The sequence below is a fragment of the Tatumella morbirosei genome, assembly GCF_000757425.2.
Taxonomy (GTDB): Bacteria; Pseudomonadota; Gammaproteobacteria; order Enterobacterales; family Enterobacteriaceae; genus Tatumella; species Tatumella morbirosei.
Genome location: NZ_JPKR02000003.1, coordinates 1,440,932 through 1,556,274, shown reverse-complemented (window position 1 = coordinate 1,556,274; position 115,343 = coordinate 1,440,932). Strand labels below are relative to the sequence as shown.

At 49.8% G+C, this 115,343-nt stretch carries 96 protein-coding genes, 5 tRNA genes, 6 rRNA genes, 1 pseudogene and 1 other annotated feature (2 of these 109 running past the window's edge); of the genes and pseudogenes, 53 read left to right on the top strand and 55 right to left on the bottom strand.

Annotated features, from left to right (window positions below; translation table 11 throughout):
- From proS to metN, 6 genes are all read right to left on the bottom strand, one after another.
- Positions 1–740 carry the start of a proline--tRNA ligase gene (gene proS / locus HA49_RS10025; protein WP_038022912.1) on the bottom strand. Its footprint begins 976 nt before the window's first position, so only the first 740 of its 1,716 coding nucleotides appear in the window; its start codon is at positions 738–740; its stop codon lies off the left edge, out of view.
- 94 nt (positions 741–834) lie between these two features.
- Positions 835–1,542: a tRNA (N6-threonylcarbamoyladenosine(37)-N6)-methyltransferase TrmO gene (gene tsaA / locus HA49_RS10020; protein WP_038022911.1), complete on the bottom strand. Its 708-nt coding sequence runs from the start codon at positions 1,540–1,542 to the stop codon at positions 835–837.
- A complete protein-coding gene (rcsF, locus tag HA49_RS10015; RefSeq protein ID WP_038022910.1) occupies positions 1,539–1,943 on the bottom strand; it encodes an Rcs stress response system protein RcsF in 405 nt (134 codons plus the stop codon). The genes tsaA and rcsF overlap by 4 nt, the downstream gene beginning before the upstream one ends.
- A 126-nt stretch (positions 1,944–2,069) precedes the next feature.
- On the bottom strand, positions 2,070–2,888 hold the full coding sequence (locus HA49_RS10010; RefSeq protein ID WP_038022909.1) for a MetQ/NlpA family lipoprotein: 819 nt from the start codon (positions 2,886–2,888) through the stop codon (positions 2,070–2,072).
- A 32-nt stretch (positions 2,889–2,920) separates the two neighbouring features.
- Complete coding sequence (locus HA49_RS10005) at positions 2,921–3,574, bottom strand: methionine ABC transporter permease MetI (RefSeq protein WP_038022907.1); 654 nt, start codon at positions 3,572–3,574, stop codon at positions 2,921–2,923.
- Positions 3,567–4,598 carry a methionine ABC transporter ATP-binding protein MetN gene (gene metN, locus HA49_RS10000; protein WP_038022906.1) on the bottom strand — a complete coding sequence of 344 codons (1,032 nt, stop codon included), beginning with the start codon at positions 4,596–4,598 and terminating at the stop codon, positions 3,567–3,569. Before metN ends, HA49_RS10005 begins: the two co-directional genes overlap by 8 nt.
- A gap of 618 nt (positions 4,599–5,216) precedes the next feature.
- Here metN and gmhB point away from each other — a divergent pair.
- The 8 genes from gmhB to HA49_RS09960 all read left to right on the top strand — a co-directional run bounded on the left by gmhB (position 5,217) and on the right by HA49_RS09960 (position 14,927).
- On the top strand, positions 5,217–5,783 hold the full coding sequence (gene gmhB, locus HA49_RS09995; protein WP_038022905.1) for a D-glycero-beta-D-manno-heptose 1,7-bisphosphate 7-phosphatase: 567 nt from the start codon (positions 5,217–5,219) through the stop codon (positions 5,781–5,783).
- 417 nt (positions 5,784–6,200) lie between these two features.
- A 16S ribosomal RNA gene (locus HA49_RS09990) occupies positions 6,201–7,740 on the top strand.
- 74 nt (positions 7,741–7,814) lie between these two features.
- A tRNA-Ile gene (locus HA49_RS09985) sits at positions 7,815–7,891 on the top strand.
- 118 nt (positions 7,892–8,009) lie between these two features.
- Positions 8,010–8,085 (top strand) — tRNA-Ala (locus tag HA49_RS09980).
- Between the two features lie 181 nt (positions 8,086–8,266).
- Positions 8,267–11,171: ribosomal RNA gene (locus HA49_RS09975) — 23S ribosomal RNA — on the top strand.
- A 265-nt stretch (positions 11,172–11,436) separates the two neighbouring features.
- Positions 11,437–11,552 (top strand): 5S ribosomal RNA (gene rrf / locus HA49_RS09970).
- Together the 16S, 23S and 5S rRNA genes with 2 tRNA genes alongside form the textbook arrangement of a ribosomal RNA operon.
- Positions 11,553–12,368: 816 nt before the next feature.
- The gene (locus tag HA49_RS09965; protein ID WP_038022900.1) at positions 12,369–13,631 is read left to right on the top strand and encodes an MFS family transporter; all 1,263 of its coding nucleotides are present in this window, start codon (positions 12,369–12,371) and stop codon (positions 13,629–13,631) included.
- A gap of 78 nt (positions 13,632–13,709) precedes the next feature.
- Entirely contained in the window at positions 13,710–14,927 is a 1,218-nt protein-coding gene (locus HA49_RS09960) for a tetratricopeptide repeat-containing glycosyltransferase (protein WP_038022899.1), read from the top strand.
- Positions 14,928–15,011: 84 nt separating this feature from the next.
- Here the strand turns inward: HA49_RS09960 and HA49_RS21170 are convergent, their stop codons facing one another.
- The 5 genes from HA49_RS21170 to trxC all read right to left on the bottom strand — a co-directional run bounded on the left by HA49_RS21170 (position 15,012) and on the right by trxC (position 24,835).
- Positions 15,012–18,833: an autotransporter outer membrane beta-barrel domain-containing protein gene (locus tag HA49_RS21170; protein WP_169748770.1), complete on the bottom strand. Its 3,822-nt coding sequence runs from the start codon at positions 18,831–18,833 to the stop codon at positions 15,012–15,014.
- A 642-nt stretch (positions 18,834–19,475) separates the two neighbouring features.
- Complete coding sequence (gene pssA / locus HA49_RS09950) at positions 19,476–20,831, bottom strand: CDP-diacylglycerol--serine O-phosphatidyltransferase (protein ID WP_038022882.1); 1,356 nt, start codon at positions 20,829–20,831, stop codon at positions 19,476–19,478.
- Positions 20,832–20,905: 74 nt separating this feature from the next.
- On the bottom strand, positions 20,906–23,602 hold the full coding sequence (locus HA49_RS09945; RefSeq protein WP_046791739.1) for a bifunctional acetate--CoA ligase family protein/GNAT family N-acetyltransferase: 2,697 nt from the start codon (positions 23,600–23,602) through the stop codon (positions 20,906–20,908).
- A 30-nt stretch (positions 23,603–23,632) separates the two neighbouring features.
- Positions 23,633–24,334, bottom strand: a complete 702-nt coding sequence (locus tag HA49_RS09940) for a tRNA-uridine aminocarboxypropyltransferase (RefSeq protein WP_038022878.1) — start codon at positions 24,332–24,334, stop codon at positions 23,633–23,635.
- Positions 24,335–24,415: 81 nt separating this feature from the next.
- Entirely contained in the window at positions 24,416–24,835 is a 420-nt protein-coding gene (gene trxC, locus HA49_RS09935; protein ID WP_038022876.1) for a thioredoxin TrxC, read from the bottom strand.
- 175 nt (positions 24,836–25,010) lie between these two features.
- On the opposite strand from trxC, the gene HA49_RS09930 reads away from it, so the two are divergent.
- A complete protein-coding gene (locus HA49_RS09930; RefSeq protein ID WP_038022875.1) occupies positions 25,011–26,003 on the top strand; it encodes a tRNA/rRNA methyltransferase in 993 nt (330 codons plus the stop codon).
- A 53-nt stretch (positions 26,004–26,056) separates the two neighbouring features.
- Here HA49_RS09930 and emrB read toward each other — a convergent pair whose 3' ends face one another.
- The 10 genes from emrB to HA49_RS09880 all read right to left on the bottom strand — a co-directional run bounded on the left by emrB (position 26,057) and on the right by HA49_RS09880 (position 38,003).
- On the bottom strand, positions 26,057–27,604 hold the full coding sequence (emrB, locus tag HA49_RS09925; protein WP_038022874.1) for a multidrug efflux MFS transporter permease subunit EmrB: 1,548 nt from the start codon (positions 27,602–27,604) through the stop codon (positions 26,057–26,059).
- Between the two features lie 17 nt (positions 27,605–27,621).
- Complete coding sequence (emrA, locus tag HA49_RS09920; RefSeq protein WP_038022873.1) at positions 27,622–28,800, bottom strand: multidrug efflux MFS transporter periplasmic adaptor subunit EmrA; 1,179 nt, start codon at positions 28,798–28,800, stop codon at positions 27,622–27,624.
- 150 nt (positions 28,801–28,950) lie between these two features.
- On the bottom strand, positions 28,951–29,460 hold the full coding sequence (gene mprA, locus HA49_RS09915; RefSeq protein WP_038022872.1) for a transcriptional repressor MprA: 510 nt from the start codon (positions 29,458–29,460) through the stop codon (positions 28,951–28,953).
- 396 nt (positions 29,461–29,856) lie between these two features.
- The gene (proX, locus tag HA49_RS09910; protein WP_038022870.1) at positions 29,857–30,855 is read right to left on the bottom strand and encodes a glycine betaine/L-proline ABC transporter substrate-binding protein ProX; all 999 of its coding nucleotides are present in this window, start codon (positions 30,853–30,855) and stop codon (positions 29,857–29,859) included.
- 51 nt (positions 30,856–30,906) lie between these two features.
- Complete coding sequence (gene proW / locus HA49_RS09905; RefSeq protein ID WP_038022868.1) at positions 30,907–32,097, bottom strand: glycine betaine/L-proline ABC transporter permease ProW; 1,191 nt, start codon at positions 32,095–32,097, stop codon at positions 30,907–30,909.
- Positions 32,097–33,290 carry a glycine betaine/L-proline ABC transporter ATP-binding protein ProV gene (proV, locus tag HA49_RS09900; protein ID WP_038022866.1) on the bottom strand — a complete coding sequence of 398 codons (1,194 nt, stop codon included), beginning with the start codon at positions 33,288–33,290 and terminating at the stop codon, positions 32,097–32,099. Before proV ends, proW begins: the two co-directional genes overlap by 1 nt.
- A gap of 382 nt (positions 33,291–33,672) precedes the next feature.
- The gene (gene nrdF / locus HA49_RS09895) at positions 33,673–34,635 is read right to left on the bottom strand and encodes a class 1b ribonucleoside-diphosphate reductase subunit beta (RefSeq protein ID WP_038022864.1); all 963 of its coding nucleotides are present in this window, start codon (positions 34,633–34,635) and stop codon (positions 33,673–33,675) included.
- Between the two features lie 16 nt (positions 34,636–34,651).
- Positions 34,652–36,790, bottom strand: a complete 2,139-nt coding sequence (gene nrdE, locus HA49_RS09890; RefSeq protein WP_072055925.1) for a class 1b ribonucleoside-diphosphate reductase subunit alpha — start codon at positions 36,788–36,790, stop codon at positions 34,652–34,654.
- Complete coding sequence (gene nrdI / locus HA49_RS09885; protein WP_038022862.1) at positions 36,766–37,173, bottom strand: class Ib ribonucleoside-diphosphate reductase assembly flavoprotein NrdI; 408 nt, start codon at positions 37,171–37,173, stop codon at positions 36,766–36,768. The genes nrdE and nrdI overlap by 25 nt, the downstream gene beginning before the upstream one ends.
- A 515-nt stretch (positions 37,174–37,688) precedes the next feature.
- Positions 37,689–38,003, bottom strand: a complete 315-nt coding sequence (locus HA49_RS09880; RefSeq protein WP_038022860.1) for an ElaB/YgaM/YqjD family protein — start codon at positions 38,001–38,003, stop codon at positions 37,689–37,691.
- A 150-nt stretch (positions 38,004–38,153) separates the two neighbouring features.
- Here HA49_RS09880 and HA49_RS09875 point away from each other — a divergent pair, with 150 nt between their 5' ends.
- Positions 38,154–38,489, top strand: coding sequence for a DUF2002 family protein (locus tag HA49_RS09875; protein ID WP_038022858.1), 336 nt, complete (start codon positions 38,154–38,156; stop codon positions 38,487–38,489).
- A 51-nt stretch (positions 38,490–38,540) separates the two neighbouring features.
- Here HA49_RS09875 and speG read toward each other — a convergent pair whose 3' ends face one another.
- Positions 38,541–39,089: a spermidine N1-acetyltransferase gene (gene speG / locus HA49_RS09870; RefSeq protein WP_038022857.1), complete on the bottom strand. Its 549-nt coding sequence runs from the start codon at positions 39,087–39,089 to the stop codon at positions 38,541–38,543.
- Positions 39,090–39,273: 184 nt separating this feature from the next.
- Between speG and puuE the strand changes: the two genes are divergently transcribed.
- A complete protein-coding gene (puuE, locus tag HA49_RS09865; protein ID WP_038022855.1) occupies positions 39,274–40,224 on the top strand; it encodes an allantoinase PuuE in 951 nt (316 codons plus the stop codon).
- 48 nt (positions 40,225–40,272) lie between these two features.
- Here puuE and hpxZ read toward each other — a convergent pair whose 3' ends face one another.
- The 4 genes from hpxZ to HA49_RS09845 are packed head-to-tail and all read right to left on the bottom strand — an operon-like array spanning position 40,273 to position 43,834.
- Positions 40,273–40,656 (bottom strand): oxalurate catabolism protein HpxZ, encoded by a 384-nt coding sequence (hpxZ, locus tag HA49_RS09860; protein ID WP_038022853.1) that lies wholly within the window; start codon positions 40,654–40,656, stop codon positions 40,273–40,275.
- Positions 40,653–42,053, bottom strand: a complete 1,401-nt coding sequence (locus HA49_RS09855; protein ID WP_038022851.1) for an AtzE family amidohydrolase — start codon at positions 42,051–42,053, stop codon at positions 40,653–40,655. The genes hpxZ and HA49_RS09855 overlap by 4 nt, the downstream gene beginning before the upstream one ends.
- Positions 42,050–42,235, bottom strand: coding sequence for an oxalurate catabolism protein HpxX (gene hpxX, locus HA49_RS09850; RefSeq protein WP_038022849.1), 186 nt, complete (start codon positions 42,233–42,235; stop codon positions 42,050–42,052). The genes HA49_RS09855 and hpxX overlap by 4 nt, the downstream gene beginning before the upstream one ends.
- A gap of 12 nt (positions 42,236–42,247) precedes the next feature.
- Positions 42,248–43,834 (bottom strand): gamma-glutamyltransferase family protein, encoded by a 1,587-nt coding sequence (locus HA49_RS09845; RefSeq protein ID WP_038022848.1) that lies wholly within the window; start codon positions 43,832–43,834, stop codon positions 42,248–42,250.
- A gap of 139 nt (positions 43,835–43,973) precedes the next feature.
- Between HA49_RS09845 and HA49_RS09840 the strand changes: the two genes are divergently transcribed.
- From HA49_RS09840 to uraH, 9 genes are all read left to right on the top strand, one after another.
- Positions 43,974–44,813, top strand: a complete 840-nt coding sequence (locus tag HA49_RS09840; RefSeq protein WP_038022847.1) for a MurR/RpiR family transcriptional regulator — start codon at positions 43,974–43,976, stop codon at positions 44,811–44,813.
- Between the two features lie 186 nt (positions 44,814–44,999).
- On the top strand, positions 45,000–45,785 hold the full coding sequence (locus tag HA49_RS09835) for a transporter substrate-binding domain-containing protein (RefSeq protein ID WP_038022845.1): 786 nt from the start codon (positions 45,000–45,002) through the stop codon (positions 45,783–45,785).
- A gap of 8 nt (positions 45,786–45,793) precedes the next feature.
- Positions 45,794–46,462: an amino acid ABC transporter permease gene (locus HA49_RS09830; RefSeq protein ID WP_038022844.1), complete on the top strand. Its 669-nt coding sequence runs from the start codon at positions 45,794–45,796 to the stop codon at positions 46,460–46,462.
- Positions 46,459–47,115 carry an amino acid ABC transporter permease gene (locus HA49_RS09825; protein ID WP_038022841.1) on the top strand — a complete coding sequence of 219 codons (657 nt, stop codon included), beginning with the start codon at positions 46,459–46,461 and terminating at the stop codon, positions 47,113–47,115. The genes HA49_RS09830 and HA49_RS09825 overlap by 4 nt, the downstream gene beginning before the upstream one ends.
- Positions 47,096–47,827 carry an amino acid ABC transporter ATP-binding protein gene (locus HA49_RS09820; RefSeq protein WP_038022839.1) on the top strand — a complete coding sequence of 244 codons (732 nt, stop codon included), beginning with the start codon at positions 47,096–47,098 and terminating at the stop codon, positions 47,825–47,827. The genes HA49_RS09825 and HA49_RS09820 overlap by 20 nt, the downstream gene beginning before the upstream one ends.
- 23 nt (positions 47,828–47,850) lie before the next feature.
- Entirely contained in the window at positions 47,851–49,095 is a 1,245-nt protein-coding gene (locus HA49_RS09815) for a pyridoxal-phosphate-dependent aminotransferase family protein (RefSeq protein WP_038022838.1), read from the top strand.
- The gene (gene hpxK / locus HA49_RS09810) at positions 49,088–50,359 is read left to right on the top strand and encodes an allantoate amidohydrolase (RefSeq protein WP_046791738.1); all 1,272 of its coding nucleotides are present in this window, start codon (positions 49,088–49,090) and stop codon (positions 50,357–50,359) included. Before HA49_RS09815 ends, hpxK begins: the two co-directional genes overlap by 8 nt.
- Positions 50,360–50,389: 30 nt before the next feature.
- Complete coding sequence (gene uraD / locus HA49_RS09805) at positions 50,390–50,884, top strand: 2-oxo-4-hydroxy-4-carboxy-5-ureidoimidazoline decarboxylase (RefSeq protein ID WP_038022837.1); 495 nt, start codon at positions 50,390–50,392, stop codon at positions 50,882–50,884.
- Positions 50,881–51,216: a hydroxyisourate hydrolase gene (gene uraH, locus HA49_RS09800; protein ID WP_038022834.1), complete on the top strand. Its 336-nt coding sequence runs from the start codon at positions 50,881–50,883 to the stop codon at positions 51,214–51,216. Before uraD ends, uraH begins: the two co-directional genes overlap by 4 nt.
- Positions 51,217–51,270: 54 nt before the next feature.
- Here the strand turns inward: uraH and HA49_RS09795 are convergent, their stop codons facing one another.
- Positions 51,271–52,044 carry an amidohydrolase gene (locus HA49_RS09795; protein WP_038022832.1) on the bottom strand — a complete coding sequence of 258 codons (774 nt, stop codon included), beginning with the start codon at positions 52,042–52,044 and terminating at the stop codon, positions 51,271–51,273.
- Positions 52,032–53,192 (bottom strand): pyridoxal phosphate-dependent aminotransferase, encoded by a 1,161-nt coding sequence (locus HA49_RS09790; protein WP_038022830.1) that lies wholly within the window; start codon positions 53,190–53,192, stop codon positions 52,032–52,034. Before HA49_RS09790 ends, HA49_RS09795 begins: the two co-directional genes overlap by 13 nt.
- Positions 53,193–53,391: 199 nt before the next feature.
- On the opposite strand from HA49_RS09790, the gene mtnC reads away from it, so the two are divergent.
- Both mtnC and HA49_RS09780 read left to right on the top strand, forming a co-directional pair.
- Positions 53,392–54,075: an acireductone synthase gene (mtnC, locus tag HA49_RS09785; RefSeq protein WP_038022829.1), complete on the top strand. Its 684-nt coding sequence runs from the start codon at positions 53,392–53,394 to the stop codon at positions 54,073–54,075.
- 1 nt (position 54,076) lies between these two features.
- On the top strand, positions 54,077–54,619 hold the full coding sequence (locus HA49_RS09780; protein WP_038022827.1) for a 1,2-dihydroxy-3-keto-5-methylthiopentene dioxygenase: 543 nt from the start codon (positions 54,077–54,079) through the stop codon (positions 54,617–54,619).
- 14 nt (positions 54,620–54,633) lie between these two features.
- Here the strand turns inward: HA49_RS09780 and mtnA are convergent, their stop codons facing one another.
- Positions 54,634–55,668 (bottom strand): S-methyl-5-thioribose-1-phosphate isomerase, encoded by a 1,035-nt coding sequence (gene mtnA / locus HA49_RS09775; protein ID WP_038022892.1) that lies wholly within the window; start codon positions 55,666–55,668, stop codon positions 54,634–54,636.
- 113 nt (positions 55,669–55,781) lie between these two features.
- Between mtnA and mtnK the strand changes: the two genes are divergently transcribed.
- On the top strand, positions 55,782–56,981 hold the full coding sequence (mtnK, locus tag HA49_RS09770; RefSeq protein ID WP_038022826.1) for an S-methyl-5-thioribose kinase: 1,200 nt from the start codon (positions 55,782–55,784) through the stop codon (positions 56,979–56,981).
- A 36-nt stretch (positions 56,982–57,017) separates the two neighbouring features.
- Here the strand turns inward: mtnK and fadE are convergent, their stop codons facing one another.
- Positions 57,018–59,468 (bottom strand): acyl-CoA dehydrogenase FadE, encoded by a 2,451-nt coding sequence (gene fadE / locus HA49_RS09765; RefSeq protein WP_046791788.1) that lies wholly within the window; start codon positions 59,466–59,468, stop codon positions 57,018–57,020.
- A gap of 250 nt (positions 59,469–59,718) precedes the next feature.
- On the opposite strand from fadE, the gene lpcA reads away from it, so the two are divergent.
- Both lpcA and HA49_RS09755 read left to right on the top strand, forming a co-directional pair.
- On the top strand, positions 59,719–60,297 hold the full coding sequence (gene lpcA, locus HA49_RS09760; RefSeq protein WP_038022824.1) for a D-sedoheptulose 7-phosphate isomerase: 579 nt from the start codon (positions 59,719–59,721) through the stop codon (positions 60,295–60,297).
- A 137-nt stretch (positions 60,298–60,434) separates the two neighbouring features.
- A complete protein-coding gene (locus HA49_RS09755; RefSeq protein WP_038022823.1) occupies positions 60,435–61,208 on the top strand; it encodes a class II glutamine amidotransferase in 774 nt (257 codons plus the stop codon).
- Here the strand turns inward: HA49_RS09755 and dpaA are convergent.
- Positions 61,173–61,913, bottom strand: coding sequence for a peptidoglycan meso-diaminopimelic acid protein amidase (dpaA, locus tag HA49_RS09750; protein ID WP_038022821.1), 741 nt, complete (start codon positions 61,911–61,913; stop codon positions 61,173–61,175). The genes HA49_RS09755 and dpaA overlap by 36 nt on opposite strands.
- 265 nt (positions 61,914–62,178) lie before the next feature.
- Here dpaA and dinB point away from each other — a divergent pair, with 265 nt between their 5' ends.
- Positions 62,179–63,234 (top strand): DNA polymerase IV, encoded by a 1,056-nt coding sequence (gene dinB / locus HA49_RS09745; protein WP_038022820.1) that lies wholly within the window; start codon positions 62,179–62,181, stop codon positions 63,232–63,234.
- A 52-nt stretch (positions 63,235–63,286) separates the two neighbouring features.
- Here the strand turns inward: dinB and HA49_RS09740 are convergent, their stop codons facing one another.
- The 3 genes from HA49_RS09740 to pepD all read right to left on the bottom strand — a co-directional run bounded on the left by HA49_RS09740 (position 63,287) and on the right by pepD (position 67,710).
- A complete protein-coding gene (locus tag HA49_RS09740) occupies positions 63,287–64,291 on the bottom strand; it encodes an ABC transporter permease (protein ID WP_038022818.1) in 1,005 nt (334 codons plus the stop codon).
- Positions 64,288–65,793, bottom strand: coding sequence for a sugar ABC transporter ATP-binding protein (locus tag HA49_RS09735; RefSeq protein ID WP_038022816.1), 1,506 nt, complete (start codon positions 65,791–65,793; stop codon positions 64,288–64,290). Before HA49_RS09735 ends, HA49_RS09740 begins: the two co-directional genes overlap by 4 nt.
- 459 nt (positions 65,794–66,252) lie before the next feature.
- A complete protein-coding gene (gene pepD / locus HA49_RS09730) occupies positions 66,253–67,710 on the bottom strand; it encodes a beta-Ala-His dipeptidase (RefSeq protein ID WP_038022814.1) in 1,458 nt (485 codons plus the stop codon).
- Between the two features lie 251 nt (positions 67,711–67,961).
- Here pepD and gpt point away from each other — a divergent pair, with 251 nt between their 5' ends.
- The 7 genes and pseudogenes from gpt to HA49_RS09695 all read left to right on the top strand — a co-directional run bounded on the left by gpt (position 67,962) and on the right by HA49_RS09695 (position 74,367).
- The gene (gene gpt, locus HA49_RS09725) at positions 67,962–68,420 is read left to right on the top strand and encodes a xanthine phosphoribosyltransferase (protein ID WP_038022812.1); all 459 of its coding nucleotides are present in this window, start codon (positions 67,962–67,964) and stop codon (positions 68,418–68,420) included.
- 115 nt (positions 68,421–68,535) lie between these two features.
- The gene (frsA, locus tag HA49_RS09720; RefSeq protein WP_038022811.1) at positions 68,536–69,783 is read left to right on the top strand and encodes an esterase FrsA; all 1,248 of its coding nucleotides are present in this window, start codon (positions 68,536–68,538) and stop codon (positions 69,781–69,783) included.
- A 58-nt stretch (positions 69,784–69,841) separates the two neighbouring features.
- A pseudogene (gene crl, locus HA49_RS09715) lies at positions 69,842–70,160 on the top strand (sigma factor-binding protein Crl); the annotation flags it as partial.
- Between the two features lie 581 nt (positions 70,161–70,741).
- Positions 70,742–71,845, top strand: coding sequence for a glutamate 5-kinase (proB, locus tag HA49_RS09710; RefSeq protein WP_038022888.1), 1,104 nt, complete (start codon positions 70,742–70,744; stop codon positions 71,843–71,845).
- A 9-nt stretch (positions 71,846–71,854) separates the two neighbouring features.
- Positions 71,855–73,108, top strand: coding sequence for a glutamate-5-semialdehyde dehydrogenase (gene proA, locus HA49_RS09705; RefSeq protein ID WP_038022810.1), 1,254 nt, complete (start codon positions 71,855–71,857; stop codon positions 73,106–73,108).
- A 288-nt stretch (positions 73,109–73,396) separates the two neighbouring features.
- Positions 73,397–73,852 carry an RcnB family protein gene (locus tag HA49_RS09700; protein ID WP_038022809.1) on the top strand — a complete coding sequence of 152 codons (456 nt, stop codon included), beginning with the start codon at positions 73,397–73,399 and terminating at the stop codon, positions 73,850–73,852.
- A 41-nt stretch (positions 73,853–73,893) separates the two neighbouring features.
- Positions 73,894–74,367: an RcnB family protein gene (locus tag HA49_RS09695; RefSeq protein WP_038022808.1), complete on the top strand. Its 474-nt coding sequence runs from the start codon at positions 73,894–73,896 to the stop codon at positions 74,365–74,367.
- Between the two features lie 47 nt (positions 74,368–74,414).
- Here HA49_RS09695 and HA49_RS09690 read toward each other — a convergent pair whose 3' ends face one another.
- From HA49_RS09690 to HA49_RS09680, 3 genes are all read right to left on the bottom strand, one after another.
- A complete protein-coding gene (locus HA49_RS09690; protein WP_038022806.1) occupies positions 74,415–75,137 on the bottom strand; it encodes an amino acid ABC transporter ATP-binding protein in 723 nt (240 codons plus the stop codon).
- The gene (locus HA49_RS09685) at positions 75,124–75,888 is read right to left on the bottom strand and encodes an amino acid ABC transporter permease (RefSeq protein ID WP_038022805.1); all 765 of its coding nucleotides are present in this window, start codon (positions 75,886–75,888) and stop codon (positions 75,124–75,126) included. Before HA49_RS09685 ends, HA49_RS09690 begins: the two co-directional genes overlap by 14 nt.
- Positions 75,889–75,953: 65 nt before the next feature.
- Complete coding sequence (locus HA49_RS09680; protein WP_038022803.1) at positions 75,954–76,718, bottom strand: basic amino acid ABC transporter substrate-binding protein; 765 nt, start codon at positions 76,716–76,718, stop codon at positions 75,954–75,956.
- A gap of 211 nt (positions 76,719–76,929) precedes the next feature.
- Between HA49_RS09680 and HA49_RS09675 the strand changes: the two genes are divergently transcribed.
- Positions 76,930–77,454, top strand: coding sequence for an isochorismatase family protein (locus HA49_RS09675; RefSeq protein WP_038022802.1), 525 nt, complete (start codon positions 76,930–76,932; stop codon positions 77,452–77,454).
- On the opposite strand, the gene HA49_RS09670 is transcribed toward HA49_RS09675, so the two are convergent.
- Positions 77,429–78,295: a LysR substrate-binding domain-containing protein gene (locus HA49_RS09670; protein WP_038022886.1), complete on the bottom strand. Its 867-nt coding sequence runs from the start codon at positions 78,293–78,295 to the stop codon at positions 77,429–77,431. The two genes, HA49_RS09675 and HA49_RS09670, sit on opposite strands and share 26 nt — an antisense overlap.
- A gap of 129 nt (positions 78,296–78,424) precedes the next feature.
- Here HA49_RS09670 and HA49_RS09665 point away from each other — a divergent pair, with 129 nt between their 5' ends.
- A complete protein-coding gene (locus HA49_RS09665) occupies positions 78,425–79,597 on the top strand; it encodes a methionine aminotransferase (RefSeq protein ID WP_038022801.1) in 1,173 nt (390 codons plus the stop codon).
- A 100-nt stretch (positions 79,598–79,697) separates the two neighbouring features.
- On the top strand, positions 79,698–80,468 hold the full coding sequence (locus tag HA49_RS09660) for an ABC transporter substrate-binding protein (RefSeq protein WP_046791737.1): 771 nt from the start codon (positions 79,698–79,700) through the stop codon (positions 80,466–80,468).
- Here the strand turns inward: HA49_RS09660 and HA49_RS09655 are convergent.
- The gene (locus HA49_RS09655; protein WP_038022798.1) at positions 80,458–80,868 is read right to left on the bottom strand and encodes a hypothetical protein; all 411 of its coding nucleotides are present in this window, start codon (positions 80,866–80,868) and stop codon (positions 80,458–80,460) included. The genes HA49_RS09660 and HA49_RS09655 overlap by 11 nt on opposite strands.
- Between HA49_RS09655 and HA49_RS09650 the strand changes: the two genes are divergently transcribed.
- Together HA49_RS09650 and tyrA are read left to right on the top strand one after the other, a co-directional pair.
- Positions 80,839–81,915, top strand: a complete 1,077-nt coding sequence (locus HA49_RS09650; protein WP_046791736.1) for a 3-deoxy-7-phosphoheptulonate synthase — start codon at positions 80,839–80,841, stop codon at positions 81,913–81,915. The genes HA49_RS09655 and HA49_RS09650 overlap by 30 nt on opposite strands.
- A 3-nt stretch (positions 81,916–81,918) precedes the next feature.
- Entirely contained in the window at positions 81,919–83,040 is a 1,122-nt protein-coding gene (gene tyrA, locus HA49_RS09645; RefSeq protein WP_038022796.1) for a bifunctional chorismate mutase/prephenate dehydrogenase, read from the top strand.
- 58 nt (positions 83,041–83,098) lie between these two features.
- Here tyrA and pheA read toward each other — a convergent pair whose 3' ends face one another.
- The 3 genes from pheA to bamD form a co-directional block, all read right to left on the bottom strand.
- Complete coding sequence (gene pheA / locus HA49_RS09640; RefSeq protein WP_038022794.1) at positions 83,099–84,259, bottom strand: bifunctional chorismate mutase/prephenate dehydratase; 1,161 nt, start codon at positions 84,257–84,259, stop codon at positions 83,099–83,101.
- A 34-nt stretch (positions 84,260–84,293) separates the two neighbouring features.
- Positions 84,294–84,419 (bottom strand) — a sequence feature (Phe leader region).
- Between the two features lie 94 nt (positions 84,420–84,513).
- Complete coding sequence (gene raiA / locus HA49_RS09635) at positions 84,514–84,840, bottom strand: ribosome-associated translation inhibitor RaiA (RefSeq protein ID WP_038022793.1); 327 nt, start codon at positions 84,838–84,840, stop codon at positions 84,514–84,516.
- A gap of 255 nt (positions 84,841–85,095) precedes the next feature.
- Entirely contained in the window at positions 85,096–85,836 is a 741-nt protein-coding gene (bamD, locus tag HA49_RS09630) for an outer membrane protein assembly factor BamD (protein ID WP_038022792.1), read from the bottom strand.
- 128 nt (positions 85,837–85,964) lie between these two features.
- Between bamD and rluD the strand changes: the two genes are divergently transcribed.
- The 8 genes from rluD to HA49_RS09590 all read left to right on the top strand — a co-directional run bounded on the left by rluD (position 85,965) and on the right by HA49_RS09590 (position 96,247).
- Positions 85,965–86,945 carry a 23S rRNA pseudouridine(1911/1915/1917) synthase RluD gene (gene rluD, locus HA49_RS09625; protein WP_038022790.1) on the top strand — a complete coding sequence of 327 codons (981 nt, stop codon included), beginning with the start codon at positions 85,965–85,967 and terminating at the stop codon, positions 86,943–86,945.
- Positions 86,942–87,676 (top strand): purine nucleoside phosphorylase YfiH, encoded by a 735-nt coding sequence (gene yfiH / locus HA49_RS09620; protein ID WP_038022789.1) that lies wholly within the window; start codon positions 86,942–86,944, stop codon positions 87,674–87,676. Before rluD ends, yfiH begins: the two co-directional genes overlap by 4 nt.
- A gap of 125 nt (positions 87,677–87,801) precedes the next feature.
- The gene (clpB, locus tag HA49_RS09615) at positions 87,802–90,375 is read left to right on the top strand and encodes an ATP-dependent chaperone ClpB (RefSeq protein ID WP_038022788.1); all 2,574 of its coding nucleotides are present in this window, start codon (positions 87,802–87,804) and stop codon (positions 90,373–90,375) included.
- Between the two features lie 483 nt (positions 90,376–90,858).
- A 16S ribosomal RNA gene (locus HA49_RS09610) occupies positions 90,859–92,398 on the top strand.
- 173 nt (positions 92,399–92,571) lie between these two features.
- A tRNA-Glu gene (locus HA49_RS09605) sits at positions 92,572–92,647 on the top strand.
- A 191-nt stretch (positions 92,648–92,838) separates the two neighbouring features.
- Positions 92,839–95,744: ribosomal RNA gene (locus HA49_RS09600) — 23S ribosomal RNA — on the top strand.
- A 210-nt stretch (positions 95,745–95,954) separates the two neighbouring features.
- Positions 95,955–96,070 (top strand): 5S ribosomal RNA (rrf, locus tag HA49_RS09595).
- Positions 96,071–96,170: 100 nt separating this feature from the next.
- A tRNA-Asp gene (locus HA49_RS09590) sits at positions 96,171–96,247 on the top strand.
- Positions 96,248–96,525: 278 nt separating this feature from the next.
- Here the strand turns inward: HA49_RS09590 and HA49_RS09585 are convergent.
- The 5 genes from HA49_RS09585 to tauA all read right to left on the bottom strand — a co-directional run bounded on the left by HA49_RS09585 (position 96,526) and on the right by tauA (position 102,020).
- A complete protein-coding gene (locus tag HA49_RS09585) occupies positions 96,526–98,031 on the bottom strand; it encodes a sugar porter family MFS transporter (protein ID WP_038022443.1) in 1,506 nt (501 codons plus the stop codon).
- Between the two features lie 546 nt (positions 98,032–98,577).
- On the bottom strand, positions 98,578–99,423 hold the full coding sequence (gene tauD, locus HA49_RS09580; RefSeq protein WP_038022442.1) for a taurine dioxygenase: 846 nt from the start codon (positions 99,421–99,423) through the stop codon (positions 98,578–98,580).
- Positions 99,407–100,252 carry an ABC transporter permease subunit gene (locus tag HA49_RS09575; protein WP_038022441.1) on the bottom strand — a complete coding sequence of 282 codons (846 nt, stop codon included), beginning with the start codon at positions 100,250–100,252 and terminating at the stop codon, positions 99,407–99,409. Before HA49_RS09575 ends, tauD begins: the two co-directional genes overlap by 17 nt.
- The gene (locus HA49_RS09570) at positions 100,245–101,024 is read right to left on the bottom strand and encodes a taurine ABC transporter ATP-binding protein (RefSeq protein ID WP_038022440.1); all 780 of its coding nucleotides are present in this window, start codon (positions 101,022–101,024) and stop codon (positions 100,245–100,247) included. Before HA49_RS09570 ends, HA49_RS09575 begins: the two co-directional genes overlap by 8 nt.
- Before the next feature lie 12 nt (positions 101,025–101,036).
- Positions 101,037–102,020 carry a taurine ABC transporter substrate-binding protein gene (gene tauA, locus HA49_RS09565; RefSeq protein WP_038022439.1) on the bottom strand — a complete coding sequence of 328 codons (984 nt, stop codon included), beginning with the start codon at positions 102,018–102,020 and terminating at the stop codon, positions 101,037–101,039.
- Between the two features lie 326 nt (positions 102,021–102,346).
- Here tauA and dkgB point away from each other — a divergent pair, with 326 nt between their 5' ends.
- Complete coding sequence (gene dkgB, locus HA49_RS09560) at positions 102,347–103,150, top strand: 2,5-didehydrogluconate reductase DkgB (RefSeq protein ID WP_038022438.1); 804 nt, start codon at positions 102,347–102,349, stop codon at positions 103,148–103,150.
- Here the strand turns inward: dkgB and yafC are convergent.
- On the bottom strand, positions 103,147–104,043 hold the full coding sequence (yafC, locus tag HA49_RS09555) for a DNA-binding transcriptional regulator YafC (protein WP_038022437.1): 897 nt from the start codon (positions 104,041–104,043) through the stop codon (positions 103,147–103,149). The genes dkgB and yafC overlap by 4 nt on opposite strands.
- Positions 104,044–104,148: 105 nt before the next feature.
- On the opposite strand from yafC, the gene HA49_RS09550 reads away from it, so the two are divergent.
- On the top strand, positions 104,149–105,327 hold the full coding sequence (locus HA49_RS09550; protein ID WP_038022436.1) for an MFS transporter: 1,179 nt from the start codon (positions 104,149–104,151) through the stop codon (positions 105,325–105,327).
- A 152-nt stretch (positions 105,328–105,479) separates the two neighbouring features.
- Entirely contained in the window at positions 105,480–106,265 is a 786-nt protein-coding gene (locus HA49_RS09545) for an endonuclease/exonuclease/phosphatase family protein (RefSeq protein ID WP_038022435.1), read from the top strand.
- A gap of 70 nt (positions 106,266–106,335) precedes the next feature.
- Here the strand turns inward: HA49_RS09545 and mltD are convergent, their stop codons facing one another.
- Positions 106,336–107,715: a murein transglycosylase D gene (mltD, locus tag HA49_RS09540; RefSeq protein ID WP_038022434.1), complete on the bottom strand. Its 1,380-nt coding sequence runs from the start codon at positions 107,713–107,715 to the stop codon at positions 106,336–106,338.
- A gap of 76 nt (positions 107,716–107,791) precedes the next feature.
- Positions 107,792–108,547, bottom strand: a complete 756-nt coding sequence (gene gloB, locus HA49_RS09535; protein ID WP_038022769.1) for a hydroxyacylglutathione hydrolase — start codon at positions 108,545–108,547, stop codon at positions 107,792–107,794.
- A gap of 57 nt (positions 108,548–108,604) precedes the next feature.
- Between gloB and HA49_RS09530 the strand changes: the two genes are divergently transcribed.
- Positions 108,605–109,342, top strand: coding sequence for a methyltransferase domain-containing protein (locus HA49_RS09530; protein ID WP_038022433.1), 738 nt, complete (start codon positions 108,605–108,607; stop codon positions 109,340–109,342).
- Here HA49_RS09530 and rnhA read toward each other — a convergent pair.
- Entirely contained in the window at positions 109,324–109,890 is a 567-nt protein-coding gene (rnhA, locus tag HA49_RS09525) for a ribonuclease HI (protein WP_169748769.1), read from the bottom strand. The two genes, HA49_RS09530 and rnhA, sit on opposite strands and share 19 nt — an antisense overlap.
- Here rnhA and dnaQ point away from each other — a divergent pair.
- Both dnaQ and HA49_RS09515 read left to right on the top strand, forming a co-directional pair.
- Complete coding sequence (dnaQ, locus tag HA49_RS09520) at positions 109,844–110,575, top strand: DNA polymerase III subunit epsilon (protein WP_038022429.1); 732 nt, start codon at positions 109,844–109,846, stop codon at positions 110,573–110,575. The two genes, rnhA and dnaQ, sit on opposite strands and share 47 nt — an antisense overlap.
- A gap of 126 nt (positions 110,576–110,701) precedes the next feature.
- Positions 110,702–110,778: transfer RNA gene (locus HA49_RS09515), tRNA-Asp, on the top strand.
- Between the two features lie 243 nt (positions 110,779–111,021).
- Here the strand turns inward: HA49_RS09515 and HA49_RS09510 are convergent.
- Together HA49_RS09510 and HA49_RS09505 are read right to left on the bottom strand one after the other, a co-directional pair.
- A complete protein-coding gene (locus HA49_RS09510; RefSeq protein ID WP_038022427.1) occupies positions 111,022–112,203 on the bottom strand; it encodes an amidohydrolase in 1,182 nt (393 codons plus the stop codon).
- 15 nt (positions 112,204–112,218) lie between these two features.
- Positions 112,219–113,406, bottom strand: coding sequence for an MFS transporter (locus HA49_RS09505; protein ID WP_038022424.1), 1,188 nt, complete (start codon positions 113,404–113,406; stop codon positions 112,219–112,221).
- A gap of 124 nt (positions 113,407–113,530) precedes the next feature.
- Between HA49_RS09505 and HA49_RS09500 the strand changes: the two genes are divergently transcribed.
- Positions 113,531–114,439 carry a LysR substrate-binding domain-containing protein gene (locus tag HA49_RS09500; RefSeq protein ID WP_038022421.1) on the top strand — a complete coding sequence of 303 codons (909 nt, stop codon included), beginning with the start codon at positions 113,531–113,533 and terminating at the stop codon, positions 114,437–114,439.
- A 328-nt stretch (positions 114,440–114,767) separates the two neighbouring features.
- Here the strand turns inward: HA49_RS09500 and HA49_RS09495 are convergent, their stop codons facing one another.
- Positions 114,768–115,235, bottom strand: coding sequence for a lysozyme inhibitor LprI family protein (locus HA49_RS09495; protein ID WP_046791735.1), 468 nt, complete (start codon positions 115,233–115,235; stop codon positions 114,768–114,770).
- A gap of 1 nt (position 115,236) precedes the next feature.
- A protein-coding gene (locus HA49_RS09490; RefSeq protein WP_038022417.1) for a peptidoglycan-binding protein crosses the window boundary here: on the bottom strand, positions 115,237–115,343 show its 3' portion. 751 nt of this gene lie beyond the right edge of the window; the window shows 107 of its 858 coding nt (coding positions 752–858); its start codon lies off the right edge, out of view — the gene reads right to left on this strand; it ends in the stop codon at positions 115,237–115,239.

Here is a 115,343-nt window from a genome sequence, read left to right as displayed (position 1 = left end):
TCCGGGCGCTCTCCTGCCGGGGCAACAGCTTCTGCCAGTTCGATATTCGCGGCATAATCTGACTCACTGGAGAAGATCACATCGTCTTCTCCATTTTTCGCCAATACCTGAAATTCATGTGAAGCATTACCGCCAATTGACCCTGTATCCGCCTGTACAGCACGGAAATCCAGTCCCATACGGCTGAAAGATTGGCTGTACGCACGATACATCGCATCGTAGGTTTGCTGTAAAGATTCCTGTGACGTATGGAAAGAGTAGGCATCTTTCATAATAAACTCACGGGAACGCATGACTCCGAAACGAGGGCGTACTTCATCACGGAATTTGGTCTGAATCTGATACAGGTTCAGTGGTAGCTGTTTATATGAACTCAGTTCATTACGGATTAAATCAGTAATCACTTCTTCATGGGTCGGACCAAGTACAAAAGGTCGCTCGTTACGATCATTAATGCGTAGCAGCTCCGGGCCATATTGTTCCCAGCGCCCACTTTCCTGCCACAGATCGGCAGGCTGCACTACTGGCATGCTGATTTCAATGGCACCGGCGTTATCCATTTCCTCTCGTACGATAGTCTCGACTTTTCTGAGGACACGAATACCTGTTGGCAACCAGGTATATAGCCCGGATGCCAGTTTGCGGATCATGCCGGCACGCAGCATTAACTGATGGCTGATCACTTCAGCATCAGACGGAGTCTCCTTAAGAGTGGAGAGCAAGTATTGAGAAGTACGCATTAATTTAATATTCCAGTTAACGGAAGATCGGATAAGAGACTATTTTTGGCTGATGGCTAGTGTATCAGTGAGTGACTCTGTCAAAAAGCGTGTTTTAACCAGGTTCGATAGCAAAAACCTCATTACTCCCGGAAGTTACCCTCCAGCGAACATTAAAATCCAGCAATCTGGCGGCATACTCATGATTATCTTCGATGTTTTTTCGGTAAGCAGGACGCGGATCCTGGGCCAGCACTTCAGACAAAAATTGTGTCAAATGGGGGTAGCGACCGGCTAAATGCTGCAACTGCTGTTGAACTTCTGCGGTAAATATTACCGGCATACAGGCTTCTGGCGCCTGTTGTGCATAGCCTGCTCTGGCAGCAGGGATGGCTTCGGCAAACGGGAGGTAAGGTTTTATATCTACCACGGGTGTACCGTCAACCAGGTCCAGACTACCCAGTTCCAGAATGACTTGTTGTTTAGCAATACGTATCCCGTTAAGGGCTACCAGTGACATTCCCAACGGGTTAGGCCGAAAAGTGGAACGTGATGCAAAAACGCCCATTCTCTGATTGCCGCCGAGGCGGGGAGGGCGAACGGTTGGGTTCCAGCCCTGAGTCATGGTTTGGTGAAAAATAAACATAACCCATAGATGACTGAAGTTTTCCAACCCCCGGACTGCATCACTCTGGTTATAAGGAGGTAGCAGGTGTAATTCACCACTACCCTGAGTAATCAGCCCCGGCTGACGCGGTACAGCAAATTTTTCTTTCCATGGGGAGTGGATCACTCCGATTTGCTGAAAGGTAAATCCGGTCATTGGTTAGTAACTTTCAATGCTGAGCCCTGGCACACCGCCTGACGATAACAGCCAGGAGTTGTAGTAATGACAGCACACTGGTGCAATAACACAGCGTTGGCCTTTAACGCTGAGGCTTTAATCTGCATGCGCTTGCGGGCAGTATTAATATTAGCCGGTGAATCCTGAGAGTCGGCCTGGCAATCTTCGCCTGAAACTTCCCCTAAATCACGGAACGGCTTATTAACCAGGTCGGTAGGCTGGGTATAAATCTGTACCGGAGCTGCCCGGCGTACCGGTCGGCTGCGCTCGGGCTCATAATGTTTGCCGGAGGTTAGCGGCTGATGTTGCGCTGGTGCTTTATGTTGAACAGAACAGCCTGTCAGCATTAACGCAAACACGCAAAGCGGGAACAGACGCATGGAAATACCCTCATAGAATAGAATTGCGGCTATTGAAACAAGAGAGTGGAAAAATAACAAGTCGTCGGAACGGATAAATAAAAAGGGCGGCATTACTGCCACCCTTGTTTCTGAGCTATTCCCGGCTTACCAGCCCTTGACAGCTCCGCCATTGAAGATTTTACTTGCTGCTTCGGCAACTTCGTCAGACTGATATGCCTTAACGAATTCTTTCACATTTTCCGCGTCTTTATTATCTTCGCGGGCAACAATCAGGTTCACATAAGGCGAATCTTTATCTTCAACAAAAATTCCGTCTTTTTCCGGAGTCAGCCCAATCTGGCTGGCGTAAGTAGTATTGATAACGGCCAGAGTGATTTTATCGTCGTCCAGTGAACGTGGCAGCTGTGGTGCTTCGAGTTCAACAATTTTCAGGTGCTTTGGATTGTCGGTAATATCCAGTGCGGTAGGCAACAGGCCAACACCATCTTTCAGTTTAATCAGGCCCACTTTTTGCAGCAGCAGCAGTGAACGTCCCAGGTTTGTCGGGTCATTCGGGATAGCAATCTGAGCTCCGTCCTGCAGTTCGCTCAGTGATTTAATTTTCTTTGAATAACCGGCAATCGGGTAAACGAAGGTATTTCCTACCGGAACCAGTTTATAACCACGATCTTTAATTTGCTGATCCAGGTAAGGTTTATGCTGGAAAGCATTCAGATCGATATCACCTTTGCTCAGGGCTTCGTTTGGCAGCACATAATCATTAAAGGTTACCAGTTCTACGTCCAGACCATACTTCTCTTTCGCCACTTTCTGTGCAACTTCAGCGACCTGCTGTTCTGAACCGGCGATAACGCCGACTTTGATATGATGCTGGTCTTCTTTATTTTTCTGGTCACAGCCTGCCAGTGCAATAACACCGATCAGCGCACCCAGTGCGGCCATTTTCTTAAAGGTAGAGGTCATAAGTCGTCCTTAATAAAAAATTTTTAAATGTCTTATTTATGGGTGACAGCACGTACAATGCGGTCACCGCCAAACTGAATTAAATACACCAGAATAACTAACAATACTAATACCGTATTCATCACTAAGGCGTTATATCCGATATAACCGTACTGGATGCCGATTTGTCCAAGACCGCCGGCACCTACTGCTCCACCCATGGCTGAGTAACCGACCAGGGTGATAAGTGTAATTGTCGCAGAATTAATCAGTCCCGGTAATGCTTCCGGCAACAGGACTTTACGGATAATTTGTAACGGCGTTGCCCCCATGGCTCGCGAAGCTTCAATGAGACCGGCCGGAAGTTCCAGTAAGGTATTCTCTACCATGCGTGCAATAAAGGGAGCTGCACCGATAGTTAACGGAACAATAGCTGCCTGTAATCCAATAGACGTTCCAACCAGCACCCGGGTAAAGGGGATCATCCAGACCAGTAAAATAATAAAAGGTATGGAGCGAAAAATGTTAACAATCGCTGATATCGTGCGGTAAAGCGATTTGTTTTCAATAATCTGGCCGGGGCGGGTGACATACAGCAGAACACCGACAGGCAGTCCTATTACAAAACCAAAGAATCCCGAAACAAAAGTCATTACCAGTGTTTCCCAGACCCCACCGGCCAGTAACCAAATCATGGCCTCAGACATACCCTAATACCTCTGCTTTTACATGTTGTTCACGAAGCCATTCGATAGCTGCCTGACTTTTGTCATGCTCACCGCTAATTTCAGTGAGCATAATCCCGAATTTTACCCCACCGGCATAATCCATCTGAGCGCTGATAATATTGCAGTCAACAGTGAAACGTCGGGCGACTTCTGAAAGTAACGGTGCATCAACTGATTCGCCGGTAAATTCCAGACGCAGAAGTGGAATTTTACCTTCTGTTGCTGTGCTGCTCAGGCGTTGCTGATAGTCATCAGGAATATCAAGATGCAGGGTTGACTGAATAAACTGCTGTGCCAGCGGCGTTTTAGGATGCGAGAAAACTTCACTGACCTGATCTTTTTCAATCAGTTTACCCTGGCTGATGATGGCCACCTGATCACAGATCCGCTTAACCACATCCATTTCATGGGTAATCAACAGGATAGTCAGACCCAGACGGCGGTTAATATCTTTTAGCAGTTCCAGGATTGAACGGGTTGTTGCCGGATCAAGCGCACTGGTGGCTTCATCGCAGAGCAGCACCTTGGGATCACTGGCCAGAGCACGGGCAATAGCTACCCGCTGCTTTTGCCCACCGGACAGGTTAGACGGACGGGACTGATGTTTGTCAGCCAGACCGACCAGGTCCAGCAGTTCGGTAACTTTACGGTTAATTTCTTCGCGTGGACGGTTTTCCAGTTCCAGCGGCAGAGCCACATTGCCAAATACGGTACGTGAATTCAGCAGGTTAAAGTGCTGAAAGATCATGCCAATCTGCCGGCGTGCGAGGGTCAGTTGCTTTTCTGAAAATGCTGTCAGCTCCTGGCCATCGACCAGAACCCGCCCGGAGGTCGGACGTTCCAGTAAATTGACACAGCGAATAAGGGTGCTTTTACCGGCACCTGATGAGCCGATAACACCGTAAATCTGGCCGGCAGGAACATGCAGACTGACATCGGACAACGCCGTGATCGTCTGAGTGCCTTGCCTGAAGACCTTGCTGATGTTTTCTAATTTAATCATCTAATTAATCGTTGTTTTGTAAGATTATTCCGTGGGTATCAGACATAAATACAGAGACAATGTCTGTCAATGCGTGGATGTTAAGGCATCCAGACGTCTAAATCAATGAAAGTCTTATCGCCATTAAGCATATCTGATAGCTATCTGATCGGCGTCAAAAGGCAGGCGGGTTTTCCTCAAGGTAAAGGAGGCTTTTTTAATGCCACTGACCTGCCCTCAGGTATAAGTAGTGGTAGAGACTGGTCTGGTGGTTGTCTTTCCGACCGATATAGGCTCACCTGTAAATAATCAGCTCTCTGTTCGCGGTCATTATGCCAGTTATTGTATGGAGTAAGATTGCTTTGGGAAATTTATCTCTGATTATCTTATTGATATATATCTATAAATATCAATAAACATTGATGTAAGAGCTTCATGCCCATCCCTCGGGGCGGCCTTGCCATATAAATGAAAGAAATTTGAAAACAGACAGCACTCTCATTTTAAGGGGTTATTGCCTGGCCAAAGCTGGTACTGCTCTTCAGGATAGCTGAACGTTGCAGCGGACCCTCCGGCTTTTAATGCACTTACACAAACTATCATGCGATAATGCAGCGAGTTAAACAGAGGAGTGAATGAGTGGCGAACAAAATACCGGCAATTTTCCTGGACCGTGATGGCACAATTAATATAGATCATGGTTTTGTTCATCAGATAGATGACTTTCAGTTTATTGAAGGTGCTATTGAAGCAATGAAGGAACTGAAAGAGATGGGCTATGCGCTGGTGGTTGTGACCAATCAGTCTGGCATCGCACGTGGAAAATATACCGAAGATCAGTTTATGCAACTGACGGAGTGGATGGACTGGTCTCTTGCGGACAGGGGGGTTGATCTGGATGGTATCTACTATTGTCCACATCATCCTGAAGGTGTGGTTGCCGAATACACCCAACAATGTGATTGTCGTAAACCACAACCCGGTATGCTGCTGTCAGGGCAGAAACAGCTGAATATCGATATGGCCGCTTCTTATATGGTAGGCGATAAGAGGGAAGATATGCTGGCTGCCCAGGCTGCAGGCGTCGGGCATAAAATACTGGTGCGCAGTGGTCAGCCTCTGAATGCGGATAGTGAATCTGCAGCAGATGTGGTGCTAAACAGCCTGGCAGACCTGCCAGGATTGATTAAAAACACCGCAAAATAGCCCCAGACTGGTTAGTTTTGTATGAACTTTCAGCAGTCAGAAAAAAAATACCGAATTGGACTTGCGCTCCTGAAAACATTCCCTATAATGCGCTCCCACTGACACGGCAAAGCGCGATGCGCCAAGGTGTGACAGGGACTGAAGTGATTCGGCCCGGAGGAAAAAAATCACGAAATAGTGGTTGACTCCTGAGGTGAAAAGCGTAATATACGCCACCTCGCAGCGACAACCTAAGCGGTTGAGTTGCAACGCTCTTTAACAATTTATCAGACAATCTGTGTGGACACTCGCAGGATTGATATCAAACGTCTCCGGACGTAAAAAATATCAAGTCATTAAGAGTGAACACATAATGAAATTCATTATGAGTGTTTTACACTTGAGCATCGCTTAACTCGTTTAAGCAAATCAAACTTTAAATTGAAGAGTTTGATCATGGCTCAGATTGAACGCTGGCGGCAGGCCTAACACATGCAAGTCGAACGGCAGCACAGAGAGCTTGCTCTCGGGTGGCGAGTGGCGGACGGGTGAGTAATGTCTGGGAAACTGCCTGATGGAGGGGGATAACTACTGGAAACGGTAGCTAATACCGCATAATGTCGCAAGACCAAAGTGGGGGACCTTCGGGCCTCACACCATCGGATGTGCCCAGATGGGATTAGCTAGCAGGTAGGGTAACGGCCTACCTGGGCGACGATCCCTAGCTGGTCTGAGAGGATGACCAGCCACACTGGAACTGAGACACGGTCCAGACTCCTACGGGAGGCAGCAGTGGGGAATATTGCACAATGGGCGCAAGCCTGATGCAGCCATGCCGCGTGTATGAAGAAGGCCTTCGGGTTGTAAAGTACTTTCAGCGAGGAGGAAGGCATTGCGGTTAATAACCGCAGTGATTGACGTTACTCGCAGAAGAAGCACCGGCTAACTCCGTGCCAGCAGCCGCGGTAATACGGAGGGTGCAAGCGTTAATCGGAATTACTGGGCGTAAAGCGCACGCAGGCGGTCTGTCAAGTCGGATGTGAAATCCCCGGGCTCAACCCGGGAACTGCATTCGAAACTGGCAGACTAGAGTCTTGTAGAGGGGGGTAGAATTCCAGGTGTAGCGGTGAAATGCGTAGAGATCTGGAGGAATACCGGTGGCGAAGGCGGCCCCCTGGACAAAGACTGACGCTCAGGTGCGAAAGCGTGGGGAGCAAACAGGATTAGATACCCTGGTAGTCCACGCCGTAAACGATGTCGACTTGGAGGTTGTGCCCTTGAGGCGTGGCTTCCGGAGCTAACGCGTTAAGTCGACCGCCTGGGGAGTACGGCCGCAAGGTTAAAACTCAAATGAATTGACGGGGGCCCGCACAAGCGGTGGAGCATGTGGTTTAATTCGATGCAACGCGAAGAACCTTACCTACTCTTGACATCCAGAGAACTTGGCAGAGATGCCCTGGTGCCTTCGGGAACTCTGAGACAGGTGCTGCATGGCTGTCGTCAGCTCGTGTTGTGAAATGTTGGGTTAAGTCCCGCAACGAGCGCAACCCCTATCCTTTGTTGCCAGCGATTCGGTCGGGAACTCAAAGGAGACTGCCGGTGATAAACCGGAGGAAGGTGGGGATGACGTCAAGTCATCATGGCCCTTACGAGTAGGGCTACACACGTGCTACAATGGCGCATACAAAGAGAAGCGACCTCGCGAGAGCAAGCGGACCTCATAAAGTGCGTCGTAGTCCGGATCGGAGTCTGCAACTCGACTCCGTGAAGTCGGAATCGCTAGTAATCGTAGATCAGAATGCTACGGTGAATACGTTCCCGGGCCTTGTACACACCGCCCGTCACACCATGGGAGTGGGTTGCAAAAGAAGTAGATAGCTTAACCTTCGGGAGGGCGTTTACCACTTTGTGATTCATGACTGGGGTGAAGTCGTAACAAGGTAACCGTAGGGGAACCTGCGGTTGGATCACCTCCTTACCTGAAGATACACTCCGGCGAAGTGTCCACAACAGATTGTCTGATAGAAAATAAAGAGAGCAGTAATCTTCTGCAGGCTTGTAGCTCAGGTGGTTAGAGCGCACCCCTGATAAGGGTGAGGTCGGTGGTTCAAGTCCACTCAGGCCTACCAATTCTTTCTCATACGGCGTTACGACTCCGGCTCGCATAGTACACTATGCGTCGCGAAGCCATGCCTTGTCTGAAAAAGAATTCAAGGTACTAAGGTAATCAGAAGTTTACCCATCGATGGGGCTATAGCTCAGCTGGGAGAGCGCCTGCCTTGCACGCAGGAGGTCAGCGGTTCGATCCCGCTTAGCTCCACCATCATTCAGTATGCTCACTGAATATTTATCTTAAAGATGACTTGCGAGTCATGTTTAAGATATTGCTCTTTAACAATCCGGAACAAGCTGAAAATTTGAAAACAATGAATAACGCGAGTTATTCAGAGTCTCTCAAAAACTTTTACGATTCATAGTCGTTGCAAGACGTCTGTGGGTTGTGAGGTTAAGCGAATAAGCGTACACGGTGGATGCCCTGGCAGTCAGAGGCGATGAAGGACGTGCTAATCTGCGAAAAGCGCCGGTAAGGTGATATGAACCGATACAGCCGGCGATGTCCGAATGGGGAAACCCGGTGCACTCAGTGCATCATCGCAACATGAATACATAGTGTTGCGAGGCGAACCGGGGGAACTGAAACATCTAAGTACCCCGAGGAAAAGAAATCAACCGAGATTCCCCCAGTAGCGGCGAGCGAACGGGGAGCAGCCCTGAACCATCATCAGTGTGTGTGTTAGTGGAAGCGTCCGGAATGGCGCACGATACAGGGTGAAAGTCCCGTACATGAAAATGCACATACTGTGAGTTCGAAGAGTAGGGCGGGACACGTGGTATCCTGTCTGAATATGGGGGGACCATCCTCCAAGGCTAAATACTCCTGACTGACCGATAGTGAACCAGTACCGTGAGGGAAAGGCGAAAAGAACCCCGGCGAGGGGAGTGAAAAGAACCTGAAACCGTGTACGTACAAGCAGTGGGAGCACCCTTTGGGGTGTGACTGCGTACCTTTTGTATAATGGGTCAGCGACTTATATTCTGTAGCAAGGTTAACCGTATAGGGGAGCCGCAGGGAAACCGAGTCTTAACTGGGCGTTAAGTTGCAGGGTATAGACCCGAAACCCGGTGATCTAGCCATGGGCAGGTTGAAGGTTGGGTAACACTAACTGGAGGACCGAACCGACTAATGTTGAAAAATTAGCGGATGACCTGTGGCTGGGGGTGAAAGGCCAATCAAACCGGGAGATAGCTGGTTCTCCCCGAAAGCTATTTAGGTAGCGCCTCGTGAACTCATCTCCGGGGGTAGAGCACTGTTTCGGCTAGGGGGCCATCCCGGCTTACCAACCCGATGCAAACTGCGAATACCGGAGAATGTTATCACGGGAGACACACGGCGGGTGCTAACGTCCGTCGTGAAGAGGGAAACAACCCAGACCGCCAGCTAAGGTCCCAAAGTCATGGTTAAGTGGGAAACGATGTGGGAAGGCTCAGACAGCCAGGATGTTGGCTTAGAAGCAGCCATCATTTAAAGAAAGCGTAATAGCTCACTGGTCGAGTCGGCCTGCGCGGAAGATGTAACGGGGCTAAACCATGCACCGAAGCTGCGGCAGCGACACTATGTGTTGTTGGGTAGGGGAGCGTTCTGTAAGCCATTGAAGGTGGACTGTGAGGTCTGCTGGAGGTATCAGAAGTGCGAATGCTGACATAAGTAACGATAAAGCGGGTGAAAAGCCCGCTCGCCGGAAGACCAAGGGTTCCTGTCCAACGTTAATCGGGGCAGGGTGAGTCGACCCCTAAGGCGAGGCTGAAAAGCGTAGTCGATGGGAAACAGGTTAATATTCCTGTACTTGGTGTTACTGCGAAGGGGGGACGGAGAAGGCTATGTCATCCGGGCGACGGTTGTCCCGGTTTAAGCGTGTAGGCTGAGATTCCAGGCAAATCCGGAATCTCTTAAGGCTGAGGCGTGATGACGAGGTGCTACGGCACTGAAGTGACAAATGCCCTGCTTCCGGGAAAAGCCTCTAAGCTCCAGGTAACACGAAATCGTACCCCAAACCGACACAGGTGGTCAGGTAGAGAATACCAAGGCGCTTGAGAGAACTCGGGTGAAGGAACTAGGCAAAATGGTGCCGTAACTTCGGGAGAAGGCACGCTGGCGCGTAGGTGAAGGGACTTGCTCCCGGAGCTGAAGCCAGTCGAAGATACCAGCTGGCTGCAACTGTTTATTAAAAACACAGCACTGTGCAAACACGAAAGTGGACGTATACGGTGTGACGCCTGCCCGGTGCCGGAAGGTTAATTGATGGGGTTATCCGTAAGGAGAAGCTCCTGATCGAAGCCCCGGTAAACGGCGGCCGTAACTATAACGGTCCTAAGGTAGCGAAATTCCTTGTCGGGTAAGTTCCGACCTGCACGAATGGCGTAATGATGGCCAGGCTGTCTCCACCCGAGACTCAGTGAAATTGAAATCGCTGTGAAGATGCAGTGTACCCGCGGCAAGACGGAAAGACCCCGTGAACCTTTACTATAGCTTGACACTGAATATTGAGCCTTGATGTGCAGGATAGGTGGGAGGCACTGAAGTACGGACGCCAGTTCGTACGGAGCCATCCTTGAAATACCACCCTTTAATGTTTGATATTCTAACGTGGACCCGTTATCCGGGTTGCGGACAGTGTCTGGTGGGTAGTTTGACTGGGGCGGTCTCCTCCCAAAGAGTAACGGAGGAGCACGAAGGTTAGCTAATCACGGTCGGACATCGTGAGGTTAGTGCAAAGGCATAAGCTAGCTTGACTGCGAGAGTGACGGTTCGAGCAGGTGCGAAAGCAGGTCTTAGTGATCCGGTGGTTCTGAATGGAAGGGCCATCGCTCAACGGATAAAAGGTACTCCGGGGATAACAGGCTGATACCGCCCAAGAGTTCATATCGACGGCGGTGTTTGGCACCTCGATGTCGGCTCATCACATCCTGGGGCTGAAGTAGGTCCCAAGGGTACGGCTGTTCGCCGTTTAAAGTGGTACGCGAGCTGGGTTTAGAACGTCGTGAGACAGTTCGGTCCCTATCTGCCGTGGGCGCTGGAGAATTGAGGGGGGTTGCTCCTAGTACGAGAGGACCGGAGTGAACGCACCACTGGTGTTCGGGTTGTCATGCCAATGGCATTGCCCGGTAGCTAAGTGCGGAAAAGATAAGTGCTGAAAGCATCTAAGCACGAAACTTGCCCCGAGATGAGTTCTCCCTGACCCTTTAAGGGTCCTGAAGGGACGTTGAAGACGACGACGTTGATAGGCCGGATGTGTAAGTGCAGCGATGCATTGAGCTAACCGGTACTAATGACCCGTGAGGCTTAACCTTACAACGCCAGAGGCGTTTTGCAGAGACGCAAAGATTTTCAGCGAGTTCCTGATAGTTAAATTAAGAATTAGCAGTGTCCTGCGGACATGAGTGTTATCCGTAAGAGCAGAGCGGTTTTAAGAATTAGCGGGAATGAAAGATTTTGTGCAGAGACAAGGCACTGACTGAGACGGTCTGAAGGAGCATACACAGAGTATGTGACTGAGGAACGCGAGGGAAGTAACGCAGTATCTGTATAAAAGATTCATTCCGAGCACAGAATTTGCCTGGCGGCTAGAGCGCGGTGGTCCCACCTGACCCCATGCCGAACTCAGAAGTGAAACGCCGTAGCGCCGATGGTAGTGTGGGGTCTCCCCATGCGAGAGTAGGGAACTGCCAGGCATCCAATAAGACGAGAAGGCCATCCTGACGGATGGCCTTTTTGCATTTGTGGTGCAGAAAAAGCAGTCATCAGACAGGAACTGTGGGAGAGACAGTGAAACGCCGCAGCGCCGGTGTCAGAATGGGGTCTCCCCATACGAGAGTAGGACAGAAGCATAGCTTCTGAACGCTGTCTGCGACAGCGGCCCGAAGGGCGGTTCACGCAGTGAGCCGTCAACTGCCAGGCATCCAATAAGACAAAAAGGCCATCCTGACGGATGGCCTTTTTTGCATTTGTGCCAGAGCAATGGTAATACTTTCTCCCGTGAACCAGGCAACAATAAAGAGACTTAAATACAAACAGTTGGCATAAGAAGATCTTCTGGATGGTTTGCTATTACTCTGCAGTCGGATCTGGTCACAACATTGGAATAAACAGGACTGAGAAGAGCCGAAAGCCTAAACCTGGATAGTTATGCAATATATTCGATATTCTATATTTTCTGATAATCTAAGGGGGAATGTTTTGTCAGCAAGTGGCAGGGTTAAGCAATCAATCAATTAGTTGATTATTTTATTTTTTTTAATGTTTTTAGATCAAATCATTGCATTTTAGTTATCTTGTCGCGTTTTTAACTGGAAAAATAAATATTCTTCTTATCTTATGCTTTGGGTGAATTTAATTTAACTTTAATATAACAAAAACGATAAATAAGCTTTACTTTAAACCTGTGATACTTATGCTTGGAGAACCAATAAATATCTAAAAAAAGACTAAGGCCACTCATGATAAAGAGTCAACTCTCTGCGGCCGCTACTGCAGATCCACAACAACCTATGACGAATATGCATCGCATAAAAGCTATCGTCGGTGCTTCCTCTGGTAATCTTGTCGAATGGTTTGATTTCTATGTCTACTCATTCTTCTCATTATATTTTGCTCATATCTTTTTCCCGGACGGTGATACGACTTCACAGTTACTGAAGACTGCGGGTATTTTTGCCGCCGGATTCCTGATGCGGCCAATTGGTGGCTGGTTGTTTGGTTACATAGCGGACCGCTATGGCCGAAAAAATTCGATGCTGATCTCCGTGTGTATGATGTGTTTTGGGTCCTTTGTCATTGCCTGTCTGCCCTCATATTCTTCAATTGGAGTTGCTGCACCCGCACTTTTACTGTTGGCCCGTATGTTACAGGGACTCTCAGTCGGAGGTGAGTATGGTACCAGCGCAACTTACATGAGTGAGGTGGCGGTCAAAGGGCGTAAAGGTTTTTATGCTTCGTTCCAGTATGTCACTCTGATTGGTGGACAACTGTTGGCAGTGTTAACTGTCGTTGTGTTACAGCAGATTTTGTCTGACCAGGAGTTACGGACGTGGGGCTGGAGAATTCCCTTTATCATTGGGGCAGTACTGGCCATTATTGCAGTGTGGTTACGTCGTTCTCTGCATGAAACATCCGATTCAAAAATTCGTCAGCATAAAGATGCCGGCAGTCTGAAAGGGCTGCTGACTCACCACTGGCGTCCTTTCCTGATGGTCATAGGATTTACTGCCGGTGGATCTCTTAGCTTTTATACTTTCACCACTTATATGCAGAAGTACCTGGTGAATACTGTGGGATTCAATGTCAAATCAGCCAGTCTGATTATGACTTGTGCATTACTTATCTTTATGTTCCTTCAGCCGGTCATTGGAGCGCTTTCAGATAAAATTGGTCGTCGTGCATCGATGTTAATTTTCGGTGCCGGAGTAACGTTATGTACCGTTCCTTTGCTGACATTATTGAAAATGCCAGGCAATAGTAGCGCATTTACCTTACTTCTGATCGTAGTCGCTTTGTTGATTACCAGTTTTTATACCGCGATAAGCGGTGTGCTTAAAGCAGAAATGTTTCCACCAGAAATCAGGGCGTTAGGTGTTGGGTTACCCTATGCTTTAGCCAACGCTATTTTTGGTGGTTCTGCAGAATACGTCGCGTTAACTCTGAAAGATGTTGGGACAGAAAGTTCGTTCTTCTGGTATGTTTCTTTGATGGGAGTGATTTCGTTCCTGATAGCGTTAGGGCTACACAGAAAAAATAAAGGCATTGAACTTTAACCAGTCAATCAACAGCCCCTCCCGGGGCTGTTATTTATGGTTTTAAAACCTTTGATTACTGAGCGATATGGAGTCGGAATGAGCAGTATCTGCCTTAATATGATAGTTAAAAATGAATCAGCTATTATTGCCGCGACCCTGCAAAATATTGTTCAGCATATGCCGATATCCTGCTGGGTGATATCTGACACCGGTTCTTCTGATAATACCTGTGATATTATTCGCCATTTTTTTGCTGAAGCCGGAATTGAAGGGGAACTTTACCAGGATGAGTGGGTGGATTTTGCCCATAACAGGAACCTTGCATTACAGCGTTGTCATGGGAAATCAGATTATGTGTTGTTTTTCGATGCAGACGATTTTTTTGAAGGAGAGGTCAACCATAAAGATCTGACTCATCATAGCTACTTTATGAATATGTGTGATGAAAGTAAAACCACATATTACCTGCGAAAATTACTGATAAAAAATGACCCGCGATTTAAATGGCGCGGAGTGCTGCATGAGTTTATTGAAGATCCTGTAAAAGATACCGGAACACTCTGTGGAAACTACAGAGTAATCTCAGGGCGCAAAGGTGCCCGGAGTCAGGAAAAAGATAAATACCTGCGTGATGCGGCAGTTCTCCAGGCGGCTTACCAAAAGGCTGCTGACCCGGATTTACAGCCCCGATATGCGTTTTACTGTGCGCAGTCATACCATGATGCCGCATTGTATGATGAAGATAATCGCCAACAGCTGTATCGAAATGCACTGCATTGGTACAAAGTGCGTCTGACCGAACAAGGTTTCTCCGAAGAGAAATATTATAGTCTGATGCGCATCGGACTGTTGTACGAACGTCTGGCTGATATTCCCGCAGCAATCCCTTTTTTACTGGAGGCTTTTCAGGAAAATCCGCTACGTACCGAAAGTCTTTATCATTTAGCCAGAATTTATAATCATCTCGAAAAGCATCATCTGGCTTATCAGTTTGCCCTGATGGCTAAAAAAGTGAAAATTCCGGAAGGCAACTTCTTGTTTGTTAACCATGATATCTATCATTTCTGGATTGATTATGAACTGATGATCAATGCATTCAAAGTGAAGGATTTTTCTGCCAGCTATGCTTATGCAAGAAAACTCCTTCTCGAAGACCGTAATGAGAATATGGCGGTCAGGGCAATCGCGGTGCTCCGTGATTTACCCGTTAATCTACGATCAGATTCGCTGCGTAACAAAAAACTACTTCGCCTCAGGTTGGATAAATACTCTCAGAATACTGCCGTAGAAGAACTTATACGGTTATTAAGCTAACCGCTGGTGTTATCGAAGGTACCACATGCAAAAAAATGCTGACCAGTAAACTGATCAGCATTCATATCTTTATTTTCTGCAATATCAGAACTTCAGTTTAAATCCAACGCTGCCTTGTAAGGTCTGATAATCATGACTACCTGTAGCATAAGATGTATTTACCCACAAACTGGCCTGACGGGTCAACGCTGCCTCAACACCCACTTTAGTTTCAAAGGCCGTTTTACCACCGATTGCCGCGACAGAAGTTCCGTCGAGCTGCGGTGTTTGGTTCTTACTGCTATTCTTGAGGTTAAACTCAACATAAGGCTGAACAAAACCATCTCTGCTGAGTGAAGTTATGTAACTCCGGACGCCCAGTCGGGTCTCTGTCGCCTTACCATTGCCGGTAATTCTGGTACCGGAATGCTCAGTGAAATCATCAGAGGTTACCCCAAGATAGGTGATCTGAGCCTGAGGCATGATCCAGAAACTGGTTTTATCATTACCTGTGACTTTCCAGGCATAACCCGTTTCGAATGCCCCAGTGATACCGCGCAGGTGATATTTTTCATCCTGCAATTGATCACCCGAAACCGTAGCATTAAAATCATTCCAACGTAGCCACGTATCGGTATACCATCCTGACTGATCCGCCGCATTCTCAAACCAGGTCAGATACATCCCGACACTATACCCATTAAGCTCACCTTTTGAACTGTAGCCGGTGACTGAAGATCGGGTTTTACTGTTGCTGTGACCGTATCCTGCCATTAAACCAAGATGGAAACGTTGTTGATTCACGTCCCATTGCGCAATATCGCCACCCATTTCTACGGAAGTATCATAGATACGTGTATTGAGCTGGCCATAGGCATGACTCTCGGTACGTTTACCGGTACTGCGAATCCAGAAGCTGTTGGCCAAATTACTGTTTTTGCCCTGGCCCATAATATTGTTTTCACCTACACGGTCATGCAGGGACATAGAGAACATATGGTTGGCACTCCAGGCATTGGCAGCATAACTACCCGTTTCCGGACGATAAACCGGAACATGGGGTTCACTGGGCCCTGTTGATCCACTGTTTCCTGTGGCACCGGTCTCACCAGTAGTACCGGTCTCACCAGTAGCACCAGTTTCACCAGTAGCACCAGTCTCACCAGTAGCACCGGTAGCGCCAGTCTCACCAGTAGCTCCGGTCGCGCCTGTGGCTCCTGTAGCTCCTGTAGCTCCTGTTGCTCCGGTAGAGCCTGTGGCTCCGGTGGCACCGGTAGAGCCTGTGGCTCCGGTCGCACCCGTAGCTCCTGTTGCACCGGTAGCTCCGGTCGCACCCGTGGCACCGGTAGAGCCTGTGGCACCGGTAGAGCCTGTGGCACCTGTGGCACCGGTCGCGCCTGTTGCACCGGTAGCTCCGGTCGCACCCGTGGCACCTGTGGCACCGGTAGCTCCTGTAGAACCTGTGGCTCCGGTAGCTCCGGTCGCGCCTGTTGCACCGGTAGCACCGGTAGCACCGGTAGCTCCGGTAGAGCCTGTGGCACCGGTAGCTCCGGTAGCACCTGTTGCGCCAGTCGCGCCAGTAGAGCCTGTGGCACCGGTCGCGCCGGTAGAGCCTGTGGCACCGGTCGCGCCTGTTGCACCGGTCGCGCCTGTGGCTCCGGTCGCACCGGTAGAGCCTGTTGCACCAGGCGCGCCAGTAGAACCTGTGGCTCCGGTCGCGCCTGTGGCTCCGGTCGCTCCGGTAGAGCCTGTTGCACCAGTCGCGCCAGTAGAGCCTGTTGCACCGGTCGCGCCAGTAGAGCCTGTTGCACCGGTCGCGCCTGTGGCTCCGGTCGCGCCGGTTTCACCTGTGGCCCCGGTAGAACCTGTAGCACCCGTAGCACCGGTCTCACCTGTGGCTCCGGTATCTCCCGTAGCCCCTGTTGTACCTGTCATTGAGGAGCTTTCCAGGTACCATGAGCCATCATCGGCATGCTGATTTAACAGATATTCATAATTACCTTTAACGACCCTTTTCTGCAGCAGAAATTCTCCGTCCGAACTTCCGTCAACTTTGATCAGTTCAAGAGATTCCTGGCCGGTCGGATTGTTTATATTCAGATTATTAATCCACACCTGATCATAACCGTTGCCAGTGACGTTACCTTTAATTTCAACGGTATCAGTATAAGATTTTCCATCGGCCCCGTTATCGCTGCTTTGTCCGGTGCCGGTCAGGTAAGAATCCATCAGCCAGAGATTATTCTGGGTGGTGTAATTACCTGAGATCACCATCTTATCGCCCGCCACTCTGTTCGCCATATCGATGGTTGCGCCGGAGGAAGTAAGATCTCCGCCGATGGTCAGTGTAGAGGGCGAAGAAGCCGTAGAATTGAGTTGAATCAGAGTATTGGTGGTGACATTACCATCCAGAGTGGTACTGCCATTGCTGATAAATGTCCCCTGCAGGTCAATTGCTGATTCGGAATCAGCACTGGCCGCCCAGGTGGAACCGTCATTAAGCGTTAATGTACTGCCTTTCGCCAGGTTAATCTGTGAAACACTGGCATTATCACCGGCAGCATGATTGAACGTGGTCGTATTGGTTGCACTGCCAATGTTAATCACTGATCCGTTTGTACCAGTAATATCACCGGCTACCGTCGGCTCTGCAACGACAGCCGAGGGTGAGGTAAGTAAATTCAGGGTATTAGCACCCAAAGCTACATCACCGTTCAGGCTGCCATAGTTATTCAGCCCGGAAGTAATCGTTCCGCTTGTTGAATATACCGAGTTAGTGCCGTTACCGGAGATAGTACCGTAGTTATTAAAGGTGTCGATGGTACCGCCGTTATACACCCCGTAATTGCTACCGCTAATCACCGCTCCATTATTATTGGTTAAAGTCGTCAGATAGGGGGTGAGTACCAGGCTGGATAGGGTTAATGGACTGAGGTTAATCCCGGTGCCTGATGAGGTTATCGTCCCTGAGTTGGTAATATAAGCATTGGTCACCTGCTTCGTGGTCAGAATATCGACACCAATGTTACTGCCAGAGATCGATGCATTGGCATTATTGACAACATAAGCCTCTGCGGCTGACGGAACCAGTAATTCTACGGCCGAAGCATGTGCTTTTAACACATTAGATGAGGATGTACTTAATGAACCTGTCTGATTAATAGTTCCGCTATTGGTTAAGCCGACAATATTATTATAGGAGTAGGCATAGGTACTGAGCGGGCGAAATGCACTTGATGAACTGGTGGCAGCATCCCTGAATGAAATCCCCCAGCCTGAGGATGAATTTATCGTACCATTATTAACAATCAGTTGGTCTACCGGACTGTCATCAGCATCCATACCAATAGCACTACCAAAGTCCAGCGAACTTGTACTGGATGTTCCAGTGTAGTTAACCGTTCCGTTATTGATAATAGTCATTATCGGTCTGGCATCTGGTGTGATCCAGCTAGCAACAACTGATGTTCCATTGCCATTTGTTGTATAATAGCCAGTCCTGGAATAAATGACAGGGCGGGTTAATGCCGAACCACTGACGGTCACGCCGTCCTCAACTGTCGTCAGCATACGAGTGTCTGATCCGCCATTTGTCCAGCGTAAGACCTGAGAGGTTTCGGCCGCTATTTTTGGACTAAACTCCAGCGACGACCCATAGCCAGCATAGGAACCACTTATCGCGGTAGTTACAGTATCCGAAGTACAATCAATCGTAGCATTCTGAATATAAGAACCACTAAATCCATTAGTATTGGTTCCATTATTTGAGGTACATGTGGCAAATGCACTGACTGGAATTGCAGATACCGCTAATGCTGCAGTCACGACTAATCTGCTACGACCTTTCCCCTGCCGACTACCCAGTTCAGAACATACCACCCAGGCTCTTTTAGCCTGGCACCATACTAACCGGTATATTTTATTCATTTCATTTACATCCGTATCCATGCATCATTGCAGGGGATTCCCTGTTAATGATTATTTTTATTACGAATCTGTGAAATAGAAAATGAATACCTGCAACAATTAAATGATTATTAACAAGGTGGTCGGTGGAAACAAATTAATACCACCCCGGATAATAATTATCGAATGGCTGTAGTAAAACTATTTCACAGCTGTGTGTAGCCCGTAAAATAACGGGCGGTTATTTTAAATTAAAAGTAATTATTTATTTTGTTAATAACCACAGGTAAAAATCCGTGGGTAGGTGTGGCTTACCGGATACTGCCTAAAAAGTTTTAGAATATTTTTATAAACATTAGGAAATATCTCATAACATTAATCCTACGTGATTAAAGCTATGTAAGCAATCTGTAGCTAATTGTTAATGATAGTAATAACCAATCAACACCACCGATTTGATAGAATTTGTTGATAGCCGAAAACTGACTTCTGGGTTATTAGCTACTGGTAATGCTGACTGAAAAGACACAGGGAAGCAGAGAAAATCAGAGGTTCCACCAGCATTTTGGCAACTGTGTATTCAGTGTTCGGAGGGATAAAGATATTAGCAGATGAGAAAATGATAATCAGGCAGTAAACCCCGTAATAACGGGGTTACAGAACTCAGAGAATCCGGCCTATCAGCCTATCCATACGGATGCGTCTCATCCTGCGGATCAGTTTCTTTATTCGTGCAGGGTACTCTGCAATACTCTCCAGGTCATTGTAGTGTGCGACCACCGAAGTATGCTGACGTATCAGAGCAAGTTCTTTTACTTTTTGCTCCAGTAACTGGTGACGAGGATCATGGACCAGGATGGCATTTTCCAGATCCAGTCGCCATGCCCGAGGATTCAGGTTATTACCGGTCAGCAGCATCCATTCATCATCGACCCAAATACCTTTCAGGTGATAACTGTTGTCTCCGTCTTTCCATAAACGTACCGTCAACTGCTTGTTATCAATGAAATACTGTAGGCGGCTGACAAACCGACGCAGATTGATTTCATAAAGATACGGCAAAGCCCCGATTATTTTAAAGGGTTCCTGAGGCGGAATATAAAAATCATTCGCAGTTTTATCGCCAATGATTATTTCAACCTGTTTACCCTGACGCAGCAGGCGGATGATGTTACGAACCAGTATCGCCGGCAGATTAAAATAAGGAGTGCAGATAGTTAATTTATGTTCGGCACAGGGCATCAGATGGAAAATCGTCTGATTCAGGATATTGCGTTTACCCAGGCCGACTAATGGCGTCACACTAAGCTCACCTTCCTGCGCCTGAGGTTCAAACTGATAGTTAAAGGTACGCAATTCCTGGCGGAACAAGCGGGTTTCATTTTTGATTTCCGGACTGGACGGTCTCTCGCTCTGATCCAGACGATGAACAGCTTCAGCCTGCTTCAGATTAATTCCGATCCATTCAAACATCGTGTCTGCCAGGGCTGAATTACGGATGATTTGATATCGATCGTAACGGTAGCGCTCCTGTTGATGGAGGTAAACATTGTTCAGGCTGGCGCCACTATAAATCACGCAATCATCGACAATAAATCCCTTCAGGTGCAATACACCCAGGGCTTCACGGGTATTCACCGGAATTCCGTAGACCGGAATGGCGATATCAGGATTGGATGACGCCATTTCGCAATACCAGTCGGCATTGGTTGAACCTTTGGCTGCACCGATCCGTCCACGCTGGGCGCGATGCCAGTCAACGCAAATACTGATATCCAGTGCCGGATTAGCTCGTCGGGCGGCGTAAAGTGCATCCATAATACTCCGGCCGCCTTCATCATTTTCAAGATACAAAGCGACAAGACAAATGCGCGTCGTGGCGGAGGCAATTTTTTCCAGCAGGGTACGGCGAAACTCAGCCGCAGAATAGAGCATGGTGAAATCAGCGGCTGATTGCGAAAGTGCGGGCAGTTGCGCGAGGTACTGTTGGTGATTATTGAGTTTAAATTTTGACAACATCACAATGCGCTTCTTCTCTGTTCAATGTATTGTCATCACTGACAATCTCATGGCCTTAACCTTGAAGTGTAACATTAACCATGTGCTGTCGTGACAATTTTACTCTTCTGTACGTTTTTTTCGGGCGCCTGCAGGGCAAGTTGCAGAGTAACAATCCCTTCATCCATCTGTCGCTCAATGCTGAAATTCAGCTTACGTGCCAGAGTGATCATTCCCTGATTATTTGGCATGGTAATACCATTTAGCTGCTGCAGGCCATGCTGACGGGTATATAGGATCATTTTTTCCAACAGCAGTCGGCCAAGACCGATATTTTTCAGATCAGATCTGACCAGGATTGAAAATTCTGCATCAATATTATCAGGATCAGAAATGGCCCTGGTGACGCCGATGATCTCGTCATGATCTTCAGCGGTATAAACAGCGACGATTGCCATTTCCCTATCATAATCGATCTGTGTCATGTTGGCTAAATCTTCATGAGTGAACTCATTGATTTCACTAAAATAGCGATAATAGAGATCTTCTTTTGTCACTCTGGAAATGAACTCTTTTAGTCCGGGTTCATCTTCCGGCAGTATTGGGCGGAACAGACATTCGCGACCATCTTTCAGTATCACACTCTGTTCAAGGCGTTGCGGATAAGGGCGAATGGCCAGTCTGGATTCACTTTCACCACTAAATTCTTTCAGGGATACAGTGGCATCGAGTAGGGTGAGATCATTCCCGGAAGCCAGTAAAGGATGAATATCCAGCCACTCGATTTCCGGACAGTCGATAATCATATTAGAAATATGCACCAGGCACTGGCTAACCGCACTGATATCCAGGGCCTGGAGTGAATTTCTGCCACGTATCGCACCGCGTATGATGGCCTGATTCACGAGGTTTTTTGCCAGGGTCATATTCAGAGGGGGGAGGGCAACGGCTGGCTGCTGGTCTGTCTGCCATTCACCATTTCCTTCACCGAGAATGATTACCGGGCCAAACAATGGGTCAGGTTTTACCGAAATTCTCAGTTCTTCAGCCCCGGCACGCCGGGCCATACTTTGAACGACCAGACCCTGAATCTCAGCTTTCGGCCATGCGGTTCGGGCGCGGTATAATATGGCATCTGCCGCGCTGGCCACCTCTGCGGCAGTATGTAAATAAAGCATGACTCCCTGGATTTCCGATTTATGTGGAATATCCGGAGAGCGTAATTTTAGCGCTACCGGATAACCAATATTGTCGGCAATGACCACGGCTTGTTGGCTGTCGGCAGCAGCCCAGGTTGACAAAGTATTTATCCCGTATCCCTGAAAAATAGCCTGTACTTCATGGGTATCCAGACGGTTTCGACCTTCAGCCAGCGTCTGCTGTAACAATTGGCGAATATTGATACGTGTTTGTGGTAAACGAGCGGGCAGTGAAGGCGTTTCCCGTAATTGCTTCTGGTTACGCCGATATTCGACCATATGCATAAATGCAGTAACCGTGCCTTCAGGAGTTCTCCAGGTGGGTATACCTGCCCGGGTGAATGCCGCCCTGGCGTCACGTGACGAGTATTCTCCTCCCCAGTTGGTTAGCAAGGTCATTTGCCGGCCACGGGGGTGCTGTTTGACCAGTCGGATAATTTCATTGGCACTTTCACTGGCCGGAGAAACTGCGCTGGGGGCATGAATAATCATCAGTGCATCCAGCGCATGACTTTCCAGCAACGGACTGATGACCGACAGGTAGCGTTCTGTTGTGGCATCATCTTTCAGATCCAGTGGGTTGCCTGCACGTACTGACGGAGGCAATACTTTATTCAGTGCTTCGGTCGTAGCCTGGTCCAGGCAGGCTAATGTGCCGTTACGTTCGGTGAGTTCATCCAGAGCCAGTGCTGCAGGTGCAGCACCGTTGCTGATGATAAATAACCGTTCGCCACGGAGCGGACGCATGTGGTTGAGAGTCTCTACCGCAGAAAACAACTCATGCGTATCTTTGACCCGCAGCATCCCCGCTCGCTGAATGGCGGCATCCCATGCGGCATCCAGGCTGTCGGTTGTGCCGAGGAATTGCCTGGCCTGACGACTTCTGCCACTTTTGATTACCAGAATAGGTTTATTACGTGCAGCACTACGTGATGAAGAAACAAACCTCCGGGCATCTTCTAAATGCTCCAGAGACAGTAGTATGGCGCTGGTTTTGCTGTCTCTGGCAAGGAAATCGAGTAAATCATCGACATCAATATCTACGCTGTCTCCCAGGGCGATAAACCAGGAAAATCCAAGGCTACGTTGTTGTGCCCAGTCCAGTAGCGTATTAGAAACTGCTGCTGATTGTGAAATAAACGCCAGTTTTCCGCGCTGAACGGGTACCGGAGAGAAACTAGCATTGATTCCCTGCCACGGAGAGAGCAGCCCAAGGCTATTAGGCCCTAGAATACGGATATTCCAACGCGCCGCACACTCTTTTAATTCATTCAGCTGTTCGCGGGGAGCAGAAAGGATGATACAAGCCCGACAGCCTTTCTCACCTAATTGCTGCAGAATTTCCAGATTTCGTTGGGAATGGGTACAAATGATGGCAAGGTCAGGAACACAAGGCAGCCTGTCAACCGAAGGATAAGCCAGCACGCCACACACTGCCTGCCATGCAGGCGTCACAGGGAGTATGGGGCCATTAAATCCTCCTGCCAGCAGATTCTTCATCATCAGATGGCCGGCCCGTTCAGGTTTTTCGGACGCGCCAATCACCGCGATGGAACCGGGTTTGAGTAATGCTTCCAGACCACGCTGACTCATCTGTATCCTCCCTGTGCTGAAGGTCGTAGTTTATCTGTTTTCGGAGCGTTTTTCTGTGAGGTATGTCTGATGTGACGCTTTGCCCGCCAGATATCGATGTCGAAAACGTTCAAAGTGAGCCAGCAATCCTGCAGCTGCTATGTTATCTCCTGCCTGTTCCAGCAGTGCTATCGCGACTTCTGCGGTACAGTGTTGACCGTCTGTCGGCGATTCCCGCAGGCTGTAGCGAGAAGGCCGGGTCATATTCAGCGACATTATCGGAAAACGGTCGAGCCATGGACTTTTACGGAACATTTTTGCGGCTTCGGTCCAGGTACCATCCAGCATGACGAACAAGGGTGGTTTACCTGTGAGCGGTGGGGTAGTGATCACTTCGCGGCCCGGGGCTGCATAATGTCCGGGAAATACCACCAGAGGCTGTACGCTGTCATCACTGACAGTCGCCAACAATTGCTCTGGCGGTGCTGTACGTGACCATTCGAACGCGGTGGTCTGAGGCAAAATATCGGCAATCAGGCGACCAGTATTACTGGGTTTAAGCGGCTCAGTATCGAACATCACCAGACAGAACTGGCTGCGGGCAGATGCCGGCGTGATGGTAGTGCATAAGCACTGTGCTACCGGTAACAGACAGCGCTGACAACGAACAACCCGGTTTCCCCTGGCGAGGAACGGGCGGGTTGCTCTTGCCAGCCGTTGTGCCCTGAGGCTCAGGACGGCATTATCCAACATAATTTTTCACGATCAGGAAAAAGCGCAGTGTAATCGAAAAAAGCTGACCTGCGTAGTCTGACGGAAAGCTTTCATCGAAAATTACAGGGATTCGTCCAGCCACTGTTTGAATGAGGCTTTGGGTAAAGCTCCCGCCATGGTGTCGACATGCTGTCCTTTCCTGAAGATCATTAAGGTCGGAATACTGCGGATACGAAAACGGGCACTTAACGCGACCTGCTGTTCAGTGTTCACTTTGATAAAACGGACCTGTTCTGCCCGTTCTTCAGCAACATCTTCGAACACCGGAGCAAACCCGACACAGGGACCACACCAGGGTGCCCAGAAATCAATCACTACTGGCAGATCATCCTGTAACAGTTTATCCAGCGTCTGTTCAGTGGCGTTAATAATTTCTCCGTCAAACAGGGGTTCTTTACAACGCCCACATTTCGCGGACTCACTGATCCTCTCGTCCGGCAGGCGGTTGGTGGCAAGACAGTGGCTGCATACGGTATTCATCATGACCTCTGATTAGGATTGTCGCAAAATATTGCGTATGATTATCAGGCATCCTGAACAGTTGAACCAGCAGGATCTGTCGATGGCTATAATAGATGACAGCATCAAAGTCAAAGTTGATAGATTAGCAGCGTGACATCAGGTAATCTTCGCGCTCCAGGAACAGGAGGACACAATGAATGACGATGTAAAAGGCAAAAGCAGTAAAGTAAAAGTGATGTATGTTCGCAACGAGGATAATACCCGTCAACGTACCGGTAACCCGCGGACAGGCAAAGGAGGTCATTCTCCGTCACGTCAGCAGGAGCCTGGTCGTCGTCAGGAAGAAAAATCCCGTTCCCCGTGGCGAACAGTTTCCCGTTCCCCGGCAGAAGAGCCAAAAGTATTGCCAACTGAGACTGGCCCGCGGCCAGTTATCGACCCTGAGGTTATCCGCAAACAGCGCCAGGAAGAAACCCGTGTGTATGGTGAAAATGCCTGCCAGGCTCTGTTCCAGAGCCGCCCTGAAGCGATTGTTCGTGCCTGGTTTGTTCAGAGTGTTACCCCACGCTTTCGTGAAACCTTACGCTGGCTGGCCGCTAACCGTAAAGCCTACCATGTGGTAGAAGATGCTGAGCTGGTAAAAGCCTCTGGCACTGAACATCATGGTGGTGTCTGCTTCATTATTAAGAAACATATGGGGCTGGGCGTCAGCGAGTGGCTGGAACAGGCCGCAGAAAAAGAGTGTGTTCTGGCTTTGGAAAATGTGGGAAATCCGCATAATCTTGGAGCCATTATGCGTAGCTGTGCCCATTTTGGCGCAAAAGGCATCCTGGTGGATGATGCTTCTCTGCTGGAGTCAGGAGCAGCGGTGCGTACCGCAGAAGGTGGAGCTGAGCATGTACAGGCAATAACAGCGGCGAGTTTTGCAGAAGGACTGGATGCGTTTCGCCACGCCGGTTACACCATTGTGACAACTTCCAGTCATCAGGGCAGCCCGTTGTCTGCAACTGTGTTGCCTGAAAAAATGGTACTGGTACTGGGGCAGGAAAGTGACGGGCTAAAAGAGTCTACCCTGAAGCAGGGCGATATCAGCCTGTCGATTGATGGAACCGGAAGTGTGGAAAGCCTTAATGTCTCGGTTGCCACCGGGATTCTTCTGGCCGAATGGTGGCGTCAGAATCATTAAGCAGTCAAAAAAAGCGCCTGACGGCGCTTTTTTTATCCTGATAGTCAGCAGAGTTAATGTGCACCTCCGCCGTCACTTTGTTTACCTCCGCCGCTGCCAAACGGGGGTTTGGCAAACCAGATAGTGATCAGCAACAGAATAAAGATCCCTCCCGCGGCCCAGAAAATCTCGTTAGCAGAGATGATTAACCCCTGACTGGTAATTTGCTCAGCAATATACTCAGAAGCCTGCTGGTGGCTCATTCCCATTGATTCCAGCTGTTGGTACATATGACTGGCATTTGGATTAAAAGCAGTGACGGATTCTGTCAGTTGGCTGTGATGCAGTGACTCTCTGTCGGTCCACAAAGTGGTGGTGATTGAGGTCCCGATTGAACCTGCCAGGGTTCGCAGAAAGTTAGACAGACTGGAGGCGGCAGCCATTCGTTCCGGAGGCAATCCGGATAAGGTTATCGTGGTTAACGGCATAAAGAAGCACGCAACAGCAAAGCCCTGGATAAACTGCGGCCATGCAGACGCCGCGAAATTCATTGCCGGTTCAAACGTATAAGCTCGCCAGTAAAAGCAAACGGCATACATAATGAAACTGAAAGTCACCAGCCATCGCATATCGATTTTATGCGCAAAACGGCCAATAATCGGTGACAGGATGACCGGTAATACCCCCACCGGGGCAGACGCTAACCCGGCCCAGGTCGCAGTGTAACCGAAAACTTCCTGTAGTAACTGTGGCAACAGTACGATTGTTCCAAAATAGAGCATGTAAGCGAGACTGATTGAGACACAACCAATGGTGAAGTTTCTCGATTTAAATAAAGATAAATCGACGATTGGATGATCATCTGTCAGTTCCCAAATTAACAGGATAGAGAGTGCGACCACAGCAAAAACCGTCAGAGTGATAATCTCTGTTGAGTTGAACCAATCCAGTTCTTTACCCCGGTCCAGCATGACCTGCAGACAACCAATTCCCACTACCAGACAAACCAGCCCCACCAGATCGATCGGCTGTCGGGTAATTTTTGTTTTTCTCCCACGTATTGTTTGCAGACTTAAGAATATCACTACCATACCAATCGGTACGTTAATGAAAAATATCCAACCCCAGTGATAGTTATCACTGATCCAGCCACCAAGAATCGGACCACAAATCGGCGCCACGATCACGGTCATTGCCCATAACGATAGGGCAATACTGCGTTTAGCGGGAGGGTAGTTATTCAGCAGTAAACTTTGTGAAAGAGGAATCAAGGGGCCTGCGACCACCCCCTGGATGACACGGAAGAAAATCAACATTGTCAGACTGTTCGACATCCCGCATGCCCAGGAAGCGATAGCAAATGCCACGGTGGAAAGCATAAACAGTCTGACCTCTCCAAACCGTCGGGCCAGCCAGCCGGTCAACGGAATAGAAATGGCATTAGCGACTCCGAAAGAGGTGATAACCCAGGTCCCCTGGGAGTTTGATGCGCCCAGGTTACCTGCAATGGTCGGTATGGCTACGTTGGCAATAGTCGAGTCCAGCACCTGCATAAAGGTTGCTAACGACAAGGCAATCGTCATCAGTACCAGTTGGGTACCTTCGAGCGGTTTCTGCGCCATGGTTTTCTCCGCGGACATCAGCCGGCATTTGCCTTGATGATGTCAGAGATCATCTTATTCACCTGGCCTAATTGCAGTTCCAGCGCATTACTTTCATAAGCCGGTGTACTCCGTACTGAACTGGCGAGTACCTTTCCGTCTTTATTTGCAGTATCAACAGTGACCAACGTTGATAAGCCGATACGCAGCGGATGCTTCGCGAGATCCTGTGGGTCGATGTCAACGCGAACCGGTAAGCGTTGGACCACTTTAATCCAGTTACCGGTTGCATTCTGAGCTGGCAGCAGAGAGAAGGCGCTGCCGGTCCCCATATCCAGACCAACTACCCTGCCGTGGTAAACGACATCATCGCCATAGATGTCAGAAACAATGGTTGCCGGTTGGCCAATGCGAACATCGGCAAGTTGTGTTTCTTTAAAGTTAGCATCCACCCACAATTGTTTATCAGGCACAATGGCCATCAAAGAGCTGGAAGAGGTAATCTGTGACCCCACCTGGACACTACGCTGGGAAACATAACCGTCCACCGGGCTACGAATATCGGTACGTTGTAAGGCGAGCCAGGCATCACGGACGGCGGTAGCACTTTGTTGTACTGCGGGCTGATTTTCCAGGGTGGTATTCAGTAAGATTGCCTGGTTTGCATTATATTGTTGAGTCGCTACGTCGAGATCTGCCTGAGCACTGGTCACAGCATCACGGGCATGTTGCAGGTCTTCACGACCAATCAACTGTGATTTACCGAGAGGGATACGCCGTTGTAAATCTGCCTGAGCCTGTGACAGCGCAACTTTTTTCAGGGTAATGTTAGCCTGATACTGTTTGCTGTTGATCATTTCCTGGCGAGTTTGACGGACACTGGTGGCGAGTGCAGTTTCTGCTTTGTCTAAAGCCTGCTGAGCATCGGTTTTATCCAGTGATACCAGAATGTCACCTTTTTTGACATAGTCGGTATCATCAAACCAGACTCGGGTAACGCTGCCGGAAACCTGCGGCATAATGACCACCTGGTTGCCAGCAACATAAGCGTCATCAGTATCCTGATAATGGCTCAGCACCAGAAACCAATAGGCAAAATAGCCAATAGCAACAATCAGGCAAATAATAGCCAACAGAATCAGCAAAGTTTTGCGCTTTTTCTTTTTATTCTGGGGCCGCGGGGCTCCGGATTGCAGAGTTTCCTCACCTGCACTCATAAAATTTTCCACCTGTCATTGGTATGGGGAACAGCAAATTAGGCCCGGTAATGCCAGTGTTTTTTCGCTGGCAAAGGTGCTGAAGCATAACCAAATCTTAATCACGATCTTTAGCACTTGATGACATATTACCGTCGCGTGACTAAATGATTATGCTTTGCTGTCCATTTCATCAAGGCGGCCAAGAAGTTTGCGGGTAATATTTTCGAGTTGTTGCTGTTCTTCGGTGGAAAGTACTTCCCAAAGATGCTTCAGACTCTGATGCTGGGGTGGCATAACCTCACACAGAAATTCATAACCCTGTTCTGTCAGGTGCAGATGCAGACAGCGGCGATCATTACTGCTTTCGCGGCGTTCTATCCAGCCACGTTTCTCAAGTTCGTCTGCAATACGTGTCGCATTTGTCCTGGAAGAGCCTAACGCGGAACTGAGCTCGGATGGCTGAATACTCTGATCTTTACGGGCATCCAGAGTGACGAGCGCCGTAAACAAGGTGTCATTAATGCCGCGTTCTTTCAGAATCTTGTTGCGATTTTCAAGCAGTTTCCCCTGGATATGCATGCATAACCGGGTCAACAGCATTTCCCGCAACGGGTAGTTTGTGTGGCGCTGAACCAGAACATGCAACATTTCTTCAATCGGAGTAAATGAACTTTCCACGTGAATACCTCACAGAAATTATTATTAGGATTTTAATGTCAGACTTAGTCAGATGCTGGCACTTTCCCGCAAAGTGGTCGCCTCGGTTTGTTACCTGTGAAGGGACAGTTCTGCGTCGGGGCAGAGATTCAACACCAGGTAATAGTCACTGCTGGGAAAGTCACCTGACTAAAACTATATCTCGCTAACGATATCAGAGCGCTTGTCATGTTAATAGTCTGTAAGAGACTTTTTGTTGAGGCAAACATGATAAAACAGCATGAGGGGAGCAGGATTCTTAACGGTTAACAGGTGTAAAAACAGAAACAGAAGGACAGGAAATAACCGATAATAAAGGGGAGGTTGGCGCGATAAAAAAAGGACAGCACTGGCTGTCCTAAGATGATTTCCTGAAGATCAGGATTTGGCGGCGGCTAAAGCATCCTGAATCCAGTGATTAAATTCAGCCTGATGGGCATGAATCCAGCCGTCGACCTGACGGTTGACATCTGCGTCACTGTTTTGTCCGGCATTCATTGCAGCATTCTGTGCATTGATATCAGCCAGCGGAAGTTTCATTTCAGCAAACAGTTTTGCAGCGGCAGGGTTCTTCTCTGCCCATGCTTTGTTGGCAACGATATGCATGGTGTTTACAGGGAAACCATAGTTGGCACCGTTCGGTAGTTTGGTATCGACATTTTTCTGTGCACCAGGCAGAGAAGAGAAGGGAACCTGTAACCAGACAACATCACGACCCGGTTTTAGTACATCACTGACCCAGTAAGGAGTCCAGGTGTAATAAAGGATAGGTTTACCCTGTTTGTAGCGGGCAATAGTGTCAGCCATCATCGCTGAATAGTTACCCTGATTATGCTGAACGGTGTTTGATAATCCGTAGGCCTGAATCTGATGATTAATCACCGCTTCACAGCCCCAACCCGGCGTACAGCCGGTCAGGTCCGCTTTGCCATCACCATTAGTATCAAATAGTTTGGCCAGTTTCGGATCTTTAAGCTGAGCAATATCAGTAATGTGGTATTTTTCGGCGGTTTTCTTGTCGATCAGATACCCCTGCGCTGCGCCGCTGACATAGGTTCCTTCACGATAAAACACTTTATCTCCACCGGCGGCCTTGTACATATCGTCATGCAGAGGCTGCCAGTTTACGGCAGTAAAAGTCGCGTCACCCGCAGCAATAGAGGTGTAGCCTACGTTGTAGTCCACTTCATCCGGGGTATCCACAGTGTACCCTAGCTTTTCTAAGGCACGACTCACCAGCAGAGTCTGGAAAGTTTCTCCGCTGATGGTGCTTTGAACTGGCTTGACGGTGATCCCTTTGCCTGGCAGGTCGGCGGCATAGCTTTGCCCGGCAAGCAGTAAGGTCATTGCTGTGGCTGTGACGATTAACTTACGCATGATGATTCCTCTTCTCGGTGAGATGTCCGCACCTGGCGGACATCTCTGTTATTATTTGGCGGGTGAATTTTTAACAAACGGTCGCAGGATCAGTCCCACGGGTCCTGTCAGGTACCAGTGGCGCTGGGCGCGGCTGCGGCTGTCTGCTCCGACGGACTGTGTCAGTCGGTCAAGAATAATGGCCAGGATCACAATACCGACACCACCCACGGTTGCCAGACCCATATCAAGTCGACCAATACCGCGTAACACCATTTGGCCCAGACCTCCAACGGCTATCATCGATGCAATGACCACCATGGAAAGCGAAAGCATCAGTGTCTGGTTGACACCTGCCATAATGGTTGGCATGGCTAATGGCAGCTGTACTTTAAACAACATCTGGCGGGGACTGGCACCGAACGATTCGCTGGCTTCGATCAAATCTGCCGGTACCTGCTTGATACCCAAAATGGTCAGTCGGATAACCGGTGGCAGGGCGAAGATAATGGTGACCACAACACCCGGGACGTTTCCGATACCAAACAACATGACAATCGGTACCAGATAAACAAAGGCAGGCGTTGTCTGCATGGCATCGAGTAACGGACGAATAATTTTTGCCGCACGATCACTGCGTGCCAGCCAGATGCCGACAGGCAAGCCAATGACTACACAGAACAACAACGATGTTAATACCAGTGACAAAGTCACCATAGCATCTGACCACGCACCGATAGCACCGATCACAATCAGAGACAGCAGTGTCGCAACACCCATGCCGATATTAGTCATCTGCCAGGCAATCAGCGTGAAAATCAGTATCGCCACCGGTGAAGGCAATACTGTCAGCAGATGCTGGAAAGTACTCAGAATAAAATCGACAGGGACACGAATCCCCTGAAATACCGGACGGAAATTGCCTACCACCCAGTCAATGGCATGGGTCACCCAGCTGTCTAACGGAATTAATGTCTTATGGAACGGATCCATAATATTAAAATGTTCATGCGTCACCGGAGCAGGCGCATTCAGCCAATCGTTGGATGAAGCTGCTGCGTCATGGCCGCCACTACCGGTGCTGCCACCGGCAGAACCCCAGGCATCTGAAGAGCTGCTATCCGCAGTACTGCCTGCAGAAGGCGATGATGAAGTGGGTGTTGACCAGGGGTCACTGCTGCTACTGCTGGTACTGTCAGCCGCATGAGCAGTGCTGGTCTGAGCTGAAGTATCACTCCATGGATTATTATCTGGCTTGCTCATTATTGATTCCCCTCGCGATCCAGCGCCCGTAACAGACTGCTTTTTGAAATAATGCCGACATACTGGTTGTTTTCATCAGTGACTGGCACTGCACAGGGTGCCGCCGCCACATGTGAAAATATTTCATTTAGCGGTGTTGCGGCAGGTATTGGCAGTGGCGCCTCAAGAAAAGCACTTTCCAACGTGCCACCGGAAGCCAGGGCCTGTTGTAATGAATCACCGGAAACGATACCGGCAAACTTCTGCTTATCCAGTACATAGCCGAATTCCCGATCCTGATCGCGGAGTAATTGCAGTGCAGTACGCGGACCGAATCCTGGCGCTTTACGCATCAGTGTATTGGCACCCCGACGGGCAATATCTTTAGCGCTAAACACCTGGCTGATATCGACACCCCGGAAAAAGGTCTTCACATAATCATTGGCAGGATTATTGAGTATTTCATCTGGCGTCCCAACCTGAACCACTTCCCCGTTTTGCATAATCGCAATCCGGTCTCCGATACGCATTGCTTCATCAAGGTCATGAGATATAAAAACAATAGTACGCTGCTGACGGGTCTGTAATTTAATTAATTCATCCTGCATTTCAGTACGAATTAACGGGTCAAGTGCTGAGAAGGCTTCATCCATTAACAGAATATCCGGGTTAATGGCTAATGCTCTGGCAAGACCCACACGCTGACGCATACCACCGGATAATTCATCCGGCCATGAGTGAGCATATTTTTCCAGCCCGACCTGGCGCAGAGATTCCAGCGCTTTTTCCTCCCGTTCCTGCAATGGAATACCCGCCAATTCCATACCGAAAGCCGCATTATTTAATACCGTCATATGTGGCATTAATGCAAAAGACTGGAACACCATACTGATTTTATTACGGCGTATTTCCCGTAGCTGTGTGTCAGGAATTTTAGCGATATCCAGACCGTCAATAAGCACCTGGCCACGGGTAGGTTCGATCAGACGATTGAGAAGGCGAACCATGGTAGATTTTCCGGAGCCGGATAAACCCATGATCACAAAAATCTCGCCTTCTTCAATGGCCAGACTGGCATCTTTGACGCCAACAGACAGTCCTGTTTTATCCAGAATCTGCTCTTTACTTAGCCCCTGGTCCAGATATTTAAATGCTTTACCCGGATGGTCACCAAAAATTTTATATAGATTTTTTACTTCAAGTTTAATTGCCATTCAGTCGTATTGTCCTGAGTTATATTTATTTTTTCATGGGGTTATAGTGTCCGGAAGGTAATGTACATATATAACCGTACCATACTGAGATTATCTGACAACCCTTGATTTTGCTAATTTGCGGGCGACGAAGCAGAATATTTCCGGTGATACCAGTGATATCAGGGGATTCGGGAGGGTGAGATACGGTCAGGGGTATTTACGGCTTCAGGTAAACTGATTGTTAATAATAATCTGCGGTACTGTTTTTAACCTGATGAAATAGCATTGTAAATATTTATTGATGTCGGCAGGAATTTCGGCGTTTTGCGAGGTGGGTTATTCGACGTGCAACAAAGGTTTTCGAGGAAAATACCGGAGAAACCCTCTCCGGTATTTTTGGTCAGAAATTCCAGTCGTCATCTTCAGTCACAGCCAGATTTCCTATGACGTAGGATGAACCAGATCCTGAAAAGAAATCATGATTTTCATCTGAATTTGGCGATAATGACGTGAGTATTTCAGCACTGACATTACATTCGCTGGCAGGAAATAATGCCTCATAACCCAGATTCATTAAGGCCTTATTTGCGTTGTATCGCAGGAACATTTTTACCTCATCAACCCATGGGGTCCCAGCATATAATTCTTCGCTGTATGTCAGTTCATTGAGATATAATTTTTGTAATAATTGCCGTGCATACTGCTCTAATTCATCCTGTATTTGTGTCGGCAATTGGTGTAATTGTTGCTGAAATTTATAGCCAATATAATAACCATGTACAGCTTCATCGCGAATTATTAACCGGATCAAATCGGCAGTGTTGGTCAGTTGTCCCCGACTGGACAGATGCATGGGCAACCAGAAGCCAGAATAGAACAAAAATGATTCAAGAAATACGCTGGCTATTTTCTTTTTTAGCGCATTGTCCGCAGCATAGTGCTGCAGGATGATGGTCGCCTTATGTTGCAGAGTCTGGTTATGTTCACTCCAGCGATAAGCATCATCGACATCTGCGGACTGGCAGAGTGTAGAAAATATTGAGCTGTAGGAGCGGGCGTGAACGGCTTCCATAAAGCAGATATTGGAAAAGACCGCCTCTTCATGAGGCGTGGTTGCATCTGCCATCATTGCCACAGCCCCGACGTTATTTTGAACAGTATCCAGTAATGTCAGACCGGTAAATACCCGCAGGGTCAGGGTCTGAATCGCAGGACTCAGGGTCTGCCAGCTTACCCTATCGTTAGATAAGGGGATTTTTTCCGGCAACCAGAAATTACTGGTTAAACGATTCCAGACTTCCAGGTCTTTTTCGTCCTGAAGACGGTTCCAGTTAATGGCCTGAACCTGATTGATTTTCTGCATAATATTTTCTCCTGGTTTACAGGGCACAGGCGACACAGCCTTGCAGCTCAGTGCCCTTCAGCGCGGCCTGGCGCAGACGGATGTAATACAGGGTCTTGATCCCTTTCTTCCAGGCATAAATCTGCGCCTTATTAATATCGCGAGTCGTCACCTCTGCGTTGAAAAACAGAGTCAGCGATAATCCCTGATCAACATGCTGTGTGGCTTCAGCATAAGTATCAATAATCGCCTGCGGGCCTAACTGATAAGCATCGGCGTAGTAGGCCTGATTATCATTGGTCAGATAAGGAGCAGGGTAGTAGACCCGGCCGAGTTTCCCTTCTTTACGAATTTCTATCTTCGCCGCTATCGGATGAATACTCGACGTGGCATGGTTGATGTAGGAAATTGAGCCGGTCGGTGGTACCGCCTGTAAATTGCTGTGATATAAGCCATGAGCCATGACCTGCTGGCGTAACTGTTGCCAGTCATCCACGGAAGGCAATGTTATCCCGGCATTTTGAAACAGCTCTGCGGCACGGGCAGTGGCGGGTAGCCATGGCTGCGAGGTGTATTTATCGAAAAACTTTCCGCTGGCATAAGCCGATTGTTCAAACCCGACAAAGCGTTGTTGACGTTCTCTGGCTATCTCACAGGAGGTTTTTAACGCGTAATAAGCGATGCAACAGAAATAGATGTTCGTGAAATCCAGCGCTTCCGGGGATCCGTACATAATGTGTTCCCGTGCCAGATAACCGTGCAGGTTCATCTGCCCCAAGCCGATGGCATGAGAGGCCCTGTTCCCTGCCGCGACAGAAGGAACGGAATTCATTTCACTCATGTCAGATACGGCGGTCAGTGCCCGGATCGCTACATTCACGGTACGTTCAGGCTGACCGGCATCCATAACTTTGGCGATATTCAGAGAACCCAGATTACAGGAGATGTCTTTTCCTACATGGCGATAGCTCAGGTCTTCGCGGAATTCACTGGCTTGGTTAACCTGCAAAATTTCTGAACACAAGTTGCTCATATTGATTCTGCCGGCCAAAGGGTTCTGACGGTTGACGGTATCTTCAAACATCAGATAGGGATATCCCGATTCGAACTGGATGGCGGCCAGCGTCTGGAACAGGCCGCGGGCGGAAATCCATGTTTTTTGAATACGATCATCCGCGACAAATTCGTCGTAGCGATCATTGATACTGATATCTGCAAACGCGCTACCGCAGACACGTTCTACGTCATAGGGTGAAAACAACGCCATCGACTGATTTTCTCTGGCGAGACGGAAAGTAATATCCGGCAGGACCACACCCAAAGATAAGGTTTTGATGCGGATTTTTTCATCCGCATTTTCCCGTTTGGTATCAAGAAAATGCAAAATATCCGGATGATGAGCATGCAGCCAGACTGCACCGGCTCCCTGGCGCGCACCGAGTTGGTTGGCATAGGAAAAGGCATCTTCCAGCATTTTCATCACCGGGATCACCCCGGATGACTGGCGGGCAATTTTTTTAATTGGAGCACCTTGTTCACGCAGGTTGCTCAGACAGAATGCCACGCCTCCTCCACGGCGGGAAAGTTGCAGGGCCGAGTTTACCGCCCGGCCGATTGATTCCATATTGTCTTCAATGCGTAACAGGAAGCAGGAAACAAACTCTCCTCGCTGTTGTTTCCCACAGTTAAGGAAGGTGGGGGTAGCAGGCTGGAAACGCCCGTGCAGAATATCGTTCAGGATATCCACCGCCAGAGTCTGATCACCCCGGGCCAGGGTGAGTGCCACCATACAACAGCGCTGGCTAAAATTTTCCAGATACTGACTGCCATCGAAAGTCTTCAGCGCATAGCTTTGATAAAACTTTAAAGCTCCGAGAAAAGTGGTAAAACGATGTCCGGCTTCCTCTGCCTGCTGGTGGAGTCCGGTAACAAAACTGAAGGGATATTGATTAAAAACATCAGCTTCATAATATCCTTCATCCACCAGATAGCGCAGCCTCCCGGCAATCCCGGAGAACTTAACCGTGCGTGAGGCAACAAAGTCCCGGATGTAGAGCTCGGCAGCCTGCAGGTCCTTTTCAAAAGGGATATTTCCCTGTCCGTCGTACAGATTAAGCATGGCATTCAGGGCATGAAAATCTTCGGCAGGGCTTAGCATTGTATGTGTTGTTGCCATAATTTCTCTACTCCGCAGCGGACGTTAATGAGATCTTCGGGGGTGCCCATCAGTTCTACGTTGCCTATACAGGGTACACCGCATTTTTGGGCGATAATTTTGCCGGCCAGACAGTAACCGGAGCCGAAATTACGATTGCCGGTACCAATGACACCGTAGAGATATTCCCGATAGCGGGGGCTATTCAAAAAGTGGATCACCTGGCGAGGTACACTCCCCCGTAGTTCTCCACCACCATAGCTTGGTACCACCAGCAGAAAGGGCTGTGTGACTTCAAAGGAGGCCGGTGCATCCAGCGGGATGCGTTTCGCTTCTAATCCCAGGCGGGTGACGAACCGGTGCGTGTTTTCTGAACGGCTGGAAAAGTAAATGAGTGGAAACATGTGCCTTTATCTCCGTAGCTCTGACTGTCACTGAAAACGTCTATATCATTAAATGAAAATGACATTAATTCTAATTCGCATTACTGTTCATGGCTTCAAAAAAACCTGTAATGGTAAAATTACAGATAGCCAGGTCTTAACGCCGTGTTGGAAAGATACTATATCTGGATTATGTTAATATCAACACGCACTATATGTGGTGTTTCGCAGGGTGGGTTGTCGACCTGTCGGGAAGGTGCATAAACAATGGCCTGGCGGCAAAAAAATTCATGGATTTTCTTTGCCGGCGGAATGGATTTTTATTCTCCCGACATTCATCCTGAATGGTAACGTTGTGGCGTTTTGCATCTTTTGGGATATCACGTGTGCCCGGATAAATGACAGGGAGCAGATGAGGCCAGCGAAAAGACTCAAAACATAAAGGACGCAATTCAGCGTCCTTTAGAGATAACCACCGCCATGTTTGGGTGGCAGTGAAAATTGACCTGACAGTAAGTCAGTCAATCGGTGTTAACTTAGCGCCGTGCTAACAACAGACCAAATACGACACCCAGTGCGGCCCCGATACCTGCAGCTGGCAGAGGATTGTCGCGGACCCAGCTATCGGCACTACAGCCGGACTGGTAAAATTTATCTTTAAGTGTTTCCTGGCCTTCATTCAGTGAAGCACGTGCCTTCTTCAACAATTTCTCGGCATTTTTTTGTGCTTCCTCGAGTCCGCCTTTTGCATCATCGCTATAGGACTTCAGCAAAGCCTCCAGGCTGTCTGCCAGTTCACTCACTTCCAGTTCGCTCTGATCAATCTGTGATTTTTCTACTTGAGTAGCCATTTTTTTCTCCGGTTTTATCAGCACAGGTTAATAATTATAGACGGGCTGCTGCAGATTGCTGGCAGTTAGAGAAGATTCCGAATGATCCGGGCTACAGGATACTGCACCTGCGCTAAAGTAACATGGCATAAAAGTATAAGGGGATTAACTATGTATTTACGTCCGGATGAAGTGGCTCGTGTATTGGAAAATGCCGGGTTTGAAATGGATATAGTCACACCAAAAGCCTACGGTTATCGTCGGGGTGATAGCTATGTCTATGTGAACCGTGAAGCGCGACTGGGGAGAACAGCTCTGGTGATTCATCCGACCTTAAAAGAAAAAAGTCATACTTTTGCTGAGCCAGCCTCAGAGATAAAAACCTCGGATCACTACAAAGAATTTCCGCTCTATCTGGCGGAAGATTCAAATGAACATTATGGTATTCCACACGGATTTAGTTCCAGAATGGCACTGGAACGCTATATCCGTGGAGTATTTGGCTGAAGTAAACGGCAAACCGCCGAGCAGGGGCCTCTGCGGTTTGCCGGAACCCGTTTACTGGGCGGTTGGCCCCAGCATCGGTGAACGTTCGGTCTTATATTTTTCAAGAAACTGATGTTGAAAAATACACATCCGGATGGTATTGCGATACTCACCGTTAATAAAAAATTCGTGTTTGAGCACACCTTCTGTTTCGAAACCCAGTTTGGTGTAAATATGAATGGCTTTTTCGTTTTCCTGATCCACTATCAGATACAACTTATATAAATTGAGTACCGAAAATCCGTATTCCATCGCCAGTTTGGCGGCCTGACTGGCCAGCCCCTTTCCCTGATGCAGCGGATCGATAATGATCTGAAATTCAGCCCGTCGGTGGACATGATTAATTTCTACCAGCTCAACCAGACCTGCATTCTCACCTTCGTGTTCGACGACAAAACGACGTTCCGTCTGATCATGAATGTGCTTATTGTAGAGATCAGATAGTTCGACAAAAGCTTCATAAGGTTCTTCAAACCAATAGCGCATTACACTGGCATTATTGTCCAACTGGTGAACAAAATGCAGGTCTTCCCGCTCCAGCGGGCGAAGTTTTATGGTCATTGCCTGTTCCTTTATTGGCCAGTAAAGCAGCTGTTTCATGGTTTATCTGATGATAGCTGCGGTAGCAGACGACAGACTAAATCTACTATAACCCGCAGTAAAAATCTCTGGCACAGAGCTTGCATTAAGCAGTTTAACGTTAACAGAGGAGGAGGGTACTCCTCTGGATCAGGAGAAAGCAGTAATGCCAAAAAGTAATCTACAACACTATGGACTGACGGATGATTATCCGCGTGATTTGATTGGTTATGCCGGTAAACCTCCGGCGGCGGGCTGGCCCGGGGGCGCCAGAGTGGCAGTACAGTTTGTCCTGAATTATGAAGAGGGTGCAGAGAATCATATCTGGCACGGGGATGCCGGATCTGAGCAATTTTTATCGGATATCGTCGGCGCAGCCAGTTTTCCGGCACAGCATATGTCGATGGATTCAATGTACGAATATGGTTCGCGGGCTGGGTTCTGGCGAATCCATGGGGAGTTTGTTAAACGTGGCTTGCCACTGACCGTGTTTGGTGTCGCGATGGCACTGGCCCGCAATCCTGAAATAGTCACGGCGATCAAGGCAGCAAACTACGATGTGGTCAGTCATGGCTGGCGCTGGATTCACTATCAGGATATGCCGCCGGAACAAGAACGCCGGCATATGAAGCAGGCCATTGAAGTCCTCACGGAATTGTTCGGCAAGCCCCCTACGGGCTGGTACACCGGACGTGACAGCCCGAATACCCGACAGTTGCTGGTAGAAGAGGGCGGATTTCAGTATGACAGCGATAATTATGGTGATGATCTGCCATTCTGGACACCGGTGACCTGCGCTTCCGGGGAAACCCGCCAGCATCTGGTCATCCCTTATACCCTTGAGTGTAATGATATGCGCTTTGCTACACCTCAAGGCTTCAATACCGCGGACCACTTTTTTAGCTATCTGCGTGACAGCTTCGATGTATTGTATGCAGAGGGAGAAACCGCGCCGAAAATGATGTCTGTGGGGATGCATTGCCGGATTCTGGGAAGGCCTGGCCGCTTCCGGGCGTTACAGCGTTTCCTTGATCATATCAGCCAGTATCCTGATGTCTGGGTATGTACCCGTCAGCAAATTGCCGACCACTGGATAAAGACGCATCCTGCCTCCTGATTCCCCGGGATGTATCAACATGGCCCCCGGCGGACCGGGGACCATCCTTTATGACATCAGACTGACCTGCGCGGCAACAATTCGCCAGCCTTCGGGGAAACGAACCCAGCTTTGTTGCTGACGACCGATTTTGTCGGTATTGGCACGGGTAAACTCGGTACTGCATACGGCAAAATCATTACCGTAGGTGGTGATAACGGTATTGCGTAGTGTCCGATCCAACCCCTTCGATGGGCGGGCAGCGCGAAAAGCTTGGATCTGTTCAATACCGTAAAGGTTTTCTCCGGCACCGAGGCGTACGGTAAATGAACTGTGCCAGAAAAGCTCATCCAGCACGTCAATATTATTCCCGGTCAGCGCTTTTTCGTAGCGGTAGAACTGGGTGGTAACCTCTTCTAAGACATCCGGTGCATTGATAACTGGCGTAGTCATTCAGCATTATTCCTGAGGGTAAAAGGTGGCAGAGTTATCTGTTGCTGTTCCAGGATTCGGGCGGCTTGCAGGGCGTGAGCTTCCTTAAACGGCGCCGCAATAATCTGTACTCCGACGGAAAGACCGTTAGCCGCCGGTAGAGGAACGGTACACACCGGCAATCCTAAGAAGGAAACTGGCTGCGTCAGCATTCCCATACTGGCACGTACCGGCAACTGTTGCTGATTAATCAGCATTGTTTCCTGATTAATCACGGTCGCGCTGCAGGGGGTCGCCGGGGCCAACAGAATATCCACGTCATTAAACACCGGCAGCACCTGCTGGCTGAAATGGCGACGGAATCGCTGAGCCTGAACATACCAGCTGCCAGGCAGCATGGCACCCGCCAGCAATCTTTCACGCGAGTGAACTTCAAACAGTTCGGGATGTTGACGTAATGCCGGCAGATACTGATTACCCCCCTCACTGGCACTGATAATAAACGCGGCAGAGCGAGCCAGGGCAGCGTCTTCCCACACGATCTCATCGCCAGCATTCAGCGCCTTTGCGACGACAGCTACCGCCTGGCGGGCTTCATCATCACACCATTGTGAAAAATAGCCGCCCAGTACACCCACCCGGAGTGGTCCTGCAGGTGAGGTAGGTGAGAGAACCGGTTCTGCCGCACGCGGTGACTGGAACGCATCGTTCGGATCCAGGCCCTGCAGGCAGTCATACACCAGTGCCAGGTCTTCAACATTTCGGGCAAAAGGGCCGATATGGTCCAGGCTGGCCACAAAAGGGTGAGATCCCTGGCGAGACAGTCGACCGTAGGTCGGTTTCAGACCAAATACCCCACATAATGCCGATGGCACACGGATAGAGCCATTGGTATCGGTGCCAAGTGAAAAGGGGATCAACCCTGCTGCGACGGCCGCCGCTGACCCTCCTGAGGATCCTCCGGCAATACGCTCAAAATCACGCGGATTATGGCAGGGGCCATAATGGCTGTTTTCTGTGGTAAACCCGTAAGCGTAAGCATCCATATTCAGCATGCCGGAAAGCAGTGCGCCCGACTGGCTAAGGCGCTTCACCGCATAAGCATCTTCCGTCGCCGGAGTTCTTCCGGCAAATAGCCGTGCGCCAGCGACAGTTGAATATCCTTTGACATCAAACAGATTCTTCACTGCATAAGGAATACCACTCAATGGGCCGCCGTGGTTTCCCTGCTGCTGTTGTTTATCCACCTGGTCGGCTTCCTGCAACATGCGTTCACTGGTGACCTCCGTCCAGGCATTAATTTGTGGGTTATATTCGGCGATTGATTGCAGGGTATGGCTGGCAATTTCACGGGCGCTGACTTCACCACGCAACCGTGCCTGCTGTAATGCACTGATCGTCATTTCATTCAGATTCATAACCGGTAGACCCCTGCGATTTCCAGACGATCATCCAGCGGATAGTCCATCAGAGGTTGTGCCATACCGGCAATCCGGGTTATCTGTACCAGCAATTCCGCTCGTCTCTCCTCGTTCAGTTCGAGGTCTAAAATTTTTTCCATATGCGCCAGATATTCTGACCATTCGACGGGTTGTGTCATTAAGTGTTCTCCTCAGAAACCTGCTGCACTGCCGTTGCTGCGTGGATCATACGCACCTTCGAGCATGCCATTGCTGTGCCGTACGATAGCTCCGGCATGGCCGACGGCTTCGCTATAATCGTCAAGAATTTCGACATCGTGTCCCATGTCCCGCAGAGCCGCGACCACGTTCTCACTGAAACGGCCTTCAAGTTTGAGGGATTCTGATGATTGTCCCCAGGTGCGGCCGAGTAACCAGCGCGGTGCCGAGATTGCCTGCTGTAAAGGAATGTTTTGCTGAATATGGCGGGTAAACAGAGTGGCCTGAGTTTGTGGCTGACCATCGCCGCCCATCGAACCATAGACCATTACACGGCCATCATTCAGGCGTGCTGCCGCCGGGTTCAGCGTGTGGAACGGTTGTTTGCCGGGCGCGAGGGTCAACAACTGATCGGGTTTCAGGGTAAAAGAGGCTCCCCGGTTCTGCCAGATAAGCCCGGTTTCAGGAATGACCACTCCGCTGCCGAATTCATGATACAGACTTTGAATAAATGACACGGCCATGCCCTGGCTGTCTATGACACCCATCCACACGGTATCACCGGGATTCCGCTGGCCTTCTGTCGGAGCGGCTTGGGTGAGATCAATGCGGGCGGTCAGTTGATCGAGTGTGGCAGTATTCAGCAAGCTTTGCGCGTCAATGGTCATTTCACGCGGGTCGGTAAGGTATTTATCCCGCAGGCTGAAAGCCTGTTTGGTCGCTTCAACAATCCGGTGGATACTCCCGACTTCATCTGCTGCCGGCATATCCAGTCGATCGGTGATGCCGGCAATAGCCAGCGAAACCAGCCCCTGGGTAGGTGGCGTCAGATTATACAGCGTACCTGTACTGTGTTGCAGTTCCAGGGGGGATCGGCGGCGGGCACGATGTTGCTGTAAATCTTTCAGCGTAACCGGCATGCCCAGTTCAGCCATTCCCCGGGCAATTTTTTCGGCCAGCGGACCACGATAAAAACTGTCAAGCCCCTGGTCAGCAAGCGTATTCAGTGTTGAGGCCAGCGCAGTTTGTTTAAACCTGCTGCCGGCCTGTGGTACCTGACCGCCCGGAAGATAGGTGTCGGCAAACCCGGGCTGGTGTTGCAATTCGCCGAGTTTGGCTGAACTGGCGGCGGCCTGTGACTGCGACACCGGAATGCCGTCGGTTGCGTAGCGGATTGCATCCCCCAGTAAGTCTCCGACAGAGGCGGGCGGGAAACCCAGTTCTTCAGAAATGGTCAGTGCTTCCTGCCAGCCACTGACGGTACCGGCAACGGTCAGTGAGGCTTTCGGACCCCGATAAGGGATGCTGTTCATGCCGGCGTAAAATTCAACCGACGCCAGGCTACCTGCTGCACCACTGGCATCGACAGCCAGTGGTTGTCCTTCCGGTGGGACTATCAGCCAAAAACTGTCGCCCCCCAGGCCATTCATATGCGGATATACCACCGCGATAGTTGCCGCTGCCGCGACCATTGCTTCAATGGCGTTACCGCCACGGCGTAACACTGCCAGAGCACTTTCGCTGGCCAGATGGTGGGGCGTGACGGCCATACCATTAGGAGCCATATTGCTTTGATTCATGAGTTCCTCAATACAGGACTTGCTGAGATACCCCTTTCCTAGCAATTTTTGTTCCGCTTTGCTGAATTTTCGGTGGGCGCGCATCACTATGGATCGAATTGTGCTAGCTTTTGTTGTAACAAACGTTGCAGGAATGATGATGAAACAACTTGATCAACGGCTGGAAAGCCATTACGCCCGGTTATCTCCGCGGGAAAAACGGGTTGCTGATTTTGTTTTTGATCACTTCGATGATTTGATCAGTTACAACAGTGCCGAGCTGGCCCGACTGAGCGGAGTTTCAAAAGCTACCGTCAGCCGGTTATTCAAACGGCTGGGCTATGAAAAATATAAAGATATGCATGATGAACTGCGGACATTACGCCAGTCAGGGATGCCTCTGACGGATAATCGTGATGCCGTTCAGGGAAATACGTTACTCGCCCGGCATTATAAGCAGGAAATGGCAAATCTGACCAGTTGGACGAATGCGATTGATGCTCAGAAATTTACCGAAATTATTCAGTCACTTAGCAAGTCAAGGCGGGTCGTCATTATCGGCTTGCGTAACTCCTATCCTGTCGCGATGCACTTACGTCTGCAACTGATGCAGGTGAGAAGCCAGGTCTCATTATTGCCCTCACCGGGGCAAACATTGTCGGAAGAACTGGCTGATCTCAGTCACGAAGATGTGGTGGTGGTGGTGGGATTCCGTCGGCGCCCATCGATTATCCGGCGGGTACTCGAACAGCTGCAACGTCAGTCTGTTCCGACAGTGCTGTTGAGTGAGCCACAGGTGCCGGTTTTGCAAGGCCTGGCACGCTGGCAACTGGCCGCCCCTCTGGAAAGCGTTTCTGCATTTGACAGTTACAGTGCGGCAATGAGCCTGGTCAATCTGCTGTCAAATGCCTTACTACATGAAATGTTGACTGAAGGGCGACAGCGGATTCATCAGATTGCCGATTTGTACCTGCAGTTGGACGAGCTGGAGAGACGTTAATGGGGCGCCGTTATGGTGCATTGCATTGTTTTTGTGCGAAGCGCTGCAATCAAAAAAGACCGGTAACTCAAACTTTCGCTAAACCATACTGGTTTTAAATAATTTTTTTTCTCCGTGCTTCTGGCACATTAGTTGCAAACATCAATTCATAAGAATCTTTTGTTTCAATTGTGGCCAGAGGAAAATATGAAAAAGTTGATGATGGTATTTGCGGGAGTGGCTCTACTGGCGGCTCAAACCAGCATGGCCCTTGCTGACCAATGGCAGGATATTCAGAAAAGAGGTGTCATTCGTATTGCGGTGCCACAGGATTTTGCACCCTTTGGATCTGTTGGCACCGATCTCCAGCCGCAAGGTTATGATATTGACATGGCCAGATACCTGGCAAAGGAGATGAAACTAAAGTTACAGATGGTGCCGGTAAGCAGTGCTAACCGTGTGGCTTATCTGCAGACTGACAAAGTTGATTTGGTGATTTCCAGCCTGGGGAAAAATGCTGAACGTGAAAAAGTGATCGATTTCAGCAACGCCTACGCGCCTTTCTTCCTGGGGGTTTTCGGTCCTAAAGGTCAGACGCTAAAAGATGTGTCAGCCCTGAGTGGCAAAACCGTCGGGGTAACCCGTGGTGCGGTGGAAGATATGGTACTGACCGGTATCGCCCCGAAAGATGTCACTATTCAGCGTTATGAAGACAACAATACCACACTGTCGGCCTACCTTTCTGGTCAGGTTCAGTATGTCGCTACCGGTAATCTGGTGGTTGCGGCTATCGCCCGTCAGCATCCTTCTGATGCCCCCGTCGCTCAGTTTATGCTCAAAGACTCTCCCTGCTATATCGGCCTGAGAAAAGACGAACCGGCGCTGAAACAGGAAGTCAATACCCTGATAGCCCGTGGAATCAAAGATGGCACCTTAAATCAGATGTCAGAAAAATGGATGAAAGCACCGCTACCGGCTGATTTAGGGAAATAAGGGCCGCTATGACCGAGCATCTTAATTTCCCGGCGCTCTGGCCGTATCGGCAGGAACTGCTTTCGGGACTATGGGTGACCATCCAGTTAAGTTTTCTGGCTACCGTGGGCGGGATTGCGCTGGGGATTTTCGGTGCGGCTTTACGCAGCGGAAAGCTGACCGTGTTCAGTCGCCTGTGGGCCGGATATGTCGCGATTATCCGAAATACTCCGTTTATGGTGCAGTTATTTTTTATTGTCTTTGGACTGCCAAATGTGGGTATCAGGCTGACGGCAGGGGAAGCCGCGCTACTGACGATGATTATTAATCTGGGGGCCTACAGTACCGAGATTATTCGGGCCGGGATTCAGGTGACACCGAAAGGACAGTGGGAAGCATGCCGGGTGTTAGGGTTTACCCGGTTACAGACTTTCACCCGGGTCATTTTACCCCCGGCGTTACAGCGCATTTACCCTTCACTGGTTGGGCAATGCATTATTGTGATGCTGGGATCCTCGGTAGTGTCTCAGGTGTCATATCAGGAGCTGACTTTTCAAAGCAGCCTGATTCAGTCACGGACCTTTCTGAGCTTTGAGGTTTACCTGGTGACGACGGCAATTTATTTGCTGCTTTCCATTGGGATGCGTCAGTTGCTGTTAATGGCCGGACGCCGGTGGTTGGGGGTAACTTCAGTATGATGACGTTTTCGGACTGGGATATTATCCGCAACTTATTACTCGCAGGACGCTGGACGGTGCTGTTGTCTTTAGTGGCGTTTATCGGAGGCACCCTGACAACCATCCCGTTACTGTTATTTCGGATGAGCCGTTACCGTAGCCTGCAGTTGCTGGTGCGTGGCTACTGCGGGTTATTTCAGGGGACACCCTTACTGATGCAGCTGTTTCTGGCATTTTTCGGTGTAGCGCTGTTCGGCATTGATGTTTCTCCCTGGACAGCTGCTTCACTGGCGCTGACTCTGTATACCAGTGCGTATTTACTTGATATCTGGTATGGCAGCATTCGGGCGCTACCCAAAGGCCAATGGGAAGCCTGCCGCTGTATTGGGCTGAGTTTTGGACAGACGCTGTTGCATGTGATTATTCCGCAGGCTCTGCGAATCGCTATTGCGCCGACAGTGGGCTTCGCCGTTCAGGTGATCAAAGGCACCGCGCTGGCCTCGGTGATCGGCTTTGTCGAGATAATGAAAGCTGGCACCATGCTAACCAATGTCACCTTTGAGCCGTTTAAAGTTTTTGCGCTGGTGGCGCTGGGTTACTTTATTTTGTGTTATCCGCTGTCCCGTTACAGCCAATACCTGGAGAAGAAATTCGATGCCTCTCATCACCATTAATCAGATGCAAAAGTATTACGGTGATAACCATGTGCTGAAAGGTATCGATCTGGATATCGATGCCGGAGAAGTGGTTTCCATTATTGGCCGGAGTGGTTCCGGGAAAAGTACTCTGCTGCGTTGCATCAACGGACTGGAAAGTTACCAGGAAGGGAGCATCAAGCTGGGAGGGATGACCATCACCAGCCAGGACAGCCAGGCGAAAACCATCAGTCAGTCTGTGGGGATGGTGTTTCAGAGTTTTAATCTGTTCCCGCATATGACGGCTCTGGAGAATGTGATGCTGGCACCACGTCTGGTGTTGAAGAAATCTAAAGCCGAAAGTCAGGAACTGGCCACCAGGATGCTGGAGAAGGTCGGTTTGGGTGAACGTATTCATTATTCACCCGCCAGTCTGTCCGGAGGTCAGCAACAGCGTGTCGCCATCGCCAGGGCACTGGCGATGAACCCCAAAGTGCTGTTATGTGATGAAATTACCTCTGCGCTTGACCCGGAGCTGGTGGGTGAAGTTTTACGCGTGCTGGAACAATTAGCGGCTGATGGTATGACACTCATTCTGGTCACTCATGAGATGAATTTCGCCAGAAATGTCGGGGACCGGGTCGTGTTTATGCACCAGGGAAAAGTCTGGGAGCAGGGTGACAGTAAAACGCTGTTTGCTCAGCCAGCCACGGCCGAACTGAAGCAATTTATCTCGTCGGTTCATTTGTAACCTCAATTTCAAAGGAACGAGTTATGGAACTCAGCCAGTTTTCACCCTTAAATCCACCACAACGCTTACTGATGGGCCCGGGCCCGATTAACGCTTACCCTCAGGTATTGCGGGCAATGTCCAGCCAGTTACTCGGCCAGTATGATCCGGCGATGACCGGCTATATGAATGAGGTGATGTCACTGTATCGCGGGGTGTTTTGTACCCAAAATCAGTGGACCATGCTGGTGAACGGAACCTCCCGTGCCGGAATTGAAGCGATTTTAGTCTCGGCGATTAAACCTGGCGATAAGGTGCTGGTGCCGGTATTCGGTCGGTTCGGACACCTGTTATGTGAAATAGCCCACCGCTGTCGCGCAGAAGTTCATACCATTGAAGTCCCGTGGGGTGAGGTGTTTACCGCCGATCAGATTGAAGATGCGATTCGTAAAATCAGACCACGGCTATTACTGACCGTACAAGGCGACACTTCCACCACGATGCTGCAACCCCTGAATGAACTGGGGGCGATCTGCCGTAAATATGACGTACTGTTCTATACCGATGCTACGGCATCCCTGGGCGGCAACGCACTGGAAACCGATGCATGGGGGCTGGATGCCGTTTCTGCCGGGATGCAAAAATGTCTGGGGGGGCCTTCCGGAACCTCTCCGGTGACCCTGAGCCCGGCGATGGAAGCGGTTATCCGTCAGCGCAAGCGGGTCGAGCAGGGGATCCGTACCGTCGATCACCAGGACGGCGACGAGGAAATGATCTATTCCAACTATTTTGATCTGGGAATGATCATGGATTACTGGGGGCCGGAGCGATTAAATCACCACACTGAAGCCACCAGTGCACTCTTTGCCGCCCGGGAATGTGCACAAATTATTCTGCAGGAAGGTCTGGAAGCGGGGATTGCCCGGCATAAACTGCATGGTGATGCCATGCTGAAGGGCATTCAGGCCATGGGGTTAGAGGTTTTCGGTGATATCAGTCATAAAATGAATAATGTGCTGGGAGTGGTTATCCCACAACAGGTGAACGGAGACCAGGTTCGCAGCATGATGCTAAACGATTTTGGTATCGAAATCGGCACTTCCTTTGGCCCGCTGCACGGTAAAGTCTGGCGAATTGGCACCATGGGTTATAACGCCCGTAAGCAGTGTGTGTTGCAGACGTTGACGGCACTTGAAGCAGTACTTAATCAGCTGAAATACAGCACAGTCCAGGGGGCGGCAATGCAGGCAGCCTGGGAGCATTATCAGACGGAAGGCAACCATGGATAACCGGATGAGTCCTGTTCAGGCACAGCAGGCGGGTCATCGTGTGATGACCCGCAGTGATGAACTGGCAGCCATTAGTGAAACACAGGGTCAGCTAACCCGTGTTTATCTGTCGCCAGAGCACCTGCGGGCCAATCAGCAGGTAGCTGAGTGGATGCAGGCGGCAGGTATGCGGACGTGGCAGGATGAAGTGGGAAATATTTGCGGCCGTTACGAAGGTCAGACTGCCGGTGCTCCGGCAATCCTGCTGGGCTCCCATCTGGATAGCGTCAGAAACGCTGGTCGTTATGATGGTCCGCTGGGGGTATTAACGGCTATTGAGACCGTCAGTTGGCTGAATCAGCAAAATATCCGTTTGCCGGTCGCTGTTGAAGTGGTTGGTTTTGCCGATGAAGAAGGCACCCGGTTTGGTATTACCTTGCTGGGGAGTCGAGGGATCACCGGGCGCTGGCCGGAATCCTGGGTGAGTCATCCCGATGCCGAAGGTATTACGGTCGCTCAGGCCATGCAGGCTTGTGGGCTGGATGCGGCGAAAATCGGCGGAGCAGCACGGCGACCTGAAGATATCGTTGCCTATCTGGAGTTGCATATTGAGCAGGGACCTTGCCTGGAAGATGCCGGACTGGCACTCGGGGTGGTGACGGCTATTAATGGGGCGAAGCGACTAAACTGTCGCTTTACCGGGCTTGCCGGACACGCCGGTACGGTTCCGATGACTCATCGTAAAGATGCCCTGGCGGCGGCGGCAGAATGGATGGTGTTTATCGAAAGCTGTACTCAACAGCGCGGCTCTCAGCTGGTGGCCACTGTGGGTACCATTTCCTGTGCACCGGGAGCCGTTAATGTGATTGCCGGAGAAGCAAATCTGTCGCTGGATATCCGTGGACCGCAGGATGAACCGCTGGCGGATCTGCTGGAAACGTTGCTGGAGCAGGGGAAGCAAATTGCGCTGCGGCGTGGATTACAGTTCAGTGCTGAAGAGTTCTATGGTATCCCGGCGACCGCCTGTGATAAACGGTTGCAACAGGCACTGACCGATGCGGTGACAGAAGTCCAGGGGAAATCGATGTTACTTCCCAGTGGGGCGGGGCATGATGCGATCGCGATTGCCGAATGCTGGCCGGTTGCCATGCTGTTTGTCCGCTGTGCCGGCGGTATCAGCCATCATCCTGATGAGTCGGTCATTACAGATGATGTCGCGTTAGCATTCCGTGCCTACCTGCTGGCGATTCAGCAGGTGGCTGAACAGTATAAGACTGTCGCCTGAGCTACCCACGATACGGAGAACGGTTATCAGATGAATATTGTTCAGTTTAATCAGCTTTCGCTATCAGAAGCCACAGCCGCTATTGAAGCCTGTGTCGCAATAGAGAGCTGGCAGCAGCCACTGGTGGCAGCCAGACCCTTTGATTCAGTCGCTCAGTTGCTGGAAGTCGCCCGGGGCCTGACAGACCACTGGCAGCAGGCTGAACTCCTGCAGGCACTCAGTGCCCATCCGCGAATTGGGGAAAAAGCGACTGGCAGTCAGTCGCATGCTACGGCATCCCGTTCTGAACAGTCCGCTGTACTCTCAGCGGATAGTCAGATAAAACAACAGATGGCGGAAGGAAATCGTGCCTATGAACAACGGTTCGGTCGTATCTTTTTGATCAGGGCCAAAGGGCGCAGCCCGCAGGATATTCTGGCTTGCCTGGAGCAACGCCTGAATAATGATGACACCACCGAGATACAGGAAAGCATTCAGCAACTGCGTGAGATCACGTTATTGCGTTTGCAGGAGATCTTTTCATGAGCACTATCACTACCCATATTCTGGACACCGCGCTGGGAAAACCTGCCCGTGATGTCAGAATAACTCTGGAGCAGCAGTCACCTGAGGGCTGGTCACTGACAGGGCAGGGAAAAACGGACAATGACGGGCGACTGAAATCACTGACCACGGAACCGGTGACTCCGGGGCATTACCGGCTGACGGCAGAAATTGGTGACTATTTTGCGGTGACCGGACGTCAGTCTTTGTACCTCACCGCACAGATCGATTTTTTGATCCCGGAAGCAGGCAGCCATTACCATCTGCCGTTTTTAATTACGCCGTGGTCATGGTCTACTTATCGCGGTAGCTGAGGTAAAATTTACGGCTGGCTGAGGAAAATCTCCCCGGGCAGCCGTCAGTTATTTTTACAGGTCCACGGTAAAATCGTCAGCATCACGCCAGGCCGGGAAGCGCTCGCGATAGGCCTTTAGCTCACTCATTGACAGTACTGCCTGAGCAATCGCGGGTTGGCTGGCCGGTAATGTCGCCAGAAAGTCACCTGTCGGACTGATGATTCTGCTGTCACCACTGTAGCTGTGGTTGTTCGCGTCATCCCCGACGCGGTTGCAGCCCATGACGTAAACCTGATTTTCGATAGCTCTGGCGAGCAGCAGTGCCTGCCAGTGTTGGCTGCGTGGCGCCGGCCAGCTGGCAATATACAGCGCCAGATCATAATCATCGCGGTTGCGGGAAAATACCGGGAAACGCAGGTCATAACAGACCTGTGGAAGAATCCTCCAGCCACGCCATTCAACGATCACTCGTTGCTTGCCGGCCTGATAATAGCGATGTTCATCCGCCATACGGAACAAGTGGCGTTTATCATAACGATGAACCTCGCCTTCCGGGGTGACCAACAAAAAGCGGTTAACTGCACCTTCTGAAGTTTGTAATGCGACACTGCCCCCCACCAGGGCCTGAAAACGGCTGGCCTGAGTATGTAACCATTCAATGACCACCGGCTCAGGCAGTGAACTGTTGGCCGCTTCCATGGCAAAACCGGTGGTGAACATTTCCGGCAGCAGAATCAAATCAGCTTCGGTAACTTCGTTCAGCGCCTGTTCAAAATGGCGAAAGTTAGCTTCACCATCCATCCATACCAGAGGTTGCTGTAACAGTGCGACTTTTAAATCTGACATAATTTCTCCGCAGCGGCCTGCAATGTGGATTCCTGTTTCGCAAAACAGAGCCGGACCAGCTTGTGAGGAAACTCACCGGCACAAAAAACCGATAACGGAATGGCCGCCACACCGACTTCTTTGGTCAGCCACAGACAGAAATTCACGTCATCCATGTCTGATATTGCACTGTAATCGAGTAACAGGAAGTAGGTCCCTTCACAAGGCAGAACTTTAAAACGGCTATTCTGCAAAGCATTGGTCAGGAAATCCCGGCGACTGCGGTAGAATTCCGGTAATTCCAGATAATGCTCCGGCTCCTGACGCAGCATATCCGCCAGTGCTAACTGAGCCGGGGTATTGACAGCAAAAGTCAGGAACTGGTGAACCTTGCGTATTTCAGCCGAAATACCGGCAGGAGCCACACAGTAGCCCACCTTCCAACCCGTCATGTGGAATGTTTTACCAAATGACGATACCGCAATACCACGCTCACGTAATTGCGGGTGCTGTAGCAGGCTGACATGCCCGGCAGGTGCAAAGCAGATATGCTCATAAACTTCGTCACTCAGGACATAAATTTCCCGGGACTGAATTGCCTGCCACAGGCTGGCAAAATCGCTGCTCTGCCAGACAGTCGCTGTTGGATTGTGCGGTGTATTGAGGATTACTAACCGGGTCTTATCACTCAGTAACTGATCAAATGCCTGCCAGTCCGGATGAAATCCCGGTGGCTGCAATGCAATACGTTTCAGTATGCCTCCGGATAATTCTACAGCGGGTGCATAGCTGTCGTAGCTGGGATCGAAGCAGATCACTTCATCGCCTGGCCGTACCAGTGCAGTGATCGCCGCAAACAGGGCTTCGGTAGCACCCGCGGTGACCGTGATATCGGTATTCACATCCGGGGTGTAGTCATAGCAGCGGTGAGTTTTTTCAGCAATGGCTTCACGCAGCGGCTGAGTCCCGGTCATGGGGGCATACTGGTTTGCGCCCTGGCTGACGTGCCAGGCCAGGCGCTGTTGCAGATACTCCGGGCCATCGAAATCAGGAAATCCCTGTGACAGGTTAATCGCGTTGTATTGTTGTGCCAGGGCACTCATCTGACTGAAAATAGTGGTTCCCAGAGCAGGGAGTTTGCTTTCGGGGGTGAAGGTCTGCTGCGTCATTATTACTCTGCCTTATCTGCGGCTGTCCGGATGAAAGATTAATCACTGGTCAGTTATACCTTTATTGATGCCACTATAAACAGGATGGTAATATTTGGCAATCAAGACACTTAGATGGCTAAATAGTCATTTACGTTGCTGAAGCTAAAAAAATAATGTCTGTTTTGCAGACCACAGGCAGCTATGCTGCGGAGGGTGAATGATTCGAGCAATTGTGACGGATATTGAAGGAACAACCAGTGATATCCGCTTTGTGCACCAGGTATTATTTCCTTTTGCACGTCAGCATCTGGCGACATGGATTAATCAACACAGTGATCAGCCTGAAGTACTTCTGGCGCTTGATGCTCTTAAAACAGAGATTGCACAACCTTCGGCTGACAGAGAGCAACTGATTGCCGCTCTGTACCGGTTTATGGATGAAGATCGTAAATCTACCGCGCTGAAAGCATTACAGGGGATGATATGGCGGGAAGGTTATCTGAACGGCAGTTTTACCGGCCATTTATACCCGGATGTGCTGCCGGCACTGAACCGCTGGCATCAGCAAGGGCTGGCAATTTATGTCTACTCCTCAGGTTCGGTCGCCGCACAAAAACTGTTATTTGGTTACAGTGATGCCGGTGATATCAATAGCCTGTTCAGTGGTTATTTTGATACACATGTGGGTGCCAAGCGGGAAGTGGAGTCTTACCGGAATATCGCACGTCAGTTGGGCATTGATGCCGGGCAGTTACTTTTTTTGTCCGACATCCGTCAGGAACTGGATGCGGCACAGCAGGCTGGCTGGAAAACGCGGCAGTTGATCCGCGACGATGCAGATAATGAAAGTGTTCACCTACAGGTGAGCAGTTTTGAGCAGATTAACCCGCAGGAGATCTGAGATGAGTGCTTTGACGATATTTACTGACAGCGATGCCAGCCAGCCAGTGTGGCACAGTGAAGATGCTGCAGAAATTCATAACAAACTGGCGGAACAGCATGTCCGGTTTGAACGCTGGGCAGCCGATCGTGATTTAGGGGATAATCCGACCCCCGATAGTGTGCTGCAGGCTTATCAGCATGAGATAGAAAAGCTGGTAGCAGAAAAAGGTTACCAGAGCTGGGATGTGATCAGTATGCGGGCTAACCATCCGGATAAGCAGGCACTTCGTGATAAGTTTTTGTCAGAGCATACTCACGGAGAAGATGAAGTGCGGTTCTTTGTCGAAGGTGAAGGGTTATTTTGTCTGCATCTCGACGGACATGTGTATCAGATCCTGTGTATGAAGGATGATCTGATCTCGGTGCCAGCAGGGACGGCACACTGGTTTGACATGGGGTCAGAACCCAACTTTACCGCGATCCGCATCTTCGATAATCCGGAAGGCTGGGTGGCACGGTTCACCGGCGACAAAATTGCTGACAGTTATCCCCGTCTGGCCTGACCGGGGACAGGTGGTTATTGACGGATGTTTGTTGGCCGGAATATTCCTTCAGTGACCTGTTGCGGAGTCACCAATCCGCTGTCCAGTACCCAGCCGCTGATAAGGTTCGCCGGAGTGACATCAAACGCCGGATTATGCACCCGAATATTTGCCGGGGCCCACTGTACTGCACCGAAGCTGCCGGAAACCCCGGTAACTTCGGCTGCGGCACGTTGTTCAATCGGAATCTGTTTCCCGGTAGGGCAGTGGCGGTCCAGGGTGGTCTGAGGTGCGGCAACATAAAATGGAATCCCGTGATAACAGGCCAGTACCGCCAGACTGTAAGTGCCTATCTTATTGGCCACATCGCCATTAGCGGCAATCCGGTCAGCCCCTACCCAGACGGCATCGACTTTACCTTCTGCCATAAGGGCTGCTGCCATACTGTCGGTGATTAACTGGCAGGGCACTCCGGCTTCCGATAGCTCCCACGCCGTCAGGCGGCCCCCTTGCAACAATGGCCGGGTCTCGCCCACCCAGACGTTCGCCACATTACCTTGCTGCCAGCCCCGCAGAATCACGCCGAGGGCGGTTCCTACCCCGGCTGTGGCCAGACCGCCAGTGTTACAGTGTGTCAGGAGTTGACTACCGGGAGAGATCAGTGGCGCTCCGGCAGCGGCAATGTTGTCACATAACTGACGGTCTTCGTTGACCAACCGTAGGGCTTCTTCTTCCATGGCAGTGACATACTGCTCAGCCGCCAGTGCCTGTGACATCCTGTCGAGGTTATTCATCAGATTAACCGCCGTCGGGCGTGAAGCCCGCAGAGTCTGTAATGATTCCTTCAGCTCATTGCGTGACATTCCCGCTCCGGCTTGTAAAGCCAGTAACAGTGATGCCGACAGACCAATCAGTGGCGCACCTCTGACCCGTAACGCATGAATATGCTCAACCAGCTGTGCAGTGGTTTGGGCACTCAGCCAGTTTTTTTCCTGAGGCAGAGCCTGTTGATCCAGTATCCACAACTGGTTACTGACAATTCTCAGGCTGGTGGTTTGCAGGTTTTGCATCATTATCATTTCCGGGTTGCTCAACGGGCAGTTAGTATGCCAATATGCGTGATGGATGTGTAGACGTCTGAACGGCTTAAAATAACAAGTTATCAGTAGAGAGGATACAGGCAATGTCGCAATATCGAACCTTCACCGCCACAGATGCTGTGGAATATGCCAGAAAATTTTCCGGTCTGGAACACCCGGAAACGCTGGTGGATGCGCTGGAGGTTGGCGACGGTAACCTGAATCTGGTGTTTAAAATTCTCGATCAGCAAGGGATCAGCCGTGTCATTGTCAAACAGGCTCTGCCCTATGTCCGCTGTGTAGGTGAGTCCTGGCCACTGACACTGGATCGTGCCCGGCTGGAGGCAGAGACACTGATCGAGCATTACAATTTTTGTCCTGAGCACACGGTCAATGTCACGCACTATGATCCGGAGCTGGCGGTGATGGTGATGGAAGATCTTTCTGACTACCGGATCTGGCGTGGCGAATTAGTCCGGGGGCAGAACTATCCGCGGGCGGCAGCACAGCTGGGCCATTATCTGGCCAGTGTGCTGTTTTCTGGCTCCGACTTTGCCCTGCATGCTCACGAAAAGAAAGCGCGCGTAGCGCAGTTTATTAATCCGGAGATGTGTGAGATCACCGAAGATCTCTTCTTCAATGATCCTTACACCGAACATCCGCGAAATGATTACCCGGAGGCTCTGGAGCCGTTAGTCGCTTCTTTACGCAACGATAGTGAGTTGCGTCTGAGAATTGCATCACTGAAATACACCTTCCTGACCCATGCCGAAACGTTGTTACACGGGGATATTCACTCCGGATCTATCTTCGTGACAGAAACGGGTCTGAAAGCTATCGACGCCGAATTTGGATATTACGGGCCGATGGGTTTTGATATGGGTACTGCTATCGGTAACTTATTACTGAACTACTGTGGCCTGCCGGGATTACTGCCTCCCAAAGAAGCGGCTGACGCCAGAGAACAACGTCTGGCAGATATTGTGACCCTGTGGCAAACCTTTAGAGCGGAGTTTTTATCCCGTAGCCAACAGACCCGAGATATCGCTTTGGCGGTTCCCGGTTATGCGGAGCTGTTTATGCAGAAAGTCTGGCAGGATACTATCGGATTTAGCGGGACGGAGCTTATCCGGCGCACAGTAGGAATGTCACATGTCGCGGATATCAGTGAAATCAGTGACGACAGGATGCGCATCGATTGTCTGCGTCATGCTATTACTCTGGGGCATACCTTAATTCTTGCGGCAGCTCAACTTCAGGATGCGGATGCTCTGGTGGCCCGTATCCGGCAGACTGCCGGATAAACGGATCCTGCAGCAGGCAGGATCCGTCTTAGTGATTCAGGCGGCTTTTCCCGGATGAGGATCACTGGTTGCGGCAGGTGTCTCACTTGCTGCAGCCAGTGCATCCGCAGCAAAGTCGTCCACATTAATGGTCTGCAACCGGCTTACTTCTGCACGGCGTAATATTTCGGCGTCTTCACTGGTCAGCCATCCTTCTTTCAGACCTTCAGTCGCCAGCTCATCAAGCCGGACAAATTGCGGTTTTTTCTTCAACTGAGGGGATACTCTGTCCATCAGGTTTTCTGCCGCAATAATATCATTCAGTGCCTGTTCAGCCAGCCCTGCCGGGTTGTTTTCACTGGCTTCCAGGTACTGCCCCCGGCCCAGGCGTGAACGCGTCTCAGACGGGGTTTGCAGGAGTTGGGCCAGTTTGTGATCCAGCCGGTCAGTCGGCCCCTGGCTGTAACGGCCGGCAGGAAAGATGAACAGCCGCAACACTCCCGCCAGCCACCTTACCGGGAAGTTACGCAATAATTCTTCGATGGCGGTATCTGCGCGGTTAACGGCGTCACTGACGGCCCATTCCACCAGGGGCAAATCTTCCCGCTGACGTCCCTCATCATGAAAACGTTTCAGTGCCGCCGAAGCCAGGTAGAGCTGACTCAGAATATCTCCCAGACGCGCAGAGGTACGCTCACGACGCTTCAGACTGCCCCCCAGGGCTGCCATGGCAATATCTGCCAGCAAAGCCAGGTTGGCACTCAGACGATTAAGTTGCTGATAGGCGCTGCGGGTGGAGTCACTGACCGGAGTACGACTACCTTTACCGTGAGTGATCCCCAGCCATAAACTGCACAGCAGATTAGCAGCTACGTGGCCGGTGTGCCTGAACAGTGCATCATCAAACCCGCTCAAATCCTGCTGTTGAGCGGCAGTGATCTCTTTTAGCAGGAAGGGGTGACAACGAATAGCTCCCTGTCCAAAGATAATCATGCTGCGGGTCAAAATATTTGCCCCTTCCACGGTAATTGCGATGGGCGCTCCCTGATAGGCACGGGCAAGGAAATTACTTTTACCCAGCATAATCCCTTTACCCCCTGCGATATCCATGGCGTCGATAATGCTGCGCTGGCCACGGTCAGTACAGTGATACTTGACGATAGCGGATAACACGGCAGGTTTTTCCCCGGCCACAATACCGTAAGTAATCAGTGATGCTGCAGCGTCCATCACATAGCTGTTACCTGCAATACGCGCCAGCGGTTCTTCAATACCTTCCATTTTTCCAATGGGAATACGGAACTGGCGACGGATTCGGGCATAAGCACCCGTTGCCAGGGCAATGGTTTTCAGACTGCCGGTCGAGTTTGAAGGCAGAGTGATTCCCCGCCCAACGGCCAGGCATTCAACCAGCATCCGCCATCCCTGACCCGCCATTTTCGGACCCCCAATAATGTAATCGAGTGGGACAAAGATATCTTTTCCCCGGGTTGGGCCGTTCTGGAACGGGATATTAAGCGGGAAATGACGACGACCAATTTCTACGCCGGGGGTTGTGACCGGAATGAGGGCACAGGTAATACCGGGACTGGTGTTCTCACCCAAAAGATGTTCCGGATCATACAGTTTGAAAGCCAGACCCAGTACTGTGGCAATGGGCGCCAGGGTGATATAGCGTTTGTTCCAGGTCAGGCGCATACCGACCACCTGTTTCCCCTGCCATTCGCCATAACAGACCACTCCGATATCGGGTATTGCACCAGCATCTGAACCCGCTTCAGGACTGGTCAAAGCAAAGCAGGGAATCTCTTCACCACGTGCCAGTCGTGGCAGGTAATGCTGCTTTTGTTCATCCGTTCCGTAATGTTGCAGCAATTCGCCCGGACCAAGGGAGTTAGGCACCCCGACAGTAATGGCCAGAATACCGGAGACCCCGGCCAGTTTTTGTAACACCAGAGACTGGGCATAGGCAGAAAATTCCAGGCCGCCATACTCTTTCTTAATGATCATGGCAAAGAAGCGGTGATCTTTCAGATACTGCCACAGTTCAGGCGGTAGATCGGCCAGTTCATGACTGATTTGAAAATCGCAGGCCATACGACAAGCTTCGGTGACCGGGCCGTCAAGAAAAGCCTGCTCTTCCGGGCTGAGTTGCGGTTGTCGGTAACTGTGGAGTTTCTGCCAGTCCGGACGGCCACTGAATAAATCGCCTTCCCACCAGGTCGTACCTGCATCGATGGCTTCTTTTTCAGTGGTAGACATTGCCGGCATCACTTTGCTGAACCTGTTCATCACCGCCCGGCTGATCAGTGGCTGACGCAAGGCCGGCACATTCAGAATCAGCAAAATGAGGAACACAGGCAACAATACCCAGGCATTCCAGATTCCGGACAGGGCCATGATTACGCCGAAGGCAGCCAGAATCAGGCTGGAAGTTTGCAATGTCAGGCGCCGGCCGATAAGCACGGCAATCAGCACCAGGGTGGCGAGTATACTGAGTATTATCATAGTAAACTGCTCCATTTATGGTAAGAGGTCTGACCTGTTATCATTATGGTGTAATTTAGCTGGAATCATTTATCAATCAGTTCACATAATAATTACAACCCATCTCACAGAATCTCTGCTCACCGACAGCATTTTGCTGAGAGGCGCGACAGGGATAACAATCTGAGCAGGATAACCCTGTCACGGGCTTGCACTGCCCGATGATTGGGCTAAACTGGCGGCGTTAATTTTCCGATCAAGGACATCCCCTATGTACCAGGATATTATTCGTTCAGAATTGAATGAAGCAGCAGAAACGCTTAACAACTTCCTGAAAGATGAAAACAATATTCAGGCAATTCAGCAGGCAGCGGTGTTGCTGGCCGACAGTTTTAAAGCAGGAGGAAAAGTACTGTCCTGTGGCAACGGTGGTTCCCATTGTGATGCTATGCATTTCGCCGAGGAATTAACGGGTCGTTACCGGGAAAACCGTCCTGCATACCCGGCGATTGCGATTTCGGATGTCAGCCACATCTCCTGTGTCAGTAATGACTATGGTTATAACCATGTTTTCTCACGCTATATTGAAGGTGTGGGGCGTGCAGGGGATGTTCTGTTGGGTATTTCCACGTCGGGAAATTCGGCCAATATTATTAAAGCTATTGAAGCGGCGCGTGCTCAGGGGATGAAAGTGATCACTCTGACAGGAAAAGATGGCGGTCAGATGGACGGTAGTGCGGATGTCGAAATTCGTGTTCCTCATTTTGGTTTCGCCGATCGCATTCAGGAAATTCATATTAAAGTTATCCATATTTTGATCCTGCTGATCGAAAAAGAGATGGCGAAATAATCATATCTTGCCCCACCTGCTGAAATACTCCACCTGGCTGCCTCTGACGACTTGCCAGAGGATGGCCTGCATGCTATCTCTTTACTTATCTGCTGCATATAGCGCCTGATGACGGGAATTTAACGAGGTTTTAACTGATGTGTGAACTGCTCGGGATGAGCGCCAATGTGCCGACCGATATCTGTTTCAGTTTTACCGGGCTGGTTCAGCGCGGCGGGGGGACCGGGCCGCATAAAGATGGCTGGGGTATTACTTTCTATGAAGGAAAGGGATGCCGGACGTTTAAAGATCCTCTGCCGAGTATTGATTCGCCGATTGCCAGCCTGGTTCGTGATTATCCCATTAAATCTCATTCGGTAATTGCCCATATTCGACAGGCGAATCGCGGTATAGTCTCGCTGGAAAATACTCACCCGTTTACCCGTGAACTTTGGGGACGTCACTGGACTTATGCACACAATGGACAACTCACCGGATACCAGAAACTGGATAGCGGAAATTTTCGTCCGGTCGGTGAAACCGACAGTGAAAAGGCGTTTTGTTGGATTCTGCATAAACTCGCGACCCGTTATCCGCGTACGCCGGGGAACTGGCCGGCGGTTTTTCGGTATATTGCGACTCTGGCTGCTGAGCTACAGCAAATGGGAGTCTTTAACATGCTGCTGTCGGACGGGCGCTACCTGATGGCTTACTGCTCGACGAATCTGCACTGGATCACCCGCAGAGCCCCGTTTGGCAAAGCGACTCTTCTTGATCAGGATGTTGAAATTGATTTTCAGCAACAGACCACTCCGAACGATGTGGTGACGGTGGTTGCCACTCAGCCATTAACGGGTAATGAAACCTGGCACAAAATTGCGCCAGGTGAATGGCAGTTATTTTGTCTGGGTGAGCGCCAGGAAGGTCTTTGAGGCATTTTCAGAGCTGTTGCTGAACGGGTTCTGGTTCAGAACATATTGCCCGTTATTAACGCTCACGTTCGGCGGCTGCTTATACTTCAGAAAATAGTCATACCCTGGTTTTAGCTGCTTCCAGAAACCGATGTAAGCCGAATCCCGGTGGCGTAGCATATTACTGTCGGTCATGCGGAACGGAAAAATGTTCACCTCAACCTGAGACTGACCGTTTCGCAGTGCAGCATTCACATAGGTATAGATCTGATCCATATAGGCATTAGTCATGGCATAACAGCCAATGGACACACAATTACCATGAATCATCAGATAGTTGCCGCTGTAACCATTCTCACGATCATATTGGTTTGGGAAACCAATATTAATGGCGCGGTAGAAATGGCTGTCAGGTTTTAACTGATTAAGCCTGACGGAATAGAATCCTTCAGGGCTTTTAAAATCTCCCTCGACTCGTTTCGGTCCAAGGCCTCCGGAAAAATCACAAATACGAAAACTGTTCAGCAGCCGGTACTCGTTGCCGATTTTGCCGTACAAATCGAGCGTACGCTCTTGTTTAAAGATCTGAATAAATACCGGGGTACCCAACAACTGTTGTTTTAGTTCTTTACTGACGGGCTGCTGTGGAGAGACCGGAGTTTCAAACATTGCCAGGCAATATGCCGGGATCAAAAGCATCGCAAGAAAAAGTGCGATTTTACGCATGCTGCTACTACCTTGAACAAAGAGTGAGAGAATACTGTCTTTTACACCATCGCTACGGATTAATCTGACGTCGCAGTGGTTAAGCGAAACATTAGCATTGTCAGCAGTTTTATCAAGCAACAGACGCATATATTTGTATCAATAGTCGGGTCGGTCAGATTTCTGTTGTTGCTTAAAAACCAGACAAGCTGACAGGCACTGAATAGTTGAAATTTTAACTGAATATTTATACAGTATCAGCTCTGTTTTTACCGGGGTCTGAAGGATGCGTAAAATCATTCATGTCGATATGGACTGTTTTTATGCAGCCGTGGAAATGCGCGATAATCCATCACTGCAGGATATCCCTCTGGCGATAGGTGGCAGCAGGGAACGTCGCGGGGTGATTAGCACGGCTAATTATCCGGCCAGAAAATTCGGGGTCAGGAGTGCCATGCCTACGGCAACGGCCCTGAGGCTATGCCCGCAGTTAACCTTGCTCCCCGGCCGTTTTGATGTTTATAAGCAGGTTTCTGAACATATCCGACAAATTTTTGCACGCTATACTTCACTTATTGAACCGCTCTCTCTTGATGAAGCCTATCTTGATGTGAGTGACTGTACGCAGTTTCATGGCTCGGCCACCCTGATTGCGCAGGATATTCGCCAGGCTATCTGGCAGGAATTACAGCTCACTGCTTCTGCCGGAGTCGCGCCGATTAAGTTCCTGGCCAAAATCGCTTCTGATCTGAATAAACCCAATGGCCAGTTCGTCATTACTCCCGACGTAATGGATAGTTTTATCTGTCAGTTGCCGCTGGAGAAAATTCCGGGAGTAGGGCAGGTATCAGCCAAAAAGCTGGCAGATATGGGGCTGAAAACCTGTGCAGATGTCAGGCAGGCTGAGCTGTCGTTGTTGCTGAAAAGTTTTGGTAAATTTGGCCGGATCCTTTGGGAGCGCAGCCATGGGATTGATGAACGGGATATTATTGCTGACCGGCAGCGAAAATCGGTGGGAGTAGAAACAACACTGGAGAAAGATATCGATCGTTGGGAGCAGTGTCTTGAAGTTCTGGAATTACTCTATCCTGAACTAGAGCGTCGCCTGAGAAAAGTTCGCCCTGATTTACGCATTTCCCGACAAGGGGTGAAATTTAAATTTTCTGATTTTCAGCAAACCAGCCGTGAGCATGTCTGGCAGGTACTGAATAAACAGGATTTACTGACGATTGCGAGGGAAAGCTGGGATGAGCGGCGGGCAGGCAGAGGAGTCAGACTGGTGGGACTGCAGGTGACACTACCGGACCCTTATGCCGAGCGGCAACTGCCGTTAGGACTGTAATTATTTGTCGACTCCGGGCCGGCACTGATATCAGGTGCCGGCCCGGGGAAGGTTATGCCTGACGTCCCCGGAAATAGGTCAGAGCCAGCGCCAGCGCCAATACCAGCCCTTTGATAATGTCCATCGCATAATAGGGCACAGATAACATCACCAAACCATTTTGCAGTACACCCAGAATAATGGCACCAATCAGTGTGCCGAGGGCATTGGGTTTTCCTGAACCGGCCAGTGATAAGCCAATCCATGCGGCGGCGACGGCATCCATCAGATAACCACTTCCGGCATTCACCTGTGATGAACCGATACGGGAAGCCAGTAAAATACCCCCAAGTCCGGCCAGCAATGATGCCAGAAGGTAGGCGGCAACACGATAACGGGTGGTACGGATACCGGAAAGCCGTGCGGCTTCGGGGTTACCTCCCAGTGCATACATCCGGCGGCCGTGTTTAGTGAGTGACAGGCCAATCTGGGCAATTACCGTCACGACCAGCATGATGATCACAATGCCCGGAATTTCACCCAGCACGCTGAAGTTTGCCGGAATAATGCCTTCAGCCATATCTCCGCTTGGCATTACCATATTTTGAGTGATGGAACCTCCATAGCTGTACGTCATGGCGACTCCCTGCACTACAAATAATGTGGCCAGTGTTGCCAGCATATCCGGAATACGCAGGATCACAATCAGGAAACTGTTAAACAGTCCGACTAACAGACATAAAGCCAGCGTAATAAGGATGGCTGTGGTAGTACCGTAGCCGTGCCAGACAAACATTGAAATAACCAGAGCGTTAGCTAAAGATGCCGTAGAACCCACCGACAGATCAAATCCGCCAACGGTCAGTGAAACCGCTACCGCCATGGCAATCACTGTGACAATCGCGATGGAGCGCAGAATGTTCAGCAGGTTATCTGGCTCCAGGAATCCGTTGGCTGTCAGGCCGAAGCCAGCTAACAGGATAACCACGGTGAGTAACATTCCCCATTTGTACAGGAAATCAAATAATCGCTGATGCCAGTGGGTTGCTGAAGAGGGTGAATTAGGGGTGCTGCTCACGCAGGAGTTCCTCCGGTTGAATAAAGTAACAGTGTTTCTTCACTGGCATGTTTGCCTTCCAGTTCGGCGACGATCCTGCCGTCCCAGAGAACACAGATTCGGTCGCATAATCCGACCAGTTCGGCAAATTCGCCGGAAGCATAGATTATCCCTTTGCCTTCTCTGGCAAGCTGATCAACTAACCGGAAAAGATCAGATTTGGCTTTAACATCGACACCTTTTGTCGGTTCATCGAAAATCAGGATGTCAGACTCAGTGGCCAGCCATTTGCCGATGGCAATCTTTTGCTGATTTCCTCCGGACAGCCGTCGTAATGTCTGCTGGGGGCCCCTGCTTTTCACGGCAAGTTTACTGATAATCTGTTGTGCCCATAGTACAGACTGTTTTACGCTAAAAAATCCATGAGAGGAAAAGCGATCGTCTGCACTGACCGACAGATTCATTGCCACCGATTCATCAATAAAAATACCTTCTTTGCGGCGCTCCTCTGGTACCAAGGCGATGCCAGCGGCAACAGAATCAGCGGGGGAACGGGGTTTCCAGGGTTTACCGTGTAATAGTGAACGGGTCAGTTTGCTTTTGGATGCACCAAACAGGGCTTTACACAATTCTGTCTTGCCCGCTCCGGCAAGCCCTGCAATACCGAGTATTTCACCCTTATGAAGTGTCAGACTGATATCCCGTAACAGGTTTTTGTCGTGTAATCCTTCCACACTCAGTAACTGTTGTGTGGAATGAGCCGGACGCGGGGGCGGATACAGATCGTTCAGTGTATGGCCTATCATTTTCTCAACAATCTGTTCACCGCTCAATGCATCCATTCTGGTGGTTTCAATGAGTTTCCCGTCACGCAATACGGTCAGTTGATCGCAGATAGTCTTTAATTCATGAATACGGTGGGAAATAAATACCACACCGATCCCTTGTTGCTGGAGGTGTCGTACTACTCTGAACAGTTGCTCACTTTCATGTTGATCCAGTGGGGCTGTAGGTTCATCAAGGATTAGGAAACGACAGCGGTGAGACAAAGCGCGGGCCAGCAGGATTTGTTGTTTTTCTGCCAGTGAGCATCGTTCTGCTGGCTGACGCAAATCGAGGGAAACATTGAGTTGTTTTAACAACGCTGCAGCCTCACGGTATATTTCTCCCCAACGACAGATCTGTCCGGGAGCCGCCAGGTTATCCAGCATGATATTTTCAGCCACGCTGAGTGTCGGGATTAGGCCATTATCCACTTCCTGCTGAACCAGATGAATTCCTGCCTGCTTAGCCTGCAGTGGTGTACGGATATTCAATGGCTGACCATCCAGCAATATCTCCCCCTGATAATGGGAATGTGCACCAGATAACACTGCCATCAGCGTTGATTTACCGGCACCATTGGCACCGGTCAGGGCATGCACCGAATGACCTTCCAGGACGAAATTAACATTATCCAGCGCGGCGAATCCGGCAAAATTAATCGATATATTGCGCATTTCGAGGCGGTGAGCATCGGCCATAATTTATCCATTCACAGCTAAGTAATGACTACGGGGTTTCTGTCTGAAACCAGAGCGTCCTGATAAACAGGCAGCATAAGCTACCATAAAAGAAGTTTAGCCATCCAGAAGTCCGGAAAGAATGTTGGGATTATCTTTTAATAAAGATGTTTTTAGCATCTAAATTCATATTATTATCGATGCCTGGTGAAATGCTCTGATGCTGTGAGATTTTAAAAGCAGAAACCTATCGCTTATATTTTCTTGTGAATATTTAATACCGACATGACATCTCTGTTAGCACAAGAGTGTATTCCCCACACAGAGGAGGAGGTTATGGCTACAGTAACGGAGCTCATTTGAACATAGTCGTGCCTGAGTGGAGCCTGGCAGATACATAGAAACAGTGACAAAGAAGCCAGAGCGGTGCTCTGGCTTTCGTTCAGTCCGGAATAACCGGAGTAACCGCAGTGCGGACACTTATTTTACCGGAATTTCTTTCAACAGGCCGGTTAGTAATTGCCAGTATAAACCGACACTTCCAATGTGAACCTGTTCATCCGGAGAGTGAGGGCCGGTAATGGTTGGACCGATGGAGACCATATCTAAATGTGGATAAGGTTTTTTGAATAATCCGCATTCCAGACCGGCATGGATCACCTGAATGTCGGGCAGTTTACCAAACAATTGCTGATAAATTTCCCGGGTTTTTGCCATGATTGGCGAGTTTTTATCCGGCTCCCAGCCAGGATAACTGCCCGATGCGAGCGTTTTAGCTCCAGCCAGACTGCCCAGCGAGGTCAGGGTATCGACCACATACTCTTTGCCACTGTCGATAAGCGAGCGTACCAGACTCATGATTTCGGCGGTATCTTCACTGAGTGTCACCACGCCGACATTCAGAGAAGTTTCAACTACGCCGACGGCGACATCTGAATTACGAATCACCCCGTTAGGGATAGCATTCAGTAAGTGCAGAAACGTATCACGGCTGGCGGCGGTTAAGGCCGGTTGTGCAGGAGTGGCTGCCTCGGTCACTAACACAACATTTTCGTCTTTCGGGCCAGCTTCATTTTTAAGCAACTGTTGATAATCGCTGACGGACCTATCGAAAAGTGAACGATCTTTTTGACTGACAGCCAGGGTGGCAAAGGCCTCACGAGGAATGGCATTGCGTAAAGTACCACCATTAAAGTCAATCAGTTGCAGATCAACTTTTTTACTCACGCTAACCAGAAAGCGGGCCAGTAGTTTATTCGCGTTGCCCAGCCCCATATGAATATTTGCACCGGAGTGACCACCGCGTAACCCTTTTAACGTCAGTTTTAGCAGTTCATAACCTGCGGTTACCGCCTCACGTTGTATAGGCAGTTCTGTCACGCAGTCGATGCCTCCGGCACATCCCATATAGATCTCACCTTCTTCTTCCGAATCGGTGTTGATCAGAATGTCTGCCTCAAGCCAGTCAGACTGTAATCCGAAGGCACCATCCATTCCGGCTTCCTCAGTCATGGTAAGCAGCACTTCGAGAGGACCGTGTGCCACATTATCGTCGGCCAGTACGGCCAGGGCGGAGGCCATTCCAATTCCATTATCTGCCCCTAAAGTGGTGCCGCGGGCTTTCAGCCACTCACCATCCACATAAGGGCGGATCGGGTCAGTGGTAAAATCATGCACAGTGTCATTATTTTTTTGCGGTACCATATCCAGATGGGCCTGCAGGGCGACAGGTGTCCGGTTTTCCATCCCGGGGGTCGCCGGTTTACGAATCAGAATATTTCCGGCGTTATCCCGTTCACACCATAATCCCTGCTCTCTGGACCAGTTCATAATATGCTGTGCTAAGGCTTCTTCATGATATGAAGGATGTGGAATAGAACAGATTTTCGCGAAGATATCCCACAAAGGCTGTGGAGAAAGCTGAGACAGTTCAGACACAATTACTCTCCTGTAACGTTGCGGGTCAGGTCTGCCCGGGTTTACATTGGTCTGGCAGAGTGAGGAAACGTCTCTGCCGGCATGGCCTGAGAATACCATCGTTTGCGGACCGGCGGGGAAATTGCGGAGTAAAAAAAGCGCCTGGAGGTAGCTGGTGCTGGTTTTTAGTGCTGCATATCCTTATAATCTCGCGCAAACTTTTTACCCTTGCACTTAAATTAGGTCATCTGTATTGGCCGGGACTCCTTTAAATGAGCGAAAAATACGTCGTCACCTGGGATATGTTACAAATCCATGCCCGTAATCTCGCCCGGCGTTTACTGCCGGTGGAACAGTGGACAGGTATCATTGCTGTCAGCCGTGGTGGGCTGGTACCCGCTGCACTGCTGGCCCGTGAATTAGGGATCCGTCACGTTGATACAGTCTGTATCTCCAGTTACGATCATGACCATCAACGTGATATGAAAGTCGTTAAACGCGCTGAAGGTGATGGCGAAGGCTTTATTGTTATCGATGATTTAGTCGATACCGGCGGTACCGCGAAAGCCATTCGTGATATGTATCCTAAAGCGCATTTCGTCACCATTTTTGCTAAGCCTGCTGGCCGGCCTCTGGTAGATGACTACGTGATCGATATTCCACAGAATACCTGGATCGAGCAGCCCTGGGATATGGGCGTAGCTTACGTACCACCCATTGTTAAAGACTAATATTGCCTGGCAGCATCCTGAATTTTAAGGATGCTGCTTTTTGTTTTCCGTCATCGCCTCGTCGTATTCTCTCAGGTACACTACTTCATTATTTTCCGCCCACGGAGCTGTGGCTATGCCGGAGAAAAATCTTAGTGAAGAGCTGTTTAAGCCGCGATTTGAACACCCTGAAACCTCATCCTTAGTCCGCCATATTGCGACTAATTCGGCAGGTTCCTCCTCTGTAATGTCGGCGAAATCACCACAAAGCTGGTACCGGACACTCACGCCACTGGTCTGGAACTGGCGAGGAGTGCCGGCTATAGAAATCAATGAGGTGCTTTCCCGGGTAGCGGCGAGTTCTCTTGCCCGTACTAACGAACAACAGCTGGACACCGTTCGTGGATACCGCAACGGTAACTGGATTTATGAGTGGTCAGTCCAGGCTGCCCGCTGGCAGCAACTGGCACAGCAGCAACAGGACCCGGCTACAGCGGGTAAATACTGGTTGCACGCCGCGAATTTATTCAGCGTGGCAGCCTACCCGCATTTAAATGGTGACGAACTGGCAGATCAGGCACAAGTTCTGGCTTACCGTGCCTATGAACAGGCGACGGGATTTTTGTCGGGTGAACTAAAATCTCTCAGTTTTAAAATGGAAGACGGTAAAACCGTTAACGCTTTTTTGCATATGCCCGAACAGGTCAAACCCCCTTATCCGGTTGTCATGCTGTGTGGTGGGTTGGATACACTCCAGCTTGACCATTTCCGGTTATTTCATGACTATCTGGCGCCCCGGGGGTTGGCGATGCTCACCCTGGATATGCCATCGGTCGGCTACAGTTCCCGCTGGCGTCTGACTCAGGATACCAGCATGTTGCATCAGCAGGTTCTCAGGCAACTGAGCGATGTTCCATGGATTGACCACCGACGGGTGGGGATCTGGGGTCACCGCTTTGGGGCGAATGTCGCCGTCAGGCTGGCATATCTGGAAATTCCAAGGTTGCGTGCCGTGGCCTGTCAGGAACCTATTGTGCATGGTTTACTGACTGATCCTTCGTTACAGCAAGCCGTGCCTGATATGTTTCTGGATATTCTGGCTAGCCGTCTCGGTAAAACAACCCGTAGCGATGCGACACTGTCTACGGAAATGAATGCTTATTCACTGAAAACCCAGGGCTTACTCGGCAGGCGTACTCCGGTACCCATGTTATCGGCATGCCGGAAGAATAATCTCTATAGCCCTGCCGAAGATTCTGAACTGATCTGTAACTCTTCGGCTAAGGGGAAATTAGTCTGGATTGCCGATAAACCGGTAATGAAATCTTTTGAACGAACGACGACAGAAATCAGTGACTGGCTGGCCGGGCTGTTAAAAAGATAAGTTGCGATTATTGACAGCTTTGTTAAAAATTGACTCATCTTATAACGGAGGTGAAGTCATGGCATTACCTGGCGGACAACTGAGAGGACGTCTTTTAAAGCGTTTTAACGAACTGGGGCCTTATCTCAGGGAAAACCAATGCGGGGCGGAGAACGTTTTTTTTCGATTGCCTTGCTGTCTGTGTGAATGTCAAACCGGCACCTGAAAATCGTGAGTTTTGGGGCTGGTGGCTGACATTAGAAGCACAGGATGATCATTTTACTTACCAGTATGCTTACGGGTTATTTGACAAAGAAGGCGACTGGCAGGAAACCGTGATAAAGAAGGCGGAAGATAAAGACGGTGTGGAACAGACTTTACAAAAATTTTTTCCGCGTCTCGAGGCTCTGCTCACTCAGCTCAATATAGAGCTGAAACCCGCGGCAGGGGCAGAAAAATTCGTTCAGCATTCTGAGTAAAACTGAGCAGGGCAGAGTTTATACTGCCCTGCATCCGTGTATCTCCTTTCTGTTCTGGTATAGCGTTTCGCCTATACTTTTGTCCATGAAAGTCCCGGCTGGACAAAGCCTCTTAGTTGGCTGAAGTCACTGCCCGTGATTGTAATGTTCAGCGTATCGTCATTTCTTTTAAGCGTTTTTATGCCCCTTCGCTTGCCCATACTTAATCAATGTGGATTCATGTTGCCGGTGAGTCGTGTCAGTGTTTTCTCCGGAGTCAGGACTGACAATGCTATTCCGGAAATGTTTCACGGGGAAGGGCCGCCCATCCGCTCTTATAGTGGTTTTAGCGCAGTAGCAGGTGCATTAATATAACGCCTGTTTTGTGCGGCCAAAACGTCTGCCTCTGCCCGCAGAACGGATAAATATTTTTATCTTTGGTTAGTTACTGAATAAGGGTTGGATTCACGCCCGACACCTGCTAAAAGGAAGGTTTGTTTATTGGTTAAATGGCAGGAAATATGAGTGGCAGTCAGACCCTGGTGGTCAAATTGGGAACCAGCGTACTGACCGGTGGATCTCGCCGGTTAAATCGTGCGCATATTGTAGAACTGGTAAGACAATGTGCTCAGGCCATTGATGCCGGACACCGGATTGTTATTGTAACCTCTGGCGCGATTGCCGCGGGACGTGAGCATCTGGGTTATCCCGAACTGCCCCCCACCATTGCCTCTAAACAACTGCTGGCCGCAGTAGGCCAGAGCCAGCTGATTCAGTTATGGGAACAGTTATTTGGCATCTATAGTCTGCATGTCGGACAGATGTTGCTGACCCGCGCCGATATGGAAGACAGAGAACGTTTTCTGAATGCCCGGGATATGTTACATGCGTTGCTGGATAACCGGATTATCCCGGTGATCAATGAAAATGATGCGGTAGCCACCGCAGAAATAAAAGTCGGTGATAATGATAATTTATCCGCACTGGCCGCCATTTTGTCAGGTGCCGATAAATTACTTCTACTGACTGACCAGCAGGGTCTGTTTACCGCAGATCCTCGCAGTAATCCGGAAGCTAAGCTGATCACCGATGTGCATGTGATTGATGATGAGCTACGAATGATTGCGGGGGGTAGTGTCTCTGGTCTGGGCACCGGCGGAATGGCGACCAAGCTGCAGGCGGCTGATGTGGCGTGCCGCGCGGGCATTGACGTGATTATTGCCAGCGGCAACCAGCCGGTATTAATTAATGAGGTACTGAACGGGCATCCGGCTGGCACCTTATTCCATGCGCAGAAAAACCGCCTGGAAAACCGTAAACACTGGATCTTCGGAGCTCCTCCTGCCGGTTCAATTACCATTGATGACGGAGCTCTGAATGCGTTACTGGAACGCGGAAGTTCTCTGTTACCCAAAGGTATTCGTCATATTCAGGGCGATTTTTCCCGCGGCGAAGTGATTTCAATCCGCAGCCTGCAAGGCCGGGATATTGCTCATGGGGTTTCACGTTATAACAGTGATGCATTACGCATGATTGCAGGGCATCATAGTCAGCAAATCAGTGAAATTCTGGGTTATGAATACGGTTCAGTTGCGGTACACCGTGACGACATGATTGTCAGTTAAGGAATTATCATGCTTGAGACTATGGGTAAAGCCGCGCGGGCTGCGTCGTACCAACTCTCTGTGCTTAGCACAGAACAAAAAAATCAGGTCCTGTTAACTATTGCCAGCCAACTGGAGCAGGAATCAGAGGCTATTCTGCGAGCCAATGCTGAAGATGTTGCTGAAGCCAGGATTAACGGAATGGGTGATGCTCTGCTGGACCGTTTAACACTGACTCCTGAGCGTCTGAAGGGGATTGCCGATGATGTGCGTCAGGTCTGCCATCTGTCAGACCCTGTAGGACAACTGATTGACGGCGGCCTGTTGGACAGTGGTCTGCGTATTGAACGTCGCCGTGTGCCGTTAGGCGTCATCGGCGTTATTTATGAAGCCCGGCCAAATGTCACCGTAGACGTTGCCTCATTATGCCTGAAGACGGGTAATGCGGTCATTTTACGCGGGGGCAAAGAGACGGTCAGAACGAATGCGATGACGGTCAGTGTCATCCAGCAAGCTCTGGCGACACATGGTCTTCCAAAAGCGGCAATCCAGGCGATTGATAATCCTGATCGTCAACTGGTGACAGAAATGCTGAAACTGGACCGCTATATTGACATGTTGATCCCGCGGGGCGGGGCGGGTTTGCATAAACTTTGTCGTGAGCAATCAACGATTCCGGTAATTACCGGAGGAATTGGCGTTTGCCATCTGTATATCGATGAAACGATGGAAATTGATGCGGCACTCGATGTTATTGTTAATGCTAAAAAACAGCGCCCGAGTGCCTGTAACTCACTGGAAACGTTGCTGATTCATCAGGATATTACGGCAGCGTTTCTACCGCAATTTTGCCGCAGGATGGCAGAAGAGCAGATTATCTTACATGCTGACCAGAATATTTTGTCACAGGTTCGAAATTTTCAACCAGACGCCGTCGCGGTTTCAGAAGGTAATTATGACGATGAATGGCTGTCACTGGATTTGAATATTAAGCAGGTCGTTGGCCTGGATGATGCTGTCAGCCATATCCGTGAGCACGGTACACAGCATTCTGACGGCATTCTTACCCGCAACCTGAAAAATGCCAATGACTTTGTGAATAAAGTCGATTCATCGGCGGTATATGTCAATGCCAGTACTCGTTTTACCGATGGCGGGCAGTTCGGCCTGGGCGCAGAGGTGGCGGTCAGTACTCAGAAACTGCATGCCCGTGGTCCCATGGGACTGGAAGCACTGACCACTTATAAATGGATTGCCTGGGGTGACGATACCCTTCGCCGGTAATCTGTGACCCTTCCTGCCATCAGGCCGGGAGGGTCAGTATTTTTTGGCTACTATTACAGACTTTCTCTCCTTAGATCTGCGTTAAGTTTCTTTTCATCAGCCCCGTTAAAAAGTCGTTTTAGCCTGCGAATTGTCATTAATTTCAACGTGCCGTAAGGATTACGTTAAGGAAATTAACCGGTGTAATGACTGCTCACACTCCAGCCGGTTAAACCAGGAATTATCTTCATAAAATGCTCACAGGCCTTATCCATAATTACCCGCATATTTCCTGTGAGGAACATAACAATGAAACGTACCACAATGGCTTTATTAACCACCTTACTCATTACCAACGGTGTCGGTATTTCTTCAGCAATGGCTGCACCTGGTGATGACCAGGGCCGTCCAGTGCCACATCAGCAAAATGATCACCAGGGACAGGGGCCACAAGGTCAGGAGCGAGGGCCACAGCATCAGGGTGAACAGAATCGTCCACAACAGGCGGGTAACCGCGACCGTGGGCAGGCGCATCGTCAGCAGGTTTCGCGATTCGCATTTCACGGCAATGATTTCCGCAGAGGCCATCCAGCCCCTGAGAGCTATCGTGGTGCTCAGTACCGTGTCGATGACTGGCGCGCCCGTGGCTTATCTCAGCCACCCCGGGGCCATTACTGGGCAAATATTAACGGCAACTATGTGCTGATGGCTGCAGCCACCGGGATTATCACTTCGATTATTCTTAACGGTGCGCTGTCGCATTAACCGACAGTTCTATGAAGCCCTGATTTTTCCGGAGGAGAAAGATGAAAAAATCACGGATAGCGATACTGACATCTGCAGTGATGTTAGTCAGCGTGATATCTTCTGTCCCTGCCAGTGCAGATAACCATGGACAGTGGGATCAGCGGGGTGGCGGGCATCATCAGGAAGGGGGCCGCGGTCCACAAGGCGGGCCTCATGGTGGGCCTGGCGGTGGTTTTCATGGCGATCATGGAGGTGGTTTTCATGGTGGTCCGCACGGTGGGCCTCACTGGCAGGGCGGTGGACCGGGTCGTGGCAATTCCTTTGCCTGGCAGGGACATCGCTTCGAACCCGGACGCCGTTTCCCGCATGAGTACCGTGGCCCGCACTATTGGGTGAATGACTGGCATAACCGCGGATTGCCACCACCGCCCTACGGCCACCGCTGGTCATATGTTGACGGTAATTATGTGCTGGTGGCGATTGCCAGTGGTGTGATTACTTCAATTATCCTGAACAGTGCATTGCATCCCTGAGTGATGTCATGCAGAGATAAAAGCATCCGGCTTGCCGGATGCTTTTTTTAGAGGACTTTACTGAGAAAACTTTGGGTTCGCGGGTTCTGTGGGTGGGAGAAGATCTCTTCAGGTCGCCCTTGTTCCTGAATAATTCCCTGATCGATGAAAATGACCCGGTCTGCGACTTCGCGTGCAAAGGTCATCTCATGTGTCACTATCACCATGGTCATGCCTTCGCGGGCCAGGGTTTTCATCACCTCCAGTACCTCGCCGACTAATTCCGGATCCAGTGCCGAAGTGGGTTCATCAAACAACATGATTTGAGGTGACATCGCCAGTGCCCGGGCTATAGCAACGCGCTGTTGTTGCCCTCCGGATAAGCTGGCAGGCCAGGCTTTACTCTTATCTTCCAGACCTACTTTTTTCAGCAATGCTTCCGCCTGCTGTGTCGCAACGGTTCGTGATAACCCCTTCAGGCTCACCGGAGCCATGATGATATTTTCCAGTACCGTCATATGCGGGAACAGGTTGAAACGCTGAAATACCATTCCTGCGGATTCGCGGATCTTATTCAAATCACTTTTTTGGTCATGCACTGGCTGGCCGTTGAGGAAAATCTCTCCTTCAGAAGCCGTTTCCAGTGCATTCAGACAACGCAGAAAAGTACTTTTTCCAGATCCTGAAGGACCAATAATGCATACCACTTCTGAGGGCTGAATATCACAACTGATCCCGCGTAATACGTGGGATTCGCCATAGTATTTATGCAAATTTTTAACGTGAATCACTTTTAGCCAGCCTTTTTTCTGTCAGGTCAACAAGCCGGGCAAGCAGGAAAGTAATTACCCAGTAAATGACTGATATGGTCAGGTAGGGTTCCCAGTAGGTTGCATAAGCACCGGAAACTGTGCGGGCAGCATAAGCAAGGTCGGCCAGCCCGATGGCCGAAGCCAGCGAAGAATCTTTAACAATAGCAATAGCATTGTTACCCAGAGGAGGAAGAATCCGACGAAATGCCTGCGGCAAAATAACCTTGCGCATACTTTTCCACCACGGCATTCCCAGTGCCCTTGAAGCTTCCATTTGCCCGCGATCAATTGACTGGATACCTGCCCTGAAAATCTCAGAAACGTAGGCTCCGGCATTCAGGGTGATAGCAACGATACAGGAAAGAAATGCACCGTAGTCCGAACGTAATGTACGGGCAAAATCGCCCCCCATAATGCCTGATGAAACCAGTAATCCGTTGTTCGGATTGATAAATAACGGGATCAATGCAAAGTGAACCACCATTATCTGAACAAACAGCGGAGTACCACGGATGGCACTCACATAAAAACGTACCGGGAATTGCACCAGTATTGCCAGAATATATTTCCACGGACCATGCTCAGCCCGGGCCAGACGGCCCAGCCCCAGAATCAGTCCCCACAATGTCCCGGTAATAATACAGATAACCGTACATTTTAGTGTCATCAGGGCGCCTTCAATAAACAAAGGCTCATAGTCCCGGATGATTTCCCAGTTAAATCCACTCATGATAATTACCTGAAGCAGCCTCATGATACAGCCAGCGCGGTATCATGAGGGAGTAACGGCGAATATTATTCGGCAGGAAGGGTTGGAACGTTGTTATCGAACCAGGTTTTATAAATTTTTGCGTAGGTACCGTCAGCAACAATTTTCTTCAGACCATCATCCAGTTTGTTTTTCAGTGTGGTATTTCCTTTGGCCACTGCAATACCGAAATACTGATGTTCAAATTTACTGTCATCAACCAGTTTAAAATGTTTATCAGGATGCTGGTTAATGTAGTATTTGATGACGCCAACATCTCCGACAGCGGCACTGACTCCACCCTGAGATAACTCTTCCAGCATCAGTGGGGTATTATCAAAACGTTTGATGGCCGTGCTGTTACGTCCCAGTGTATCGGATACCGCAATATCACCTGCGCTGGAGTTGACTACCCCAACATTTTCACTTTTCAGCGAGGCCAATGAAGTCACTTTCGAGTTTTGTGGTACTACAATGACCTGTTGTGCCGGGAAATAAGGGGCCGAGAAATCGACCATCATTTTACGTTTATCGGTAATAGTAATTCCGGAAATAATAATGTCACGATCGCCACTGCCCAGTGTGGCAAAAATACCTTCCCAGGGGGTGTTCACTAATTTGATGTTAAAGTCTTCAGCTTTAGCAATGGCTTTAATAAGATCAATATCAAAACCTTCCAGTTGTTGCTGGCTGTTTTCGTATTCAAAAGGACGATAGGTTCCTCCTGAACCGACAACATAAGTTTCTCCGGCGGCAAAACTGCCGTAACTGACAGCCATCAGGCAGACAGCGGCAAAAAGTTGTTTAATCATTGAATACACCCTGTAGTTTTATGCTAATAATCTGCATGAAAATACATAGACAAAGCCGCTATTGCAACCCTGCTACACGGGATTTACCTTATTAATCCGCTTCAGGGCATAAAATTCATTGCTAGCGGTTGTTATGAAGTTTCAGGGAGATTTTCCGGGAGAGTCCCTGAGGCTAAACATTCAATAGTGAAATGTAGCAAAAGGTGATGTGATGGCTAACGTGTTAATTGTGATCGATATGCAACAAGGGGTACTGGCCACAGAACGCTACCTTGCTGAAGAAAAAATATCAGTAATGAATCAGTTGATCAGGACGGCTGATCAGGTGATTTTTATCCAACATTGCGAGGGCGAAATGCAACCTGGTCGCCCGTCATGGCAGATCGTTCCTGAACTCTTTCGGCCGGAAAACGCTCTGTATGTCAGTAAAACAGCCTGTGACAGCTTTTACCAGACATCGCTGGCTGAAACGCTGGCAAAAGCAGGTGCCCGGGCTTTCACCGTTTGCGGTTGTGCAACAGATTACTGTGTAGATACTACCATTAAAGTAGGCGCCAGTATGGGGTATGCAATTACGGTGGCTGGTGATGCTCATACCACCGCGGAACGGAGTTCAGTTACGGCAGCGCAGCTAATCGACCAGCATAATGAAGTTTGGGCAGAACTCTCTGTGCCTGGTAACCGTTTACAGGTATTGCCGGCTTATCAGATTATTTCTGGTTGGCAGTCGGTTTAACCGACCGGTGGAGCCAGTGGATCAATGTTTGTAAAGGTTCATTCGGATCCGAAGGTTTCCGGTGCAACAACCGATAACTGGCTCCGGTTTTAGCCGTCTCATGAAAGGGGGCTATCAGTCTTCCCTGGGCAATTTCAGGCGCGGCAAGATGAATATCGGCCACAGTAATACCAAAGCCTTGTACGGCTGCATTAATGGCTAAATCCATGGTCCCGAAATGCTGGTTGCGAATCATCTCAGGTGGAGCAGATTGTTTATTCAGCCATAATTGCCAGTCTGACATATCGCGTGTTGGATGCAAAAACGTGTAATTTTGCAGCTGCTGATAATTTTCAGGCGCAGTCAGATGTCCTGCCAACACCGGGGTAATTTCTTCTTCGAAAAGTATCTCCCCTGGGGAATCAGCAGCCCCATAAATCACCGCAGCATCAAAATCCTCCAGTTGCCGTCGGTGGTCCAGCGTGGTCGTCAGCGCCACGTGACATTGCGGATAATGCTGTTCAAAAGAGACCAGCAAAGGCACCAGCCAGCGCATGGCGCAACTGGGGGCTTTCAGACGTATCTGTTCCGGTGACAGCCGGACCTGTTCTGTCAGCCGGTGCAATTTATCCAGCAGTTGGGTCAGTTCGGGCAACAGCAGTTCAGCACGGGGAGTCAGAGTCAGCCCGCGTGCATGGCGGTTGAATAACGGAAATCCAAACCAGGTCTCCAGCGCCTGAATTTGTCTGCTGACCGCTCCCTGTGTAATACACAACTCGGTGGCAGCATGGGTCAGGTTGAGATGGTGGGCCGTGACCAGAAAAGTCTGGAGTCCGTTAACCGGCAGGGAGCGTTTCGACACAAACACCTCAGCTATGCATGATAGTCATGGCTATTATGACAACTTTTCGCTTGTTCTCCTACTGTTGTCACCGTTGAATAGATCTCTGTCAGATTTCATATATTCACGTTTTACGTTCAGGGGTTACGCATGACTGTAAATACTGCCGTTACTTTACGTTCCAGACTGCCGGATGTGGGAACCACTATCTTTAGTGTTATTGGTGATCTTTCTGCAAAGCATCAGGCAATTAATCTCTCTCAGGGAGCGCCTAATTTTCCTTGTGATCCGACGTTGATTGCCGCGGTCAGCCAGGCGATGATCGAAGGTCATAACCAATATGCCCCGATGGCAGGTCTGCCAGCGTTGCGTGAAGGCATTGCCGGAAAAGTACAGCTGTTGTATGGACGTGAATATGATCCGGCTGGTGAGATTCTGGTCACCGGCAGTGCCAGTCAGGGGCTGTTTATGGCTATTTCAGCATTGGTCCATCAGGGGGATGAAGTGATCTTCTTTGAGCCCGCCTTTGACAGTTATGCGCCCATTGTTCGCTTACAGGGAGCGACTCCGGTGGGGCTGAAACTTACTGTTCCAGGGTTTACTATTGACTGGCAAGCGGTGGCTTCTGCCATTACTCCGAAAACCCGGATGATTATTCTTAACAGCCCGCATAATCCGGGAGCGCAAACACTGACGACTGAAGATTTACAGCAACTGAACCGGCTGACCGTCAATACAGACATTGTGATTTTATCGGATGAAGTGTACGAACATATTATTTTCGACGGGCAAAAACATCTCAGCATGGCAACGGATGCGCAACTGGCAGAACGTAGTGTTATTGTCTCTTCTTTTGGTAAGACCTTTCATGTGACCGGCTGGCGGGTAGGTTATTGCCTGGCACCGGCAGAGATAATGAACGAAATCATTAAAATTCATCAGTTTATGATGTACTCTGCCGATACCCCAATGCAGTGGGCATTTGCCGAATACTTACGTCATCCGGAACATTATCTCAGCCTGGCAGCCTTTTATCAGAAGAAAAGAGATCTGCTGGCCAGCCTGCTGGCGGATTCACCGTTTCACTTACTGCCCAGCGCAGGATCATTCTTTATGCTGGCCGGATATGGACATCTCAGTCAGCAGGCTGACAGTGAGGTTGTCACCCGGCTCATCACCGAATGTGGGGTTGCCACTATTCCGTTATCAGCATTTTATACCGAGGGTACCGATAATAAATTTATCCGCTTGTCTTTTGCCAAAGATGAAGAAACACTGAAAGCGGGTGCTGAAGCGCTTTGCCGTTTTTCGTTTCCGGACTGACGCAGGCATCGCTGTTGATTGCTGAACAAAACCAAAACCATTCCCCGACCGGGGATAACAATAATAACCAGATTTGGGGTGCCAGATATGCAAAAAAAAAATGAAAGCATTGTGGATGGTATTAGGTATGTGTACCGCTTTACAGGCCTTCGGTGCAGATACACTGCGTTACGGGTTGGAATCACAATATCCTCCGTTTGAAAGCCGCGATTCACAGGGGCAACTGGTCGGGTTTGATATAGAATTAGGTAAAGCGGTCTGCCAGACAGCTCATCTGCAATGTCAGTGGGTTGAAAGTAGTTTTGATGCTCTGATACCGGCACTTCAGGCGAAAAAATTTGATGCCATTAACTCCGCGATGAATATCACCGAAGCCAGGGAGAAAAGCATCGATTTTACAATACCTATCTATCGTATTCCCAGTATGTTGATTGCTAAAAAAGGACAGGCACTCAGCCCGACCGCAGAAAGTCTGAAAGGTAAATCCATCGGTGTCTTACAGGGATCTATCCAGGAAACTTATGCGAAAAAACATTGGGAAACTCAGGGGGTTAATGTCGTCTCTTATCAGGATCAGAACCAGGTTTACACCGATATGGTGGCGAGCCGTCTTGACGGAACCCTGGTGATGTCAGCCGCTGGGCTGGATGGCTTTCTGGATAAACCACAAGGTAAAGATTTCAGCTTTGTCGGTAAACCAGTGGAAGACGACGTTATTTTAGGCACCGGAATCGGTTTCGGATTGCGTAAAGGCGACACGGCACTGAAACAGACGCTGGATGCTGCGATCACTACGATTCAGAAAAACGGGACACTGACAAAACTGGCAGCGCATTATTTCCCAGGGATAGATGTTAGCGTCAATAAATAATCCGTCGTTGACCTGCAATCAGAGATCCCGCTTGCCGGGGATCTCTGGTTTTACCAACGATATGTTTCAAATCCTTCTGCCATTCGACGGTATTTAATCTCTCCTGCCTTTCTGCTTTTTTCACAAAAATAATTTCAAAAAATCTCGATTCCTGTGCTGCCAGGCTGTCTGGCAGATCCCTAATAACTTCAGTCAGTTGCTGATTTGTGTGTATATTAATATTTACGGGTTTGGGTTTTAATTGGCATATTTCTGGCTTATGTAAACTTTTATGTACATATTGTGGATTGAATTGTTTACTACCTGTGGTAGTCTGTGGCTCATAAAGCAGAGACAGACCCGGACCTGCAAATTTTACAGGATGAGTACCATGCAAAAAGATACGCTGAATAATGTTCATATTGCCGATGAACAAATAATGATTACCCCGGAACAGTTAAAAGCTCAGTTTCCACTGAGCGAACAGCAGGAAATGCAGATATCTGAATCCCGTCGGGTGATTTCACGGATTATTTCCGGTGAAGATCGCCGTTTGCTGGTGGTTTGTGGACCATGCTCCATTCATGACCCGGAAGCCGCGCTGGAGTATGCGCGTCGTTATAAACAACTGGCAGATAAATACAGCGATAGTCTCTTTCTGGTAATGCGGGTTTACTTTGAAAAGCCACGAACCACCGTCGGCTGGAAAGGACTGATTAATGACCCTCATATGGATGGTTCATTTGATGTTGAACAGGGGCTGCATATTGCGCGTGATCTGCTGGTGAAATTAGTGGCGATGGGGCTGCCCTTGGCGACCGAAGCACTGGACCCTAATTCACCGCAATACCTGGGGGATTTGTTCAGCTGGGCAGCCATAGGAGCAAGAACCACAGAGTCCCAGACTCACCGCGAAATGGCGTCAGGACTCTCTTTGCCGGTCGGGTTTAAAAATGGTACAGACGGCAGTCTGAGTACGGCAATTAACGCGTTACGGGCCGCAGCAATGCCTCACCGTTTTGTGGGTATCAATCAGGCAGGGCAGGTATGCTTACTTCAGACCCGTGGAAACCCCGACGGGCACGTGATTTTGCGTGGTGGTAAAACACCAAATTACAGCCCTGAGGATGTCGCTGCCTGTGAAAAAGAAATGCAGAATGCAGGATTACGCGCCTCTTTAATGATAGATTGCAGTCATGGCAACTCCAGTAAAGATTTCCGCCGGCAGGCGGCGGTTGCTGAATCGGCGATGGCACAGATTAAAGATGGCAGTCGTTCGATTATCGGGCTGATGCTGGAAAGTAACCTGCATGAAGGTAATCAGTCTTCTGAACAACCACGTTCAGAAATGCGCTACGGGGTATCGGTGACCGATGCCTGTATTAGTTGGGAAACGACAGAAACCCTGCTGCGTGATATTCACCAGGATATGTGTACTACGTTGCAGGCGTCACAAGAGGTGTTATGAGTCATGGTGGCTGAACTAACCGCGCTACGCGATAAAATTGATGAAACAGATAAAGCTCTGCTGGAGTTACTGGCAAAGCGTCTTGAACTGGTAGCAGAAGTTGGTGAAGTCAAAAGCCGCTATGGATTGCCTATTTATGTCCCGGAGCGAGAAGCCAGTATGCTGGCTTCCCGCCGAAAAGAAGCTGAACAACTGGGCGTACCGCCTGATTTAATTGAAGATGTTTTACGCCGTGTCATGCGTGAGTCTTACTCCAGCGAAAATGATAAAGGATTCAAAACTCTGAATCCTGATCTTGGTCCGGTAGTGATAGTTGGCGGAAAAGGGCAGATGGGGCGATTATTTACCAAAATGCTCACCCTGTCAGGCTATCAGGTGAAGTCGCTGGATAAAGATGACTGGCATCAGGCTGAACAATTGTTGGCAGATGCCGGCATGGTGATTATTAGCGTGCCAATACATCTGACAGAGCAGGTGATCGGTCAACTTCCCCCGTTACCGGAAAAATGTATTTTACTGGATTTATCCTCCATCAAAAACCAGCCTTTACAGGCGATGCTGGCCGCTCATCCGGGGCCGGTACTCGGTTTACACCCGATGTTTGGCCCTGACAGCGGAAGCCTGGCAAAACAGGTAGTGGTGTGGTGTGACGGACGTCAGCCGGAAGCTTATCAGTGGTTGCTGGAACAGATTCAGGTCTGGGGAGCACGTTTACATCGTACCAGTGCAGTAGAGCATGACCAGAACATGGCATTTATTCAGGCTCTGCGGCACTTTGCGACCTTTGCTTACGGATTACATCTGGCTGAGGAAAATGTTGACCTTGGGCAGTTGCTGGCACTGTCTTCGCCAATTTACCGTCTGGAGCTGGCGATGGTAGGACGCCTGTTTGCCCAGGATCCCCAACTCTATGCTGACATTATTATGTCTTCGGAAGCCAATCTGGCATTAATAAGGCGTTATTACACCCGGTTTGGTGAGGCCATCAGTTTACTGGAAACCGGCAATAAATCGGCGTTTATCGAAAGCTTCCGCCGTATTGAGCACTGGTTTGGCGATTATGCCGGCTCTTTTATGGCAGAAAGTCGCGGACTACTGCGTTCGGCGAATGATAACCGCCAGTAACCGCTGACGTAATACGTTACTATAACAGGCACCGAATTCGGTGCCTGTTGTCTTTCCTTCACTCTGCAGACACCGGGATGACATCATCTCCGGGATAACAGCCGAGAATTTTGATAAAACGAGTCAGTGTGGTCAGTTCTTCGATAGCTTCTTCCATGGCTGGCGAATGGACATTGGCCTGAATATCCAGATAGAACATCTCTTCCCACGGATTTCCGTGAATAGGTCGTGACTCAAGTTTGGTCATGACCAGGCCTTGTTTTCTCAGCACCAGCAATGCATCAACTAATGCACCTGATTGTTGTCCGGTGGCCATCAATAGTGTGGTCTTGGCCGGAACCTGTTCTGAAACTCTGACCGGTTTACGGGCCAGAATAATAAACCTTGTCATGTTCTGCTGTTGGTTAGCCAGGTTCCGTTGTAAAACCTGCAGGTTGTAGAGTTTTCCACCGGCTTCACTGCCCAGCGCTGCAACATGTTTATCCTGCATAGCCGCCACTTTCTCCATGGCTGCCGCGGTACTTTCGGTATATTCAATTTTCCAGTGTGGATAGCGGTTAAGAAACTGACTGCATTGCTGAAAAGGTTGGGGATGGCTGTAGACCGTTGTAATCTCATCCAGGGAGGTCTCTGACGGCACCAGTACACAGTGATCAATCGGCTGAGTCATTTCACCGACGATATGCAAACGGGTATGCTGAAGCAGGTCGTAGACATCATTAATTGAACCAGAACTGGTATTTTCCAGTGGCAGTACCGCATAGTCAGCCAGCCCCGAGTCAACCTGCTGTAAAATATCCTGGAATTTATTACAGCCAATTTCGGTCAGATGATCGAAGTGGCGTGATGCATACTGTCGGGCGGCCAGATGAGAATAGGACCCCTTCGGGCCGAGGAAAGCAATACGGGCACTGTTTTCCTGTGACTGATTCAGGGCTTTTTGCAGCAATGCCTGTTGAGTAAGCACTGATTCTTCTATGATCAGCTGAAAAACACGGGTAACAAAATGGCTGTCGAGTGACAGTTTTTTGCCTTTATCAATCAATAGTTCAAGCAGCTGCTTTTCTCTTTCGATATCCCGGACTGGGCGGTGAGTGGTCAGTTTAAATTTTCCGACCGCAACTGAGATATCCCGCCGTTCAGCCAGCAAGGCCAGCAGTTGATTGTCCAGCTGGCTGATTCTTTCCCTCAGCTGGTCTAAAGAGAGATCTGCACTCATTATTGTCACCTGTATTCCTGTTATTTTTATACCCAATAAAAAAGCCTCCCGTTCGGGAGGCTTTTCTGTTCGTCTTCTCATTCATTCTTTCAGGACGAATCATCTCCCGGAGGGGGGGAAGCTAAAAAAGAATGAGAAGAAAAACATTGTGGTTTGCATGGTACTGTTCCTTGGGTTAGTTAATCCGAGATTAGCTTTTGCGGCGGAGCCCGTCAACTAAAAACGCGCCGGATGGCGCGTCTTCAATGGTTGAACTATTCGGTAGGGATAATATCTTTTACGCTGGCAGTGGCTCTGCGGGCTTCCCCTTTATGCTGAACTTTATTTAACTGGCGCTCCAGTTTAGTAATCAGTTCATTAATTGCGGTGTACATATCCTGATGACGACCGGTGGCGACTAACGGGCCATTGGGAGTGTTAATCGTCGCATCGGCGACAAATTCTTTAGGTTCTTTTGAGAGTACGATATGCGGGTTGATCAGCGGCGTCTGCCATTTTTCGAGCTTGGTAATACGCTCTTCAACGTGACTGCGGATAGCGTCGGTCATTTCCATTTGTTTACTGGTGATGTTCATGATCATCGCACTTACCTCTCTCGTTACCATCAGATTGATAACCAGAATAACGGCTTGCATTAACAATAATGTGATCTAGATCACAAAATAATGTCCATTTTTGTCAATAACGTCGTTTTGCAAAAATCACCACAGAAATCCCTGATAATCATTGCCAGACAGCAAAAAAACCGCCATTATCGTCAGGATCAGTAAAAGAAAAGGCAGCCTTCTGGCTGCCTTTTTTGCTGAAAACGGTTCAGAGTGAACCGTTCAGGTTAATTATTTTTGTTGGTTGCTGTTGTCTGCAATGAGCTTAGCCACTTTATCGGCTTCGCCATTGAGCTGCATTTTACGGTATGCATTTTCCATTAGCGGCAATGCTTCACGGGTGGCTTCTGTGTCAGGATAGTTACTCAGCATACCCTGGGTACGGTTAACAACCGCGACATAAGCACCGCGTTTGGTATAGAATTGCACCACTGAGAGCTCATATTTCGCCAGGCGATCCTTCAGCGCGACCAGCCGTTTTCTGGCATCAGCAGCATATTGGCTCTGCGGATAACTTTGCAGTAACTGAGAAAAATCGGTGAATGCCTGGCGTGCATTGGTTGGATCTCTGTCTGAACGATCGATTCCAAAGAAATGCTGGACCGCAGATTCATCCATAGCCATGTCTGTCAGGCCTTTCATGTACAGTACATAATCGATATTAGGATGGGTCGGATTGAGACGCATAAAACGGATAATCGTTGCCTGTGACAACGCCATGTCACCATTTTTGTAGTAGGCGTAGATCAGATCAAGCTGTACCTGCTGTGAATAAGGACCGAAAGGATAACGGTTATCCAGGGCTTCCAACTGGGTAATAGCCGCTTTAAAGTTCCCGTCCTGCAGCTTTTGCTGTGCGGTTGCATAGATCACTGACGGTGGGTTGTCCGGGACAATGTCTTTAGAGCCGGAACATCCCACCAGTGCCAGGCCCAGAGTGGCAACGGCCACCAGATGTTTCATACGCGTCATGACGAAATGATTATCCTCAAAGTTTTATCGGAAGCTTTCTGTGAAGCTTCCATTGATGTTCAGCTAAGATAGCACATTATAGTAAACGGCTTTGCCGTGAAAACCCAACGTTAACGAAAGAAGCTTATATGGCACAACAAGTACAACTCACCGCGACAGTCTCCGAAGCGCAACTTGGACAACGGTTAGATCAGTCTTTGGCGGAATTGTTCCCTGATTATTCACGTTCCCGCATAAAAGATTGGATTTTGCAGGGACGGGTTACCCTTAACGGGGTAACAGCAACCATTCCGAAAGAAAAAGTTTTCGGTGGTGAGCGGATCAGTATTGATGCCGAAATCGAAGAGGAGCTCCGCTGGGAACCTCAGGATATCGCACTTGATATTGTTTATGAGGATGATGATATCCTCGTTATTAACAAACCCCGTGGTCTGGTCGTGCATCCTGGTGCCGGTAATCCGGATGGTACTGTATTAAATGCATTATTACATCATTATCCTGCTATTGCGGATGTACCCCGGGCCGGAATCGTCCATCGTCTGGATAAAGATACTACCGGGCTGATGGTCGTGGCCAAAACCGTTCCTGCACAGACCCATCTGGTGGACTGTCTACAACGTCGTGAAATCACCCGAGAATATGAGGCGGTAGCACTGGGTACGATGACCGCGGGCGGGAGTGTGGATGAGCCGATCTCGCGGCATCCCACCAAACGTACCCATATGAGTGTGCATCCGATGGGAAAACCGGCAGTGACCCATTATCGGATTATGGAGCATTTTCGTGCATCCACCCGATTGCGCTTGCGGCTGGAAACCGGACGTACTCACCAGATCCGCGTTCATATGGCACACCTGAGCCATCCGTTAATTGGCGATCCACTGTATGGCGGGCGTCCGCGGCCGCCGAAAGGTGCCTCGGAAGAGTTTATTGCCGTGTTACGTAGCTTTGACAGGCAGGCGCTGCATGCCACGATGTTGCGTTTGTATCACCCTATCACCGGAATTCAGATGGAATGGCATGCGGAACTGCCTCAGGACATGGTTGAACTGATTGATGCATTGAAAGCGGATACAGCCCTGCACAAAGACGAAATGGACTGGTTATGAGTCTGATTATCCCGGACTGGCCGGCACCCGCGAATGTGAGAGCTTGTTCCACCACACGAATTGGCGGATTTAGCCAGGCTCCGTGGAACAGTCTCAACCTGGGAGCTCATGTCCGTGATTGTCCGCAGACGGTACAAAAAAACCGCGAGCAGCTGTGTAGGCTTGCCGGATTGCCGGCAATGCCCGACTGGCTGACTCAGGTGCATGGTACTGATGTACAGTCATTACCTGCGTTATCCCCAGGGCCGCTGATTGCTGATGCCTGCCAGACTACCCTGTCGGGTCAGGTGTGTGCAGTGATGACAGCAGACTGTCTGCCGGTGATTTTCTGTTCTGCTGACGGGCGGCAGGTTGCCGCTGCTCACGCGGGCTGGCGTGGGTTATGTCAGGGGGTGTTGGAAAAAACCCTGGCGGAGTTTAGTTGCCCGCCATCAGAAGTCCTGGCCTGGATGGGGCCGGCTATCGGTCCACAGGCATTTGAGGTCGGTCCGGAAGTTCGTGATGCATTTATCGCGTTGGATCCTGCCGCTGAGCAGGCTTTCCGTCCTTATAATGATAATGGCAAATACATGGCGGATCTCTGGCTATTGGCTCGTCAGCGATTAACCTGTGCCGGAGTGATTTCCGTCAGTGGTGGTGGACGTTGTACCTATACTGAAAGTGAATATTTTTTCTCCTACCGCAGAGAGAACAATACAGGGCGTATGGCAACTTTAGTGTGGCTGATATAATCTTAGCCGCTGGACGATCCTGTACGTATAATTTTTCTTTGTTTTCCGGGTCATTAAACTTGAATATTTGAGGGATTGGCCTCATTTAATCTCCTGTAGCATTTTGACCTTTAACAGGAGGAATTATGCGTCTGGATCGTCTAACCAGTAAATTTCAATTAGCATTGGCCGATGCACAATCATTGGCCCTCGGCAACGACAACCAATTTATCGAACCTCTTCACCTTATGAGTGCTTTACTGTCTCAGGAAGGGGGATCATTACGTCCTTTACTCTCCTCTGCCGGACTGGATGTTGCGGCAATCCAGGAGAAAATAAGTCAGTCCCTGAATCGGCTACCACAGATTGAAGGCAGCGACGGTGATGTGCAGCCATCTGCTGATTTAATCCGCGTATTAAATTTGTGCGATAAGCTGGCCCAAAAACGCGGTGACAGCTTTATCTCATCTGAACTGTTTGTACTTGCTGCGCTGGAATCCCGCGGAGCACTGGCTGATATTCTGAAATCAGCAGGTGCTTCCACTGAGAAACTCACCAGTGCAATCGATCAGCTGCGTGGGGGAGAAAACGTGAATGAACAAGGTGCCGAAGACCAACGGCAGGCATTAAAAAAATATACCATCGACCTGACTGAGCGGGCAGAGCAAGGTAAGCTGGACCCGGTGATTGGACGTGATGAAGAAATCCGCCGCACCATTCAGGTATTGCAACGTCGTACCAAAAATAACCCGGTATTGATTGGTGAGCCCGGGGTGGGTAAAACTGCCATTGTTGAAGGGCTGGCCCAGCGTATTATCAATGGTGAAGTGCCTGAAGGCTTAAAAGGTCGCCGGGTACTCGCACTGGATATGGGTGCACTGGTCGCTGGGGCCAAATTTCGTGGTGAATTTGAAGAGCGCCTGAAAGGGGTGCTAAATGATCTGTCGAAACAGGAAGGTAATGTCATCCTGTTTATTGATGAACTACATACTATGGTGGGAGCCGGTAAAGCCGACGGTGCAATGGATGCCGGGAATATGCTGAAGCCCGCTCTGGCCCGAGGAGAATTGCACTGCGTCGGTGCCACAACACTGGATGAGTATCGTCAGTATATTGAGAAAGATGCCGCACTGGAGCGTCGTTTCCAGAAAGTGCTGGTGGCTGAACCGACTGTGGAAGATACCATTGCAATTCTGCGTGGCCTGAAAGAGCGCTATGAATTGCACCACCATGTGCAAATCACTGACCCGGCAATTGTTGCTGCCGCGAACCTTTCGCATCGCTACATTGCTGATCGTCAGTTACCGGATAAAGCAATCGATTTGATCGATGAAGCAGCTTCCAGTATCCGTATGCAGATCGACTCTAAACCAGAATCATTGGACCGTCTGGAACGCCGGATTATCCAGTTAAAACTGGAACAGCAGGCACTGAAAAAAGAGTCTGATGATGCCAGTCTTAAACGACTGGAAATGCTGGAAACCGAGCTTAATCAGAAAGAACGTGAGTATGCTGAACTGGAAGAAGAGTGGAAAGCGGAAAAAGCTTCTCTGACCGGGACTCAGAATATCAAAGCTGAGCTGGAGCAGGCACGTTTGTCTCTTGAGCAGGCTCGTCGTACCGGGGACCTGGCAGAAATGTCAGAGCTGCAGTACGGTAAAATTCCGGATCTGGAAAAACAACTGGCAGCCGCCACTCAGGCCGAAGGCAAATCCATGAAAATGTTACGTAACCGTGTAACTGACGTAGAGATTGCCGATGTGTTGGCCCGCTGGACCGGGATTCCAGTCTCAAGAATGATGGAAGGTGAACGCGACAAATTGTTGCGGATGGAAGAGTCTCTGCACAATCGGGTGATAGGCCAGGATGAAGCGGTCGAAGCGGTAGCCAATGCCATTCGTCGTAGCCGGGCGGGACTGGCTGACCCAAATCGTCCGGTGGGGTCATTCCTGTTTCTCGGTCCTACCGGGGTGGGTAAAACTGAACTGTGTAAGGCGTTGGCTGACTTTCTGTTTGACAGCGATGAGGCCATGGTCCGGATTGATATGTCCGAGTTTATGGAAAAACACTCGGTTTCCAGACTGGTCGGTGCGCCTCCGGGATACGTTGGCTATGAAGAGGGTGGTTACCTCACCGAAGCGGTCAGACGTCGTCCGTATTCGGTTATCCTGCTCGACGAAGTTGAGAAAGCGCATCCGGATGTGTTCAACATATTGTTGCAGGTGCTGGATGATGGGCGTCTGACAGACGGTCAGGGACGTACGGTCGATTTCCGTAATGCCGTAATTATCATGACCTCTAACCTGGGTTCAGACTTAATTCAGGAGCGGTTTGGTGAACTGAATTATGGTGAGATGAAAGCGTTAGTGATGAGTGTCGTTGGTCATCATTTCCGGCCTGAGTTTATCAACCGTATTGATGAGCTAGTGGTCTTCCATCCATTGGGTGCGGACCATATCGCGTCAATTGCTCAAATACAGCTGCAGCGGTTGCATAAACGTCTGGAAGAACGAGGTTATGAGTTACATATTTCGGACGAAGCCCTGAAACTGCTTGGTAAGACAGGTTTCGACCCAGTCTATGGGGCCCGGCCGCTGAAAAGAGCTATTCAGCAGGAAATCGAGAACCCATTGGCTCAGCAGATTCTTTCTGGTGATCTGGTGCCTGGAAAACTCATCGAAATGGATGTACGCGATGGAGAAATAGTCGCTCATCAGTAATCACTGACTGAGGCATCCTCAAAAGCGGGCATTTTTTGCCCGCTTTTGTTGTTTTTGCAGGCTAAGGAATGGTTTTTTTGTACAATGTGCGTAAAATTTCAGCGGTCGGAAAAAGAATGCAAAATAGCGCTTGCGGGAAAAATTAATCTCCCTATAATGCGCTCCCACTGACACGGCAAAGCGCGATGCGCCAAGGCGTGACAGGGACTGAAGTGATTCGGTCCGGAGAAAAATCACGAAATAGTGGTTGACTCCTGAGGTGAAAAGCGTAATATACGCCACCTCGCAGCGACAACCTAAGCGGTTGAGTTGCAACGCTCTTTAACAATTTATCAGACAATCTGTGTGGGCACTCGCAGGATTGATATCAAACGTCTCCGGACGTAAAAAATATCAAGTCTTAAGAGTGAACACATAATGAAATTCATTATGAGTGTTTTACACTTGAGCATCGCTTAAATAAGTTTAAGCAAATCAAACTTTAAATTGAAGAGTTTGATCATGGCTCAGATTGAACGCTGGCGGCAGGCCTAACACATGCAAGTCGAACGGCAGCACAGAGAGCTTGCTCTCGGGTGGCGAGTGGCGGACGGGTGAGTAATGTCTGGGAAACTGCCTGATGGAGGGGGATAACTACTGGAAACGGTAGCTAATACCGCATAATGTCGCAAGACCAAAGTGGGGGACCTTCGGGCCTCACACCATCGGATGTGCCCAGATGGGATTAGCTAGCAGGTAGGGTAACGGCCTACCTGGGCGACGATCCCTAGCTGGTCTGAGAGGATGACCAGCCACACTGGAACTGAGACACGGTCCAGACTCCTACGGGAGGCAGCAGTGGGGAATATTGCACAATGGGCGCAAGCCTGATGCAGCCATGCCGCGTGTATGAAGAAGGCCTTCGGGTTGTAAAGTACTTTCAGCGAGGAGGAAGGCATTGCGGTTAATAACCGCAGTGATTGACGTTACTCGCAGAAGAAGCACCGGCTAACTCCGTGCCAGCAGCCGCGGTAATACGGAGGGTGCAAGCGTTAATCGGAATTACTGGGCGTAAAGCGCACGCAGGCGGTCTGTCAAGTCGGATGTGAAATCCCCGGGCTCAACCCGGGAACTGCATTCGAAACTGGCAGACTAGAGTCTTGTAGAGGGGGGTAGAATTCCAGGTGTAGCGGTGAAATGCGTAGAGATCTGGAGGAATACCGGTGGCGAAGGCGGCCCCCTGGACAAAGACTGACGCTCAGGTGCGAAAGCGTGGGGAGCAAACAGGATTAGATACCCTGGTAGTCCACGCCGTAAACGATGTCGACTTGGAGGTTGTGCCCTTGAGGCGTGGCTTCCGGAGCTAACGCGTTAAGTCGACCGCCTGGGGAGTACGGCCGCAAGGTTAAAACTCAAATGAATTGACGGGGGCCCGCACAAGCGGTGGAGCATGTGGTTTAATTCGATGCAACGCGAAGAACCTTACCTACTCTTGACATCCAGAGAACTTGGCAGAGATGCCCTGGTGCCTTCGGGAACTCTGAGACAGGTGCTGCATGGCTGTCGTCAGCTCGTGTTGTGAAATGTTGGGTTAAGTCCCGCAACGAGCGCAACCCCTATCCTTTGTTGCCAGCGATTCGGTCGGGAACTCAAAGGAGACTGCCGGTGATAAACCGGAGGAAGGTGGGGATGACGTCAAGTCATCATGGCCCTTACGAGTAGGGCTACACACGTGCTACAATGGCGCATACAAAGAGAAGCGACCTCGCGAGAGCAAGCGGACCTCATAAAGTGCGTCGTAGTCCGGATCGGAGTCTGCAACTCGACTCCGTGAAGTCGGAATCGCTAGTAATCGTAGATCAGAATGCTACGGTGAATACGTTCCCGGGCCTTGTACACACCGCCCGTCACACCATGGGAGTGGGTTGCAAAAGAAGTAGATAGCTTAACCTTCGGGAGGGCGTTTACCACTTTGTGATTCATGACTGGGGTGAAGTCGTAACAAGGTAACCGTAGGGGAACCTGCGGTTGGATCACCTCCTTACCTGAAGATACACTCCGGCGAAGTGTCCACAACAGATTGTCTGATAGAAAGTATGAGCAAGGCGTTTACACGTTGGGGGTGGTGACAAATAACATTGTCGCTCGGTTTTCTGAAGAAAAACCTCGCCCTTACGTGAAATTAGCGAATCAGTGATTCGCGACAGCAAATTTCACGTCCCCTTCGTCTAGAGGCCCAGGACACCGCCCTTTCACGGCGGTAACAGGGGTTCGAATCCCCTAGGGGACGCCACTTGCTGGTTTGTGAGTGAAAGTCACCGGCCAAATTATCTTAAAGATGACTTACGAGTCATGTTTAAGATATTGCTCTTTAACAATCCGGAACAAGCTGAAAATTTGAAAACAATGAATAACGCGAGTTATTCAGAGTCTCTCAAAAACTTTTACGATTCATAGTCGTTGCAAGACGTCTGTGGGTTGTGAGGTTAAGCGAATAAGCGTACACGGTGGATGCCCTGGCAGTCAGAGGCGATGAAGGACGTGCTAATCTGCGAAAAGCGCCGGTAAGGTGATATGAACCGATACAGCCGGCGATGTCCGAATGGGGAAACCCGGTGCACTCAGTGCATCATCGCAACATGAATACATAGTGTTGCGAGGCGAACCGGGGGAACTGAAACATCTAAGTACCCCGAGGAAAAGAAATCAACCGAGATTCCCCCAGTAGCGGCGAGCGAACGGGGAGCAGCCCTGAACCATCATCAGTGTGTGTGTTAGTGGAAGCGTCCGGAATGGCGCACGATACAGGGTGAAAGTCCCGTACATGAAAATGCACATACTGTGAGTTCGAAGAGTAGGGCGGGACACGTGGTATCCTGTCTGAATATGGGGGGACCATCCTCCAAGGCTAAATACTCCTGACTGACCGATAGTGAACCAGTACCGTGAGGGAAAGGCGAAAAGAACCCCGGCGAGGGGAGTGAAAAGAACCTGAAACCGTGTACGTACAAGCAGTGGGAGCACCCTTTGGGGTGTGACTGCGTACCTTTTGTATAATGGGTCAGCGACTTATATTCTGTAGCAAGGTTAACCGTATAGGGGAGCCGCAGGGAAACCGAGTCTTAACTGGGCGTTAAGTTGCAGGGTATAGACCCGAAACCCGGTGATCTAGCCATGGGCAGGTTGAAGGTTGGGTAACACTAACTGGAGGACCGAACCGACTAATGTTGAAAAATTAGCGGATGACCTGTGGCTGGGGGTGAAAGGCCAATCAAACCGGGAGATAGCTGGTTCTCCCCGAAAGCTATTTAGGTAGCGCCTCGTGAACTCATCTCCGGGGGTAGAGCACTGTTTCGGCTAGGGGGCCATCCCGGCTTACCAACCCGATGCAAACTGCGAATACCGGAGAATGTTATCACGGGAGACACACGGCGGGTGCTAACGTCCGTCGTGAAGAGGGAAACAACCCAGACCGCCAGCTAAGGTCCCAAAGTCATGGTTAAGTGGGAAACGATGTGGGAAGGCTCAGACAGCCAGGATGTTGGCTTAGAAGCAGCCATCATTTAAAGAAAGCGTAATAGCTCACTGGTCGAGTCGGCCTGCGCGGAAGATGTAACGGGGCTAAACCATGCACCGAAGCTGCGGCAGCGACACTATGTGTTGTTGGGTAGGGGAGCGTTCTGTAAGCCGTTGAAGGTGGACTGTGAGGTCTGCTGGAGGTATCAGAAGTGCGAATGCTGACATAAGTAACGATAAAGCGGGTGAAAAGCCCGCTCGCCGGAAGACCAAGGGTTCCTGTCCAACGTTAATCGGGGCAGGGTGAGTCGACCCCTAAGGCGAGGCTGAAAAGCGTAGTCGATGGGAAACAGGTTAATATTCCTGTACTTGGTGTTACTGCGAAGGGGGGACGGAGAAGGCTATGTCATCCGGGCGACGGTTGTCCCGGTTTAAGCGTGTAGGCTGAGATTCCAGGCAAATCCGGAATCTCTTAAGGCTGAGGCGTGATGACGAGGTGCTACGGCACTGAAGTGACAAATGCCCTGCTTCCGGGAAAAGCCTCTAAGCTCCAGGTAACACGAAATCGTACCCCAAACCGACACAGGTGGTCAGGTAGAGAATACCAAGGCGCTTGAGAGAACTCGGGTGAAGGAACTAGGCAAAATGGTGCCGTAACTTCGGGAGAAGGCACGCTGGCGCGTAGGTGAAGGGACTTGCTCCCGGAGCTGAAGCCAGTCGAAGATACCAGCTGGCTGCAACTGTTTATTAAAAACACAGCACTGTGCAAACACGAAAGTGGACGTATACGGTGTGACGCCTGCCCGGTGCCGGAAGGTTAATTGATGGGGTTATCGCTCTGCGAGAAGCTCCTGATCGAAGCCCCGGTAAACGGCGGCCGTAACTATAACGGTCCTAAGGTAGCGAAATTCCTTGTCGGGTAAGTTCCGACCTGCACGAATGGCGTAATGATGGCCAGGCTGTCTCCACCCGAGACTCAGTGAAATTGAAATCGCTGTGAAGATGCAGTGTACCCGCGGCAAGACGGAAAGACCCCGTGAACCTTTACTATAGCTTGACACTGAATATTGAGCCTTGATGTGCAGGATAGGTGGGAGGCACTGAAGTACGGACGCCAGTTCGTACGGAGCCATCCTTGAAATACCACCCTTTAATGTTTGATATTCTAACGTGGACCCGTTATCCGGGTTGCGGACAGTGTCTGGTGGGTAGTTTGACTGGGGCGGTCTCCTCCCAAAGAGTAACGGAGGAGCACGAAGGTTAGCTAATCACGGTCGGACATCGTGAGGTTAGTGCAAAGGCATAAGCTAGCTTGACTGCGAGAGTGACGGTTCGAGCAGGTGCGAAAGCAGGTCTTAGTGATCCGGTGGTTCTGAATGGAAGGGCCATCGCTCAACGGATAAAAGGTACTCCGGGGATAACAGGCTGATACCGCCCAAGAGTTCATATCGACGGCGGTGTTTGGCACCTCGATGTCGGCTCATCACATCCTGGGGCTGAAGTAGGTCCCAAGGGTACGGCTGTTCGCCGTTTAAAGTGGTACGCGAGCTGGGTTTAGAACGTCGTGAGACAGTTCGGTCCCTATCTGCCGTGGGCGCTGGAGAATTGAGGGGGGTTGCTCCTAGTACGAGAGGACCGGAGTGAACGCACCACTGGTGTTCGGGTTGTCATGCCAATGGCATTGCCCGGTAGCTAAGTGCGGAAAAGATAAGTGCTGAAAGCATCTAAGCACGAAACTTGCCCCGAGATGAGTTCTCCCTGACCCTTTAAGGGTCCTGAAGGGACGTTGAAGACGACGACGTTGATAGGCCGGATGTGTAAGTGCAGCGATGCATTGAGCTAACCGGTACTAATGACCCGTGAGGCTTAACCTTACAACGCCAGAGGCGTTTTGCAGAGACGACAAAGATTTTCAGCGAGTTCCTGATAGTTAAATTAAAAAATTAGCGGGAATGAAAGATTTTCCGTTCAGAGAAGGCGGCAAGCGCGTGATGAGAAGGAGCATACATGAGTATGTGACTGAACAGCACGAGCGAAGCCAACACAGTATGAACGAAAAAGATTCATTCCGAGCACAGAATTTGCCTGGCGGCTAGAGCGCGGTGGTCCCACCTGACCCCATGCCGAACTCAGAAGTGAAACGCCGTAGCGCCGATGGTAGTGTGGGGTCTCCCCATGCGAGAGTAGGGAACTGCCAGGCATCCAATTACGACCAGAACAGTGGTCATGACTTTTACCGTGACGGGTAAAAGGTGAAATACCTGGGTTCAGACAGTTTCTGAGCTCAGTACAGAATCGGTGGAGCGGTAGTTCAGTTGGTTAGAATACCTGCCTGTCACGCAGGGGGTCGCGGGTTCGAGTCCCGTCCGTTCCGCCACTTTATAGAGTGCATATCCATCTGATATGCTTTAAGAAAACCGCACATTTCGATGTGCGGTTTTTTTTTGCCTTCATATTTTACTTCCCTACTGTAAGAATTATTGGTACCGCTCAATTGAGTCTTCTTTGTCAGGTTATTGCTTCCCGGAACAGCGAAAGCTGAGGCATAGAAACACGGGCTGGGTATCGTACGGGCCAGACGAAAAAAAATCCCCCTGCAGAACAGAGGGATTTCATATGATGATTCGAATTCGTCACTCAACAGCTCCTGATTAATCAGGACTCTGACTGAACCTGAGACTGAGCTGGCTTAGCTTTATTTTGCTGCTGTCGGGGATAAAAATGTCCTTCTTTCAACGATATTTCTATCTCTTCCAGAGAACGGCCTTTGGTTTCCGGTACAACAAAATAGATAAACAGGAAACCCAGTAAATTTAGTAATGCATAGAACCACATAGCCCCGCCAATCCCCAGGAGATTAACCAGCGATAGAGCAGTGGCCGTCAGCAGCAGATTTGAACCCCATAACATAGCTGCGTGCAGGCTGGTCGCCTTTTCTCTGATTCCGGTAGGGTAGACCTCAGACCCAATCAGCCAGCCGATCACCTGAATACCGCCGGAATTAAACACCATAAAAGCAAACAGGCAACTCACCACCAACCAGCCGTGGTTTCCACCGTGACTATCGAGAATAAATACCAACCCTAATAGTAACAGGCTGATAATTGCGCCTGGCATCATCCAGAGTGTTAATTTGCGGCGGCCGAGATGGTCAACCAGCAATTTACCTATAACCGTCAGCACCAGATAGATAGCCGCGACCCCCAGGGCCGAATGCAGAGCAGCTGCACGGCTAAATCCCGCATCCGTCAGGAATGTCGGAGTATAGTAGATCATCATCTCGATACCTGAGAGCTGAGTAAAGGCCGCAACGCCTAAGCCAGCAAACAGCGCCGGACGCAACCAGGGTTGTTTCAGGTCTTTCCATCCCAGGGTCGATTTCCGTGCTGTTTTGTCGTGCACTTTTTGAATATTTCTGAGTTCATGCCGGACTTCACGATCAGTCTCCCGTACCATGTTTAAGGCGATACGTGCTTCACGGGTTCGTTTCTGCCCAACCAGCCAGCGCGGGCTTTCCGGGAGTGGCAACATGCCAAACATCAGGATAAGCGCAGGGATAGCTGCAACGGAAAACATCACCCGCCAGCTCCATATGTCCTGCAGGAATGCACCTACCAGACCTGCGGTCAGAATCCCGACGCCAATGGAAATATTAAAAAAGGTCACCAGCCGGCCACGTTTATGTGAGGGAGCCAACTCTGCGATATAGACAGGGACTATCTGAGAGGCACCACCCACGGCAAATCCGAGCACAACTCTTGCCAGGGCCAGTGCAGTGGCTGAATCTGACCAGCCTGAGGCCAGCACACCAATGGCAAAGATTGCCGCGACAGTCATGACGGTATAACGACGACCGATAGTTGCTGAGAGTTTGCCACAAACCAGAGCACCGATGACTGCACCGACCAGAATGGCGCTGGTCACCAGTTCCTGAGCCTGACCGGACAATGAAAAATCGTGGCTGATTTGTAACAAGGCACCGGAAATAATCCCGGTATCATACCCATAGAGAAAACCCGCAATAGCGGCGATACCGGTCGCAGTTAACAGAAAGGCATCTGCGCTGAGAAAATAAGTGGTACTGTTTTCTTCGGTTTCGGCAGAATTTGAGACTGCCGGTGGTGTATCAGGTGAGGAATGTTTGAGCTGTGGATCAGTCATAATTACCTTTTATAGTTAAAGTGTACTGGGTGAATTTTCCTTGCGATGAGTAATATGGGAATCACCGGTGGTCTGTCCGGTAATGTGGTTTCTGAATACGGGGTTAGTACGAAGTTTACACATCTCCTCATTCTTAAAAGATATAAGTAAATTAAAAAACTACTTTACAAGCTATAACAGTTGCGGCCCGTGATGTCATTTTTTTATGACCTGTATCACAAAATTTGGCTATATTCAGACGAAATATCTATGAATGGTTTAAGTAATAACATATCTCTCTGAAATATTTTTCATCTATCACCGACTCTGTGAAGGGGGAATTCCCTGAATATTGATGAGCCTGATGATATCTATTTTATGTGGTGACGGTTGGGTAAGTTATGTCAGATTGTTGAGGGAGAGGCAGAGAGATTGGAATCATAACCAGCACTATGACTGATGCTATTATCCGGAAAAAATAAAACGTTATCTGATAAGACAAGCAGGCCTTGCCGGTAGCTGTAGAATTTAGCTCAGCCTACCGGCAGTAGTATATGGCGTAAGCCATTATCCGTGGATACCTTTTGGCTGGTCTCCCAGGATAGTGGCTCTGTGCATCACCCGACGCTGTGGACGGTAATCATCGCAGGCATAGTGCTGAGTGATTCGGTTATCCCACATGACCAGATCATATTGCTGCCAGTGCCAGCGCACACAAAATTCTGGCTGAGTACTCTGAGCAAACAGTAAATCAAGCACGGCCCGGCTCTCATTATCATTCAGTTCAACAATTTTTCGGGTGAAACCTGCAGAGACAAATAACCCTTTTTCGCCGGTCTCCGGATGCACTCTGACTACCGGGTGGATCACGGGCGGATTGTTCTGCCTGGCTTTATCAAACCGTGCTGAAGCTTCCGGGGTGCTGGCAAAACGACTGACCGGGAATGATAAAGTAATATCATGTTCAGCATGTAATGGTTCAAGCAGTGCCTGTAGTGGCGCTGAAAGAGCCTTCCAGGCGGCGCTGCAACTTGCCCATAATGTATCCCCTCCAAACTCTGGCACCTGGCGGGCACTTAATAGTGAAGCCATTGGTGGTGTCTGAATAAAAGTCACATCCGTATGCCAGAGGGCATTATCACGTAAGTCGTTGAGTTCAGTGTCCAGAACCATGACTTCCGGATTCTCCGGAGAAGACGGGTAGATCGGGTGAATATGGAGGTCACCAAAATGGTTGGCCAGACGTGCCTGCTGTGCCGGGGTTATTGGCTGATTGCGGAAGAAGATGACCTGATGTTCCCGCAGCCATTGTCTGATCAGTTCTATCTCTTCGGCCTGAAGATCCTGGCACAAATCAATACCGCTGATCTCTGCGCCCAGCGCACTGGCAATCCTTTTAACTTTGGGCATCATGCAAACTCCAACTGACGAAATATTTTTGAACCTGACGTAAGCCAAATTCGATAATTAATGCAATAAACGCGATGATAATGATCCCTGCTACGACCACCTCTGTGGAGAGAAACTGGGCTGCTGATTCCACCATAAACCCAAGTCCCTGGTTCGCCGCAATAAGTTCTGCGGCAACCAGCGTAGACCAGCCAACTCCCAGAGCAATCCTAAGGCCGGTAATAATGTCCGGTAAAATAGCGGGCAGAATAACCAGCCGAACCACCTGACCGTAGCCTGCTCCCAGGCACCTGACGACCTGAATACGGTTTCTGTCAACACGACGCACCGCCTCTGATGTCGCTATTACCAGTGGAGCAAAGATCGCCAGGTAAATCAGCAGAACTTTCGAGACTTCACCAATACCGAACCAGATAACAATTAGCGGTAAATAGGCCAGTGGCGGGATAGGGCGGTAAAAATCAATAAACGGGTCAACGACCGCCTTGGCGATTTTATTCAGCCCCATCAGGATCCCCAATGGCAGTGCCGTAACCAGGGCGAAAAACAGTGCAACCAACACCCGGTACAGACTGGCTTCAATATGCTGTCCCAATGTCACATCCAGGTATCCCTGCTGCCAGAGGGTGCTAAACGCTTTCAGCAGTTCCGGAATGGTCGGGAAAAATAACGGATTAAGCCATCCGGCATAAGGCGCGATGGCCCAAAACAGGATCACGACCGCAATACTGAACAAAGAAATTAATGTCGGATGGTCACTCAACCGGAATTTTGCCTTTGAATTACTGCCGACCGTTTGCCGGGCTAGCTGGTCGATGGCTTTATTAGTCATCACTCTCCTCCAGTAACAGATCTAAAATCTGCTGACGTTGTTGAGAGAATGAATATTCAGCCTTTAGGGTTCTGACACTTTCTCCGTTATGGAATCTGCGGGAAAATTCGGGGTTAAACCGGGCAATCACGCCGAGTGGCGGCCCTTTGAGTACCAGCAGATTGCTGGCGAGTAACAGACCTTCATCGACGCTATGGGTAATTAATAAAATGCCGACACCGGTTTCTTTCCAGATACGCAGAAGTAACTGCTGCATCTTCTCACGGGTTAGTGCATCCAGTGCACCGAAAGGTTCATCGAGTAAAATAAAACGTGGTTTGATGGCCAGCACCCGGGCGAGACCGAGTCGCTGGCGTTGACCTCCGGATAATTCCCGTACTGCATGACTGGCGTAATCCGCGAGTCCAACCAGTTGAAGATAGTGCAGAGCTTGCTGACGTCTTTCCTGCTTGTTTACGCCATTAATCCGCAACCCGATAGCGACATTATCGATAGCATTCAGCCAGGGCATCAGCGCGTGATCCTGAAATACCACGGCACGCTCTGCAGAGGGTGAGGTCAGCTGTTGATGATCAAGACTGACAATTCCTGCGTCCGGGGCTTTGAAGCCGGCGAGAATATTCAGTATTGTCGATTTACCGCAACCGGAAGATCCCAGTAATACATTGATTTCTCCCTGTTCCAGGCTTAGAGAAAAATCCTGAATAATCGGGCGGACCGAGCGGCCTTTGGTATAGGACAGGCTGATATTATTAGCGGTTAACCGGCTCATAGCTTTCCCCTGTTAATGTGGTGCGGGAATGTACTGGCTACTGACATACGGGCTGTAGTCAGGGAGTACCCCGGGAATTCGTTTTTGCTGGAACAGGAATTCTGCGGTGGCTTTGGTGGCTTTTGCTATTCCTCCGCCGAGATACTCCGGACCCGCTTGTTCACTGGCATCAGGGTATTTATTACCAGCGATTAGCGCAGGAACATCGGCCGGATTAACGCCGACCAGACGGGCTGTTGCCGCAGCGTTTGCGGAGGTCGCACTCCATTTTTCCGGATGCTGACGATAATCGCTGATACTGTCGAGAGTGACGGCAGCAAATTTCTTCAGTATCTCCGGATGCTTGTCGGCGAAATCTTTACGCGCTACCCAGACTTCAAATGTTGGTTCTCCCCACTTCCCAACCTGTGCAGCGTCGGTCAGGACTGTCCCGGACTTTTCAATTTCACTGAGTGCCGGAGCCCAGACAAAGGCACCATCAATGTCACCTCGTTTCCAGGCGGCTGCAATTTCTAAGGGTTGCAGATTAACGATTTTTACTTGCTTATCTGAAATGCCCCAGTGTTTAAGTGCGCCCAGCAGGCTAAAGTGTGAGGTCGACACAAAAGGGGTGGCAATGGTTTTTCCTTTCAGATCCTCAGGGCTGGTGATTCCGCTGCCGTTGCGTACCACCAGGGCCTCTGAAGACTGGATTTGATCCACGACCAGAAAGGCAACAATCGGAACTTTACGCGACACAGCTGCCGCAAAAGGACTGGAGCCTAAATCACCAATCTGAATGGCACCGGAAACCAGTGCTGATACCACTCCCGGACCACTGTCAAAACGGCGCCAGTCCAGCTTCTGGCCGATTTCTTTATCATAGGTGCCAGCTGCCTGCGGAACTTTTGAAGGGTCAACCCCTGTCTGATAACCCACCACAATATTTTCGGCTTGCGCAGATAAGGATAGAGCTAAGGCACTGAGTGCCAGGACAATCTTTCCGGTTTTTTGCATGGTGTTCTCCCCTTGAAAGATTTGATGCTAAATCGGAAAAAACACACGGAGAAATAACAAAACAGAAGATGTTAGTGATTATTGATATAACCACTTTCTATTAATTTATCAAAAGCTTATGTGTTTATTGAATAAGTATGCAAGTGACTTATTTTTAAGATATTTTTTAAATCCTAAGGGCGTTTTTTGGCGATGTTATGAGATTACCTGCTGGCAGGATGGGTTTATTGTTGCTGATTTCGCAAAAATATTATGACAATTATGTCATTTTTTCGCAGGGCAAGGGTTGCAATACTTATCCCATAATTTCTACAGGAGAAAATACAATGACTGTTCCAATGTTTGGTTTAGGTACCTTCCGTCTGAAAGATGAAGTGGTCAAAGCCTCTGTCACTCAGGCTCTGGCTTTGGGATACCGGGCGGTTGATACGGCGCAAATCTATGATAATGAGGCTGCGGTGGGTGAAGCAATTCGCGACAGTGGTGTGCCGCGCCAGGACATTTACCTGACCACTAAAATATGGGTCGAGAACCTGGGCGCAGATAAGCTGATCGACAGCCTGAAGCTCAGCCTGGAAAAATTACAGACCAGTTATGCTGATCTGGTACTGGTCCACTGGCCATCACCTGGTCAGGCGGTTTCTGTCGCAGAAACGATGCAGGCTCTGGCAGAGGCAAAAGCACAAGGCCTGGCCCGGGAAATTGGTATTTCTAATTTTACCATTGATCTGATGCAGCAGGCGGTGGACGCGATTGGTGCGGAGAATATTGCCACTAACCAGATAGAGTTATCGCCTTTCCTGCAAAACCAGAAAGTAGTTGATTATGCAAAAAAATTGGGAATTCACATCACCTCTTACATGACTCTGGCTTATGGTGAAGCGCTGAAATCAGCGGTGATTGGGCGGATTGCAGAAAAACACAATGCGACGCCGGCTCAGGTTATCCTTGCCTGGGCGATGGGACTGGGATACTCAGTCATTCCTTCTTCTACAAAAGCAGAAAACCTGAAGAGCAATCTGCAGGCTGTCTCACTTAAACTCGATGCTGATGACTATGCTGCGATTGCTGCACTGGAGTCCGGTAACCGTCTGGTCAGCCCTGAAGGCCTGGCACCAGACTGGGATTAAGTCTGACGTGCAGCCAGTTCGCTGCTAATGAAATCGATAAAAGCGCGGATCCGGCTACTGACTGCGTTATCACTGTAAAATACAGCACTCACCGGCATTCCTACTGGCTGAGTGCTGTCAGCCAGTAAAACAACCAGTTCTCCACGGGCAATCTCATCATCCACCATAAAATCGGACAGACAGGCGATGCCATTGTGCTGCAGGCACAGTTGTTTAATGACTTCACCGCTGTTTGAACTCATCGTTGCAGTCACCGGTAATAGCTCTCCGTCAGCGACCTGAAGAGGCCAAATATTAAGAGAGGCGGGTTCAGTAAACCCCAGACAGCGATGCTGGCTTAAGTCAGCAGGAGTTTCCGGTGTGCCCCATTCAGCAAGATAAGCGGGGGTAGCAACAATACGCCGGTAGCTGGTCAGCAGAGGCCTTGCCCGTAATGTCGAATCACTTAGGGTTCCCGCCCGGATAGCAATATCTACCTTACGTTCAATCAGATTGATAAACGTCTCGGAAGAGATCAGTGACAGATTAATCTGCGGATAGCACTGGCGAAATTTTGCAATATACGGGTTTAACAGATACAGCAGAACCGGCGTAGCGGCATCAATGCTTAAATTTCCTACCGGGACCTGCTGGCTTTCCAGCAATTCACTTTCGGCAGAAGCCATTTCCTGCAGGATAGCCTGGGCGCGACGAAAGTAGCGTTCCCCTTCGCGGGTCAGGCTTAACTGGCGCGTCGTCCGGTTCAGCAGACTGATATTAAATTTATTTTCCAGCTTCTTAATCGAGCGACTGACAGCAGAATTGGCCATATCCAGCTGTTCTGCTGCACGGCTAAAGCTGCCGCTTTCGACAACCGCGACAAAAATGGCCATTTCTTCAGAGGAGGCTTTCATTATTGCTCCGGTAGCAAAATTCAATTGAGATTATGGGTATTTTTGTCATTTAAACATAGCGGGATACTTCGCGTCATCTTAATAACAGAAGTTCCGGAGATAAAAATGCCTTTAGCACTACTCGCACTGACTATCAGTGCATTTGCCATAGGGACGACCGAATTCGTGATTGTCGGCCTGATTCCCTCTATTGCTGATCAACTGTCGATTGGAATACCACTTGCAGGATTACTGGTGTCTATCTATGCCGTCGGGGTTGCCGTCGGAGCTCCTTTGTTGACGGCTCTGACAGGAAAAATGCCACGCAAATTACTGCTTGTCGGCCTGATGGGATTGTTTACTGTGGGTAATCTGGTGGCCTGGCTGGCCCCGGATTACGAAACCTTGGTGATTGCCCGTTTGTTGACGGGGCTGGCACACGGAGTGTTTTTTTCAGTAGGCAGCACCATTGCAACCAGCCTGGTCCCGAAAGAGAAAGCTGCTTCAGCGATAGCTATGATGTTTGGGGGACTGACGGTCGCTCTGGTGACCGGCGTACCGCTCGGAACCTTTATTGGCCAGCATTTTGGCTGGCGCGAAACTTTCCTGGCGGTTTCCTTTATCGGACTGATTGCTTTAGTCGCTAGTCTGCTGCTGGTACCCTCTGACATTCCTCAGCGTGCCGCAGTGAGTGTAAAACAGCAACTCAGTGTACTGACGCATCCTCGTTTGTTACTGATTTATGCCATTACCGCGCTGGGATATGGCGGAGTGTTTACTGCCTTTACTTTCCTTGCCCCAATGATGCAGGAACTGGCAGGCTTCTCGCCCTCTGCGGTCAGTCTGATTCTATTGGGCTATGGGATTTCAGTGGCGATTGGCAATCTGTGGGGAGGGCGACTGGCTGATAAAAGGGGCCCTGTTCCGGCGTTAACCATTATCTTTACTGGCCTGGTGGTATTATTGCTGGTATTTCAGATGACAGCATCACTTCAGTATCCGGCTCTGATCACAGTATTACTGATGGGTATTTTCGCTTTTGCTAACGTACCCGGGCTGCAGGTCTATGTGGTACAAAAAGCAGAAGAAATTACCCCGGGGGCTGTGGATGTGGCTTCAGGGCTGAATATTGCCGCTTTTAATATCGGAATTGCGCTGGGATCACTGGTTGGTGGCCAGATTGTCACTCATTACGGGTTGTCCGAAACTCCGTGGGTTGGTGCAATCATTGTACTGGTGGCTCTGGTGATGGTTATTGTCGGGGGACGGCTGGACCAACGGCACCGGGTCACGGTCAGAACTTAGGGGAGAGAAAAAGGCCGGTGATGACCGGCCTTTATGGATTTAAAGTGTGGCGACATAAAGGAGTTGACGGTTGCTGATTGAAACCCGGGCATAAAATCCCTATAACAGAGTAATGGAAATGAACCCGGTTTTTGACAAGAGCAAACGCTAACGTGCAGAAAAAGACTTATGCCATGAGATATGTCGCCGGACAGCCAGTGGAGCGAACTTTTCCGCCAGCAGCCCTGTTACATGTCGGGAAGGCACTGCCTGCGGGTACACCATTGACCGCGGAAGCACGGTTGAAGGTGCTGGTATGGAATATTTTTAAACAACAACGTGCAGAGTGGCAATCGGCACTGAGAGATTTTGGTAAAGACTCTCATCTGGTGTTACTGCAGGAAGCACAAACCACCCCGGAGTTAATTCAGTTTGCTACCACTCACTACCTTGCCGCCGATCAGGTTCCGGCTCTGGTACTGCCTCAGCATCCTTCCGGAGTCATGACACTGGCGTCTGCTCATGCTGTGTATTGCTGTCCGTTGCGTGAACGTGAACCTCTGCTGCGTCTGGCGAAATCAGCATTGGTTACTGCCTATCCGCTGGCTGGCGGAAAGATGTTGATGGTGGTAAATATTCATGCGGTCAACTTTAGTCTGGGGATTGATATTTATCGTAAACAGCTGGCAGTGATTGGTGAACAGATTAAACATCATAATGGCCCGGTCCTGATGGCAGGGGATTTTAATGCCTGGAGTCGGCAACGTATTCACGTGCTTTATAAGTTCATGCGCCAGCTGGGGCTACGTGAAGTGATCTTTGCCCATGACTTACGCCGTACGGCTTTTGGACGGCCACTGGATTATATCTTCTACCGAAATATGGAAGTTAAAAAGGCCGCTGTGCTGGAAACTTCAGCCTCTGACCATAATCCATTACAGGCCGAATTTTTGTTCTGACCTAAGTCAGAGTGTTGCTGCGGGAATAAAAAAAGGGCTGACAGTTGTCAGCCCTTTTTTTGCAGAAAAACTAACTGTTATTCACAAACAAAGTCAGTTTATCACCTGGTCGTAATGTACCTTCATCCGACAGCAGCGCATTCCAACGTAATACGTCTTTGATGTTTACGCCATGCCTGGACGCGATGCTGGAAAGAGAATCACCCTTGCGAACGTTATAGGTGATACTGTTTCCATTATCTGCCAGCTGGCTCGCTCTGGAACTACCAGAACCGAGTTTCAGCGTCTGTCCCGGTCTTAACGCTGCCGTTCTCAGATTATTCAGTGATTTCAGAGAACGAACACTTATACCTGTTTTGGCGGCTACCGCAGAAAGCGTATCACCGCGACGAACTCTGTAACTGCGCGGTTGCGATATGCTGTCATTATTAGCCATCAACTCAGGCTGAATAGCCTTAATATCCGTTGAAGCCAGAGACATCTTCAACTGCTCTACATGGGATTTTGGTACCATAATGTACTGTGGTCCCTGAGGAGCTGTGGTCCCTTTTTTATACCCGGCATTAAAACTCTTCAGTCGTGATACCGGGATGCCTGCCATTTCAGCCGCCTGAGTCAGCTTAATTTGCTGACCAACTTCGACACGCGCCAAGGCCCTGCTTTCGTTCGCTGCCGGCAAGCGCACACCATAACGTTTGTTGTTCTTCAGTATCTCGCTTAATGCCAGCATTTTCGGGATATAAACCGTGGTCTCTTTTGGCAGTGATAAGTGCCAGAAATCAGTGGGTTTTCCCCGTGCCTTATTTTGTTTGATAGCTTTTAATACTGTACCTTCACCGCTGTTATAAGCAGCAATGGTCAGCAGCCAGTCACCGTCAAACATCTTATTTAGGCGTTGCAGCATATTCAAAGCAACCCGCGTTGATGCAACCACATCTCTGCGGCCGTCATACCACTGGTTTTGTTTCAATCCATAATTCCGACCCGTGCTGGCCACAATCTGCCAGATGCCTGCGGCATTGGCGGCTGAGGTTGCATGCGGGTCAAAAGCGCTCTCCACTATGGGTAGCAGTACCAGTTCCATCGGCATTTTACGTTGCTGTATTTGCCCGACTATCCAGTACATGTACGGTTCTGCCCGTAATGTTACATCGTGGAGATAGCTCTTATTTCTCAGATACTTATTTTTTTGTTCACGGATCCGGCTGTTATCCGGAATCCCCATCTTCAACTCGTCACTAATGGTAGCCCAGAGATTGTTGTCTTGTGCGATATCAGTTCCATCATCCTGCCATCGCGGTGACAACATTCGCTCACCGTACTTACCATTTTCTCCCTGACCAGCTGAAGACAGACTCTGTGCATGCTGGACCGGTATATCAGCGTCTTTCCCTGACGCCTGACATGCCACCAGCAAGACCGAGGCGAATAAAATCGCTTTAGCCTTCATGTATGTGTCATCGTTGATAGTAGATTAAAAGACGAGCAATCATACGTGACACAGTGGCACAACACAATGAAAAAAATTAATAGTTGTCTTTCTTATGGCGCAGAGCAGCAAAAACTTGTGATGCCGGTGGTAAATTTACTTCAGGCAGTATATTTCTTTGTAAATCAGCGTTATGAGTATTAAGGAAAACGTTAATTTCCCGTTCAGTCGCCAGGGTTGAAGGCAGAGTAATGCGACTATTATCGCGTAACTGTTTAATTTTATGGTAATAGGCGAGAATTGTCTGATTATCCGGCCATACGGAGGCGGCAAAGGCCATATTTGATAAGGTATATTCATGTGCACAGCATATGAGAGTTTCTGCGGGTAGCTTATTAAGTTTTTGAAAAGAATCATACATCTGTTCAGGTGTACCTTCAAAAAGCCTGCCGCAACCGCCGGAAAACATTGTGTCGCCACAAAAAAGATAAGGTTCGCTGTAGTAAGAGATGTGTCCTGCGGTATGGCCGGGAGTGGCGATTACACTGAACTGATGTTCCAGAATTGTGATAGAACTCCCATCCCGGAGCAGTTGTGTGGCACCTTTAGTTTGAGTTTCCTGCGGGCCATAAACCACCAGCTCAGGCCATTTTCTGACCAGCTCAGCGACACCCTCCACGTGATCACTGTGATGATGAGTCAGCAAGATAGCGACGGGTTGCCACTGATTTGCTGCTATAGTGTCTGTCACTGGCTGAGCTTCTCCGGGGTCAACGATAATACACTGACCCCGGGTATCGCTGAGTACCCAGATGTAGTTATCGCGAAGAGCGGGGATACTGGTAAGATTCAAACGGTGAAGACTCATACTCGCCTCTCATAATTCTGAATGTTTTAATGATGGTAAAACATGAAGCCTGCGAAAACACGCCAAATTCTGACCGCCCCTGACCGATGGGAAGATATGCCCTGGGGCAACTACTTTCATGACGCGTTAAATTATCACCTGCAACCTTACCTGAATAAACTGTATGGCACACATCTGCTTAAAATTGGTCAGTTGAGCAGCACTATTGACACCCGCAGTTGTGCCATCAGCCATCAGGTCGATGTCAGCCCGTCGAGCGCAGTCGGCGGCGTGGCAGGGGAATTGGGTCGGTTGCCATTTCTCAGTAAGTCGGTGGATGCCTGTCTCCTGGCACATACCCTCAGCTGGAGCCAGGATCCACATCAGGTGCTTAGGGAGGCTGACCGGGTATTGATTGATGACGGCTGGATTATTCTCAGTGGCTTTAACCCCTATAGCCTGTTAGGGATCGGTAAAATCGTGCCTGGCCTGCACCGACGCACTCCCTGGAATGGCCGGATGTTCAGTCAGGGGCGTCTGGTTGACTGGCTGGGGCTGCTTAATTATGAAATTATTTGCCGAAGCCGTTTTCAGGTTGTTCCCTGGAAACAGCAGGGCGGTAAATTAATCAGTGCCCATCTGCCGGCACTGGGATGCATTAATATCTTAGTGGCCAGAAAGCGGACCTGGCCGCTAACGCCAACCCGAAGTAAATTATCTGCCAGCCGGCCAAGAATAAGAACTGCCGTCAATGTCACGCGACAGTTATCTGAGGCCGCAGATCACGATAAAACGGAATAACCGGTATCTTCAAGGTCAGCTTTACCGGCAGCCTGACGCGCCAGTTCGTCGCAGCGTTCATTTTCAGGGTGGCCAGCGTGGCCTTTGACCCATTGCCAGTCAATGCTATGCCCCTGTAATGCCTGATCCAGCCGTTGCCAGAGATCAACGTTTTTGACCGGTTTTTTATCCGCGGTTTTCCAGCCACGTTTTTTCCAGTTGAATATCCATTGAGTTATGCCCTGACGTACGTACTGGCTGTCGGTACTGATAGTCACATCACAGGCTTCTTTCAGGGCCTCCAGCGCGACAATCGCTGCCATCAGTTCCATCCGGTTATTGGTCGTCAAACGATAACCCTGACTGAATTCTTTCTCATGTTGTCCGTAGCGTAAAATAGCACCGTAACCACCCGGTCCGGGATTACCCAGGCAGGAACCGTCGGTGAAAATTTCTACCTGTTTGCGCATCTCTGGTAGACTTCCTGTTGTGAAAAATCCAAGTCTGACATAAACGGCCCCTATGAGCACAGTAAAAAACCGCCAAATCGTTCTCGATACAGAAACCACCGGTATGAATATGATCGGTGTACATTATGAAGGTCACCGCATCATTGAGATTGGTGCGGTCGAAGTGATCAATCGCCGCCTCACCGGGAATAATTTTCATGTGTATCTGAAACCAGACCGGCTGGTGGATCCGGAAGCGTTCGGAGTTCACGGGATATCTGATGAGTTTCTGGTGGATAAACCACTGTTTTCTCAGGTGGCCGATGAATTTCTGGATTACATTCGTGGCGCTGAACTGATCATTCATAATGCCTCATTTGATATCGGCTTTATGGATTATGAATTCGGGAAGCTAAACCGCGGACTGGAAAAGACAGAAACTTTTTGTCAGGTCACCGATAGCCTGTTGATGGCGCGTAAGATGTTCCCCGGTAAGAGGAACAGCCTGGATGCGCTTTGTTCACGCTTTGATATCGATAACACCAAGCGTACGCTGCACGGCGCATTACTCGATGCCGAGATACTTGCTGATGTCTATCTGGCAATGACCGGCGGGCAAACGTCACTGACATTTGCCTCTGACGCGGATGCTAATCAAAGCGCTGATCAGGGAATCACACACCGCGAAGTACAAAGCAGTGGGGGACTGCGGGTGATCCAGGCAGATGCTGACGAAATCGCGGCCCACGAATCACGCCTCGATCTGGTTCTGAAAAAAGGAGGCAGTTGTCTGTGGCGTGTTTAGTGGCATATACAGATTATGGCCGAAGAGACTAAAAAAACGGCAAACACATTGATTGCTGAAGAAAAACCATTGACGGGCTGAGTGAAGGCCATTAATATTCGCCTCGTTCCCGACGGGGAATGAAGCGGAGCGGTAGTTCAGTTGGTTAGAATACCTGCCTGTCACGCAGGGGGTCGCGGGTTCGAGTCCCGTCCGTTCCGCCACTATTCAGGGCCATGCTATTGATTAGCATGGCCTTTTTTGTTTGTCATTTTTTCGATATGCTCTCCAGTAGGCCATAAGCATTCGGCTTCTATGACGCACTATTGTTTCTTCCTGGACGGTATTTAGTCTGGGAGTTGGTGTGCCATTACAGTCCTGGTGACTAACAAACTGTGACTACTATGGAACTGATTGTGAGAATTACCAACCATTGCACCTTATCCGTTGCAATGGTTGGTGAGACGTTAAATGGCCTCAAATAACGCGCTTACCAGCGCAATATGTGCCTTAACGCCCACGGACAGCGCGGCTTCATCAATACGGAAGTGTGGATTATGGACGTTCCATACGGCTCCCTTTTCCTCGTTGCCGCAGCCGATAAACAGGAACGAGCCGGGAATTTTCTCCTGATAGGATGAGAAATCTTCGCTGCCGAACAGCGCGCGATCGGCCAACTGCAGCGTCCCTTCATCAAAGTGCTCCGCAATGGCGTGTTGGGCGATGGCGTTGGTGTCGGCATGGTTATTTCCGACGGCATAACCTTGCTGCCAGCGGATCTCACAGCGCGCCCCGTGGGCGCTCACTACGCCTTCAACAATACGCTGCATCAGCTTAGGAACCTGTTCACGAACCTGCTGATTATGGGTTCGCACCGTTCCTGCCAGACGGGCGCTGTCCGGAATGACGTTATAGCTGTCACCGGCCTGGAAGGTGGCTATGGTCAGCACCGGGGCGTTAATCGGGTCAAGATTACGTGCGACCACGTTTTGCAGTGCGGTCACCACTTCAGCGCCGATTACCACCGGATCGATACAGAACTGCGGCATTGAACCGTGGCCACCCTGCCCAAAAATAGTGATGTCAAAGTTATCGCTGGAAGCGACGTAAACGCCCTGTTTCAGCGTGATTGTTCCGGTAGGGTTGTTCGGTAAAACGTGCAGGCCGAAAATCTTTTCGACGTCGTCGACGACGCCTTTCTCCACCAGCTCGCGTGCGCCGCCTGGTGGCACCTCTTCAGCAGGTTGAAAGATAAACTTAATGCTGCCGCAAAGCTGGCTGCGCAGATGGCAGAGCACTTTCGCTGCCCCCATTAACATGGCGGTGTGGGCATCGTGACCACAGGCGTGCATGACGCCGGGCTGGGTGGAGCTAAATGACTCTCCACTCTCTTCCTGTAGCGGTAGCGCATCGATATCGGCTCTCAGCGCCCAGGTTGGGCCGGGTTTTTCACCCTGTAATACGGCAACTACGCTGTTCTCCAGCGGGCGGCTTATCGTAAGCTCCGGCAGATTCCCCAGCTCGCGGGCAATAAAATCAGCGGTGGGTTTTTCCTGAAACGAGAGGTCCGGGTTGGCGTGAATATGTCTGCGCCAGCGGATCATCTCTTCATTCACGTCGCGGATAAGTTTTTCGGTGGTACTTTTCATGACAATCTCCTTCAGTCAGTCATTCACCTGTAGTGTGGCCACAGGTTTTTTTATCAGCGGTACTATCGCCGCCCCCGCGCAGATCATTGCCAGTGACAGGAAAATAAATGCGCTTTCATAGCTTTGGCTTTTCCCGACAAGATAGCCAATGACAATAGGCGAAACGAAGCCTCCCAGTGTTCCGCCGGTATTTATCAGGCCGATAGCCGAGCCCATAATATTCTCAGGAAGGCGTTTCATTGGCAGGGTAAAGGCTGTAACAAATGTTGCCATCAGGAAAATTTCCCCAACGAACAGCAGTATGCTGGCAGTCAGTGCTGTGGCGGTATGGAAGATCCCGAAAATGGCGGCACCACCAATCAGCGCGCAGATCAAAATCACCTGCGGCTCGCGGTTGTGGAAATATTTCCCGACGAACCAGCCGGTGCACAAAGACGAGAACCAAATCCCCACGCCGCCAACGGCGACGACATAGCCGGAAATCTCCAGCGGCATCCCCCTGCTCTGGACAAAGAATTTTGGCAGCCAGGCCATCAGGCCGTAGTTGGGTATATTGATGCAGAACACAGAGACAAAGAGTAGAACCACCGTCGGATTACGCCACAGAGCGCCGTTTTGCTCATCTGACTGCTGACGTGGCGCAGGTTTCTGATAGGGCACGCGTACGGCGATCAGTACGGCGATGGCACAAGCAACGATCCCCAACGCCACAAACGACGCGTGCCAGCCCAGGTGTTCCAGCGCAGAGACGGCCATAATTGGCCCCACGGTCACTGCCAACCCGGCGGAGGAAAGCACAACCGATTGCGCAAAGGTGCGTTTTTCCGGGGCGAAATTGCTGACCACTGCTTTCGCGCAAGAGCAGGGATAGCCGGAATGTCCCACCCCGGAGAGAAAACGAAACAGCAGCAGCAGGCCAAAGCTCATGCCCAGCGCACCGAAGCACAGAGCGAAGAACCCGAGCGCGCACAGGGAGAGGATAAGCATGGTCTTATAGCCGAGCCTGTCGTTCAGCCAGCCCGCGGGCACCTGAAAGAGAGAGTAGGCCAGGAAGAAAATGCCGGTGATGTAGCCAAGCTCCGCGCTGGTGAGGCCAAACTCTCTTTCGATGGGTAGTAAGGCAAACCCCATGACAGTTTTATCAATATAGACCACGACATAGCCAACAAATAGCAAAAAAATCATATGTGACTGGCTTTTCATTTTTTCCGCCTGACATCAGAGTGTGATGAGGAGTGTGGTATGTACTCCGAATCTAGGCGTTTACATGAGACTCAGGAAGATATATTTTTTCTATAGGTGATGCTTTTTTGTTATAGGGTAAGTGATGAGATATTTGCCAAAGCTTGGGCATCTTCAGGCCTTTCGTCAGGTGGTACGTAGCGGCAGCATCCGTTCAGCCGCGCGCGAGCTGGGCGTCTCTCAGCCTGGGTTGAGTCGAACATTGCGTGAGCTTGAGCAAACTTTAGGTACGCAACTTTTATTGCGCAGCAAAGAGGGCATCCAACTGACCGAGGCGGGAATGGCCTTTTCTCACCGCGCGGAATGGGTGGTAGAAGAGTTGCGCCGTGCGGCAGATGAAGTGGAACAGATAAACCATTTTACCCACGGACGGCTGACCGTGGGGTTCTCGTCACTGATTGCGCTGACGGTGTTTCCCGATGTGGTCGAGGCGTTTAAAGAGAAGCTGCCGCAGGTGTTGCTGACGGTTAAAGAAGGACAGTTATCCTCGCTGTTACCCGGCGTGCGCAACGGTGAAATTGACATCGCCGTCGGTTCTGTCGATCCGATGGCTCCGCCAGAAGGGGTGATGATTGAAACTCTGTTCACCTCGCCATTTTGTATCATCGCGCGCAAAGGACATCCGCTGGCTGAAGAACGGGATCTGATGGCGCTACGTCAGGCTAAATGGTTGCTGCCAGAGTCATCAATGGGTTACTACCAACAGTTGCAAAACGAACTCAGCCATTTTTACCGACAGCTCAACGTCACTCCTCTGCGTACGGATTCGGTTATCACCGGCCTGAGTATGGTGCTCAACGCGGACTATCTGATTGTGGTTGCCCGGGCAATGTCTCAGCCCCTGCAGCTTGATGGCAAGCTGGTCACGCTGCCCATCGCCCAGTTGCCGTCCGCTCAGTATTGCGCGGTGTGGTCGCAGAAATCGGCGATGACCACTAACGCGCGCCAGTTTTTAATTCGCCTGCGCGAAGCATGTAGAGGGTTTAGCTGGTAGGGAAAAGATACGACTTTTGCCTGACCCGGGATAGATGTCGTCGGCACCATGAACCGTAAACCCTGTTACTTCGGCTATACCATCAGTTAGGCACTTATCTAAGTTTAAGTTGATTTGTACTGGACGAGGATTTTGTAAATGTGGCGGGGTGTAGGGAGTGTTACTGTGGTTAGCCAATGAGTTTAGCTTGTTTTGGATAATTACAGAGCAGACGTCTGTTCCGCCACTATTCAGGGCCATGTCAGCAATGACGAGGCCCTTTTCGTTTCTGCTGGTGACGGGCAGTGTCCGGGTCAGAAATGGTAAGACTGACAGCCTGTTGATAACGCTATTGCTTTTTATTTTTCCTGTACTCTTCCAGCAGATTTTTCTCACCGGTATCATCTCCCTGGGTATTCAGACTCTGAAAAAACGCAGTTTTGAATGCGTAGTGACTGGCGAGACATGCGGTTAAATCATTATTATAGGCAGGGCTGTCTTTTGTGTTCATTAACCCTGCGGCCTCACAGTCGTGCCGCATACTCACTTCCCAGGCTTGCTTGCCTGCGGTGAGTTTTTCCAGAATTTCTTTTTTATTCTCTGCGTCCTTTAAACCATTAGACAGTTGTGTCCATGCTTCACTATTTTGTTTTTTCGCTTTATCCAGAACAGATTGCAGGCAGATACCGGCCCCTTGTGTTCCGTAACAGGAATGAATGGCAGACTGAACAGTGGTGATAGTATCAGCACCGGCAGGGGGGGTTGCCAAAGCGAAGGGGGATATGGCTAACGTTACAAAAAAAATAATCTTTTTCACTCTATAACCCTCTTTTAAGATAAGAAATTCTGTGGCGGCCATTTTCGTACTTATTTATTCTGGGTGTTGATGAAATAAGTCTGATGGCAAGGTCTGTATCATTCTGGC

Excerpts from the sequence above, each read along its gene's own strand:
- tsaA (WP_038022911.1), bottom strand. The coding sequence starts at position 1,542 with ATGACCGGATTTACCTTTCAGCAAATCGGAGTGATCCACTCCCCATGG.
- rcsF (WP_038022910.1), bottom strand. The coding sequence starts at position 1,943 with ATGCGTCTGTTCCCGCTTTGCGTGTTTGCGTTAATGCTGACAGGCTGT.
- HA49_RS10010 (WP_038022909.1), bottom strand. The coding sequence starts at position 2,888 with ATGACCTCTACCTTTAAGAAAATGGCCGCACTGGGTGCGCTGATCGGT.
- HA49_RS10005 (WP_038022907.1), bottom strand. The coding sequence starts at position 3,574 with ATGTCTGAGGCCATGATTTGGTTACTGGCCGGTGGGGTCTGGGAAACA.
- metN (WP_038022906.1), bottom strand. The coding sequence starts at position 4,598 with ATGATTAAATTAGAAAACATCAGCAAGGTCTTCAGGCAAGGCACTCAG.
- HA49_RS09965 (WP_038022900.1), top strand. The coding sequence starts at position 12,369 with ATGACGAATATGCATCGCATAAAAGCTATCGTCGGTGCTTCCTCTGGT.
- HA49_RS09960 (WP_038022899.1), top strand. The coding sequence starts at position 13,710 with ATGAGCAGTATCTGCCTTAATATGATAGTTAAAAATGAATCAGCTATT.
- HA49_RS21170 (WP_169748770.1), bottom strand. The coding sequence starts at position 18,833 with ATGAATAAAATATACCGGTTAGTATGGTGCCAGGCTAAAAGAGCCTGG.
- pssA (WP_038022882.1), bottom strand. The coding sequence starts at position 20,831 with ATGTTGTCAAAATTTAAACTCAATAATCACCAACAGTACCTCGCGCAA.
- HA49_RS09945 (WP_046791739.1), bottom strand. The coding sequence starts at position 23,602 with ATGAGTCAGCGTGGTCTGGAAGCATTACTCAAACCCGGTTCCATCGCG.
- HA49_RS09940 (WP_038022878.1), bottom strand. The coding sequence starts at position 24,334 with ATGTTGGATAATGCCGTCCTGAGCCTCAGGGCACAACGGCTGGCAAGA.
- trxC (WP_038022876.1), bottom strand. The coding sequence starts at position 24,835 with ATGAATACCGTATGCAGCCACTGTCTTGCCACCAACCGCCTGCCGGAC.
- HA49_RS09930 (WP_038022875.1), top strand. The coding sequence starts at position 25,011 with ATGAATGACGATGTAAAAGGCAAAAGCAGTAAAGTAAAAGTGATGTAT.
- emrB (WP_038022874.1), bottom strand. The coding sequence starts at position 27,604 with ATGGCGCAGAAACCGCTCGAAGGTACCCAACTGGTACTGATGACGATT.
- emrA (WP_038022873.1), bottom strand. The coding sequence starts at position 28,800 with ATGAGTGCAGGTGAGGAAACTCTGCAATCCGGAGCCCCGCGGCCCCAG.
- proX (WP_038022870.1), bottom strand. The coding sequence starts at position 30,855 with ATGCGTAAGTTAATCGTCACAGCCACAGCAATGACCTTACTGCTTGCC.
- proW (WP_038022868.1), bottom strand. The coding sequence starts at position 32,097 with ATGAGCAAGCCAGATAATAATCCATGGAGTGATACTTCAGCTCAGACC.
- proV (WP_038022866.1), bottom strand. The coding sequence starts at position 33,290 with ATGGCAATTAAACTTGAAGTAAAAAATCTATATAAAATTTTTGGTGAC.
- nrdF (WP_038022864.1), bottom strand. The coding sequence starts at position 34,635 with ATGCAGAAAATCAATCAGGTTCAGGCCATTAACTGGAACCGTCTTCAG.
- nrdE (WP_072055925.1), bottom strand. The coding sequence starts at position 36,790 with ATGGCAACAACACATACAATGCTAAGCCCTGCCGAAGATTTTCATGCC.
- nrdI (WP_038022862.1), bottom strand. The coding sequence starts at position 37,173 with ATGTTTCCACTCATTTACTTTTCCAGCCGTTCAGAAAACACGCACCGG.
- HA49_RS09880 (WP_038022860.1), bottom strand. The coding sequence starts at position 38,003 with ATGGCTACTCAAGTAGAAAAATCACAGATTGATCAGAGCGAACTGGAA.
- HA49_RS09875 (WP_038022858.1), top strand. The coding sequence starts at position 38,154 with ATGTATTTACGTCCGGATGAAGTGGCTCGTGTATTGGAAAATGCCGGG.
- speG (WP_038022857.1), bottom strand. The coding sequence starts at position 39,089 with ATGACCATAAAACTTCGCCCGCTGGAGCGGGAAGACCTGCATTTTGTT.
- puuE (WP_038022855.1), top strand. The coding sequence starts at position 39,274 with ATGCCAAAAAGTAATCTACAACACTATGGACTGACGGATGATTATCCG.
- hpxZ (WP_038022853.1), bottom strand. The coding sequence starts at position 40,656 with ATGACTACGCCAGTTATCAATGCACCGGATGTCTTAGAAGAGGTTACC.
- HA49_RS09855 (WP_038022851.1), bottom strand. The coding sequence starts at position 42,053 with ATGAATCTGAATGAAATGACGATCAGTGCATTACAGCAGGCACGGTTG.
- hpxX (WP_038022849.1), bottom strand. The coding sequence starts at position 42,235 with ATGACACAACCCGTCGAATGGTCAGAATATCTGGCGCATATGGAAAAA.
- HA49_RS09845 (WP_038022848.1), bottom strand. The coding sequence starts at position 43,834 with ATGAATCAAAGCAATATGGCTCCTAATGGTATGGCCGTCACGCCCCAC.
- HA49_RS09840 (WP_038022847.1), top strand. The coding sequence starts at position 43,974 with ATGAAACAACTTGATCAACGGCTGGAAAGCCATTACGCCCGGTTATCT.
- HA49_RS09835 (WP_038022845.1), top strand. The coding sequence starts at position 45,000 with ATGAAAAAGTTGATGATGGTATTTGCGGGAGTGGCTCTACTGGCGGCT.
- HA49_RS09830 (WP_038022844.1), top strand. The coding sequence starts at position 45,794 with ATGACCGAGCATCTTAATTTCCCGGCGCTCTGGCCGTATCGGCAGGAA.
- HA49_RS09825 (WP_038022841.1), top strand. The coding sequence starts at position 46,459 with ATGATGACGTTTTCGGACTGGGATATTATCCGCAACTTATTACTCGCA.
- HA49_RS09820 (WP_038022839.1), top strand. The coding sequence starts at position 47,096 with ATGCCTCTCATCACCATTAATCAGATGCAAAAGTATTACGGTGATAAC.
- HA49_RS09815 (WP_038022838.1), top strand. The coding sequence starts at position 47,851 with ATGGAACTCAGCCAGTTTTCACCCTTAAATCCACCACAACGCTTACTG.
- hpxK (WP_046791738.1), top strand. The coding sequence starts at position 49,088 with ATGGATAACCGGATGAGTCCTGTTCAGGCACAGCAGGCGGGTCATCGT.
- uraD (WP_038022837.1), top strand. The coding sequence starts at position 50,390 with ATGAATATTGTTCAGTTTAATCAGCTTTCGCTATCAGAAGCCACAGCC.
- uraH (WP_038022834.1), top strand. The coding sequence starts at position 50,881 with ATGAGCACTATCACTACCCATATTCTGGACACCGCGCTGGGAAAACCT.
- HA49_RS09795 (WP_038022832.1), bottom strand. The coding sequence starts at position 52,044 with ATGTCAGATTTAAAAGTCGCACTGTTACAGCAACCTCTGGTATGGATG.
- HA49_RS09790 (WP_038022830.1), bottom strand. The coding sequence starts at position 53,192 with ATGACGCAGCAGACCTTCACCCCCGAAAGCAAACTCCCTGCTCTGGGA.
- mtnC (WP_038022829.1), top strand. The coding sequence starts at position 53,392 with ATGATTCGAGCAATTGTGACGGATATTGAAGGAACAACCAGTGATATC.
- HA49_RS09780 (WP_038022827.1), top strand. The coding sequence starts at position 54,077 with ATGAGTGCTTTGACGATATTTACTGACAGCGATGCCAGCCAGCCAGTG.
- mtnA (WP_038022892.1), bottom strand. The coding sequence starts at position 55,668 with ATGCAAAACCTGCAAACCACCAGCCTGAGAATTGTCAGTAACCAGTTG.
- mtnK (WP_038022826.1), top strand. The coding sequence starts at position 55,782 with ATGTCGCAATATCGAACCTTCACCGCCACAGATGCTGTGGAATATGCC.
- fadE (WP_046791788.1), bottom strand. The coding sequence starts at position 59,468 with ATGATAATACTCAGTATACTCGCCACCCTGGTGCTGATTGCCGTGCTT.
- lpcA (WP_038022824.1), top strand. The coding sequence starts at position 59,719 with ATGTACCAGGATATTATTCGTTCAGAATTGAATGAAGCAGCAGAAACG.
- HA49_RS09755 (WP_038022823.1), top strand. The coding sequence starts at position 60,435 with ATGTGTGAACTGCTCGGGATGAGCGCCAATGTGCCGACCGATATCTGT.
- dpaA (WP_038022821.1), bottom strand. The coding sequence starts at position 61,913 with ATGCGTAAAATCGCACTTTTTCTTGCGATGCTTTTGATCCCGGCATAT.
- dinB (WP_038022820.1), top strand. The coding sequence starts at position 62,179 with ATGCGTAAAATCATTCATGTCGATATGGACTGTTTTTATGCAGCCGTG.
- HA49_RS09735 (WP_038022816.1), bottom strand. The coding sequence starts at position 65,793 with ATGGCCGATGCTCACCGCCTCGAAATGCGCAATATATCGATTAATTTT.
- gpt (WP_038022812.1), top strand. The coding sequence starts at position 67,962 with ATGAGCGAAAAATACGTCGTCACCTGGGATATGTTACAAATCCATGCC.
- frsA (WP_038022811.1), top strand. The coding sequence starts at position 68,536 with ATGCCGGAGAAAAATCTTAGTGAAGAGCTGTTTAAGCCGCGATTTGAA.
- proB (WP_038022888.1), top strand. The coding sequence starts at position 70,742 with ATGAGTGGCAGTCAGACCCTGGTGGTCAAATTGGGAACCAGCGTACTG.
- proA (WP_038022810.1), top strand. The coding sequence starts at position 71,855 with ATGCTTGAGACTATGGGTAAAGCCGCGCGGGCTGCGTCGTACCAACTC.
- HA49_RS09700 (WP_038022809.1), top strand. The coding sequence starts at position 73,397 with ATGAAACGTACCACAATGGCTTTATTAACCACCTTACTCATTACCAAC.
- HA49_RS09695 (WP_038022808.1), top strand. The coding sequence starts at position 73,894 with ATGAAAAAATCACGGATAGCGATACTGACATCTGCAGTGATGTTAGTC.
- HA49_RS09685 (WP_038022805.1), bottom strand. The coding sequence starts at position 75,888 with ATGAGTGGATTTAACTGGGAAATCATCCGGGACTATGAGCCTTTGTTT.
- HA49_RS09680 (WP_038022803.1), bottom strand. The coding sequence starts at position 76,718 with ATGATTAAACAACTTTTTGCCGCTGTCTGCCTGATGGCTGTCAGTTAC.
- HA49_RS09675 (WP_038022802.1), top strand. The coding sequence starts at position 76,930 with ATGGCTAACGTGTTAATTGTGATCGATATGCAACAAGGGGTACTGGCC.
- HA49_RS09665 (WP_038022801.1), top strand. The coding sequence starts at position 78,425 with ATGACTGTAAATACTGCCGTTACTTTACGTTCCAGACTGCCGGATGTG.
- HA49_RS09660 (WP_046791737.1), top strand. The coding sequence starts at position 79,698 with ATGAAAGCATTGTGGATGGTATTAGGTATGTGTACCGCTTTACAGGCC.
- HA49_RS09650 (WP_046791736.1), top strand. The coding sequence starts at position 80,839 with ATGCAAAAAGATACGCTGAATAATGTTCATATTGCCGATGAACAAATA.
- HA49_RS09655 (WP_038022798.1), bottom strand. The coding sequence starts at position 80,868 with ATGAACATTATTCAGCGTATCTTTTTGCATGGTACTCATCCTGTAAAA.
- tyrA (WP_038022796.1), top strand. The coding sequence starts at position 81,919 with ATGGTGGCTGAACTAACCGCGCTACGCGATAAAATTGATGAAACAGAT.
- pheA (WP_038022794.1), bottom strand. The coding sequence starts at position 84,259 with ATGAGTGCAGATCTCTCTTTAGACCAGCTGAGGGAAAGAATCAGCCAG.
- raiA (WP_038022793.1), bottom strand. The coding sequence starts at position 84,840 with ATGATCATGAACATCACCAGTAAACAAATGGAAATGACCGACGCTATC.
- bamD (WP_038022792.1), bottom strand. The coding sequence starts at position 85,836 with ATGACGCGTATGAAACATCTGGTGGCCGTTGCCACTCTGGGCCTGGCA.
- rluD (WP_038022790.1), top strand. The coding sequence starts at position 85,965 with ATGGCACAACAAGTACAACTCACCGCGACAGTCTCCGAAGCGCAACTT.
- yfiH (WP_038022789.1), top strand. The coding sequence starts at position 86,942 with ATGAGTCTGATTATCCCGGACTGGCCGGCACCCGCGAATGTGAGAGCT.
- clpB (WP_038022788.1), top strand. The coding sequence starts at position 87,802 with ATGCGTCTGGATCGTCTAACCAGTAAATTTCAATTAGCATTGGCCGAT.
- HA49_RS09585 (WP_038022443.1), bottom strand. The coding sequence starts at position 98,031 with ATGACTGATCCACAGCTCAAACATTCCTCACCTGATACACCACCGGCA.
- tauD (WP_038022442.1), bottom strand. The coding sequence starts at position 99,423 with ATGATGCCCAAAGTTAAAAGGATTGCCAGTGCGCTGGGCGCAGAGATC.
- HA49_RS09575 (WP_038022441.1), bottom strand. The coding sequence starts at position 100,252 with ATGACTAATAAAGCCATCGACCAGCTAGCCCGGCAAACGGTCGGCAGT.
- HA49_RS09570 (WP_038022440.1), bottom strand. The coding sequence starts at position 101,024 with ATGAGCCGGTTAACCGCTAATAATATCAGCCTGTCCTATACCAAAGGC.
- tauA (WP_038022439.1), bottom strand. The coding sequence starts at position 102,020 with ATGCAAAAAACCGGAAAGATTGTCCTGGCACTCAGTGCCTTAGCTCTA.
- dkgB (WP_038022438.1), top strand. The coding sequence starts at position 102,347 with ATGACTGTTCCAATGTTTGGTTTAGGTACCTTCCGTCTGAAAGATGAA.
- yafC (WP_038022437.1), bottom strand. The coding sequence starts at position 104,043 with ATGAAAGCCTCCTCTGAAGAAATGGCCATTTTTGTCGCGGTTGTCGAA.
- HA49_RS09550 (WP_038022436.1), top strand. The coding sequence starts at position 104,149 with ATGCCTTTAGCACTACTCGCACTGACTATCAGTGCATTTGCCATAGGG.
- mltD (WP_038022434.1), bottom strand. The coding sequence starts at position 107,715 with ATGAAGGCTAAAGCGATTTTATTCGCCTCGGTCTTGCTGGTGGCATGT.
- HA49_RS09530 (WP_038022433.1), top strand. The coding sequence starts at position 108,605 with ATGAAGCCTGCGAAAACACGCCAAATTCTGACCGCCCCTGACCGATGG.
- dnaQ (WP_038022429.1), top strand. The coding sequence starts at position 109,844 with ATGAGCACAGTAAAAAACCGCCAAATCGTTCTCGATACAGAAACCACC.
- HA49_RS09510 (WP_038022427.1), bottom strand. The coding sequence starts at position 112,203 with ATGAAAAGTACCACCGAAAAACTTATCCGCGACGTGAATGAAGAGATG.
- HA49_RS09505 (WP_038022424.1), bottom strand. The coding sequence starts at position 113,406 with ATGAAAAGCCAGTCACATATGATTTTTTTGCTATTTGTTGGCTATGTC.
- HA49_RS09500 (WP_038022421.1), top strand. The coding sequence starts at position 113,531 with ATGAGATATTTGCCAAAGCTTGGGCATCTTCAGGCCTTTCGTCAGGTG.